The following is a 113,446-nucleotide window of genomic DNA, read 5'->3' as shown; positions in this document are numbered from 1 at the left end:
CAAGCACCGTCTCGACATGCAGGAAGCCGACATCGAGCGGCCGCACCGGCTCGCCATAGACAAAGAAATCAGGAATGGAATTGAGGCTCATGGCGCCGGAAAAAGTCCAATCGGTTTTGCCGTTACGTCCTAACCGATCCTTGCCAGGAGCGCTAGAGTTGATGCCATAAGTGGAGGAACATCATGCGATCGGAAGACTTTCGTGCCGACAATGGGCGCCCGTTCACCGGGGCCGAGTATCTGGAGAGCCTGCGCGACGGCCGCGAGGTCTACATCAACGGCGAGCGCATTGCCGATGTCACCACCCATCCGGCCATGCGCAATTCGGCGCGGTCGCTGGCGCGCCTCTATGATGCGCTGCACGATCCCAAGCGGCAGGGCACGCTGACCTCGCCTACCGATACCGGTTCGGGCGGCTACACCCACAAATATTTCCGCGTCGCCAAATCCTCCGGCGAACTCGCGGCCCAGCAGACCGCGATCGCCGAGTGGTCACGCATGTCCTATGGCTGGATGGGCCGCACGCCCGATTACAAGGCGGCACTGATGAACACGCTCGGCGCCAATGCCGACTGGTACGGCCCGTTCAAGGACAATGCGCTCGCCTGGCACAAGCGTGCGCAGGAAGCCGTGCTGTTCATGAACCACGCCATCGTCAACCCGCCGATCGACCGCCACAAGCCGGCCGAACAGGTGAAGGATGTCTTCGTCCACATCACCAAGGAGACCGACGCCGGCATCTATGTCTCCGGCGCCAAGGTGGTGGCGACGTCCTCGGCGCTGACCCACTACAATTTCCTGGCGCAGAGTTCGGCGACGGTCACCGAAGATCCGTCGCTGTCGGTCATGTTCATCGTGCCGATGAATGCGCCGGGGGTAAAGATGTTCTGCCGCGTCTCCTATGAGCAGACGGCCAACACGGCGGCGGCTCCGTTCGACTATCCGTTGTCGTCGCGCTTCGACGAGAACGATGCCATCCTGGTGCTCGACAATGTCTTCATCCCCTGGGAGGACGTACTGGTGCTGCGCGACGCGCAGAAAATCCTGTCCTTCCATCCGGCTTCGGGCTTCATGCATGGCTATTGCTTCCAGGGCTGCACACGCTTTGCCGTCAAGCTCGACTTCCTCGCCGGCCTGCTAGCCAAGGCGCTGCGCGCCACCGGCGGCGATGCCTTCCGAGGCAACCAGGCGGCGCTGGGCGAGGTGATCGCGCTCAGGCACATGTTCTGGAGCTTTTCCAACGCCATGGCCTACAATCCGATCCCGTGGGCGAATGGCGCTGTCCTGCCCAACCTGGAAGCAGCCCTTGCCTACCGGACTTTCATGTCGGAAGCCTATCCGCGCGTCATCGACACGGTGCGCCGGGTGATCGCCTCCGGCTTGATCTACCTGCCGTCATCGGTGCGCGACTTCAACAATCCCGAGATCGACAAATACCTCGCGCAATATGTGCGCGGTTCCAACGACATGGGCCATGTCGAGCGCATCAAGATCATGAAACTGTTGTGGGACGCGACCGGCACCGAGTTCGGCGGCCGCCACGCACTCTACGAACTCAACTATGCCGGTGCGCCGGAAGAGGTGCGGCTGCAGGTGCTGAAGGGCGCCGAACGCGGCGGCCGCCTGAAGGCCATGGAAGAACTGGTCGACACCTGCATGGCCGACTATGACGAGAACGGCTGGACGGGAGATACCTGGCTCAATCCGCTCGCTTCTACGGCCGGGTGATGTCAGATGGCCACGCAGATTTCGAAGGCCGATTTCCGCGACGCCATGGCAAGGGTCTGCGCGCCGGTCAACATCGTCACGACAGATGGTCCGGCCGGGCGCGGCGGCTTCACCGCCACCGCCATGTGCAGTGTGTCGGACGAACCGCCGACACTGCTGGTGTGCATGAACGGCCGCTCGACGCAGGCCGCCATGTTCCTCGCCAACCGGCGCTTCTGCGTCAACGTGCTGACGCATGACCATATGCACCTAGCCGGCAAGTTCGCCGACGCGACCAGGGACATGGAGGCACGCTATTCGGCGGCGCGCTGGCAAACGCTGGCCTCAGGCACGCCGGCGCTGTCCGATGCGATCGTCAATTTCGATTGCGAGATCGAGGATGTGCACATCGTCGGCACGCATAATGTCATGATCGGCCGCGTTATCGATGTCAGGCACGGCAGCGGCGGCTCGGCCTTGCTCTATGTCGACCGCAATTACACGCAGCCGACGCGGCTTGGCAGCTTTGGCGGCTGAGCCGCAGCAATCAGCTCTCGCCGGCGATCAGGCTCTCCAGCAGATCGAGCAATTGCTCGAGCCTCTCATGTCCGAAGCGCTGTTCGATGTCGCGGTAGATGACGAGGCGTTCCGGCGACAAGGCATCGATAAGGGCGGAGCCCGCCGGGGCGATCGTCAGAACGACACGGCGGCCATCGCCTTCCGCCTTGTTGCGGGTGATGAATTTTCGGCCCTCGAGCGTCTTGATGATGCGTGTCAGGCTGGGCGGCAGCACCGAAGCGCGATCGGCAAGTTCCGTCGCCTCGACAGGGCCGGCCTCGCTCAGAACGCGCAGCACACGCCATTGCTGTTCGGTCACGTCATGCGCCGCCAGCATAGGGCGAAACCGCGCCATCACCACTTCGCGGGCATGGAGCAGCGCCATCGGCAGAGAACGACGGGTGTTTTCAGGCAGCAAGAAGCAGCGTCCCCAATGATGCGGGCGGTCGGCGGGACCGCACGCCAAAACCTGACCTTTCCATCCCGTATCGTCGCCTCAACTTGGATGCAAGGCTTGACTTCAGTGATGCTGCATGTAATTAACGCGTTAACTACAACAGTGGAACAATCCGGGGAACGAGACGCGGTGCCTCACTTTTCCATCGAGTATTCGGCCAACCTCGATGCCAAGGTCGACATGAGCGAATTGTGCGCGCTGGTGTTGCGCACCGTGCTCGGCACCGGGCTGTTTGAAACCGGCGCGGTGCGGGTGCGGGCCTTCCGTGCGGAAGCCTATGCCATCGCCGACAGCCTGCCGGAAAACGCTTTCCTCGACATGTCGTTTCGCATTGGAACCGGGCGCAGCGCCCAGGACAAAAAACGAACCGGGGAGGCGGTCTTCGCCGCGGTGAGCGAATACCTTGGCCCCCTGTTCGAGACCCCGCATTTCGCTCTTTCCCTGGAGATCAGGGAGATCGACCCGGTACTGAGCTGGAAGAAAAACGCAATCCATCCGCGACTGCGCGGCAAGTGACGGAAGCTGATATGTCCGACCTCGAAGGCAATCTGAAAAAGGCCGAGGCCTATCTGGCCCGTTTCAAGCGCGACGGCGTGCTGAACCAGATCGGCGGCGAAGCGGTGCCGGCGGTGGATGGCTCGACCTTCGAGAGCATGTCGCCGGTCGATCTCAAGCCGCTGGCCAAGGTCGCGCGTGGCAGTGCCGCCGATATCGACCGCGCCGCCAAGGCGGCAAAGGCGGCGTTCCCGGCCTGGGCCGCCATGCCGGGCGACGGGCGCAAGAAGCTGCTGCACAAGATAGCCGATGCGATCGAAGCGCGCGCCGAGGAGATCGCCTTCGTCGAGTGCATGGACACCGGCCAGGCGCTGAAATTCATGGCCAAGGCCGCGCTGCGCGGCGCCGAGAATTTCCGCTTCTTCGCCGACCGCGCGCCGGAAGCGCGCGACGGCGAGACGCTGCGCACGACAGGCCAGGTCAACATCACCACGCGCGTGCCGATCGGCCCGGTCGGCATCATCACGCCGTGGAACACGCCGTTCATGCTGTCGACATGGAAGATCGCGCCGGCGCTGGCGGCAGGCTGCACCGTCGTCCACAAGCCGGCCGAATTTTCGCCGCTGACCGCTCGCCTGCTGGTCGAGATCGCCGAGGAGGCCGGCCTGCCGAAAGGCGTGTGGAACCTGGTCAACGGCCTCGGCGAGCACGCCGGCAAGGCGCTGACCGAGCACCCTGACATCAAGGCGATCGGTTTTGTCGGTGAGAGCCGCACCGGCTCGATGATCATGAAACAGGGCGCCGATACGCTGAAGCGCGTGCATTTCGAACTGGGCGGGAAGAACCCGGTGATCGTCTTCGCCGACGCCGATCTCGAACGTGCGGCGGATGCGGCCGTGTTCATGATCTACTCGCTCAACGGCGAACGCTGCACCTCATCGTCGCGGCTGCTGGTCGAAGCCTCGGTCTACGACACATTCACGGATCTGGTCGCGGAGAAGGCAAAGCGCATCAAGGTTGGCCATCCGCTCGATCCCAAAACGGTGGTCGGTCCGCTGATCCATCCGGTGCACGAGGAAAAGGTGCTGTCCTATATCGAGATCGGCAAATCGGAAGGTGCGGTGGTAGCCGCCGGCGGCGGCAAGTTCGCCGGTCCGGGCGGTGGCTGCTATGTCAGCCCGACGCTGTTTACCGGCGCCACCAACAGGATGCGCATTGCCCAGGAAGAGATTTTCGGGCCGGTGCTGACTGCCATTTCCTTCAAGGACGAGGCCGAAGCGCTGGCGCTGGCCAACGACACCCAATACGGCCTGACCGGCTATCTCTGGACGTCGGATGTTACCCGCGCCTTCCGCTTCACCGATGCGCTGGACGCCGGCATGATCTGGGTCAATTCGGAGAATGTGCGGCATTTGCCGACGCCGTTTGGCGGCGTCAAGAATTCCGGCATCGGCCGCGACGGCGGCGACCATTCCTTCGATTTCTACATGGAGACGAAGAACATCGCCTTCGCCACTTCAGCGCACGCGATCCAGAAACTCGGCGGCTGACCGGAGGACATCGGATGCCACTGCCCAAACCAAACCTCTATCCCGCCTTCAACATCGTGCGCCTCAGCCATGTCGAACTGGCGGTCACCGACCTTGCGAAATCCCGCGCCTTCTATGTCGACACGCTCGGCCTGCAGGTTACCGACGAGACATCGGAAGCCATCTATCTAAGGGCGTTGGAAGAGCGCGGACACCACTGCATCGTGCTGAAGAAGGCCGGCAGCGCCGAAGCCCGCGATCTCGGCTTCAAGGTTTTTTCGGATGAGGATCTCGACAAGGCCGAGCATTTCTTCAAGGCAAAAGGCCTGCCGGTCGAGTGGGTCGAGCGACCGTACCAGTCGCGCACCTTCCGCACCCGCGACCCGCACGGCATTCCGCTCGAGTTCTTTGCCCAAATGGAAAGGCTGCCGCCGATTCATCAGAAATATGCGCTCTACAAGGGCGTGAAGCCGCTGCGCATCGACCACTTCAACTGCTTCTCGCCCAATGTCGACGAGTCCGTCGCCTTCTACAACGAGCTTGGCTTCCGCGTCACCGAATACACCGAGGATGCCAGTAGCGGAAAGCTGTGGGCGGCCTGGACGCACCGCAAGGGCGGTGTCCACGACATCGCCTTCACCAACGGTGTGGGTCCGCGCCTGCATCACGTCGCCTTCTGGGTGCCGACACCGCTCAACATCATCGACCTGCTCGATCTGATGGCGACGACCGGTTACCTCGCAAACATCGAGCGCGGCCCAGGCCGGCATGGCATTTCCAACGCCTTCTTCCTTTATGTCCGCGACCCGGACAATCACCGCATCGAGATCTATTGCTCGGACTACCAGACGGTCGATCCGGATCTGGAGCCGATAAAATGGGACCTCAAGGACCCGCAGCGCCAGACGCTATGGGGCGCGCCGGCGCCGAAAAGCTGGTTCGAGGAGGGCAGCACCTTTGCCGGCGCGGCCGCACGCCAACCGGATTTGACGGCGTCGCCGATCATCGCACCGTGACCACAGACGCGAACCTGACGGAGACCGGGATGACTGCACATGGGCGGCTCGCCACCTTCACCGTCGGCGGCAAGACGCGCTATGGCGTGGTCACAGATAAGGGCGTCGTCGACCTGTCGGCGCGGCACAGCCAGTGGCCGACGCTGCGCGAAGTGATCGAGGCCGGCGTGCTACGGCGGCTGGCGGAAGAGGCCGAAGCCTACGCCGTCGATTTTCCAGTCGGCGCCATCGCTTATGAAATCCCTGTGCCGTCGCCGGAAAAGATCATCTGCGTCGGCGTCAACTACCCGGACCGCAACGAAGAGTACAAAGACGGCCAGGCCGCGCCTTCGAACCCGTCGCTGTTCATCCGCTTCCCCCGCTCCTTCGTCGGCCACAACGCGCCGCTGGTGCGGCCGCCGGAATCGCCGCAGCTGGACTATGAGGGCGAGATCGTCATCGTCATCGGCAAGGGTGGACGACGCATCGCCGAGAGGGATGCGCTTGACCATATCGCGGCACTATCCCTGTGCAACGAAGGCACCATTCGCGATTGGGTACGGCACGCCAAGTTCAACGTCACGCAGGGCAAGAATTTCGACCGCACCGGCTCGCTCGGTCCGTGGCTGGTGCCGTTCACCGACGAGGCGCAGATTGCCGACATCGCGCTGACCACCCGCGTCAATGGCGAATTGCGCCAGCAGGACCGCACCAGCCGGATGATCTTCTCGTTCCGCAAGATCATCGCCTATGTCTCCACCTTCACCACGCTGGTGCCAGGCGATATCATCGTCACCGGTACGCCGACCGGCGCCGGCGCCCGCTTCGACCCGCCGATCTGGCTGAAGCCGGGCGACGTGATCGAAGTCGAAGGCGACGGCATCGGCGTGCTCCGCAACGGCGTCGTCGACGAGGCAGCATCGTGACCCCCGAGCAAGTTGAAGATGCCGCGGCAAGGCTGTTCGAAGCCGAGCGTTCGCGCCGCCAGATCCGTCTGCTCAGCCTCGATTTTCCCGACGCGACGATGGAGGATGCCTATCGCGTCCAGGCAGCGCTGGTGAAACGCAAGACCGATGCCGGGCTGACCCCGAAGGGCTGGAAGATCGGCCTGACATCGAAGGCGATGCAATATGCGCTCGCCATCGACACGCCGGATTCGGGCGTGCTGTTCGACGACATGTTCTTCAACGACGGCGCGACGATACCCGTCGGCCGCTTCATCCAGCCGCGCGTCGAGGCCGAGATAGCCTTCGTCATGAAGGCGCCGCTGAAGGGTCCAGGCGTGACCATCTTCGACGTGCTCAACGCCACCGATTATATCACGCCGGGGCTCGAAATCCTCGACACGCGCATCGAACGCGTCAATGCCGAGACAAAGAAGGCGCGCACTTTCTTCGATACGATTTCCGACAACGCCGCCAATGCCGGCATTGTCATCGGCGGCCGGCCGCAACGACCCGATGAAGCCGATATGCGCTGGATCGGCGCCATCGTCTCGCGCAATGCGGAGGTCGAGGAGACCGGGCTTGGCGCCGGCGTGCTCAACCATCCCGCGATGGGCATTGCCTGGCTGGCGGACAGGCTCGCCCGCTACGGCATGTCCATCGCGGCCGGCGAGGTGGTGCTGTCCGGATCGTTCGTGCGCCCGGTCGAGGCGCGGCCCGGCGATACGATCGTCGCCGACTTCGGCAGCTCGGGAACGGTCAGCATCCATTTCGCCAAGAGCTGACGGCTCTCATCGGCTCGTCAGTTGGGCTGTTCGCCGCGCAAGTAGTCAATCACCACATCGGCTGCGATGGTCGACATGCGCAAGCCGACATCCCTGGTGATGTCGCCTTCGACGCGGCTTTGCACCCAGCCAAGGAACGCGAAGGCACGCAAGGCGGCGAATAGAGGCAATGCGGCGATGTCCTGCGGGGTCAGCGCACGCTCTTGCTGGTAGCCGTCAAGCAAAGCGGTTTCGATCAGCGGGTAGATCGCCTCCTCGCGGTTCTGGTAGAGGGCGACGGCAAGGTCGTACATGTGCCAGCCATGGCCGCAATCGTCGAAGTCGATGATGCGTACGGCACGGTCATGGATGAGCACGTTCTCGCGCACCAGATCGGCGTGGATGATGCCGAAATTGCGCGCGCTGCGCTCATGTTCCGACAGCGCCTTCACTGCGTTGTCGCGCGCCTGCAAGACCAGCGCGCGGCGAGGACCATCGAGAAAGGGCGAGGTCTCGAACCGGCCCCAGACCGGGTTCGCCCCGAAGAAGCCGTCGAAGTCCCAGGCATGGCGCGCGAAGCCCGCGGGCGGCGTCCAGGAGGCAGTGACATTGTGCATATGGGCAATGGTCCGCCCGATCGCCGTGAAGATCTGGACCGACTGGTCGGGCGTGTAGACCAGTGGCACGCCGCGTGCGCCCACGGCGCGGCCCTCCAGCCAGCTCAGGCAATCGGCCTGCCGGGGCTGCTCCGAGGTGGCCGTGCTGACAAGCACGAACGGATCGCCGGCCTGTGTTGCGACGCAAGACGGCGTGGCTACGCCGGCGGATTGCAGGAAGCCCATCCATTGCAGTTCCGAACGCAGCGCGGCGTCCGTGTGGTAGCCGAGCCGGTGGATGCGCATGGCTGCCGGCTGGCCATCCGGCAGCCGCACGCGGAAGACGGCGTTCTCGCGGTGCTTCAGAAGTTCCGGCTCAAAATTGCGGACGCCCCAATGTTCGAGCGCACGCCTGGCAAGCTCCGTGACATCGGCGGCCGTTTCGGGCTCGGATTGGGTGGAAACAGGATTCACGCCGGCACTCCGCCGACTTCGCCCAGCACCTCGTCCAGCAGGCCGATCAGGAACTCGGCATTGTCGCGCGAGAACGGCATGGGCGGGCGGATCTTGAGCACATTGCCGTGGATGCCGGTCTTGCCCATCAGCACGCCGCGATGGCGCATGCGATTGGCGACCTGCTCGGCAATGTCGGGCGCCGGTTCGCGCGTGTCGCGGTCGTGGACCAGCTCGGCGCCGAAGAACAGTCCGGCCCCCCTGACCTCGCCTATGCACTCATGCCGATCGGCCAGCGGGCGCAGCAGGCCAAGCGCATAGGCGCCGACGTCTTGCGCGTTGGCGACAAGGTTTTCCTGTTCGATGACGTCGAGGACGGCATTGGCGACTGCGCAGGAGACCGGGTTGCCGCCAAAGGTGTTGAAGTAGCGGAAAGCGTCGCGGAAGGTCGCCAGTATCTCCTTGGTGGTGACCACGGCCGCGATCGGATGGCCATTGCCCATCGGCTTGCCCATGGTGACGATGTCGGGGACGAAGCCGGCGCGCTGATGGCCCCAGAAATGGCTGCCGGTGCGGCCGAAGCCGGGCTGCACTTCGTCGGCGATGACCAGACCACCGGCTTCGCGCACGGCCCCCAAGGCGTCGTCGAAAAATCCGGTGGGCAGAGCCGGGAAACCTTCATTGGCGAGCAGCGGACACAAGATGATGCCAGACAGGCCAATGCCATCCTGTGCCAGCGAGGCGATCGCTTGACGCACGGCGTCGCCAAAGGCCTTGCCATTGGCCATCGCATCGGGATGGCGATAGCTGTCGGGGGCCGGCACCAGCCTGACATGGGGGGCGCGGCCGCGGATCGGAGGCATGCGCGTGCTCAGCTGCGAAACCGCCGTCGTGTTGCCATGATAGGTGGCGTCGGTGGCGATGATGCCCATATTGCCGGAGGCGGCCTGCGCCATGCGCAGCGCGATGTCGTTGGCCTCGCTGCCGGTGCAGGTCAGGATTGCGGTGGCGAGGCTTGCATTGAAGGTCGCCGTCAGCCGCTCGACATAGTCGAGAATTGCGGTGTGCAGATAGCGTGTGTGGGTGTTGAGCAGGCTTGCCTGACGGCACAAGGCCTCGACCACATGCGGGTGGCAATGGCCGACATGGGCGACGTTGTTGTAGGCATCGAGATACTTGCGGCCGTGGGCATCGTAGAGCCAGACGCCTTCGCCGCGCACCAGGTGCACGGGCTCGTCGTAGAACAATTGCGATTTGGCGCCGAGCAGGCGGGCACGCCGCTTGACGAGCGCTTCCTCGCTCGGGTTCTTCTCAGATTGGGTCATTGCGTACCAAACTCCATTGCGTCAGCGGGTCTATCAGGCCCTCGACAGACCTGCATCGATGGCCTCGCCGATCTTTGCCACGTCGGCGGCGCCGATGATCAGCGGCGGCGACAGGATGATGTTGTTGCCGGACACGCGCAGCATGACGCCGGCGTCATAAGTGGCTTCCGAAACCACGGCCATGGTCTTCTTGTCCACCGGCTTTTTCGTCGTGCGATCGGAGACCAGCTCTAGCGCAGCCATCAGGCCCTTGTACCTGATGTCGCCGACGATCGCGTGCTTGGCTTTTAGCCCCTCCAGCGTCGCCGCGAGCTCGATGCCGCGCGCGGCTGCGTTCTCGTCCAGGCGAAGCCGCTTGGTCTCGGCAAGTGCAGCCAGCCCTGCCGCGCAGCCGACAGGATGGCCGGAATAGGTATAGCCATGACCGATCGCCCCGAAGCTGGTCTTGTCGGCCTCGAAGACGTCGGCCACCTTGGCGCCGATCAAGGTGGCGCCGAGCGGGAAATAGCCCGAGGTGATCGCCTTGGCGATGGTCATAAAATCCGGCTTCACGCCGGATAGCCGCGAACCCGACCAGGCGCCGGTGCGACCGAAGCCCGTGACCACCTCGTCGGCGATCAGCAGGATTTCGTGGCGGTCGCATATCTCGCGGACCAGCGGCATGAAGCTGTCATGCGGAACGATGACGCCGCCGGCGCCGAGAACCGGCTCCATGATGAAGGCGGCAATGGTGTCGCCGCCCTGGAAGGCGATCTCGTCCTCCAGCGCTTTGGCGCACAGTTTGGCCAGCCGCGCCGGATCGGTCTCATCGAACGGATTGCGGAAGGTCCAGGGTGCGGGAATGTGGAAGACGCCGGGCATAAGCGGCTCATAGTTGCGGCGGAAATTGGCGTTGCCGTTGACTGACGCGCCACCGAAATGGGTACCGTGATAGCCCTTCTTCAGCGCGAGGAATTTTGTCCGGTCGCCCTGGCCGCGGATCTTCCAGTATTGGCGGGCGAGCCGCAGTGCGGTTTCGACCGAATCCGAGCCGCCCGAGGTGAAGAAGGTCCGCACCATGCCTTCCGGTTCGAACCATTCGCTGAGTTCGTAAGCGAGCTCGATCGACGGGCCGGTCGACGTGCCGCGAAACCCGGAATAGTAGGGCAGGGCGCTGAGCTGGTCGGCGATGGCCTTCTTGATGGGGTCGCAGGAGTAGCCGAGATTGACGTTCCACAGGCCGCCAACCGCATCGAGCACGGTGTTGCCGTCGATGTCTGTGACCATCACGCCTTCGCCTTTCATGATCACCTTTGGCGGGTTGGCCCGCATCTCGGCCGGGTGTGCCATCGGATGCCAGATCGGCTTGGCGTTTTTCTCGGTGAGGAAATTGATGTCGCGCATCGCAAGGCTCCGCAAATGTCTCAGGAGATGAGGTCGAAATGGCCGAGGGCCTCGGCATAGGAAAGTGCCGGTCGCGCGACGTCGAAATGAACCGTGCGCATGCCGGCGGCACGGCCGCCATCGACATTGCGCTGCTGGTCGTCAACGAACACACAGGCGCCGGAAGGCAGGCCAAGCGCCTCGGTCACCAAGGCATAGGCGCGCGGATCGGGCTTGAGGATGCCGGTATAAGTGGCGTCGACGATGGTGTCGAACAGCTCGAGCAGCGGCAGCCGCTGACGGAAGCCGGCGCCATAGAACAGATCTAGCTCGTTGGACACGATCGCCAGGCGAAATCCCGCCGCATGCACGGTCCGGATTGCGCGGACGGCTTCGGGCCGCACGATCTTTTCCGGCTCGGCTCCGCGTGCGCGCTGGACGAATGTCTCCATCGCCTGCCAGTCCTCGCCGACGAGCCGGCCGACTTCGCTGGTGCGGGTGCGCCAATAATCGCGCTCGCTGATCTCGTCGGCCTGCATTGAGCGCCACAGCGGATCTGAATCCGGGTCGAACGGCCCGTACCATTGCAGCGTTCCCGGCGCGAGGCCGAGCGCCTGTTCGGTCAAGGCATGGGTCTCGAAAAGGGTCCGGGTGACGACGCCGCCGAAATCGAGGACGAGCGCCTGGGCAGGAACAGCGCTCACGCAGCCACTCCCTTGGCCGGCATGCCGCGCGGGATGATGCCTTCCTCGACCCAGCGGTCGAAGATTTCGAGCGCCTTGCCGACGAACTCGTCGCTGTTAATGTGGGCGTCCATCTCGTGGAACTCGACGCCGGCGGGAATGGTCTTGCGCATCTCATCGGTGAACGCCGCGAGGGCTTCGGGTTCGTACAGCGGCTCGCCCTGCGCATCCCATTCCTGGATGCCGCCGGAGGGCAGGATGAAAGCGGAGCGCCCCTTCGACGCACCGAGCTTGGCGGCGATGGTCCTGGCGACTTCACGGCGGTCGGCGGCATCGACGGTGATCGAGCCGATCAACCTGTTATGAGCATGGAATGGCCGCTGCGCGAACTTTGTCGGCAGCGCCTGCCAGGTCGGCAAATCGACCATGTCCACGGCGCCAGGGGCTGCGATCTGCGGAATGCCGCGGGCGCCGGCATTCTCGAGCCGGTCGGCGCCGGAGCTGACGACCGAGCCGGCAAGATGATTGGTGATCTCCTGCAGGCTGAAGTCGAACACCGCGCAGAAATGGTCCTGGCTGGCGATCGATTCGAAGGCCCGGCCGCCCATCCCGGTGGTGTGAAAGACCGCGACATCATAGCCGCGCTGCTCCAACGCCGGCTTCAGCGTCTTCATATAGCGCAGGCAACTGCTGCCCAGCGAAGTCATGCCGATGGTCGGTCCGACCGCCGGGGCCGAAGCACGGGATGCAAGCACGATCCTCGCCGCACCGACGACCGCGCCGCAGGCCTGGGAAAGGACCAGCTTGCAGATGGTGTTGAGGCCGTAGAGCCCGCCTGCCCACAGGATCATCATCAGGTCGGGCGCGACACGCTCGGGTGGAATGAGATGCGAGTAGGCGATGGTCGAGACGACGAATTTCGGCACGCCGAGCGGCAGGCACAGCGCGACATCGAGCGCCAAATCGGTTCCCATCGAACCACCGATGGCGATGAAGGCGTCGATCTCGCCGCGCTGGTGAAGTTGGCGCACCAGCTGAACGGCGCCGACGGCCATCAATGTCATGGCGGTGTTTTCATCGCCGCTCGAGACGATTTCGGCCATCGTCACGCCAGCGGCCCGCGCAACGGCATGCTTGTCGTGATCGGGACTATAGGCGGGGGCGCCTAGCACGCTGACATCCATCATCACGGCGCGGCCACTGGATGCCTCGATACACGCTTTCATGAACAGCAGTTCGTCGGTCTTGGTGTCGCCCGTGCCGATGACCAGGATGCGGGGCGTCGCCATATCTGCAGACATCAGGCCTGCCTCCTCAGGGTTTGCAGGTTTTCGCCATTGAGGCGCATCGAAATCTCCCGTGCCGCGGTCACAACCGCAAGCCCTCGTTCCACGATCGCAGCCGGTGTCGTCCTGGCCTTCGGGGCTGCCACCGCAATTGTCCCCAGCGCAAGTCCGTTGGCGGCGCGGATTGCAGCCGCGACGCCGATCACGCCGTCCTCATGGCCCTGGTCGCAGATCGAATAGCCGCGGTCGCGCGCCTCGCCGATCGACTTTGAAATGGCGGCCGGCTCGACGAGGGTATGATCGGTGAAGGCCTCAAGCGAACCTGTCAGGCATGCTTTCACGGTCGCGTTGTCGGCGAAGGCGAGATAGGCGATGCCGGAGGCGGTGGAATGCAGCGGCAGAAGCTGGCCGACATCGATGTTCACCCGGTTTGCCCAACTTGAATGCTCGACATGGACGGTGATCAGCCTGTCGACGCCGAATTCCGACAGATGCACCGTCTCGGTTGTCGAACCCGCCAAATCCTGCGCCACGGGAAATTGCCGTTTGCAGGAACGGGAAGCAGGCTTCGCGGATACGCGCCAGCCGCGACAGGCCGGCGCCGAGGCGATAGTGCCGCGTGCCGGCATCCTGCTCGACGAAGCCATGGCCGCCCAGCGCCATCAGCAGCCGCCGCGTCGTCGCCTTGTCCAAGGCGCACCGCCGCGCGAGATCGGAAAGTCCGAGCTCGGGCTCGTCCGCCGTGAACAGCTCCAGAAGTGAAATCGCCTTGCCGACCGTACCCATCCAGCCTCCCGCTCGGATAGAAACTTAATGTGTGAATTAACTTGACAGGCATCGGCATTCTTTGCAAGTCTATATTCAAAATAAGGGTTCAAATAATGAACCGACGCATTCAGGGAACAGGCCGAGCGGCCGCGAACCCAGGGGTTCGTAAAACTGGAGGGACAAATGTCAGCAGTTTCGGAACAGGCGCCCGCCAACAGGCTGCGCAAGAACAGTCTTGGCGTCGGCGCTATCACCTTCATGGTGATTTCGGCGGCGGCGCCGCTCACCGCGGTCGCCGGCGGCACGCCGCTCGGCATGCTTATGGGCAATGGGGCGGGCTTTGCCGGAACCTATCTTATCGTGACCGTGTTGCTGCTGCTGTTTGCGGTCGGCTACGTCGCCATGTCGCGCCATGTCGGCAATGCCGGCGCCTTCTATGCCTATGCCGCGCGCGGGCTCGGCGGTTTTGCCGGCGGCGCAACCGCAATCATCGCGATCCTGTCCTACAACGCCATGCAGATCGGGGTCATGGGCCTGCTGGGGGCCGCGACCGCCGGCCTGTTCGCCGGCTGGGGCATCGACCTGCCCTGGTGGGTGTGGAGCTTCATCGCCGTCGCCATCGTCGCGGTGTTGGGCTACCGCCAGGTCGACCTGTCGGCCAAGATCCTGACGGTGCTGGTGCTGTGCGAATACATCGTTGTGCTGGTGCTAGACCTCGCCATCCTCAATACCGGTGGCGACAGTGGTCTCTCGGCGGCGCCGTTCAGCTGGAGCCAGATCGTCAGCGGCTCGCCCGCCATCGCCATCCTGTTCTGTTTCGCCGCCTTCATTGGTTTCGAGGCGACGACGATCTACGCCGAGGAAGCCCGCGACCCCAAGGTGACCATTCCGCGCGCCACCTATTTCTCAGTGTTGCTGATCGGCGTCTTCTACATGGTCACGGCCTGGCTGATGGCGGTCGGCGCCGGCGTCGACAAATTGTTGCCCGCACTGCAGGCGCTTCAGGATCCGACGACTTTCCTGTTCGGCCTGTCCGACCGCTACGCCGGAACCATGCTGTCGCACGCCATGGGCATCCTGTTCGTGTCGAGCCTGTTTGCCGGCGTGCTGGCGTTCCACAACGCGGTTGCCCGCTACATCTACGTCTCGGGCCGCGAGAAGCTGTTGCCTGAAGCGATCGGCGTGACGCATTCAGTGCACCAGAGCCCGCATGTCGCTTCCGTCATCCAGAGCGTGTTGGCCGCGATCGTCATCGGACTGTTCGCGGTACTCGGCCTCGATCCGGTGCTGGCGCTGTTTTCCTGGCTGACCAATGTCGCGACGCTGGGAGTCATCGTCATGATGGCGGTGGCCTCGCTCGCCGTGGTGATGTACTTCCGCGCCAACCCGTCGACGCAGGAGAATGCGCTGAAGACCACCATCCTGCCTGGGCTGGCCTTCATCGCTTTCGTCGTCATCATCTACCTGATCGTCATTAATTTCGGCAGCCTGTCCGGGGCCGGTGGCTTCCTTGGCGTGTTCCTGCCGGGGCTGGTGCTGATTGCCGCGGTGATCGGCCTGCTGCTTGCCGGTGCGTTGAAGAGCCGGGATCCGGTTGCCTTCGAAAATCTCGGCGTGCCGCTGAAGGACTAGGACAAAGGACAAGGGGTAGCGCGTTCGGCGCCGCCCCTTTCCATCGCAAGGGAGTAACGGCGTTGAGCTTTGCCGAGAGCATCACCGTTGAGGCGCTGGAAGCCGATCCGTATCCGATCTATGCGGAACTGCGGCGCAGTGCGCCTGTCGCTTTCGTGCCGGCGGTCAATCTCTGGTTCGTCACCCGCTGGAAGGACGTCGAGACCGTCGCAAAGTCACCCGACATCTTCTCCGCCGTCGTCGGTACGTCTCCGGTCGAACGCTCGTTCGGCAAGCCGACCATCCTGACCACCGACGGCGAAACGCATAGACAGCTGCGCCAAGGCGTCGATCCGAAATACCGGCCGCGCACCGTCGCCGCCTATGCCGGCGACCTCGTGCGGTCGATTGCCGAACCTTTTCTCGACCGGATCGCCGAACAAGGCTCCGCCGAGCTGATGGCGGATTATTTCGAGCCGGTGTCGACGCTCAGCCTGGCGCGCTCGCTTGGCCTTGCCGACATCGACATGCCGACGCTGCGCCGCTGGTTCTATGGCCTTGCGCAGGGCGCCATCAATTTCGAGAACGACCCAAAACGGCAAGAGATCGCCGACGCGATCAGCGCCGAGGTCGGCGCAGCCATCCGGCCGACTCTGGATAGACTGGCGCGCGCCCCCGACGGCTCGGCGCTGTCGCATATGCTGCATGACGGCATGCCGGAAGGCACGACGCGGCCGATCGATTTCTTGATGCCGAGCATCAAGGTCATTCTGCTTGGCGGCATGCAGGAGCCCGGACATGGTGCCGGTTCGATCCTCGCCGGCCTGCTTGCGCATCCCGAACAATTGCGGCAGGTGCTCGCCGATCCCGAGACCTTTGTGCCCAGGGCTGTCGATGAAGGCTTGCGCTGGGTGGCGCCGATCGGAACCCAGACGCGGCAGACGACGCGGGCGGTCGAGCTTGGCGGCGTAACCATCCCTGCCGGCGCCGCGGTCGCTGCACTTGTCTCCTCGGCAAGCCGCGACGAGAGCCGCTTTGCCGATCCAGACCGCTTCGACATCAACCGCAGGGAAGGTAATCATGCCGCCTTCGGCTTTGGTCATCATTTCTGTTCGGGCCGGTTTTTCGCGCGCGAGCAGATGTGCCTCGCGTTAAGGCTGCTGCTCCTGCGCTTCCCCGATCTCAGCCTGGTGCCGGGCAAGGTGCCGGTGTTTCGCGGCTGGGAATTCCGTGCGCCAACCACGTTGTATGTTTCCCTGGGAGTCCGCCATCAATGATCAGCCAGAATGCCATCGACGCGCTGCGCAAGACGGAGATCGGCGAGCGGGGCTTGTTTATCGATGGCGTACAGGCCGCAGCGACGAGCGGCGCGACACTGGCGGTGATTTCGCCGATCGACGGCCGCCCTTTTGCCAGCATCGCTGACGGCAATGCCGCCGACATCGATCGCGCGGTCCGATCGGCGCGAAAAGCATTCGAGAAGGGTTCATGGTCGCGCGCCGCCCCTGCCTTTCGCAAGAAGGTGCTGACGAAATTTGCCGAGCTGATCGAAAAACATGTCGATGAGCTGGCCGTGCTTGGCGTGCGCGACAACGGCACCGAGATCGGCATGGCCTACAAGGCCGAGCCGCTGTCGGCGGCCGGCACCATCCGCTACTACGCCGAGGCGATCGACAAGGTCTATGGCGAGATCGCGCCGACGGCCGACAATGTGCTCGGGCTGATCCACAGGGAGCCACTCGGTGTCGTCGGCGTCATCGTGCCGTGGAACTTCCCGCTGATGATCGGCGCCTGGAAGATTGCGCCCGCACTGGCCACCGGCAACAGCGTCGTCGTCAAGCCGCCGGAGATCGCCTCGCTGACCTTGCTGCGGCTGGCCGAACTCGCAAGCGAGGCTGGACTTCCCGAAGGCGTGTTCAACGTCGTTACCGGGCATGGTGCTGTCGCCGGCGAAGCGCTTGGCCTCCACATGGATGTCGACGCCATCGCCTTTACCGGATCGGGGCCGGTCGGCCGGCGGCTGCTCGAATACTCCGCCCGTTCCAATTTGAAGCGGGTCTTCCTCGAGCTTGGCGGCAAGTCGCCCAACATCGTCTTTGCCGACGCTCCGGACCTGAAGCAGGCGGCGGTCGTCTCGGCCAACGGCATCTTTCGCAATTCAGGCCAGGTCTGCGTGGCGGGCTCGCGTCTGCTCGTCCAGTCGTCGGTCTATGATCTTTTCATGGACGAACTTGTCTCGGCAACCACGCGGCTCAAGGTCGGCGACCCGCTCGATCTCGCCAGCGATATCGGTGCGGTATCGAGCGCCGAACAGCTGGACAAGAATCTCGGCTTCGTCGCCATGGCGCAAGCCGAAGGCGCCCGTCTCGTCGCCGGTGGCGAACGGATACTGACCGAGACTGGCGGCAGCTACATGGCGCCGACGATCTTCGAGAACGTGACGCAAGAGATGCAGTTGGCGCGCGAGGAGGTGTTCGGACCGGTGCTCGGCGTGATGCGCTTCGAGACCGAGGAGGAGGCGGTGCATCTCGCCAACTCCACTGTCTACGGACTTGCCTCGGCGGTGTGGACCGCCAATCTTTCCACGGCCCATCGCATGGTGCGCGCCATCAACGCCGGTGTCGTCCACGTCAACACCTATGGCGGAGCCGATATCACCGTGCCGCTTGGCGGCGTCAAACAGTCCGGTTTCGGCCGTGACAAGTCGCTGCATGCGCTGGAGAAATTTGTCGACCTCAAGACCGCCTGGATTGCGCTCTGAGCCTTGCGGAAAGGCCAGCGTATCTGCTCTTTTCGTCAAGCTTGGCCTCAGAAACGCCACGCTGGTGCTGGTTGGCGGCGATCGCGTCACCGCTATCGGCAGTTCCGACTAGCGTGGTGTCGTGGGTCCTGGTTTTGCGCGGAAAGCCGTGTTGCGGCCGGCCGGTATCACGGCGTCCTACTCCGTTGTGCTCGCTTTTTTTCTGCGCCGATTGGTGTGCGACTGGGCGACGGCCATTCGTAATTCGGGTGTGATCTCCAAAGGCGCATTCTCTGTCCCATGCGGGTCTTGCAGCCCCTGGACGTGAACGGTCGGGAATGGGAGCTCGATGCCCTGCTCCTTGAAGGCCTGGCGGAGGCGCAAGAAGAACCTGCCTTTCATGCTGAAGGCGCCTCCAGGTCTGGTCGTGACCTTGACCCTCAAGACGATGCCGTACTCGCCGAACTCCTGCACCCCCTGCATCTTGATCGGTTCGATCACCCAGTGTTTGAACTCCGGATCTTCCGCCAGTTCCAGGCCAATTCGCTTGATCAGTTTGCGAGCAAAGTCGATATCGGTGTCATAGCCAACGGTGATGTTGAATTTGTCGGTGACCCAGTCACGGCTCTGGTTCTGCACGGCGCCGAGTTCGCCGAAAGGTATCGTGAACAGCGGACCACGATGGTGGCGCAGCTTCACCGAGCGCAGCGAAAAGCTCTCCACCGTACCCCTGTAGCTGCCCGATGAAATGTATTCGCCGACACGGAAAGCATCGTCGAGCAGATAAAACACGCCAGAGATCACGTCCTTGACGATGGTTTGCGCGCCAAAACCCACCGCGACGCCGACGACGCCGGCGCCGGCGATCAGCGGGCCGATCTGGATGCCGATCGAAGCGAGCATCATCAGCACCGCCATCACGATGATCACTGCTAGCAGAATGTTCTGGATGATCGGCAACAGCGTGTGCAGCCGCGCCTGATGCGGATCGAGGGTGAGGATGTCTTCTTCGCTCACCACCGCTTGCGGTATCGCGACGCCCAGCTTTCGTTCGATCAAGGCTTTGATGATCGACCAGCCGAAATCGGCAGCAAGGGCAATGACCACGACGTTGATCAAGCCGCGCAATATGAGCATGGTGGTCGTATCGCTGCCGCGCATGGATTGCATGTCCAGGCCCAGTACGCGTGCGAGAAGGTAAGCCGCCGCGAGGATGAAAATCATCCGGATACCGCGATCGATGACAGCGATCGTCACCGCCGGGATCGTCGGCCGGCCCGCATCTTCCGAACCGGGCCGCAGGACGAAATTAACCCCGCGCTCTGTCAGCACAATTGCCAAAGGCAGGAAGAATGCGGTGAAGGTAAACCAGAAGAATGTGTAGAGGCCGGCAATGCGTTCGAGGAACAGAACGACGAAATAAGCCGTCAACAACCATGTCACTGCCGTGTGACCGCTGTGGCGCGCGCCGTCTCGCTGCGTTCTTGGCCGACGCCAAATGGCCAGCAGGAAGAGCAACAGCAATATGAAATCGGCGCCGACGGACAGGACCATCATTCCGTCCTGGTCTATGCCGAGACCCGGCAAGAGGACAAACGCGGCGGCGAAGAAGGCGAAAACGCCGACGATCCGGGGCAGCCAATAAGCCCAATGGTCAGCAGCTCCGTCGGTGATCGGCAGGGCACGAACCTCGATGGCGTGCTCGACCTCCATGAAAGAAGGGACGAGTGTGGCCATCACGTATAGGCGCACAGCCCACGTAAAGACCGCAGCCATCAGAAATGTCAGCACAATCTCGCGGATGAGCGCTGGCCAGTCGAACAGCATGAACGCACCGGCGCTGCCCAGCGCGAACGAGCCGATCATCATGCTGGAATAAAGCGTGCGGCCGCCGATCTTCTTGGCCCGCCCGATGGGCGTATCTCTGGGTTGCGCGATGATCCAAAGACGAAATGGACGGGTGAGCTTGTATATTGCCCAGGTGAGCGCCAGGCCGGCAGCGATAAAGATCGCAATCAGCACCAATATGCTGACGGGGCCCTTGCTGGACATATCGTCCATGGTATTGGCCCGGACGCGCGCGAACTGGTCCGGCAGCGAAGGCAAGGTTCGCACGATCTTTTCGATGTGATGCTTGATCCGATCGAGCGTCGAGGATGCCATAGTATTCATCTGGCCCGGTGCGGCCACGGCGTCGGCCGGCGGAGCGCTAGTCTCGGCAGGCGCTTCCGTTGATCCAGCGGCCGGATTTCGTTGCTCGGCCACCCAGGCCTTCACCGACGGATCGTCGAGAAGCTCGAACAGCTGTTTGACCTTGTCGGGCGCGACGGCGGCCGGTGACTGCGCCTGTGCCGGGCCAGCCAGCAGGAGGGCGATGCCAAGGATGAGCGGCCCGGCAATCAGGGCAAACATCGTCGTCAGGCCTCCGAGACGCCGTGCCGGGCGCGCCAGCTTGCTGGCTCCCAATCGTCGTTTCATGAGCAGCATCGTGCGGTAACCTTCCGGTCAGATCGGCGAGCAAGGACAGCTATGTCCGTCGTTGCCCCCACCTTTAACAAGCCGATGTTGCGGTGCAAGTCTCATCGCACCTAGACCGTTGGGTAGGGCACCAGGCGACCGGCAAGGCTGTCATCACCAGCGCCAGCGTTGCGCTGCGTTCCTTGTCCCGACCACCTAGACCGGGTCGTTGTCGGTCGTCGGTTGCTCCGCGGCGGGAGCCTGTGACCATGCCGCATTGCACAATTTTGCGACCTTGCCCACAATGCACGCATGGTCCGCAGCTCACTCGCCGTCCTGGTCATCGACGAAAACCGTATCCGCGCCGCGATCATCGAGGCAGGTTTGCGCGAGGCCGGCCATGAGCGGGTCACCGTCATCCACGACGTGACCGGCATTGCGCGGCGCATCGCCGAGATCGAGCCGGACGTCATCGTCATCGACCTGGAAACCCGAACCGCGACATGCTGGAAAACATGTTCCAGCTGTCGCGTGCGGTGAAGCGGCCGATCGCCATGTTCGTCGACCGATCGGACCAGGCATCGATCGAAGCGGCGGTCGATGCCGGCGTTTCGGCCTATGTCGTCGACGGCCTCAGGCAAGAGCGCGTCAAGCCGATCCTGGACATGGCGGTCAGCCGCTTCAACGCTTTCTCGCGCATGGCGCGCGAGCTGGAAGAGGTTCGAGGGGAGCTTGAGAGCCGCAAGGTGATCGACCGTGCCAAGGGCATCCTGATGAAGTCGCGCGGCCTGACCGAAGAGGCCGCCTACACGCTCCTGCGCAAGACGGCGATGAACCAGAACCGCAAGATCGGCGACATTGCCCAGAGCCTGGTGACTGCCGCCGGGCTGCTCGGGCCGTCGGAGGACGAATGAGCATGAGCGCCGAGCACCAGATCACCGCCGGCTTCATGCCGCTCTTCGACAGTGCCGTGCTGGTTGCGGCGGGTGAGCTTGGATTTGCCGCACGCGAGGGCATCGATCTCACACTGCACCGCGAGACCTCCTGGGCCAACATCCGCGACCGCATCGCCATCGGCCATTTCCACCTGGCGCACATGCTGGGGCCGATGCCGCTCGCCTGCAATCTCGGGCTGACGCCGCTTGCTTCCGAGACCATCGTGCCGTTTTCGCTCGGGCTTGGCGGAAATTGCGTCACCATCTCCAACGCCGTCTGGGAAGGCATGGCGGCACACGGCGCCATACCCGATCTCGAGCCCGCGCGGGCGGGCGCAGCCCTTCGTGCGTTCATTCGCGAGCGCGCCAGGGCTGGCGGCGATCCGCTGCGCTTTGCCGTGGTGCACCCGCATTCGGGGCATAATTACGAACTGCGCTACTGGCTTGCCGGGTGCGGCATCGATCCGGAGCGCGAGATCGAGATCGTCATCGTGCCACCGCCCTTCATGGCCGATGCGCTGGTCGCCGGGCGGATCGACGGCTACTGCGTGGGCGAGCCCTGGAACAGCGCCTCGGTCGCCGCCGGCACCGGCCATATCGTCACCGTCAAGGCGCTGCTGTGGCGCAACAGTCCGGAGAAGGTGATCGGCGTGCGCAAGGCCTGGTCGCAGGAGAACCCGGTCGCGCTGGCAGCATTGCTGCGCGCGCTGCATCATTCGGCGCGCTGGTGCCAGGATCCGGGCAACCACGCCGAACTGGCTGGTGTGATGGCTCAAGCTGGCTTCCTGGGCCTGCCACCAGCTGTCCAGATGCCGATCCTGACCGGCCATCTTGAACTGGGCGGCGGCGCCGAACTGGATGTCGACGACTTCTTCCTGCCCTTCGACAAGGCGGCGAACTTTCCGTGGAAGAGCCATGCGCTGTGGTTCTATACGCAGATGGTGCGCTGGGGGCATGTCGAGCACACGCCGGAAAACCTTGCTATCGCCCGTGACTGCTACCGTCCGGACCTCTACCGCTCGGCGCTAAAGCCGCTTGGCGTTGCACTTCCCGGCGCCAATGCGAAGGTCGAGGGCGCGCTTAAGGTCGCCACGGCTGTCGGTGCGACTGGGGCAGGCTTGGTGCTTGGGCCGGACGGCTTCTTCGACGGTCAGACCTTCGACCCCGACGAGATCGACGGCTATATAGCGCGCCAGAAAGTCGCTCGCGCGGAAGCCTGATCATTCTCGCGCCATTCTTGTGCATTGCACAAAAAATGTGCGTGCGATTGCTGTAATGAACAATCTTTGACCTGCTTGCGATGTCGCCTCGCGTGCCGGCGTCTGGCGCGTAATGTTGATTTCATTTAGGTTTTTCGTTTCACTCAGAACTGGCACGGTTCCTGCTTTGAATTAGCCAGACCCTTCGCGGGTCACGGAACAGGCGTCCAATGGCGGGCGCCACAGGCAAAGCTGCCGCTCAGGTCAACGACGCGATCCCGGATGTACGGACGCGCGAGGCCTGGACGGCGGCTTTTTTGTTTTGGGCCACTCGACGAAGCGTTCAACCGGAGATCACGATGAAAGAAAAAATAGGGAAATGGATCGGGACGGGAACATCGCTCAAGGATGTGACGCGCCGCGATTTTCTTGTCAGCAGCGCCATGACGGCCGGCCTGTTCGTGGCGGCCCGCAAGCTCTTCCCCTCGGGCGCCTATGCCGCCACGACCGCTCCGGAGGTCACCGGCGCCAAGCTCGGCTTCATCGCGCTGACCGACGCGGCGCCGCTGATGATTGCCAAGGAGAAGGGGCTGTTCGCCAAGTTCGGCATGCCCGACGTCGAGGTGCTCAAGCAGGCCTCCTGGGGCGCGACGCGCGACAATCTGATGCTCGGCGGCGAAGCCAACGGCATCGACGGCGCTCACATCCTGACGCCGCTGCCCTATCTCATGCACACCGGCAAGGTGACGCAGAACAACCAGCCGATGCCGATGGCTATCGTGGCGCGGCTCAACTACGACTGCCAGGGCATTTCGGTTGCGCAGGAATACGCCGGCACCGGTGTCGGCCTCGACGCCTCCAAGCTGAAGGACGCCTTCGCCGCCAAGAAGGCGGCAGGCAAGGAAATCAAGGCCGCCATGACGTTCCCGGGCGGCACCCATGATTTGTGGCTCCGTTACTGGCTGGCCGCCGGCGGCATCGATCCCGACAAGGACGTCTCGACCATTGTCGTGCCGCCGCCGCAGATGGTCGCCAACATGAAAGTCGGCAACATGGACGTGTTCTGCGTTGGCGAACCGTGGAACGAACAGCTCGTCCACCAGGGCGTTGGTTTCACCGCCGCTACCACCGGCGAACTGTGGAAGGGTCATCCCGAAAAGGCGCTCGGCCTGCGCGCCGAATTCATCGACAAATACCCGAACGCCACCAAGGCGATCGTGATGGCCGTCATGGAGGCCCAGCAATGGTGCGAGGCCACGGAGAACAAGGACGAGATGGCCGCCATCATCGGCAAGCGGCAATGGATGAACGTGCCTGTCGCCGACATTATCGGCCGCCTCAAGGGCGACATCAACTACGGCAACGGCCGCGTGGCCACCGGCACTGACCTCTATATGAAATTCTGGAAGGGTGGCGTCTCCTATCCCTACAAGAGCCACGACAGCTGGTTCCTCGCCGAAAACATCCGTTGGGGAAAATTCGCGCCGACCACCGACATCAAGACGCTGGTCGATCAGGTCAATCGCGAGGATATCTGGCGCGAGGCGGCGAAGGATCTCGGCGTTGCCGCAGCCGATATTCCGGCCTCGTCGTCGCGCGGCGTCGAGACCTTCTTCGACGGCAAGATTTTCGACCCGGCCAACCCGTCGGCCTATCTCGACAGCCTGAAGATCAAGGCATCGGCTTGACCAGCGCAAACGGCGCGTTGCGCCGTTTGTCGCCCCAGCGCAACGGCGCTTCGCCGTTGTCGCCCGCATCGACCCCGGAGTTATTGTCAGACATGTCCATCCAAGCCATTGAGGAAACCACGGTGAAGGCGTTCCCCGCGAAGCCTGCCGCGGTCATCGCTTTCACCGCCAGGGCGCGGCGCCGCTTCGACCCGATCGCGATGGCCGGCAGGCTGGCCACCGCCCTGGTGCCGCCGGTCATCGTTATCGCCTTCATGCTGGTCGTGTGGCAGATCGCCTGCTCGTCGCCGACCGCCAGCCTGCCGCCGCCCAGCCAGGTGTGGAACGAGGCCTATGACCTGATCGCGCATCCGTTCTTCAACAACGGCCCGCAGGATATCGGCCTTGCGTGGCGGGTGCTGATCTCTCTGCAGCGCGTCGCCATCGGCTTCGGCCTGGCGGCGATCGTCGGCGTCGCGCTCGGCGCCCTGGTCGGCCAGTCGATCTGGGCCATGCGTGGCCTCGATCCGGTGTTCCAGATACTGCGCACCGTGCCGCCGCTGGCCTGGTTGCCGCTGTCGCTGGCTGCTTTCCGCGATTCCAGCCCGTCGGCGCTGTTCGTTATCTTCATCACCTCGATCTGGCCGATCATCATCAACACCGCCGTCGGCGTGCGAAACATTCCGGAAGACTACCGCAACGTCTCGCGCATCCTGCGGCTCAACCAGTTCGAATTTTTCGTCAAGATCATGGTTCCGGCAGCTGCACCTTACATCTTCACCGGCCTCAGAATCGGCATCGGCCTGTCCTGGCTCGCCATCGTCGCCGCCGAAATGCTGACCGGCGGCGTCGGCATCGGCTTCTTCATCTGGGACGCCTGGAACTCGTCGCGGCTGCCCGACATCATCGTCGCGCTCGCCTATATCGGCGTCACCGGCTTCTGCCTCGACCGCCTGGTCGCTGCGGTCGGCGCTTTCGTCACCCGCGGCACAACGGCAAAGTGAGGAGAGGGCGATGACGGCCTATCTGAAGCTCGACCATATCGACAAATCCTTTGCCCGCGGCGGTCAGGTCAGCGAGGTGCTCAAGGACATCAGGCTGACCATCGACAAGGGCGAATTCGTCTCCATCATCGGCCATTCCGGCTGTGGCAAGTCGACCTTGCTCAATCTGATCGCCGGGCTGACCAAGGTTTCCGCCGGCGCCGTGCTGCTTGAAAACAAGGAGGTCGACAGCCCCGGACCCGAGCGCGCCGTGGTGTTCCAGAACCACAGCCTGCTGCCATGGCTCACCGTCTACGAAAACATCAGCCTGGCGGTGTCGAAAGTCTTTGGTCGTTCCAAGAGCAGGACCGAACGGCATGACTGGATCATGCGCAATCTTGATCTCGTGCAGATGGCCCATGCCAAGGACAAGCGGCCGGCCGAAATATCGGGCGGCATGAAGCAGCGCGTCGGCATTGCCCGGGCGCTTGCCATGGAGCCGAAGATCCTGTTGCTCGACGAGCCGTTCGGGGCACTCGACGCGCTGACGCGCGCCCATCTGCAGGATGCGGTTATGGACATCCATTCCCGGCTCGGCTCGACGACGATCATGATCACCCACGATGTCGACGAGGCGGTGCTGTTGTCCGACCGCATCGTCATGATGACCAACGGTCCGGCGGCTACCATCGGCGAGGTGCTTGCGGTGCCGCTGGCACGGCCGCGTCGCCGCGTCGAACTCTCTTCCGACCGCACCTTTTTGCGCTGCCGCGAAGCGGTGCTGAAGTTCCTCTATGAACGTCATCGCTTCGTCGAAGCCGCGGAGTAACGCCATGACCGAAAAGCTCGTCATCATCGGCAACGGCATGGCCCCTGGGCGCATGCTGGAGCATCTGCTCGAACAGGCGCCGGGCCGCTACACCGTGACCATCTTCAACGCCGAGCCGCGGGTGAACTACGACCGCATCATGCTGTCGCCGGTTCTCTCCGGCGAAAAGGCCTATGAGGAAATCATCATCCACGGCGACGGCTGGTACATCGCCAACAACATCACCCTCTACAAGGGTCACAAGATCGTCGCCATCGACCGGGCGGCCAAGACCGTCACCTCCGACCACGGCGTCACCGAGCCTTACGACAAGCTCGTCATCGCCACCGGATCAGTGCCTTTCATCATTCCGGTGCCCGGTCACGATCTGCCGGGCGTGCTGACCTATCGCGACCTCGACGATGTTCAGGCCATGATGCTTGCCGCCCAGTCGCGCGCCAAGGCCGTGGTCATCGGCGGCGGCCTGCTCGGGCTGGAGGCGGCAGCAGGTTTGAACGCCCAAGGCATGGACGTCACCGTGCTGCATGTCATGCCGACATTGATGGAGCGTCAGCTCGATCCAGCCGCCGGCTATCTCCTGCAGCGCGCGGTGGAACAGCGCGGCATCAAGGTCATCACCAAGGCCAACACCCAGGCGATCACCGGCAACGGCAAGGTCGGGCAGGTGGAGCTTGCCGACGGCACCATCATCCCGGCAACGCTGGTGGTGATGGCGGTCGGCATCCGGCCGAATGCGGCGCTGGCCAAGGAGGCCGGCATAGCCGTCAATCGTGGTATTGTCGTCGATGCCCGCATGCGCAGCAACGACCCCGACGTCTACGCGCTCGGCGAATGCGCCGAGGTCAACGGCCAGGTCTACGGGCTGGTCGCGCCGCTCTACGAGATGGCGCGCGTTGCCGCGAACCAGTTGGCCGGCAACGAGGCAGCGGCCTTCGTCCACATGGACACGCCGACCAAGCTCAAGGTCACCGGCATCGACCTGTTCTCGCTTGGCGACTTCGCCGAAGGCGAGGACCGCCAGGAGATCGTGCTGCGCGATGCCGCCGCCGGCGTCTACAAGCGCCTTGTGCTCAAGGACGACCGCATCATCGGCACCGTGCTTTATGGCGAGACGGCGGATGGGGCCTGGTTCAACGATCTCAAGAAGAAGCAGACCGACATATCGGAGATGCGCGACACGCTCATCTTTGGCCAGTCCTACCAGGGGGGTGCCCCGCTGGACCCTATGGCGGCCGTTGCAGCCTTGCCGGATGATGCGGAAATCTGCGGCTGCAACGGCGTTTGCAAGGGCAAGATCACCGGCGCGATCACGGCCAAGGGCCTGGCTTCGCTCGACGACGTGCGCGCCCACACCAAGGCATCGGCTTCCTGCGGTTCGTGCACCGGGCTGGTCGAGAAGCTGATGGTGCTGACCATCGGCGACAAATACAACCCGGCCGCCGTGCAACCGATGTGCGGCTGCACCACGCTCGGCCATGACGAGGTGCGCCGGCTGATCATCGCCAAGAGCCTGAAGACCATTCCCGCCGTCATGCAGGAGCTGGAATGGACGACCTCCTGCGGCTGCGCAAAATGTCGGCCGGCGCTCAACTACTACCTCGTCTGCGACTGGCCGAACGATTACGCCGACGACTATCAGTCGCGCTTCATCAACGAACGCGTCCACGCCAACATCCAGAAGGACGGCACCTATTCGGTGGTGCCGCGCATGTGGGGCGGCGTCACCAACGCCGCCGAACTGCGCGCCATCGCCGACGTCGTCGACAAGTTCGAGATACCGATGGTCAAGGTCACCGGCGGCCAGCGCATCGACATGCTGGGCATCCGCAAGGAGGATCTGCCGGCGGTGTGGGCCGATCTCGGCCAGGCCGGCTTCGTCTCAGGCCATGCTTACGCCAAGGGCCTGCGCACGGTGAAGACCTGTGTCGGCTCCGACTGGTGCCGCTTCGGCACGCAGGATTCGACCGGCCTCGGCATTCTCATCGAGAAATTCATGTGGGGCTCGTGGACCCCGGCCAAGGTCAAAATGGCGGTGTCGGGCTGTCCGCGCAACTGCGCCGAGGCGACCTGCAAGGATGTCGGCGTGATCTGTGTCGACAGTGGCTACGAGATCCATTTCGCCGGCGCCGCCGGCCTCGACATCAAGGGCACCGAAGTGCTTGGCCTGGTCAAGACCGAGGACGAGGCGCTGGAGCATATCGTGGCGCTGACGCAGATGTATCGCGAGCAGGGCCGCTATCTCGAGCGCATCTACAAATGGGCCAAGCGCATCGGCATCCCCGAGATCAAGCGCCAGATCATGGACGACGGTGCCAAGCGCAAGGCCTATTACGAACGCTTCGTCTTCAGCCAGAAATTCGCCCAGGTCGACCCGTGGTCGGAACGCGTCTCCGGCAAGGACAAGCACGAGTTCCGGCCAATGGCTTCTGTCGGGTTTGCGCAGGCTGCGGAGTGATCAAGATGGACTGGATATCGATCGGCTCACTCTCCGACATCCCCCGCCGCGGCGCGCGCTGCGTCGACACACCCGAGGGTAAGATCGCCGTCTTCCGCACGCAGGACGATCAGGTCTATGCCATCGACGACCATTGCCCGCACAAGGGTGGGCCGCTGAGCCAAGGCATCGTCCACGGCACCGCCGTCACCTGCCCCTTGCACAATTGGGTCATTTCGCTGGAGACGGGCAAGGCGCTCGGCGCCGACGAGGGCGCGGTGCGCACCATTCCTGTGCGCATCGAGGGCGAGCACCTGTTCATTGCGCTGAAAGCGCTGGCCAGCCGCGCGGCCTGAAGCATGGAACTGGGCGAAGCGCGCGAGGTGAGGACCACCTGCCCCTATTGCGGGGTGGGTTGCGGCGTGCTGGCGAAAGTCGCCGCGGACGGTGAAGTCAGCGTCCGCGGCGATCCCAACCATCCAGCGAACTTCGGCCGGCTCTGCTCCAAGGGCTCGGCCCTGGCCGAAACCATCGACCTCGACGGCAGGCTGCTCTACCCCGAAATCCACGGTCGCCGTGCCGGCTGGGACGAGGCGCTCGACCGCGTCGCTTCGACCTTTTCGCAAACCATCGCCGAGCACGGTCCTGACTCCGTCGCCTTCTATGTCTCCGGCCAGTTGCTGACCGAAGACTACTATGTCGCCAACAAGCTGATGAAGGGCTTCATCGGCTCGGCCAACATCGACACCAATTCGCGGCTATGCATGGCCTCCTCGGTTGCCGGCCACCGCCGCGCCTTCGGCTCCGACACCGTGCCCGGCACCTACGAGGATCTCGAGCTCGCCGACCTGATCGTGCTGGTCGGCTCCAATCTCGCCTGGTGCCATCCCGTGCTCTTCCAGCGCATCGCGGCGGCCCGGGAAAAACGACCGGAGATGAAGGTCGTGCTGGTCGACCCGCGCCGCACCATGACCGCTGATATCGCCAACATTCACCTGGCGATCGCGCCGGATGGCGACGTTGCTTTGTTCACTGGTCTGCTCGCCTGGCTCGGCCAGCACAACGCACTCGACCGTGGCTATGTGACCGCACACACGACCGGCTTCGGCCAAGCTCTCTTCGCCGCATCGGCGCTCGACCTTGCCGGCATCGCCGCCGCCACCGGCCTGAGCGAGGACGAGCTCACCCGCTTCTACAACCTGTTCGCCGCGACTGCGAAAACCGTCACGGTCTACAGCCAGGGAGTGAACCAGTCGTCTTCGGGCACCGACAAGGTCAACGCCATCATCAACTGCCATCTCGCCACCGGCCGCATCGGCAAACCTGGGGCAGGGCCGTTTTCAGTGACCGGCCAGCCCAACGCCATGGGCGGCCGCGAGGTCGGCGGCATGGCCAATATGCTGGCCGCCCATATGGAGATCGAAAACCCCGAGCACCGCGACCGCGTGCAGCGTTTCTGGAATGCGCCGGCCGTCGCCCAAAAGCCCGGTCTGAAGGCGGTCGAGATGTTTCAGGCGGTGGCCGACGGGCGCATCAAGGCGCTGTGGATCATGGCCACCAACCCGGTCGATTCGATGCCGGATGCCGATGCCGTCGAGGCGGCGATCAAGGCTTGCCCGTTCGTCGTGGTTTCGGATGTGCTGGCGAGCACGGACACCATGCGCCACGCCCATGTGCGGCTGCCCGCCGCCGCATGGGGCGAGAAGGACGGCACCGTGACCAATTCAGAGCGCCGCATCTCGCGCCAGCGCAGCTTTCTTGCTGTGCCCGGTGAGGCGCGGCCGGATTGGTTGATCGTCGCCGAGGTGGGCAAGCGGATGGGGTTTGACGAGGCGTTTTCCTATTCGTCGCCAGCGGAAATCTTCGCCGGACACGCCGCGCTGTCCGGGTTCGAGAATGACGGCGCACGGGATTTTGATGTTGGCGCTTATGCTGGTGTTGATAAGGAGGCCTATGCAGCGCTTGAGCCTTTCCAATGGCCGGCGCCGAGCACAGCCACCCCCCTCTGGCCTGCCGGCCATCTCCCCAGCAAGGGGGGAGATCAGCCGTCGCCTCGGCCTTCGCCAATTATCAACGATGCAGAAGATATGCCGGCGTCAAAGCTGCCAATCTCCCCCCTTGCGGGGGAGATGTCCGGCAGGACAGAGGGGGGTGTTCAAGCGGGACTTGACCCTTCCAGCACCCGCTTCTTCGCCAACGGCAATTTCTACAATCCCGACCGCAAGGCCCGCTTCATCGCCATTCGTCCCATCGTCGAGACACGCACCAGCCCGGACTATCCGCTGATCCTCAACACCGGCCGTGTTCGCGACCATTGGCACACGATGACCCGCACTGGGAAAAGCCCACGTCTCTCCCAGCACATGGCCGAGCCCTTCGTCGAGATCCACCCGGCGGATGCCACGCATCACGGCATTGGCGACGCCGACATTGTGCGCGTCTCCAGCCCGCGCGGCGATGTGCTGGTGCGCGCGCTGGTGACGGCACGCCAGCGCCAGGGCAGCGTGTTTGCGCCGATGCACTGGACTGACCAGTTTTCGGCAAAAGGCCGGCTCGACACGCTGACCGCGCCTCTGACCGATCCGGTTTCCGGTCAGCCTGCGCTGAAACATGTCGGCGCCCGCATCGAGAAGTTCGCCGCGAGAGCCTTCGGCTTCGCCGTGGTGCGCCGCAAGCCGGTGGCGGTCGCAGCAGACTACTGGGCCATGGCCAAATGCAAGGGCGGCTGGCGGGTGGAGCTTGCCTTTGCTGACGACGACATCGACTGGGCTGGTTTTGCTGGTTCGCTTTTCGATGTTCCCGTAGCCGATACGCTCGCTTATCACGACCGCGATACCGGCCAGCATCGTATTGCTGCCTTCGACGACCAGCACCTCGCCGGGGCTTTGTTTATCGCGTCGGGACCGGTGGCGGTTTCGCGGGGTTGGGCGGCACAGCAACTCCAGGAGGTTCACACCAGCCAGCGCGAACGCTTCAGGATCGTCGCCGGTCGCGCCGGCGCCGATCGGCCCGATGCGGGCGCGACCGTCTGCTCCTGTTTCAACGTCGGGGTCAACCAGATCGTGGCGGCAGTGGCGGCCGGGTGCACGACAATCGAAGCCATAGGCGGCGCCCTGAAGGCGGGCACAAATTGCGGCTCCTGCCGGTCCGAGATCCGGGCGGTCATCCAGGCCAATCGGGTTCAGGCTGCGGAGTAGATGCGGCTGGCTGGGGAGGGGATCTGACGATATCCTCTTGGGCCACCATGGTCATCGATTGCGGAAGGTGGTGGCGGTCCTTTTCGGGCCGCCATGAGCGCGCCGGCAGGGGGGATCACCTGGCTTGGCTGTCTAATCCAGCCGGTCGCGCAGGATGCTCCAGGGGAGCAGCATATTCGGTGCATAGCGCACGAGCTTATGCAGCGGGATCGGCGCTGGCGGCGCGAAGGGGAGCGGCAGATCGCGGGCGTCCGTTCCGCTCGCCCAGTCCGCCAGCACTTTGCCCATTGCCGTGGTCATGGCGATGCCGCGACCGTTGCAGGCGAAGCCGGCGATCAGGCCAGGGCCGAGGTCGATGAGACGCGGCAGGAAATCCGGCACCACCGCCGCCACGCCTGTCCAGCTGTAGGCAAGCGGCGGCAGGTCAGGCAAATCGAGATGCCTGGCGAGCCGTCGCCAAATCGTTTGCGGCATGCGCGTCTCAGCGCCGGCTCCGACGACATGCATGCCGCCGCTGATCAGCCGGTTCTGGCCATCGAAGCGGCACGTGAACAGGTTGCGCCTGGTGTCGCCAACGCCCTGGCCGCCGGGCAGCAGGCGCGCGCGTATGGCCCGCGACAGCGGCGCAGTGGCGATCTGGAAGACTTTCAGCGGGATATAGGTCCGCGCCAGTGTCCGGTTCAGTGCCCCGCCATAGGCGTTGGTGGCGATCACCACCTTGCCCGCACGCACGGCGCCGGATGCGGTCGTCAAGGTCCAGCCATCCGCAGCGCGGTCAATGGAAGCGACGCGCGTCTGCTCGAAGATCCGCGCGCCGGCTTTTTCGGCGGCATCGGCCAGGCTGCGCGCATACTCGACCGGATTGAGGACGCCGCCAGATCTGTCCATCCAGCCGCCGGCATAGCCGTCGATGCCGGTGAGCTCCGTGACCGCCATGGCATCGAGCGCAACGGTCGGCCTGCCCCGCGCCGCCCATTGCTCGGCGCGCGATCGCGTCTTTTCCAGCGCGGCGGACGAATGCGCCGGCTGGATCCAACCATTCTGCACAGCGTCGCATTCGATGCCGTGCCGCTTGATCAGCCCGAAGACCAGGTCGGCGCTGCCGGCGGCTAAGTCAACCAGGCGCCCGCCGCGCTCGGGTCCGAGTTCGGCGATGATGTCGTCTGGATCCCGCTTGGCGAAGTTCGGAACGACGAAGCCGGCATTCCGGCCGGTCGCACCCCAGGCAAGGAATTCGGCTTCAAGGACCGCGACCGAAAGCCCTTTCTCGGCGGCATGCAATGCCGTCGACAGGCCGGAAAAGCCGCCGCCAACGATCGCGAGATCGACGTCGAGCCCGCCTTGCAGCGTGCCCCGGTCGCGGCGGTTGCGGCTGACGGCATGCCAGAGTGAAACGCCATGCACGTCTTGCCGGATCATGGCATTCATGGTCCGGCCTCGTTCTCGCTGGCCGCCGCCTTTGTATGTTTGCCGGGCTTCGGCCGGCGCGGCCGGTCGCCGAACAATCCGTTCGGCCGGATCAGCAGGATGACGCAGAGCATGACGCCGATGGCGACGATCTGCAGCGAGGCCGCGCGTGCCTGCTGCTCGGGCGCAAACAGCACGCTGGTCAGCGTGCCCGACCCCGCCCATATCGCCCAGACCAGGATGCTGCCGGCGATGGCGCCGGCATTGCTGCCCGAGCCGCCGACGATCAGCATCACCCAAACCTGGAAGGTCAGGATCGGCAGATAGTTATCGGGCGCGATGAAGCCGGTGAAATGCGCCTGCAAAGCGCCGGCCAGCGCCATGATAGCGCCGCCGACGGCGAAGGCCTGGACGCGGTAGAAGCGCGCGCTCTTGCCCAGCGAAATCGCCGCTCGCTCGTCCTCGCGCAACGCCTTGAGCACGCGGCCCCAGGGGCTGCGCGACAGGTGCTCCAGAGCGAGATAGGCGATCAGCGTCACAGCCGAAACGACGGCGAGGTTCGACAGGTTGAACAGCAGCGGCGTTTCGGCAAGGCCGCCGAACGGGCGCGGGATGAAACCGATGCCGAACGGGCCGCCGGTGAGTTTCTGCGCGTTGAGCGCGACCAGCTGCACGACGACGGCGACGCCGAAGGTGGTGATCGCCAGGTAGTCGGATCGCAGACGCAGCGTGGCCATGCCGGTAAGTGCTGCGGCGATACCGCCGACGACCATGGCGCCCGCCCAGCCGACCAGGATCGGCAGACCGAAGCCGCCGAAGCGCGCGGCATCGTCCGGGGTCGTCAGCAGCGCCGATGTATAGGCGCCGATGGCGACGAAACCGGCAAGACCGACATTGAAAAGGCCAGTCAGCCCCCACTGCAGATTGAGCCCCAGTGTGACCAGCGAAAAGATCAGTGCGGTGGTCAGGAAGAAGGCGCCGTAGCCGAGCAGGTCCATCAGCGTTCCCTCACACCAAACAGGCCGATCGGCCGCACGAACAGCACCGCCATCAGGATGATGAAGGAGATTGCGGCGCGCCATTCGGCGCCGATCAGCTGCACCGCACCGGCTTCGGCAAGGCCAATGATCAGGCCGCCGAGCACGGCGCCCGGTATGCTGCCGATGCCGCCGAGGATGGCGGCGGCGAACATCGGTAGCAGCATGTCGAAGCCCATGAACGGGCGGATCTGCACCAGAATGCCGATCATCACGCCGGCCACACAGGCCAGCGCCCCGCCGATGATCCAGGTGACGCGCACCACGGAGGCAACATCGATGCCGACGATGCGGGCCAGGGCCGCATTTTGGCTCAGCGCCTGCATGGAGCGGCCGGTCTGCGTGCGTGTCATCAACAGATGCACGCCGAGCACCAGCACTGCGGTCAGCAGCAGCAGCGCGATCTGATCGGGCGTGATGCGGATGCCGAAGCCGACCGGCATGGCGATCTGGATCGCCCGGCTGAAATAGGTCGGGCGTGAGCTGAAGGTGAATTCGAGCAGGCTGCGCAGCGCCATCGAGGCGCCGAAGCTCGCCATCACCACGATGATGGCTTGCCCCTGCGAGCGCAGCCGCGAAAACAGCACCTTGTCGAGCAACAGCGCCAGCAGGGCGGTGAAAGTCATGCCGACAACCAGCGCAACCAGCAGCGGCCAGCCGAAAGACAGCGGTCCAATGGGGGCCACCTTGCCGAACATCGCGCCGATGGCGCTGACGACGGCGAGCGTCGCATAGGTGCCCCAGGCCATGAAGTCGCCATGGGCGAAGTTCGAGAAGCGCAGGATCGAGTAGGTCAGCGTCACGCCGATGGCGCCAAGGCCGATCATCGAGCCGGTCAGCAGCCCATCGACGACAAATTGCAGGCTCATGCCGCGCCTCCCTTGCCGACGGGGGACGGGCGTTGGCCGAGATAGAGTTCGGCGACGACAGGATCGTTCCACAGTTCGGAAGCAACGCCCTCGTGCCGGTCCTTGCCGTCGACCAGCACATAGGCGCGGTCGCCGATGGCAAGCGCTGCCTTGGCGTTCTGTTCGACCAGCAGGATGGTGACGCCGGACCTGCGGATGCCGGCCAGCATCTCGAACACCGTCGATACGAATTTCGGCGACAGGCCGGCCGACGGCTCGTCGAGCACCAGCACCTTGGGATGGACGATTAGGGCGCGTGCGACGGCAAGCATCTGCCGTTGTCCGCCCGACAGATTGCCGGCGGCGGTGCGGCGCTGGCGGACGAGGTCGGGGAAGGCCGCATACATTTCCTCGATGCGGGCAGGGATTTCGCGTCGCTCGAGGATGCCGCAGGCGACTTTCAGATTGTCCTCGACCGACATCAGCGGAAAGATGTTCTCCGTCTGCGGTACGAAGGCGAGGCCGAGCCGGACCATGGTGTGGGCCGGCGCGGCGGTTATGTCCTTGCCGTCCAGGAACACCGCGCCGCCGGTGATCGGGACAAGGCCGGCGATCGCCTTGATGAAGCTCGACTTGCCGGCGCCGTTGGGGCCGAGCACGACGACGATCTCCCCCTTGCCGACGGTGATCGAGGCGCCGCGCACAATCGGCACGCCGGGCTCATAGCCGGCCTCGAGATTGCGCACGTTGAGGACAGTTTCGCTCATGCCGCACCTCCGAGATAGGCCTCGATGACGCGCGGGTCGCGGGCGACCTCTTCCGCAGTGCCTTCGCTGAGCAACTGGCCGCTCGCCATGACCAGCACGCGGTGGCAGAGCCGCGTCACCATGTCGATATTGTGCTCGATCAGCAGAAAGGTGATGCCGCGCGCGTTGATGTCGCGGATGCGGTCGATGATGATCTCGAGCAGCGTTGCGTTGACGCCGGCCGCCGGCTCGTCGAGCAGGATGATCGCCGGATCGGCCATCATGACGCGGGCGAGTTCGAGCAGCTTGCGTTGGCCCCCGGAAAGCACGCGCGCCGGTTCGTGCGCCAGCCGAGCGAGCGAGACGAGCTCCAGCAGCTCGAGTGCCTTTGCCCTGGCTGCTCTTTCCTGTGCCGCCACTCGCCACGGCGTGACGAAGTTGGCGAGCAATTTTTCGCCGGCTTGGCCCTGCGCCGCCAGCATGATGTTTTCGATCAGCGTCAGATTGGGCAGGGGGCGCGGGATCTGGAAGGTGCGGCCAAGACCACGGCCGATACGCAGATGAGCGGCTTCGCCGGAGACGCGCGTGCCATTGAGCAGGATATCGCCGCTGGTTGGCAATATGCTGCCCGCCAACAGATCGAACATCGTCGTCTTGCCGGCGCCATTCGGCCCGATCAGGCCGAGGATTTCGCCCGCTTTGACATCAAACGAGACATCGTTGACGGCGACAAGGCCGCCAAAACGCCTGACGACGTTTCGTGCCGTCAGAACTGGCGCACGGGTCTCCTGCCGTTGGCGCTCCGCTGCATCGCTCATCAAACCCTCTGGCCGAAGACGATCGTTGTCGCCTCCTGATTTTTGATTTGTGATCACACTTGCGTTGATCACGCTATTCGGCTTTAATTTCATTCGCAAGCCGAAAACGGGGCAAATGCCGGTAATGCAGAAGGCTGCCATCGAAAAGAACAACGAGACGATCGCAGCCCAGCTTACGCCGGTCGGCCGCGAGACGGTGCAGGATCGCGTCTATTCCGAGTTGCGCCGTGCTCTGATCGGTGGCCTTTTCGAGCCAAACCAGGTGCTGACCATCCGTGGTCTTGCCGATGCGCTGGTCACCTCGACCATGCCGGTACGCGAAGCGCTCGGCCGGCTGATCACGGAAAAGGCGCTGGAGGCGCTGCCCAACCGTTCCGTGCGCGTGCCGCCGATCACGCTGGAGCGCATCGACGACCTCCTGCGTGCCCGCTCCCTCATCGAAGGCGAAGCGATAGCGCTTGCCGCCAGGCGCATGAGCCCGCGCCAGATCGCATCGATCGAAGCCATGCTGGGCGAGTGGGACGAGATGCGGGCCCTGAAGCACAAGAAGGATATCGATCGCGAAGCGACGCTCAACCAGAGCTTCCATTTTGAGATCTACCGCTGCTGCGGCTCGGCTGTGCTGATCCCGATGATCGAAAGCCTCTGGCTTCAATCGGGTCCCTGCATCCGCGTCGCCATCTATGCCTTCTCCGAGGCAGGCGAGGTTGATACCGCCCACTATCATCGTCGAATTGTCGCGGCACTTGCCAAACAGGATGCGCAAGCGGCGCGCGAGGCGCTGGTAGCCGACATCAGCCGCCCCTTCGCCTTCCTGCGCGACAAACTTCAATCGGCGAAGGACTGACATGCCCAAGCCCGCCATCGGCATCACAGAACCACGCTCGAAGCTTTCCGTGACGGCGCTGCTATTGCCCGAAAAGGCGCCGGAGAATGCCGCCTTCCTGCTGGCGTATCTGGCGCAGCCACGCATCATCCCAGGCATCCATGCGATGTGGACAGGACCGGAAATCTCGTGCCCGGTTCCGTCAGCCGATCTCCACGGCCAGGCCTATGCCCAGTCTTTGCCACCGGAGAATGCAACGCTGACGCCGCAGCCCGGCGATATCGTGCTGTCCTATGTGCCGCCACGCGTGTGGGGCGGCAATCCCAATGCCATCTTCGATATCGGCCTGTACTACGGGCAGGGGGCGCGGCTGCTGTTCCCGATCGGCTGGCTGGCCGGCAGCGTGGTCGCGCAAGTGCTTGCCGGAGAGCGCGATCAGTTTGCCGCCGCCTGCGGCTTCATCCGCCGCAACGGCGCCTGTGACATCACCTTCAGCCTGGTGGAGGCCTGAATGGCCGACGACAGTTTCGAACTCTTCGATCTGCGCGTCGAAGCGGTCATCCCCGAGGGCAAGCCGGTCTATTGCGGCGCCAGGGCCGGCGACTATTTCGAACTCAAGGGCGAAATGCTCTCGCTGCCGGCAGGGCAGGGTTTTTCGATCTATTCGATCTCGGCCGTGTTGCCGCTCCTGGCGGCAAAGCAGCGCCCGACGCATGCAAATGACTGGATGACCTCGGATGCCGAGATCGCCTGTCCCGATCCCAATTGCGCCAGCCGGCTCCGCATCGTCAGGCTTGCCAAGCGGCGGTTCAGCCATGCCGAAACCACGGCCGTGCCGCTGCCGAAGGAGACCGACAAAAGATGAGCGCCAGGACGATCGAACTCAGCCCCGGCTATACGATCTCGCGCGTCATCCGCGGCGGCTGGCAGCTCGCCGGTGGCCATGGCGCCGTCGACCGCAGCCAGGCGGTGACCGACCTGATCGCCACTTTCGATGCCGGCATCTGGACCTATGATTGCGCCGACATCTACACCGGCGTCGAGGAACTGATCGGCGCCGCGCGCCTGCGGCTGGCGCGCGATCGCGGTCTCGATGTCGCGGCCAGGATGAAGGTGCACACCAAGCTGGTGCCGGACCTCGAACGACTGGCAAGCATCAGCCGCGACTACATCAGGGGCATCGTCGATCAGTCGCTTCGCAGGCTGAAGACGGAGCGGATCGATCTCGTGCAGTTTCACTGGTGGGATTATGACCAGCCTCGTTACGTCGAGGCGATGGGTTGGCTCGACGAGCTTCGGCTGGAAGGCAAGGTGCGCAATCTCGGCACCACCAATTTCGATACGCCGAGGCTAGCCGAAATCCTCTCCGCGGGCATCCCGCTGGTCAGCCAGCAACTGCAATATTCAGTGCTCGACCAGCGGCCGGCAAACAGCCTTGCGGGTCTTGCCGCTAAGAACGGTGTCCGCTTCCTCTGCTACGGCTCGGTGGCCGGCGGCTTCCTCAGCGACAAATGGCTTGGCGTGGCCGAGCCCTCCACGCCGCTCGAAAACCGCTCGCTGGTCAAATACAAGCTGATCATCGACGACTTCGGCGGCTGGGAGCTGTTCCAGTCCCTGCTCAAGGCGCTGAAAGCGGTCGGCGATCGCCACGGCGTCGACATCGCCACCATCGCCTCGGCATGGGTGCTCGAGCAGCCGCAGGTCGCGGCCGTCATTGTCGGTGCGCGCAACCAGGCACATGCGCTGGCCAATACGAAAATCATGGACGTCGCGCTTGACGCCGACGATCGCGCGCGGATTGCTGCCGCCATCGCACAAGGCACCGGCCTCGCGGGCGATGTCTACACGCTGGAGCGCGACCGTCACGGCCGCCATGGCTCGATCATGCATTACAACCTCAATGCGGGGAAGAAATGAGCGGAGAGCCTTCCCTTTTTTCGCGTGCCAGCGCTGAAATCATCGACCTGCATCGCTTCTTCGTCGACTGGTTTGTCGCCGCGCGAGCCGACGCTGTGGAGTTCGGCCGCTTCGAGGCTGTCATGGGCGAAGGCCTCACCATGGTGGCGCCGAATGGCCAGATCCTCGATCGCGACGCGGTCGTAGATCATGTCCGGACAAGCCGCGCCACTTGCGACGACGGTTTTGCCATATCGATCGAGGACATCAGGCCGGGTTGGCAGGACGCGGACACGATCGTCATCTTCTACATCGAGGCGCAACTGCGCGCCGGCAAACACAGTCGCCGGCAGTCCAGTGCGGTCTTCACCACCAGTTCATCGGCACCAAACGGCGTCGAATGGCGGCATCTGCATGAGACCTGGCTGCAGGCGCCGGAAGGCTGAACAGGCAAAAGTTCAAACAAGAAAAGGGGAACGGCAATGAAGAAGACGATACTTCAAATCACCACAGCACTGGCTCTCGTGACGATGGCCGGCGCCGCACACGCAGCGGACTGCAAGATCACCGTCGGCCTGGTCATGGAGCTCACCGGTCCGGCCGGCGAATACGGCCAGGCCGGCGCGAAGTCCGTCGAAATGGCCTTCCGCGACATCAATGAAGCCGGTGGCGTACGCGGCTGCGATCTCGCAACCGACACGCGCGACAGCCAGAGCCAGGGCAATATCGCGGTCGATGCCGCGACCCAGCTGGTACAGGTCAAGAAGGTGCCGGTGATCATCGGCGGCATCATCTCCTCCGTGTCGATCCCGATTTTGACCTCGGTCACCGGGCCGGCCAAGATCGTGCAGGTGTCGCCGGCTTCGTCCTCGCCGACGCTGACCGCCCTTGGCCGCGACGGCAAGACCAACGGCATCTTCTTCCGCACCATCACGTCGGATGCGCTGCAAGGCGTGGCCGCCGCCAAATACGCCATCGACAAGGGCTTCAAGAAACTGTCGATCATCCATGTCAACAACGACTTCGGCGTCAACATGGTGGCCGAATTCTCGCGTGCCTACAAAGCGCTCGGCGGCACCATCGTCTCCGACACGCCCTATAATGAAAAGCAGTCGAGCTATGCTTCGGAAGTGACGGCGGCGATGGGAGGCGAGCCGGACGGGCTCTACCTCGTCAGCACGCCGGTCGACGGCGCAACGGTCGCCCGCACCTGGATATCGCAGGGCGGCGTGCAGAAATTCCTGCTCAATGACGGCATGAACAGCCCGGACTTCATCGAATCCGTCGGCGCCGATTATCTCAAGGATGCTTATGGCACCTCTTCCGGCACCAGCCCGACGGCCTCCACCGACTACTTCCTCAAAAACTACAAGGAGTTTTCGGGTATCGAGCCGTCGAACCCGGCAGCCGACCGTTCCTATGATGCCGGCGCCATTGTCGGCCTCGCCATTGCCATTGCCGGCTCCGAGGATCCAGCCAAGATCAAGGATGCCATGTACAAGGCGGTCGATCCGGCCGGCACACCGATCTTTGCAGGCAAGGACGAATTCGCCAAGGCGCTCGGCCTGATCAAGGATGGCAAGCCGATCCGCTATGAAGGCGTCATCGGTCCGGTCAGCTTCGACAAATATGGCGACATCACCGGCCCGTTCCGGTTGTGGAAGATCGTCGACGGCAAGGTGACGACCGACGGTGAAATGACAACCGACGACGTCAACGCGCTGCAGGCGAAATTGCAGTAGGCGCTGGTACATTGTCCGGCGCGATCGCCGTTCGATCTCTGGGAGATCGACGCCGGACAAGCAGTCCAACATCGGCGCTAGTTACGCGGTCAAGCGCGAAATCAGCCGGGTCAATATAACGACAGGCGGCTGGCCGGGCATGAAGACCTGCGGATTGGAGAGGGCGCCAACGATATGACCCACATAGTCTGATTTGTCGTAGCCGATTGACGATATCGGGTAGGCGTCGAAATTGGTCAGGGACACATTGTCGAAGCCATAGAGGCGGAAGCGGCTGGGCCGGTTGTCGGGGAAATCCGCCCGGCAGACATCCAGAACACCCATGGCCATCGCGTCGGACGTACAAAAGACCGCATCGGGACAGCCGCGTCCCGTCAGGCCGGCGGCTGCCGCATAGCCCGACTCGTAGGAATAGTCTCCCTGGACCGTCTGCAGCAGTTCAATTCCATGATGCCGGAACGCTTCGAGGTAGTGGCCGATGCGCAGCTGTTCGACCCGCGAGGACGAACGGCCGGTCAGCAGGCTGGCCGTGCGCGCGCGCTTGGCCGCCGCATCCGCCACGGCCTCGGCGATGCCGACGCCTTCATCGGGAATGACGGTGGGTGACAGATCGTCATGCAGTCCGTTCAGCATGATGACCAGGTTCGAGCGAAACATGCGCCGCACCGTCGCTGCATCGGCAAAGTCGGAGAACACCACGGCGGCATCGACATGATAGGCAACGCCGTTGCGCAGAAAATCCTCGACCCCTTCCGCCGAGCCGATGCGGATGAGGATGACCTGCTTGCCGATCGACTGGATTGCGTCGAGCAGCCGGTCGAACAGGTCGAGATCTGAAAGGTCGTGAATGTGGTTGACCACGACGGCAACCAGATTGACGGTCTTGGTGGTCAGGCTTTGCGCCAGGAGATTGGGTTTGTAGCCGAGCTGCGCGGCGGCCTGCACGACACGTTCGCGTTTGTCCGCCGAGACCGGTCGCGGTCCGCTCGACAGCGCACGGCTGGCCGCGGCACGCGACACGCCTGCCAGCCGCGCGACATCGGCGATCGTTGCGACGGCGCCTCGAGTGTGCGCCGATCGGTTACCGGTAGTGGGTGTCACCACAGCGGGTTGAGCGCCGGCGGGTTGGAGTCCGGCCCCCACCACTTCTTGTAGGTCGCCTCGTAGGTGCCCGACTGGATGAAGTCGGACACGAACATGTCGAGCCAGCGGACGAATTCGGGATCGCCCTTGGCGACCGCGATGCCGATCGGATCGTTGGAATAGAGGCCAGGCAGCGTCACCAGGCTCGGTGTCTTGGTTGCGAGGTAATCGAGCAGCGAGGAATCCTCGATCGCCGCATCGACGCGCTTCTGTTGCAGCTGCAGAACCCCGTCGGGCGCGAACTGGTCGACATAAACGAGCTCTGCGTCCGGCACGGCTGCCTTGAGGAAGGTTTCGCCCGTGGTGCCGCGGCCGACGACAACCTTCTTGCCGGCGAGCCCCTTGAGGTCGGTTATCCCGGCATCCTTCTGGACGATGACGCGCAGCCCGGCCCGGTTGTAGGGGATGGTGAAGTTGACGGTCTTGGCCCGCTCGAGCGTTGCCGAGGTGTTTGCGACCGCGACATCGATCTGTCCCGACACCAGCATGGAAATACGCGCATCGCCCGAGACGTCGACGAACTCGACCGGCACGCCGAGCTTTTGCGCCAGCAGCGTCGCGACATCGACATCGTAGCCGACAGGGTTGTTTTGTGCATCCCGAAAGCCGATCGGCTCGCCGCCGAGCGATACGCCGATGCGAATGGTGCCGCGTGAGCGGATGTCGTCAATCATGCCGGCAAGGGCTGGAAATGCCGAACCGGCCACGATGGCCAGCGCGGCGAAGGCACGCAGTAGGGTCTTCATGGTTCCTCTCCTTATTTTCAAGTGACACGCTTTGCTGCCCGCAATTCGGGTGCGGACATGCAATCCTTCCAGAGCCAGTAGCGGACCTCGCCCTCGCATCTGAAATTTACCACCTCATGGTTCTGCTCGGCGTCGACGGCGTGGATGACCACGCCGGCTAGGAAGCCGGTGTCGAGTTCACCGAGTTCCTCGACCGCCAGCGCGACCGCATCCGACAAGGATCGGCCAAGCTTCATGGCCAGCACGACGGTCCGCGCGGTCGTGCAGCGCATCGTCATCTCGCCGGTATGGGTGCACGCCGCCGCACCATAGCGGCTGTCGGCGTAAAAGCCTGCGCCGGGAATGGGAGAATCGCCGAGCCGGCCCGGATATTTCCAGGCCCAGCCCGAGGTCGAAGTCGCGGCATGGATGCCGCGCCGCGCATCCGCCGACAGGAAGACGGTGGTGTCGCGGACGCGCTCGGGATCGGTTATAGTACGGCTGAGCGGCGCCAGATCGATATCGGGGAATTTCGCCAGCTGTTGCGGTGTGAGTTCCTGTTGCAGCCGCTCCCACCAGACGCGCTTAGAGTCCTCGAACAAGACTTCGTCTTCGGCAAAACCGATTTCGCTGGCAAAGCGCCGCGCCCCTTCGCCGGTCAGCATCACATGCGGCAGGCGCTTCATCACCTGGTGCGCCAGGGCAGCGACCGCCAAGGTCCTTGGCACAGCGCCGACTGAACCGACCTCTCGTGTATTGCCATCCATGACGCCGGCGTCGAACTCCATCTCGCCCAGCATGTTCGGCCAGCCGCCATAGCCGACGCTTCGAACCTTGACCTCTTTCTCCACCATGCCGATGCCGGCAACCATCGCGTCCAGGCTGACGGCGCCATCGCGCAGCATTTGCACCGAGGTCTCGAATCCCGGCCATGCTTCGTTGTTGGCTAACAGCAGCATTCCTAGTCCTTGCGCATCCTGGAGAGAAACTGCGCAACCCGCGGCTGCGCCCGGCCGCCGTCCGCGGCGAAGAAACGATCCGTCGGCAGATCGACCACCAGCCTGCCCTTGTCGAGGAAGACGATGCGGTTGGAAATCTCGCGCGCGAATTCGATCTCGTGGGTGACGAACAGCATCGTCGTGCCTTGCGCGGCGAGCTTTGCCAGGATGGCCAGCACCTCGGAAGTCATTTCCGGGTCGAGCGCGCTGGTGACTTCATCGAGCAGCAGATAGCGCGGCTGCATGGCGAGCGCCCGGCAGATGCCGACACGCTGGCGCTGCCCGCCCGACAACTGCGCCGGGTAGGCGTTGGCCCGATCGGCGAGGCCGACGGACTCGAGCAGCTTGCGCGCCAGCGCCTCGGCCTCAGGGCGCGGCATCTTCAGCACCTCGATCGGGGCGAGCGTAATGTTCTGAAGCGCGCTCATATGCGGATAGAGGTTGAACAGCTGGAAGACGGTGCCTGAGCGCTTGCGCGCCTCGGCCAGCTCCTTCGGCTTGCTGACATCGAAATCGTCGACCGTGATGCGGCCCGACTTCAGCTTTTCGAGGCCGTTGATGCAACGGATCAGTGTCGACTTGCCGGACCCCGACGACCCGAGGATCGAGACCACTTCGCCGGGCGCGATCGTCAGGTCGACGCCGTCCAGCACAGTGACCTCGCCGAACGCTTTGTGCACGTTTTCGATCTTGAGCATGTTAAAGCCCCCGCCAGGCGCTGTGCGCCCGCAGGCGGTTTTCAAGACGCTCGCCAAGCAGGGCGACCAGCTTTGCCGCGCCATAGTAGAGCAGCCCGACGACGGTCCAGACCACGAACGGCTTCAAGGTGCGCATGTTGAGGATGTGGCCGATCTTGGTCAGGTCGACGACGCCGATGACAGAAATCAGCGACGTCACCTGAAGCTGGTTGACCAGCAGCGCGACGAGCGGGCCGACCGCGAAGGCGGCAGCCTGGGGCGAAACGATATGGCGCAGGACCTGCCACCGGGTCAGGCCGAAGACACGCGCGGCCTCGACCTGCTCGCGTTCGATCGACTCGATCGCCGAGACCGCGATGACATAGACGAAGGCCGCGGTGTTCGCCGACAGAGTGATGGTCGCTGCGGTGACCGGCGTCACCCTTATATGCAACAGGGCCGGCAGGCCGAAGAACACCAGGAACAGCTGCACCAACACCGGCGAGTTCTTCAACAGCTCCGACAGGAAGGTGACGACCTGGGCCAGAACCGGCACACGGTAGAACCGCACCAGTGCCCAGCTCAGGCCAATCAGCAGTCCGATCAGAGAGGTGACGAGAAACAGCGCGATGTTGGTGCCGAGACCTTGCGCCAGCAGGATCAGGTCGTAGGAGGTGAAGTCGCTGAACCGCATCAGTCGACCGCCTCCATCATGTCCCGATTGAGATGGCGGTGGAGCAGGGTGACGCCCAGCGAGACCAGATAGGTCAGGGCCGCATAGGCACAGAGCAGCACCACATAGACCTCGAAGGGCCGATAGGTCTGCGAGACGACGATCTGGGCTGAGCCGGTGAGCTCGTTGAGCGTGATGGTCGAGAGGATCGAGGACGTAAGGATCATGTTGATGAGCACGGATCCGAGCGGTCGCACGGAGGTGCGCAGCGCAATCGGCAGCACGATGCGGGTAAAGATCTTGCGCCTGGACAGGCCGCTCACTTCAGCGGCCTCGATGATGCCCTGGTCGATGGCGAGGATGCCGGCGCGAATGATGTCTGAGGCATAGGCGCCGCCGGCAATGGAAAGGGCCACGACGCCGGTGGTGAAGGCATCGATGTAAATGCCGAGCTCGGGCAGGCCGTAATAGAAGAAGAACAGCTGGACGATGAACGGCACATTGCGGAAGAGATCGACATAGACGAAGGCGATCCGTCGAAGCAGTGCCGAGGCGGAGGTGCGTGCGATCGCCACCAACGCGCCCATGACGACGCTTCCCACCAGCGACAGCGCGCAAGCCGCCGCCGTAAGTTCGGCGCCGCGCGCCAGAAAACCCAGATGCGGGAGCAGAATGGACAGATCGAAATGCACCGGCGGTCCCCAGTGAAACCGGTTTCACTCTTTTGGCTTTCGCCTCGTCTGTCAAGATGCAGGGTCTGGTTGCCGGCCTGTGGATGCATTCGTTGCGATGATTTCGCTCATGCGCGCTATGTCTCAAGCGCCGGCAATTCGCCGCCGGCTTTCAACTCGACGACGCCGCCTATGCCAGCCGCGCGTCGCTGCGATGGCGGCTGGGGCGGCGCCCTCGGTTTTTGCCGATCCCGGCGCCGGCGTCGGATTCGGCTACGTCACCAACCGCATGCTGGGTTTCGACGACGTCGATCCACGCCGCAAGGTATTGATTGATGCCGTTTACGACGCGCTCTGACGTAGGAGCGTTGAGAGCCGTTATGCGCGGATGTTCCACATGGCGTCCGGCACAACCACCAGCTTGCCGACGAAATCCTTGGCGATGAAGTCGGCCTGCGCCTTGTGGAAATCGGACAGTTTGTAGACACCGGCGACCAGCGGCCGGATTTTCTTCGCTTCGATGTATCCAACGATGCGGCGGAAGTCGGCGCGCGTCCCCTGGCTCGATCCGTGCAGTTGCAGCTGCTTCAGATACATGGTCCGGAGATCGAGCTGCACAACCGGACCGGCAATCGCGCCGGCGGTGGTGTAGCGGCCTTCGGGCCTCAGGATGCGCAAGAGGTCGTTGAAGATCGCGCCGCCGACGAGATCGGCGACCACATCGATCGGCTGGCCGCCAGTGGCTTCATTCACGGCGGCGGGAAGATCGGCAACCCCACGGGTAATAACCGCTTCGGCGCCGATGTCGCGCACCGCCTGCTCCTTGCCCTTGCCGACGACGGCGTAGGGAATGGCGCCGCGCGCCCGCGCCAGCTGCACGATGCCGGAACCGACGCCGCCCGAGGCGCCGGTGACCAGCACGCGTTCGCCGGTTTTCAGCCCGGCGCGCTCCAGCATCTGCTCGCCGGTGAGGTAGGCGCAGCAGAAGGTGGCGAGTTCGACGTCGCTCATGTCAGTATCGACGACATGCGCATTCTCGCCCGGCACCGTCTGGTACTCGGCGTACCCGCCGTCGCGACCGTGGCCCATATAGTCGATGTCGGCGAGCGAATCGTCGTCGCGGTTGTAGATCGAAAAGTCGACCATTACCCGTTCGCCGATACGGCCCGGGGAAACGCCTTCGCCGACGGCAGCGATGGTGCCGACCGTGTCGGTGCCCTGGATGCGCGGGAAGGTAAGCGTGTTGCCTTGCCGCCGCCACGTCGACACGGCGGCAGCGTCCTCCTCCGTGCCATAGGCGCCCTGGCGTACCCAGACATCGGTGTTGTTCATACCGCAAGCGCTGACCCTGACCAGCACCTCGCCGGCGGCAGGCACAGGCACTTTCACATCGGTGCGATAGACGAGCTTTTCCGGTCCGCCATGCCCGGTGAGCAGCACGGCGGCCATGGTGGCGGGGAGGGTCTTGGTCATGGCATTCATCGTCGATCTCAGAGGTTGGCAAACACGCTGTTGACGGCATCGGCGGTTTTCGAAACGACGATGTCGGCTTCCTCACGCGTCAGGCAGAGCGGCGGCGCGAAGCCAAGGATGTCGCCCTGCGGCATGGCGCGGCCGATGACACCGCTGGCGGCAAGTGCTGTCGCCACCTGCGGCCCGATCTTGAGCGAAGCATCGAAGAACACCCGGTCGTCCTTGTCGGCGACAAATTCGACTGCCGCCAGCATGCCATCGCCGCGCACGTCGCCGACATGTCTGTGACCGCCGACGGCCTTGGCCAGTTCGGCGCGGAAATAGGCGCCCGTCTCATCGGCGTTTGTCACCAGGTCCATCTCGTCGATCAGTTCGAGATTGGCGACGCCGGCGGCGACGCAGATCGGGTGCGCCGCATAGGTCCAGCCATGGCCGAGCGAGCCAAGCTTGTCGGAGCCCTGCACCAGCACCTGCCACATCTTGTCGGCAACGATGACGCCCGACAGCGGCGCATAGGCCGAGGTCAGGCCCTTGGCGATGGTGATCAGGTCCGGCTTGATGCCGTAATGGTCGGAGCCGAACATGGTGCCCAGACGGCCGAAGCCCGTCACCACCTCGTCGGCGACCAGCAGCACGTCATACTTCTTCAGCACCGCCTGGATCTTCTCCCAGTAGCTGGCCGGCGGCGGCACGATGCCGCCAGTACCGAGGATCGGCTCGCCGATGAAGGCGGCGACGGTTTCGGGACCTTCGGCCAGGATCATCTCTTCAAGCTTGTCGGCGCAATGCTGCGAGAACTGCTCCTCGCTCATCGAGCGGTCGGCGCGGCGGAAATAGTAGGGCGCTTCGGTGTGCAGGACCGGCGCGCGCGGCAGGTCGAAGGCATTGTGGAACAGGTCGAGCCCGGTCAGTGATCCCGTCATCACGCCCGAACCGTGATAGCCGCGCCAGCGCGAGATGATCTTCTTCTTCTCCGGCCGCCCAAGCACGTTGTTGTAGTACCAGATCAGCTTGATGTTGGTTTCGTTGGCGTCCGAACCGGAGAGCCCGAAATAGACCCTGCTCATGCCCTTCGGCGCGCGGTCGATGATCATCTTGGCCAGCGTGATCGAGGCCTCGGTGCCGTGGCCGACATAGGCATGATAGTAGGCGAGGTTTTTCGCCTGGGTGGCGATGGCATCCGCGATCTTTTGGCGGCCATAGCCGACATTGACGCAATAGAGACCGGCAAAGGCATCGATGCTCTTCTTGCCATTGTTGTCCCAGACGGTGACGCCTTCACCGCCGGCCATGATGCGGGTCGGGCTCTCGCCTCGCGCATGCGTGCCCATATGGGTCGAAGGATGGAAGAAATGGTCGCGATCCCAGGCGTTGAGTTCGTTGGACTGGTTGAGCATTTTTGACTCCTTGAGGGATGGCCGGACGGACTATGCGACGTCCAGGCAGAGGTACTTCAGATCGGTGAAAGCTTCGAGCCCATGGCGCGAGCCTTCGCGACCGATGCCGGATTGCTTGACGCCGCCGAATGGGATCGGCGCGCCGGTGATCTTGACGCGATTGATAGCGAGCATGCCGTAGTCGAGCGCGCGGCCCAGGCGCTGCTGGCGGGCGCCGTTCTCGGTAACGACATAGGCGACCAGGCCATATTCTGTGGCGTTGGCACGGGCGATCACTTCGTCCTCACTGTCGAACGGCGTGACGGCGGCGACCGGCCCAAAGGTCTCCTCGCGCATGATCAGCGCTTCGTCGCTGACGTCGGCCAGCAGCGTCGGCTGGTAGAACAGCGGCCCGGCCTGATGCCGCTTGCCGCCGGTGAGACAGCGCGCGCCACGAGCGATGGCATCGGCGACCTGCTCTTCGACCTTTGCGACGGCACGCTCATGCATCAGCGGCCCGATGTCGATCTTGTTGGTAAGGCCGTTGCCGGTGCGCAGCGCCTCGATACGCCTGGCGAAGGCGGCGCAGAAGCGATCGTAGATGGGGCGCTGGACGTAGATGCGGTTGGCGGCGAGGCAGTCCTGGCCGGAGGTGGCGAATTTGGCATCGATGGCGATGCACACCGCCTTGTCCAGATCGGTATCGGCAAAGACGATCAGCGGCGCGTGGCCGCCAAGCTCCATCACCAGCCGCTTCATCGTCGGCGCGCTCTGTGCCGCGATCAACCGGCCGATCTCCGTCGAGCCGGTAAAGCTCATGGCGCGGACGCGCGGGTCTTCGCACATGCGGCCGACGATGGTTGCAGCCCTTCCGGTGATGACGTTGAAGACACCGGCGGGCATGCCGGCGCGCTCGCCAAGTTCCGCCAGCGCCAGCGCCGACAGCGGCGTCTCGGATGAAGGATGCGCGACGATGGTGCAGCCGGCGGCAAGGGCGGCCGCCGCCTTGCGGGTCAGCATCGCCGCCGGAAAATTCCAAGGCGTGACGACGCCGACGACACCGAGCGGCTCGCGCCTCACCATCATCTCGGCATTCGGCAGATGGCTGGTGACGCTCTCGGCATTGAGGCGCTTTGCCTCTTCGGCATACCATTCGAGGAAAGAGGCGGCATAGTCGATTTCGCCGAGCGATTCCTGCAGCGGCTTGCCCTGTTCCAAAGTCATCAGCAGGGCAAGGTCGTCTTTCGCCGCGATGATCAGCTCGAACCATTTTCGCAGAATTCTCGACCGCTCCTGCGGCAGCAGTGACCGCCAAGCCGGGAAGGCACGCGCGGCGGCACCGATTGCCCTTGTCGTTTGCTGCGCATCGAGCGCGGCGACAAACGCGACCGTCGCGCCTGTGGCCGGATCGGTGACTTCAAAGCTTTCGGCCGCTTCGCTCGCGGTCCAATGCCCATCGACATAGGCAAGCTCGCGCAGCAGCCGGCGGTCGGAGAGGCGGTCGAGTGCCTCATGGCGATGCGAGCGGGCAAAATGCGCGGACATGGTCGAGGCCTCCCGGATCGGACGATGCGGGAAGACTATCCGTCACATGCAGACAGAGAGACTGTTTCGACGCCCTGAAGGAGAGAGAGTCTCTCTATTGTGCCGCCCCGACAGACATTCTCTCCGGGCTTATGCCGACGCCGGCAACAGGTCGGCTATCGGTAGCACGATTTCGTCCTTCACCGTCTTGGTGACGATGTAGGTGAAGTAGCGGTCGATGCCGATCTCGCGCTGCAGCAGGCCGTCGACCAGCCGCTGATAGGCGTCGATGTCGCGCGTCATCACCTTGACCACATAGTCGACGCCGCCGCCCACCGACCAGCAGGCGACGATTTCGGGGATGTCGCGGATGACGCGTTCGAAGCGGTCGAAATCGGCCTGGCGATGGCTGGCCAGCGTCACCTCCATCAACACGGTGGCGACCGGCGCCACCACGCGCATGGCGATCCTGGCGTGGTAGCCCGAGACGATGCCTGCCTTCTCCAGCTTGCGCAGCCGCATCCAGCACGGCGTCGGCGACAGCCCGACCTGTTCGGCCAGCGCCAGCTTGGTGATGCGCCCGTCGCGCTGGATGGCGTCGAGTATCCTGAGGTCGACCGCGTCGAGTTTTGATGTCATCGGCGTCCGCTTTTTGTCGGCATCACCATGACGGCGCATTATTTCGATTGTCAATTGCACTGATTTCGATCTCTATTAAGTCATGACATTATGGCAACCCGACCCTGCGCTCATCCGCCGGCCAGCCTATCAAACGCTGGCCGACCAGTTCGCCCGCGCCATTCATGACGGGCGGCTGGCCAAGGGCGCGCGGCTTCCAACGCATCGAAGGCTGGCAGACGATTTAAAACTGTCGGTGCAGACGGTCAGCCGCGCCTACGAAGAACTGATCCGGCGCGGCCTGATTTCGGGCGAGATCGGCCGTGGCAGCTTTGTCCAGACGCAGCGCCGCGACCCGGAGCCGCCCTATCTGCCGGAGCGCCTCGGCGAGGTCATCGATCTGTCAATCCTGAAGCCGGTCTGCGAGCCGATGCATTTGGAGCGGCTGAAGCAGGCGCTGGGCTGGCTGGCCGAAAACCTGCCATCCAGTTCGGCGTTGTCGTTCCGGCCCAACATGGTGTTCCCGCGTCACCGCGCGGTGGCTGTCGAATGGCTGAAACTGTGTGGGCTCGACACCTCCGCACAGAATATCAGCCTGACCAATGGCGCGACCGCCGGGATGACCGTGGCGCTGATGAGCGTTGCGCCGCCGGGATCGACTGTCGCCACCGAGGCCATCGGCCACCACACGCTGGTGCCGCTGGCGCGCTATCTCGGCTTCAACCTGGAAGGCCTGCCGATCGACGGCAATGGCCTGATCCCGGAGGCGTTGGACGAGGTCTGCCGGCTCACCGACATTCGCGCGGTATTCGTGCAACCGTCGGTGATCAACCCGACGGCGACGCTGATGGACGCTCGGCGGCGCGAAGAGATCGCCGCGGTCGCGCGCAAGCACGACATCGCCATCATCGAGAACGATGTGCTGGGTCCGCTGATCGAGGACCGGCCGCCGCCGGTCGCCGCCTTTGCGCCGGAGCGCACGCTCTACGTCACTTCCTTCACCAAGATCACCGTACCTGGCCTGCGCATCGGCTATCTCGCGGCGCCCGACCGCTATGTCGCCGCCGTTGCCAACCGGCATCTGGTGTCGAACTGGATGGCGACGCCGCTGGTGGCCGAGATCGCCACCAAATGGGTGACCGACGGCACGGCGATGGAACTCGTTCGCTGGCAGCGGGCGGCATTGCGCCGCCGCCAGGACATCGCAGCCGAGGTGCTGGGCGGGGTTGGTTATCGCGCCAGGCGCGACGGGCTGCATGTCTGGTTGCAACTGCCCGCGGACCGTGCCGAGGAAAGCTTCGTCGCCCAGGCCCGCCTGCAAGGCGTGGCGATCGCGCCCGGCACCTCCTTCCGCATCTCGGATGCGCCCTGGCATCCGGCGGTGCGCATCTCGCTCGGCTCGACCACCGAGGGGGAACTGCGCGCCGGCCTCGGCGTTGTCACCAAGTTGCTGCTTGGCGATCCGGAGCATCTGCTGCTCGCAATCTAAGCGGGAATTGCTCTGGAATCATGCAGTGCCGGAAATATTGTCATGATTTTATTTTCCCAATTGACATGATTTGGCGCGTTCCGCATCGTTAAGGGCACAGGCTTCTCCAGCAGGGGAAATTCATTTGTCCTCACCCATCATCAAGGTCGACGCCATTTCGAAGAGCTTCGGCTCGTTCAAGGTACTGGACGGCCTGTCGATGCAGGTCATGCCCGGCGAGAAGCTGGCGCTGATCGGCCCGTCCGGCTCGGGCAAGACGACGATCCTGCGAATCCTGATGACGCTGGAGAAGATCGACGGCGGCCATATCCAGATCGATGGCGAGCAGCTCTATCACATGGAGCGCAACGGCCAGCTGCTGCCCGCCGACGAGCGGCACCTGACCAAGATGCGGCAGAAGATCGGCATGGTCTTCCAGCTGTTCAATCTGTTTCCGCACAAATGCGTCATGGACAACGTCGCGCTGGCGCCGATGCTGACCAAGGGCACGCCTCGCGCCGCCGCTGAAAAGCGGGCCATGGAACTGCTCGACATGGTCGGCATGGCCGACAAGGCGAAGTCGATGCCGGCGCAGCTGTCCGGCGGCCAGAAGCAGCGCGTGGCGATTGCCCGTGCGCTGGCATTGTCGCCGAAGATCATGCTGTTCGACGAGGTGACGTCGGCCCTCGATCCGGAGCTGGTCGAGGAGGTGATGAATGTCATGCGCAAGCTCGCCGCAGAGACCGACATGACCATGCTGCTGGTCACCCACGAGATGGGCTTTGCCCACGACTTCGCCGACCGCGTGCTGTTCTTCGACCGCGGCAAGATCGTCGAAGAGGGCAAACCAGACGAGATTTTCCGCCATCCAAAGCAGGAGCGCACGCAAGGCTTCCTGAAGAAGATCATCGCAGCCGGACATCGTGTCTGACCGCTTTGCGGGGCGGAAGACCGCCCCAGACAAAACCAAGAAGACAACAAGGAGTTGGGAACAATGAAGAAACTTGGCATTCTGGCCGGCGTCGCCGGTCTCGCACTGACGGCGGTGCTCGCCGCGTCGAGCACCGGTTCGGCCGATGACAGCAAGCTCGAGCAATTGAAGGCGCAGGGCTTTGCCCGCGTCGCGATCGCCAACGAGCCGCCCTATACGGCGGTCGCCGCCGACGGCAAAGTTTCGGGTGCGGCGCCCGACGTGGCGCGCGAGGTCTTCAAGCGTCTCGGTGTTGCCGACATCGTCGCTTCGATCTCCGAATATGGCGCGATGATCCCCGGCCTGCAGGCCGGCCGCTTCGACGTCGTCACCGCCGGCCTGTTCATGAAGCCGGAGCGTTGCGCGGCGGTCGTCTATTCCGAGCCGGTGCTATGCGACGCCGAGGCGATGTTGGTGAAGAAGGGCAATCCGAAGGGCTTCAAGAGCTACGAGGACGTCGCCAAGGACACGTCAGCCACCATTGGCGCGCCCGGTGGCGGCACCGAGGAGAAGCTGGCGCTCAACGCCGGCGTGCCGCGCGAGCGCGTCATCGTCGTGCCGGACGGCCAGAGCGGCCTGAAGATGCTGCAGGACGGTCGCATCGATGCCTATTCGCTTCCCGTCCTGTCGATCAACGACCTCGTCAAGAAAGCCAACGATCCGAACCTCGAAGTCATCGCCCCGGTGGTCGGCGCGCCGGTCTATTGCGACGGCGCCGCCTTCAAGAAAGGCGATGAGGCCCTGCGCGATGCCTTCGATGTCGAGCTCGCCAAGCTGAAGAAATCCGGCGAGTTCGCCAAGATCATCGAGCCCTACGGCTTCTCGGCCGCAGCCGCGATGTCGACCACGCGGGACAAGCTCTGCGCGGCGAAATAGCGCCGTTTTTGCCTTCTCCCTGTTCACGGGGAGAAGGTGGCCCGAAGGGCCGGATGAGGGGCGGCGCCAGGTTCTGAGAATTTAGCGCTGCCCCTCATCTGCCTGCCCGTCCTCCGCAGCAGCTGCGCTGCAGCTTCGGAGGGTGGACTGGCATCTTCTCTCCGTGAACGGGGAGAAGGAAGCTAACCGCCAACGTTGGAACCCGAATGACCCAGTGGTCCGGCTACCTCGGCCTGATATTGCAGGGAGCGCTTGTCACCATCGAGGTGACGCTGATGGGGTCGGTGCTCGCCCTGATCATGGCCTTCCTCGCCGGCATGGGCCGCGTGTCGCGCTTCTTTGCGCTGCGCTGGCTGGCCACCGCCTATATAGAATTCTTCCGCGGCACCTCGATCTTCGTGCAGCTGTTCTTTGCCTATTTCGTGTTGCCGTTGATCGGCCTCGAACTGACCCCGCTGCAGGCGGGTGTGCTGGCGCTGGGCCTCAATGTCGGCGCCTATGCGGCCGAGGTGGTACGCGGCGCCATCCAGTCGGTCGGCCGCGAACAATATGAAGCCTGCATCGCGCTCAACCTCGGCCGCTGGCAAGGTATGCGCCATGTCATCCTGCCGCAGGCGCTGCTGGTCATGCTGCCGACCTTCGGCAACAACGCCATCGAGCTGCTCAAGGCGACCTCCGTGGTGTCGCTGATCTCGCTCGCCGATCTCACCTTTCAGGCGCAGGTCGTGCGCTCGCAGACTGGCAACACGCTGGCGCCGTTCACCACCATCCTGATCATCTATTTCGCCCTGGCGCTGATCATCTCCTGGGGCGTGCGTTCTCTGGAACGCCGCATGGCGCGCGGCCTCGACGGGGTGCGCGTCTGATGGCCGGAGCTTCCTGATGGATTGGGACTGGAACTTCGTCTGGGAGATCCTGCCGACGCTGATCCAGGGCGTGAAGATCACCATCCTGGCAACGCTGCTCGGCTCCGTGCTGGCCGCTGTCGTGGGTCTGGGCATCGCGCTAGCACGACGCTCGCCCAACAAGGCGCTGTCGCGCACCGTTGGTTGGGCGGCCGAATTCATCCGCGGCACGCCGCTTCTGGTGCAGCTCTATTTCATCTTCTACGTGCTGCCGGATTTCGGCATCCTGTTGCCGCCGCTGGTCGCCGGCGTCATCGGGCTCGGCTTGCACTACGGCACCTACACGGCGGAAGTCTATCGCGCCGGTATCGACAACGTGCCGCGCGGCCAGTGGGAGGCGGCCAAGGCCTGCAATCTGAGCGCCACGCAGACCTGGACCAACATCATCATTCCGCAAGCGATCCCACCGATGATCCCGGCTTTGGCCAACTATTTCATCGCCATGTTCAAGGAGACGCCGCTGCTGTCGGCGATCACCGTGCTGGAGCTGATGAACCAGGCCAAGAGCGTCGCCAACACCTATTATCGCTACATCGAGCCGATCACGCTGGTCGGCGCCTTCTTCCTCGTCATCAGCCTCTTCTCGGTCGTGCTGCTGCGCTGGCTGGAACATCGCTACGGCAAGATCGAAAGGTAATTCTCAAGATGAAACCGCTGCCCAAAATCAGGCTGACGCCGACAATGCCGGCGCTCGATGCGCGCCCGCTGGAAAAGCGCGTCGGCCTGATCATCCTTGCCACCGACCACACCAGCGAACCGGATTTCCGCCGCATGGTGGCGAGCGAGCGGGTCGGCGTCTATGTCGCGCGCATTCCCTACAAGAATCCGACCACACCCGAGAATCTCCGCAAGATGCAGCCGGAGCTTGCGGCGGGCGCGGCGCTGATCCTGCCCGACGAAAACCTCGACGCGATCTGCTACTCCTGCACCTCGGCCTCGGTGGTGATTGGCGACGCTGAAATCGAGGCCGCAATCCAGTCTGCCAAGCCGGGTGTTCCTGTGGTCACGCCGCCGATGGCCGGCCTGCGCGGGCTGCAGGTGCTGGGCGCGAAAAAGATCAGCATCCTCACCCCCTACACCGTCCAAACCTCCAGGCCGATGGCGGCTTACTTCGCCGCACGTGGCTTCGATATCCTCAGCTTCACCTGTCTCGGTTTCGAGGACGATCGCGAGATGGCGCGCATTGCGCCGGCAGCGATCGTCGACCTGGCTCGTGAGGCGACGCATGCGCAGGCCGATGCACTGTTCGTGTCCTGCACCGCATTGCGCGGAGCGCTCGCGGTTCCCGGCATGGAACAGGCGATCGACCGCCCGGTCGTCACCAGCAATCAGGCCAGCGCCTGGAATTGTTTGCGGTTGTGTGGCGACGGGACGTCGCATCCCGAATTTGGCCGTCTGATGACGCTGCCTTTGCCGCGCGATTGACGATCATGACGACAGTCACCCTTAACGATATTCGTGCCGCCCGGGAGCGAGTTGCCGGCAAAATCGAACGCACGCCGACAGGGTTATCTCACAGCCTTTCCGAACGACTGGGCATCCCCGTCCACCTCAAGCTTGAACACCGCCAGACCACCGGCAGCTTCAAGCTGCGCGGCGCCTCGAATGCCGTTGCTTCGCTGAGCGCCGAGGAGAAGGCGCGCGGCGTGGTCGCGGCGTCGACCGGCAATCATGGCCGTGCGCTGGCCCATGCCGCGAAGCTCGAAGGCATGCGTGCGGTGATCTGCATGTCGCGACTGGTGCCGGGCAACAAGCTCGACGAAATCCGTCGGCTTGGCGCGGATGTCCGCATCATCGGCAACAGTCAGGACGAGGCGCAGCAGGAGGTCGAACGGCTGGTGGCGCAGGAGGGACTGGTGATGCTGCCGCCCTTCGACCATCCCGCCATCGTCGCCGGGCAAGGCACGCTTGGACTGGAGATGATCGAGCAGGTCCCGGATGCCGCTCTCGTCCTGGTGCAGCTCTCCGGTGGTGGACTCGCCTCGGGCATCGCCGCCGCCGTCAAGGGCGTCAGCCCCGGGACAAAAATCATCGGCGTTTCGATGGCGCGCGGCGCGGCGATGAAGGCCAGCCTCGATGCCGGCCGTCCGGTCGAGGTCGAGGAGTTGCCGACGCTGGCGGATTCGCTCGGCGGCGGCATCGGTCTCGACAACCGGCTGACCTTCGCCATGTGCCGCGATCTGCTCGACGACGTCATCCTGCTCACCGAGGACGAGATCGCCGCCGGCATCCGGCATGCCTATGAACAGGAGCGCGAGATCGTCGAAGGCGCCGGCGCGGTCGGCATCGCTGCGCTACTCGCCGGCAAGGTCAGGGCGACCGGGCCGGTGGTGGTTCTCCTCTCGGGCCGCAATATCGACATGAACACGCATCGCAAGATCGTCTGCGGTGACGCAATCGCGGAGCGCGCGGCATGAAAACTCTCCCACGCCGAATTCCCGCCCACCCCCCTCTGTCCTGCCGGACATCTCCCCCGCAAGGGGGGAGATCGGCAGCTTCGATGCGGTCGCTATTCTTGCTGCGCTGGAGATTGGCGAAGGCAGGAGTGCAGTCCAATCTCCCCCCTTGCGGGGGAGATGGCCGGCAGGCCAGAGGGGGGTGTGACGGAACACTATCCTTCGTGGTGCGCGCTAGTACGGAGCGCGACACATGAGTCCGATGACCATCCTCACCGAGAAGGAACTGCGCACAATCGTGCCGCTCGATCTCGACGCGGTCGCCTGCGTCGAAAACGCTTTCCGCGCGCTCGCCACATTGCCGGTGGCGATGCCGCCGATCCTGCGGTTGGACATTCACGAGCAGCGCGGCGAGGTCGATGTGAAGTCGGCCTATGTGCCTGGAATAGACGGTTTCGCCGTTAAGATAAGCTCCGGCTTCTTCGACAATCCGAAGCTCGGTCTGCCCAGCGGGGGCGGCATGATGGTGTTGCTCTCGGCAAGAACCGGTGTGGTCGAGGCGCTGCTGCTGGACAATGGCTATCTCACAGATGTCCGCACCGCTGCTGCCGGCGCCGTCGCGGCGAAGCATCTGTCGCGGCCGGATTCGTCCGTCGCCGCAATCTTCGGCGCCGGCGTGCAAGCCGGGCTGCAACTCGAAGCGCTCATGTTGGTGCGGCCGATCGCCGAGGCACGTATCTGGGCGCGCGATGCGGTCAAGGCGGAGACGGCCGCAGGCGCGCTGCGCGAAAAGCTCGGCATTCTCGTGCGCGCCGAGCCGGATGCAGCCAAAGCAACCATCGGCGCCGACATCATCGTCACCACCACGCCGTCGACCGAGCCGCTGATCAAGGCCGGCTTTGTCGTTGCCGGGCAGCACATCACCGCCATGGGCTCGGATGCCGAACACAAGAACGAGATCGCGCCGGCGATCCTGCGCATGGCGGATCTCTATGTCGCCGACAGCGCCAAGCAGACACGGCGTCTGGGAGAACTGCATCACGCCATCGCATCGGGCGTGATGGGAGCCGATGCCGCGGTCACCGAACTCGGCCAGATCATCGCCGGCGAACGGCACGGAAGGCGCTCACCCAGCGACATCACCATCGCCGACCTCACCGGCACCGGCGTGCAGGATACGGCGATCGCCACGCTCGCTCGCAACCGGGCGCGGGCGGCCAATGCCGGAACCATTTTTGAAAGCTGATGCTGGCCAAAGCGTGATCCGGAAGTGGAACCCGGTTTTTCCCAGAGATCACGTTCAAACAAGAACGACGAGCCTGTTTCCAACAAAGTTGAAACAGGCTCCAGGCCCAACAAACGAGGACCAAGAACAATGCAGCCGAACCTAAAATTCTCGCGTGGCGAATTTGCGGATCGCCTCGCCAAGACGCGAAAAGCCATGGAGGGGAAAGGCGTCGATCTGCTTGTTATCAGCGACCCATCCAACATGGCCTGGCTGACCGGCTATGATGGCTGGTCGTTCTATGTGCATCAGGCGGTGATCGTGCCACCATCGGGCGAGCCGGTCTGGTACGGTCGCGGCCAGGATGCCAATGGCGCCAAGCGCACCGCCTATCTCGCGCATGACAACATCGTCGGCTATGCCGACCACTACGTGCAGTCGACCGAGCGCCACCCGATGGATTTTTTGGCCAGAGTGCTCAGTGATCGCGGCTGGGGCAAGCTGACCATCGGCGTCGAGATGGACAATTACTGGTTCTCGGCTGCCGCCTTCGCCGCGTTGCAGAAGCACCTGCCCAACGCCCGCTTCGTCGACGCGACAGCGCTGGTCAATTGGCAGCGCGCGGTGAAGAGCCCGACTGAAATCGACTATATGCGCAAGGCGGCCCGCATCGTCGAAGCCATGCACCAGCGCATCGTCGACAAGATCCAGGTCGGCATGCGCAAATGCGATCTGGTCGCCGAGATCTACGATGCCGGCACGCGCGGTGTCGATGGCGTCGGCGGCGACTATCCGGCGATCGTGCCGCTGCTGCCGTCGGGCGCCGACGCCTCGGCGCCGCATCTCACCTGGGACGACCAGCCGATGAAGTCGGGCGAGGGCACCTTCTTCGAGATCGCCGGCTGCTACAACCGCTACCATTGCCCGCTGTCGCGCACCGTCTTTCTCGGCAAGCCGACACAGGAATTCCTCGATGCCGAGAAGGCGACACTGGAAGGCATGGAGGCGGGGCTGGCGGCGGCAAAGCCCGGCAATGCCTGTGAGGACATCGCCAACGCCTTTTTCGCCGTGTTGAAGAAATATGGCATCGTCAAGGACAACCGCACCGGCTATTCCATCGGCCTATCCTATCCGCCGGATTGGGGCGAACGCACCATGAGCCTGCGCCCCGGCGACCGCACCGAACTCAAGCCCGGCATGACCTTCCATTTCATGACCGGCCTGTGGCTGGAGACGATGGGACTGGAAATCACCGAATCCATCCTGATCACCGAAACCGGTGTAGAGTGCCTCGCCAATGTACCGCGCAAACTGGTGGTGAAGAATTGAGCCCGATGCCTAGCCTCCGCCCATCTCCGATCGCGCCGACCGTCGATTTCGACAAGGACGGCGTGCAACATGGTTTCCTGCGCCTGCCCTACAGCCGCGACGACTCGGCCTGGGGCTCGGTGATGATCCCGATCTGCGTCATCCGCAACGGCAAGGGGCCGGCCGCGCTGCTCACCGGCGGCAACCATGGCGACGAGTATGAGGGGCCGCTGGCGCTCTACGATCTTGCCCGCACGCTCGATCCCAAACAGGTCAGCGGCACGGTGATCATTGTGCCGGCGATGAACTATCCGGCCTTCCGCGCCGGCACGCGGACGTCGCCGATCGACAAGGGCAATATGAACCGCAGCTTTCCCGGCCGCCCCGACGGCACGGTGACCGAGAAGATCGCCGACTACTTTCAACGCGAACTGCTGCCGCGCGCCGACCTCGTCTTCGATTTCCACTCCGGCGGCAGGACGCTGGATTTCGTGCCCTTCTGTGCCGCGCACACGGTGCCCGACAAGGCACTGGAGCAGAAAGCCTTCGACGCGGTCGCCGCATTCGCGGCTCCGTTCTCCATGCGCATGATCGAGATCGACTCCGTCGGCATGTACGACACGGCGGCGGAGGAAATGGGCAAGGTCTTCGTCAGCACCGAGCTTGGCGGCGGCGGCACCTCGCGCGCACAGACGGTGCGGATTGCGCGGCGCGGCATCAGCAATGTGCTGCGTCATGCCGGCATTGTCGCCGGTGCAGTAGAGAAGAGCCCGACGCAGTGGCTCGACATGCCGTCGGGCGATTGCTTCTCCTTCGCCGAGGACGACGGCATGATCGAAACCATGGTCGATCTCGGCGAGCCTGTGAAAGAAGGCTCGGTGCTGGGGCGCATCCATTCCACCGGCCGCACCGGCATCGCTCCGCAGGAAATCCGGGCAAAAATGTCCGGCATTCTGGCCGCGCGGCATTTCCCCGGCCTGGTCAAAGCCGGTGACTGCGCCGCCGTCCTGGCCGTTGTGGTTTCATCGTGATTTCGCAGAGTACGCCGCGCGAATATCAGTCGGTCTGGATCCAGACCGACTTGGTCTCCAGATACTCGTGCAGATGTTCGATGCCGCCCTCGCGGCCATAACCCGACATCTTCATGCCGCCGAACGGCACCGCCGGGTCGATGGCATGGTACATGTTGACCCAGACCGAGCCGGCCTTGACCCGGCGCGCAAGCTTGTGCGCGGTGCCCAGATGCGTGGTGAAGATGCCGGCGGCCAGGCCATAGGGCGTCGCATTGGCACGCGCCACCGCTTCGTCGAGCGTGTCGAAGGGCATCGCCGAAATGACCGGGCCGAAAATCTCCTCGCGCGCGATGGTCATCTGGTCCGACACGGCGCCGAAGACCGTCGGCGCAATGAAGTTGCCGCCATCGTAGAGCTCGCCGGTCAGCCGCGAGCCACCGGCGACCAGTTCGGCGCCTTCGTCGCTGCCGGCCCTGATATAGCCCTCCACCTTGCCTGCCTGCCTGGCATTGATGAGCGGTCCGATTTCCGTCTCTGCCTCGATGCCATGGCCGATCCGCAGTCTGCCCGCGAAATCGGCGAGCCGGCGGACGAACTCGTCATGGATTTCGCGCGCCACGAACAGCCGCGAGCCGGCAATGCAGATCTGGCCCGAATGCACGAACACCGCCATCGCCGCGATCGGAACAGCCTTGTCGATGTCGGCGTCGCGGCAGACGATGATCGGCGACTTGCCGCCGAGCTCCAGTGAAACGCGTTTGAGGTTGGCCACGGCTGCCCGCGCGATGGCCTGGCCGGTCAGCGTCGATCCGGTGAAAACGATCTTGTTGACGTCTGGATGTTCGGCGAGCCGCGCACCGGCTTCGGCCCCGGTGCCGGTGACGACGTTGACGACGCCGTCGGGCACGCCGGATTCCTGCATCAGTTGCGCGATCAGCAGCGGCGTCAGCGACGCATCCTCGGACGGTTTCAGCACGATGGTGCAGCCTGTCGCCAGCGCCGGCGCGATCTTCCAGATCGAGGCGGCGGTCGGCGCGTTCCAGGGAATGATCGCACCAACGACGCCCACCGGCTCGCGCCGGGTGAAGGTGACGATCTCGCCGGGAATCGAATTGTCGATCGTCTCGCCATGCAGCGCCGTCGCCATGCCGGCATAGAAGCGCAGCATGCCGATGACGCGGCGCCGGTTGGCGAGCGTGCGCGTGATCGGCAGTCCCATATCGAGCGTGTCGGAAACGCTGAGCTCTTCCCAATGCGTCTCGAACAGATCGGCGATCCTGAGCAGCACGCACTGCCGCTCGTAGGGCGAGAATTTGGACCATGGGCCTTCGAAGGCCGCGCGCGCGGCGGCCACCGCCGAGTCGATATCGGCAGCCCCGCCGCGCGGCACTGTCGCCAGCACCTCGCCTGTTGCCGGATTGAGTGCCTGCATGCCCTGGCCGGACTGCGCCGCGACCCACTTGCCGCCAATGAACATCGGTCGGAATTCGCCATGGTACAACGCCGTGGCCTTCGCCTTCGGGTCGAAGTTCAGCGTCATCTTTTCCTCCTCGCAATTCCGTGGCGACTATTACTCCCGCCGCCGGCCTCAAACAAGGAAAGCTAAAGGGCGCTCAGATAATCAGGTTGTGCGGACTGCCCGATCACGCCAGCCGCTAGAGCGTGATCCAGAAAAGTGGGAAACGGTTTTCGGAAAAGATCATGCTTCGACAAACGGCATCTAGAAAATCATCCGGCATCTAGAAAAATCATCGCGAGTTGTCGGAGCGCGTCGAAAGCTCAACGAGGCAAGCCGATCATTGCCCACGGCGACCGCGATGCCGGCATTGCAGACGAGAGCGCAACAGGTAGTCGCCCGCCGCCACCCAGCGCTCACCCGCGGCCGGATCGATCGTTGGCCGTTCCAGCCGGCTTCACCGTGACAGAGGTTTCGCGCGCCGCTTCGCTGCAATCGCTGTTGGATGACTGCTCGCGGAAGCAAGATCGGTCAGTGGCCTCGCGACTTGCAAACACTGGCAGATTGAGCCGCAACCGACGGTGCCTGCATCGATCGAGCACGCCGGTCCGTCACTCCGGAAGTCCGGCCTTTCGGAAGCCATCGACGAAATGGTCGAGCGTGGCAGTGTCGCGGAACGGCTCCGTCTCGACCCAGTGGCGGGTGGTGAAATGTGGGTTCGCGACAAGGAACAGGTCGACCTCGGCGCGCGCCTCATCGATCCGGCCAAGTTGCGCAAGGCTTGCCGCAAGGAAACGGCGCGAGCTTGTCCGATACGTCTCGTCCCGGCGCGTCGTCTCGACCGCGGCTTCATAGTCGCGCGCCGCATATTGCGCCTGGCCGAGCGTCAGGTAGTACCAGCTTGCCGGAAACGGGTTCAGCCGGAACGCCTTGCTGATATAGTCGAGGCCGTCCTCGACGCGCCCGGCCAGGACCGCGATGTCGGACAATGTCGCCCAGGCATCGGCCTCGTTCGGGTCGAGTTCGAACGCCTTGGCAAATCCCACATCCGCTTCGTCGAATCTGCGCTCATAGGCAAGCAGGTTAGCAAGCACCCAGTGGCAGCCGGCATCGTTGGGATCGATCGCCACAGCCTTGCGCGCCAGTTCCAGGGCAAGGCCGCGGGCAGGCTCAATGGGCTCTCCCCAATGCACCCATCCCATCCAGTGGTTCATGGCAAGCCAGCGATAGGCTTCGGCATAGTCCGGATCGAGCGCAAGCGCGCGCGTCAGCAACAGATGCGCTTCGCGCGCCGTCTCCGGCGAGACGTCGATCAGGTTGCGGGCTCGCACGCACAGATCGTAGGCCTCGAGATTTCGGGGCCGGTTGCGCGGCAGCGGCGCGCGCAGCCGGCCAAGCAGCGCCTCGACGATCTTAGCCGTCACCTCGTCCTGAACGGCAAAAATATCTTCCAGGCCGCGATCGAAGCGGTCTGCCCACAAATGCTCGCCGCTCAGCGCGTCGACCAGCTGGGCGTTGATGCGCACGCGCCCGGCGGCGCGTCTGGCGCTGCCCTCCAAGAGATAGCGCACGCCAAGTTCCCTGGCGACCTCGCGCACATCCACCGCCTTGCCCTTGTAGGCAAAGGTCGAGTTGCGCGCGATGACGAACAGGCCGCCAATCCTCGACAGGTCGGTGATCAGGTCTTCGGTCAACCCGTCGGCGAAGGCTTCCTGCTCGGGGTCGTTGCTGAAATTGGCAAAGGGCAGCACGGCTATCGACGGTTTGGCGGGCAGCGGCAAAGCCTGTCGCTTCTCGTCGCCGAGCTGTTCGATGGCGCCGGCGAAGCGATAGCCGACGCGCGGAACGGTCGATATCCATTCTCCGCCGTTCGTGGCCGGACCCAGCAGCTTGCGCAATTGTGCAATCTGGACGGTGAGGTTGCCTTCCTCAACGGCGGTGCCTGGCCATGCCGCATCCATCAACTCGGCCTTGGCCACGATCTCGCCGGGCCGGGCGACGAGCGCCGCCAGCAGCTGCAGTCCGCGGTGGCCGGCGGCTACGGGAACTTGGTCCCGAAGGAGCGTTCCCGCACCCGGATCAAGCACGAACGGACCAAAGGCAAAGCGCGATCCCTGCATAACGCGCATCTATAGAGCAATTCCAGGAAAGGTGTGAAGGCGGTTTTCCCACGGGAAAGCGCGGAGCGCTTCACGGACGTATGGCGTCAAAACAAAGAGTTGAGCGCCTCGTCGTTTCCATGAAACGGCGAGGTGCTCTAGCCAGTTTGGAACTTTTGAGAACTATTTGGCTGCGCTTAATTACGGCGCCGTCCGCATGCGGCAGAATTCAACCTCTTTCAAGCCGAGGGCTGTCGCCCCTCAAACCGAATGGAGGTTGCCATGAACGATACCCTTGCTTCTGCTCGTGCAGCCTTGCCGGAAAAGGCGGTGTCATCGGGCCGGCGTCCGACGGGCCCGCGGGGCATGATCGCGGCCTGGCGCGAGCGGATACGCTTTCGCTGGGACCTCAAGCAGATGGCGGAGACCAATCCGCACCTGATCGACGATATCGGTCTGACCAGACGCCAGGTCGAGGCCGAAATCGTCAAACGCTTCTGGCAAGTGTGAGCTGATGTCGCGGATAAGACCCGCCCGCCTGTTTGGGCGTACCGCGGCGTTTTGCCGGCATTTGCACTTGCCGGAACGTGCCGATCCTGCTTCGAAGTCGGCATGAGCGCCGAAGACGCGACGTCACCGCCGGAGAACCACATCGCATGGGCCGCGATGGCCGGCATCATCGCGACAGTTACGGTGTTCGCCATAGCACAGGGGCTGACGTATCCGCTGCTCAGCTTCATCCTGGAACGGCAAGGGACGACACCGGGCCTTATCGGCCTCTCGGCCGCGATGACGCCTCTGGGTTTCATTATATCGTCGCTCTTCACGCCGGCGCTGGTCCGGCGGGTGGGCGCGGCGCGCTTTGCGGTTGTGTGTTCGATCCTGGCAGCAACCGTCCTGATCGCGATTGCCTGGACGCAGGATGTATGGGCCTGGATGCCGTTGCGCTTCCTGCTCGGCTTCTTTGCCAATCCGCTTTACGTGATCAGTGAAACCTGGCTGGTCTCGATCACACCCGCCGCACGCCGAGGCCGCATCATGGGCCTATACTCCTCCATCGTTTCCGCCGGCTTTGGCCTCGGCCCGCTGTCGCTAGGCTTGGTCGGCACGCAAGGATGGCCACCCTTCATCATCGGCAGCGCGGCCTTCCTTGTCTGCGGCCTGATCGTGCTTGCCGTCGCGCCACGCCTGCCCGACATGCCGCGTGAGGGCGAAGCGGTGTCGGTCGGCGGCTTCTTCGCGCTGGCGCCGCTGCTCTTGTTCGCAGTCTTCACGGCTGCCGCCTTCGAGCAAGTCCTGCTTTCGCTGTTCGCGGTCTATGGTGCCGCGCTCGGCAGCACTGAGCAGCGCATCGCTTCGCTCATCACCTGTTTCATCGCCGGCAATGCCGTGCTGCAGGTCGTGCTTGGGCGCGCCGCCGAACGGTTTGGCTCGAAGCCGATGATGCTGTTCTGTGTCCTGGCTTGCCTGGCCGGTTGTTTTCTGTTGCCGTTGCTCTTCGCTACATGGCTTGTCTGGCCGCTCTTCTTCGTCTGGGGCGGGGTCTCGTTCGGGATCTACACGCTGTCGCTGATCCAGCTCGGCGAGCGTTTCACCGGTCAAGCCTTGATCGCCGGCAATGCCGCCTTCGCGTTCGTATGGGGGGTAGGCGGCATCGTCGGCTCACCCGTGGCCGGGCTGGCGATGCAACTGACCGGACATCAGGGACTGCCATTGTCGCTTGGCCTGCTGTGCTGCGTGCTGGTGGTGTTTCTGCTGGCGGAGTTACGGCGGGTTGACCGCGTTCAGGCGTAAGGCGTGCCTGCCATTGCGGCCTTCAGGCCGATGCTGCCCTTGACCCGCCTCGTCGCCGTCCTGGGTTTCTCGAAGCGTCCGATCCGCCTCGATGAACGCCACGGCCGCCAGGCGGGTGTCGGGGTCTGCAGCTTACGCCCGCCGCCTTCGGATAGTGCCACCATTAGGATATCCCAGCTCGTCGCGTTCGCTCTCGCTCGCGCCGACGCCGGCCCAGTCCGGACCAGCAATGTCTTCAGCTGCCATGTCTTCAAACCTCGATGTCAGGCGAAAACGCGGCCGCCGTAGAAACTCGGCGGCCGCCAATGGCGACGCTATATTCGCCCGAGAACAACCAGAATGATCACGATGATCAGCACCAGCCCGAGGCCACCGCCGCCATAGTAACCAGTGCCGTAGAACGGGCCGCCGCCGAGGCCGCTGAAGCCGCCGAGCAACGCGATGATCAGGATGATAATAAGAATGGTACCCAGGCCCATATGCCGTCTCCTTCGCTGCCGCGCCGTTCACGGCGCGGCTCGAAGAACTAAACTCCCAGCAAGCCTTCCTGTTCCCCGGCGATTTTCATCCGACGGCTAAGGAACGAAAGCCATCATGACGGCGTTTGCTGAGGTTCAGGCGCAAGCTGCGCGTGCATCGCGCGCCAGGCGGCGCGTAGAATTCAGAATTTGCGCGGGATTGCCCTTTAGGCGGCCGGCCGCTCCTCCACCTGAACGCGCGGCAGGCGTGACGCCGGGCTTACGCTGGAAGGCGAGCTGAAACGTGTCGTCATCTGAAGCCGAATTGGTCGACGACGAGTTTTGGCCCCGCACCATTCCCAGTCGAGCTGAACCGGCAGCAGCTCACGTCGCCTTGCCGGCCGGCGCGCCTATGTCTTCCTCGGCAATATCGTCGAACGATGCGTAGTTCATGTTGTAGAGCCTGGCATAGAGGCCCTTGGCCGCCATCAGCTGCTCGTGATTTCCGCTCTCGACGATCTCGCCGTTCTGTAAGACGATGATGCGGTCGGCGCCGCGTATGGTCGCCAGCCGGTGCGCGATGACCAGCCCGGTGCGGCCTTCCAGCAGCGTGACCAGTGCCTTCTGGATCAGCATCTCGGTGTAGGAATCGATGCTCGCCGTCGCCTCGTCCAGCACCAGGATTTTCGCATCCGCCACCAGTGCGCGTGCAAAGCTGATCAGCTGGCGCTGGCCGAGGGACAGATTGCCGCCGCGCTGTTCGAGCTCGGTGTCGTAGCCGTCAGGCAAATGCTCGATAAAGTCGTGCGCGCCAACGGCTTGCGCGGCGCGCACAACCTCTTCGCTGGTAGCCGATGTCTTGTGGTAGCGGATGTTCTCCAGCACCGTGCCGGAAAACAGGAACGGCTCCTGCAGCACCATCGCCACCTGATCGCCGAGCGAATCCTGCGTCACGTCGCGCACATCGTGGCCGCCGACCCGCACCTCGCCCGACCAGACATCATAGAAGCGGTGCACCAGCGCCATGCAGCTCGACTTGCCCGAACCGGTGGGGCCGACAAGCGCAACCGTCTCGCCCGGATTGACGCGGAAGGAGATGTTTTTCAGCACCGGCTGGTTCTGCCGGTAGCCGAAGGTGACGTTCCTGAACTCGACCGAACCGTCCATGTCGCGCGTCAGCGTCACCGCGCCCTGTCTGTCGCTGACGTCGACCGGTACGTCGAGCACTTCGGAGATGCGTTGGCCCGACGCCATGGCGCGCTGCATGACCGAGTACTGCATGGTGAGCGAGCGGATCGGGTCGAAGAAGCGCTGGATATAGAACAGGAACGCCACCATGACGCCGATGTCGAGGCTGTGCGACAGCACCATCGAGCCGCCGACGACGATCACGGTTGCCATCGCAATGCCGGTCAGCGTGTCGACGATCGGCACCATCACCTGCGCATATTTGGCCGAGGTCAGGTGAGCCCTGAGATTGGCCAGCACCTTCTCGTCATAAAGGTCGAAATTGACGTGCTGGCGCTCCAGGCTCTGCACCGTGCGAACGCCATGGATGCCTTCGGCCAGCGCGCCATTGGCGATCGAGTTGGTCTCATGCGCGGCCATGAAGGCGATCTTGGCGCGCGGCAGCCAGAACAGGCGCACGATGAACAACGCCGGCATGGTCGACAGCGTCAGCAGACCGAGCCGGAAATCGAGCCACAACAGAACGCTGACGATGCCGAACAGCAGCACGATGTCGCCCACCGACATCACCGAGGTCTCGAGGAATTCCTGCATGGAATTGACGTCGCCCTGCAGGCGCGACATCAGCCGGCCCACCTCGGTCTTGTCCATGAAGCTCAGCGAGACGCGCTGCAGATGGCTGAACATGGCGCGGCGCAAATCCGACAGCACATTCTCGGCCACCTTGCCGACGACGCTTTCCTGGACATAGCTGGCGGCATAGTTGATCAGGATGATCAGGGCGAAGGCACCGATCGCCCAGTTCATGACGGAGCTGTCGGCCTTGCCCGCCGCCATGCCGTGGTCGATGGCGTAACGGATGACCAGCGGGATCGCCAATTGCGTCAGAGTGAACACCAAAACGGCGGCCACCGAGATGAAGATCCGGCCCTGGTACGGTCTCACGAAGCTCCAGATGCGGCGCACGATGCGCGGATCGTAGACCTTGCCGAAGACCTCTTCCTCGTCGCGGTGCGAACCGACGACGGCCCTGGTGGGCCGCCGGCTGGTGTCTTCCTTCTGGTCGTCGTTCTGTGTCGACATCATGCGGCTCCCACCGCCACCGGCAAATCGTCGTCCGGCCGCAGCTGCAGGTCGTAAAGCGCGCGGTAGCGTCCACCCAGCGCCAACAATTCCTGGTGCGTGCCGCGCTCGGAGATGCGGCCATTCTCGACGAACAGGATCTGGTCGGCATGCATCAGCGAGCTCAGCCGGTGCGAGATGATCAGCGTCACGCGGTCCTTGGCGAAGCGCTTCATCCCGGTGCGGATTCGCTGCTCGGTGCCGGCGTCGACAGCCGCGGTGGAATCGTCGAAGACCAGCACCGAAGGCCGCAGCATCAGGGTGCGGGCGATGGTCAGGCGCTGCCGCTGGCCGCCGGAAAGCGATGACCCGCGCTCGCCCACGACCGTGGTGTAGCCGGCCGGAAGCCCGATGATGTAATTGTGCAGCTGGGCGTATTCAGCCGCCTGCCCGATGCGGGTCTCGCGCGCCCAGGGATTTCCATAGGCGATGTTGTTTTCGATCGAGGTGGTGAACAGGAAAGCGTCCTGCTGCACGACGCCGACCGCCTTGCGCAGCGATTGCAGCGTGACCTCGCGTATATCCTGCCCGTCGATGGTGATCGCGCCTGACCTCACATCGTAGAAGCGCGGGATCAGATGCGCCATGGTCGACTTGCCGCTGCCCGGCGGGCCGACAATGCCGACGGTCTCGCCGGACCTGGCCTCGAAGGAAATGCCCGACAGCGCCGGCCGGCCGCCGGCGCCCGCGTAGCGGAAGCCGACATTGTCGAAGCGCAGCAAGCCTTCGGTGACCACGAGATCCTTGGCATCAGGCGCATCCTCGATGTCAAGTTCGGCGTCAAGCAGTTCGAACAGCCTTGTGCCGCAGGTCGAGGCGCGGGCGAACGAGTTGACCATCAGCCCGAGCTGGCGCACCGGCATCTGCAGGATGGTCATGAAGGTGAGGAACTGCGCCAGCGTGCCGACGCTGATCTGGCCCGCGATCACCTTCTGGCCACCGAACCACAGCACCAGGCCCATGGCCGCCAGGAAGGAAAAATTCATGGCGCTGGTGTTGGAGACGCGGATGTCGACGCGCTGGTCGGCAAGCTCCAGCGCCGACTTCTTGGCGCGGTCGAATTTTTCCAGCTCATGCCGCTGCGCCGCAAAGGCGCGCACGACGCGGATTCCGCCGAGGTTCTCGTCCATCACCCGGCTCAGCACTGACAGCCGCTCCTGCAGCGTCAGCCAGGTGCTGCGCAGCCTGAGCTGTGTGACCGAGGAGCGCCAGGCGACGAACGGCACGAAACTCAGACTGAGCAGCCCGAGCTCGAGATCGGTGCTGATCAGGAGATAGGAGCCGACGCCGATCAGCACGCCGAGCAGCACCACGCGCAATATGCCGGTGGAAAAGAACATGCGCACGCCGTCGAGGTCGAGCAGGCCAAGCGTAATCAGGTCGCCGGTATGCACCCGGTCATGGAAGGAGAAGCTCAGCCGCTGGATCTTCTCGTAGAAGGCCAGGCGCAGCTCATAGCCGGTGCGGTGGCCAACGGCCTCGCCATAATAATTCTGCGCCATGGTGAAGAGGCCGCGCAGAATGCTGACGACGAGCAAGGTGATCGCCGTGGTCCACAGCGCCTGCTCAGCCGCCGCGCCGCCGCCTCCAGCCATCACGCCTTGCGCCTGGTCGATGGCGTGGCCCAGCAGGCGCGGGATGAACAGCTGCAGCGTCGCGGCGATGAAGGTCGAGGCGATGGTGATCGCAACCTGCCAGGGATGGCGCAACGTCATGCGCAGGATGCGCAGCAGCGTGCTGAGGCCCTTGCCCCAGGACGCCTCCGCCACATGGGCAAACGATTTGCCGCGCATCGCTGCGCCGCGGGTTGCATCCATTGCCAAGGAAAATACCCAATCCGATCCGGACATTAGCCCAGACGAATGAAAACAGACTCAGTTTCAGATACCGCGATGGTACGCCTCGATTTTGACCGTTCAAGGGCCAATGGCGGTATTGCACTGTGCCTGAAAGGGGCTGATCGTCCGCGACCGCTTAAGCCCGTGTCGGCGTTAGAGGCGGCAGGCTCGTCACTTTAGGCCGATTGAAAAGATGCGAGCATGTGGGTTGCGCCAACCGCCATCATGCGTGACCTCGGCCAATGTGATCGGCTGCGGGACCGAGCGCAGTGAGCAGCGCCTTGCCGCTTTCCAGCGTCGCATTCTCATGCGGCGCGCGCAGGTTGAGCCAGCGTTTGTCGCCGGAGCGCACCGCCAGCACGGCCTTCATCGCCGGGATCAGGCCTGCATCCTGGATCACCTTGCGGAACGCCCTGATCGCGGCGTCCGCTTCCGTGACGTCTTGGCCAGCGATCGTCGCGTCGTAGAGCGCGCGGATGGCCGCAGCGTTGAGATTGACGGTCCCGGAGATACAGCCCGCAGCACCACTGGCGAGCCCCTTGGTCAGTTGCGCCTCCGAGCTGGGGAACACCGCGACGTCGGGTGCGGCGGCAATCACCGCCGCCGTGTTGTTCCAGTCGCCGGCGCTATCCTTGTAGGCGACGACCGTCTCTGGAAACACCGCGCTCAACCGGGCGGTCAGGGCAGGGCTTACCGGCACGCCGGAGTTCTGCGGGATGTGGTAGAGAATCATCTTCAGCGCCGGGTTGGCCACCCGTTCGATCAGCTCGCTGTAGTAGCGCGCCTGGCCTTCATCCCCGGCGGCCGTGTAGAAGAATGATGGCAGCACCATCACGCCGGCGCAGCCGAGGCCGACCGCGTGCTTCGAAAGTTCGACGGTTTCGGGGAGTGCGGTGACGCCGGTGCCGGGCATCATGCGCGCCGGCGAAATGCCGGCCTCGATCAGCCATTCCAGCGCCTGCATGCGCTCATTGAGCGAGAGCGACAGTGCCTCGCCCGTGGTGCCGAACGGCGACAGGAAATGCGCGCCCTGGCCCAGCACCCATTTGGCGTGTGAGATCCACAAGTCACGAGCAATCCGGCCGTCATTTTCGAACGGTGTCAGGATCGGGGCGATGGTTCCTTGCGGGCGGGTCATGTCGGTCCTTCCATCGGTGCTGGAAATCAGCTTGGCATAGAGCATACGTACGATGCGATCTGCCAGAGGCGATCTCTTGGGCCACCGCGCCGGCCGTGGGAAAACTTGCGGGTCATTGCCGCGAAATTCTGGCCCTTCGGTCTGCCGCAACCTGATGACGCCGGCGTCAATGGGTTGCAAATGGACCGGGGTTGCAAATGGACCAGGGTTGCAAATGGACCAGCCAAGCCCGAAATGTCGAACAGAGACAGATCCGGAAACGGCATGCACCCACGATTGCTCAAGACCTTCCTCGCCGTGGCGCGGCACCGTAATATCACCCGCGCAGCGCGGGAGGTTCATCTGGCGCAGTCGAGCGTCAGCGACCAGATCCAGTCGCTGGAAAGCGAACTTGGCGTCGTCCTCTTCATCCGCTCGCGCCACGGCCTCGACCTGACGACGGCCGGCGACGCGCTGAAACCCTATGCGGAAGAGATTCTGCAGCTGGCGGAGGAGGCGCGTATTGCCGTCGAGGCAACGACGGGAATGACCGCCGGAACGGTTACGGTCGGCGCGCTGGAGACGATTGCCACTGTCAAACTTCCGCAATGGCTGGCGGCCTTTCGAGGCGACCACCCGGAGATCGGTCTGCGGCTCAAAATCGCCGGCAGCGATGCCCTGCTGCGGCAGCTCGAAGAAGGCGAGATCGACGTCGCCTTCTGTTTCGACAAGGGCGGTCTGGACGAACGTCTGGCCCGGCGCACGATATCGGCCGAGCCGCTGGTCCTTGTCGCCTCACCCGAACATGCGCCCGCATCGGGGCAGAGCGACCTGGCCGCGCTCGCCGCGATGCGTTTCGTGGTGACGGAAACCGGATGCGTCTACCGGCATCTGTTCGACACTGCCTTTGCCGAGATGGCAGCGCCAGAACTTGCCGCCGAAGTCGGCAGCATCGGCGCCATTGCGGGCCTGGTGGCGACTGGTGTCGGCATGGGCCTGGTGCCGCGGCTGGCCGTTGCCGACGCGCTCGATCGCGGCGAGATCGTCGAATTGCCGTGGCCGGGGTCGGCTCGCACGGCGTCGCTGGTCCTGATCTGGCGCCGCCGGCGGGTTCAGCCGCCGGCGCTGAAACTGCTGCTGGCGGCCGCGGCCAGGAATTTCGCTGCGCTCAGATCAGCCGGTGACCGCCCTCGACATGCAGAACCGTCCCTGTCGTAAAACCATTGCCCATCAGAAAGGCGATGGCATCGGCGATGTCGTCCGGTTGCCCGACGCGGCCGACCGGCAGGCGCCTGGCCATTGCATCGAGCGTCTCGTCCTTCTTGTCGCCGGCCACAAAACTCCAGATCGGCGTGTCGACCCAGCCCGGCGAGACGGCGTTGACACGGACCGGCGCCAGCTCGACTGCCAGCGCCCGCACCAACCCTTCCAGCGCAGCGTTGACAGCGGCAACGACCGAGCCGCGCGCCGCCGGCCGGTAGGCGGCAATGCCTGAGGTGAAGGTGATGGAGCCGTTGGCCGAAAGCTGCGGCGCGCCATGCTTGGCGAGCAGCAGCGGCCCGTAGAATTTGCTTTCGACGACTCTCTGCGCCGCCTGCAGGTCGATCGCAGGCAATAACTCATAGGCGCCTTCGATATCGGCGGCGGTGCTGACGATATGGTCGAGCCGGCCAATCCGCCTGAACAGGTCAGCGACCTGATCCTCCCTTGCAATATCGGCCGCGATGGCGCTCAGACCGGCATGGTTCCGCAGCGCCTCGCCGGCACGCTTGAGCCTGGCTTCACTGCGGCCGACGATGATGACTTCGGCGCCTGAGTCCAGGCACCGCCTTGCCAACGCGAGCCCCATTCCGGAGCTGCCGCCAATGATAGCGATTTTCGATTTTGCGATGTCTGCCATGTTTCCGTTCCTGTCCTGAACCGCTCCGGCGAGAGTCGCAGACCGGCGGCAGGAGTGGAAACGGAAGAAAGCGATAGTGCCATCGGAGGCTCCGATGGCACTATCGTCGATAGCAACGGACGCGGGCCGCTCCGTCGAGTGCCCGCCTGTCAATGAAGTGCGCTCAGTAGCCGACCGTGAAGCGCTGCTTGATATGCGCCGGCTTTTCGATCTCGTCGGCCATGACGATGGCGTAGTCCTCGAAGGAAATGCTGCTGCCCTTGTCGGACGTCAGCAGCGTGTCCTTGCCGATGCGGTATTTGCCGGTCCGCTCGCCGGCGACGAACAGCGCCGAAGGCGACAGCAAGGTCCAGTCGAGATCGTCGACCGTCCGCAGCGTGTCGAGGAAGTCGGCGCCCTTCTGCGCCTCGGCCTTGTAGATATCAGGGAAGGTCGGCGTGTCGACCAGGCGCTTGCCGGGCGCAACCTCAAGGCTGCCGGCGCCGCCGACGACGAGGTAGCGTTTGACGCCGGAAGCACGCACGGCTGCGATGAGCGTATCGGGATCGCTGTCGAGGAAATGAACCGAGGAGATCACCGCGTCATGACCCTTGATCAGGGCGGCAAGTCCATCCTTGTCGAAGACGTCGCCCTTCTTGGCAGTCACGCCCGGAAGTGCCGCGATCTTGTCTGGATGCCGGGCAATGGCGGTGACGCTGTGACCGCGATCGGAGAGTTCCTTAAGCAGGCGCGAGCCGACCTGGCCGGACGCGCCGATAAGTGCGATTTTCATGGGGATTTTCCTTTCGTCTGGGGAGAATTTCGTCTGGGGAGAATTTCTGGGACTACGCCGCCTCGATGTGAGCGACGAGATTGTCGTAGCTGCCGAACAGCGCGTTGGCGCCGATCAGGCGCGGCGCCGTTTGGCCGATCACCGCGAGCGCGGGAACGCCATTGACATGCAGCCGCTGGAACAATGTCCGCCCGCGGCTGACCAGGTCGTCATGCTTCGCCAGAAACGCCTGCGTCGGCGCTTTCAAAAGCTTTGCCGCGTCGCTCATGCCGGCGTCGGCCAGTACCGCGGCGACGCCGTCAACCGTCACAATATCGCGGCCGTCGACATAGCGGGCATGCTGGATCGCCTTCAGTGCCGCAAGTCGCTGGCGCCAGTCGTCCAGTCCGGCGGCGTTGATGCCCATGGTGGCAGCGGAAGAATCGAGCAAGGTGCCGCTGACATTGAGCACATTGTCGAGATAGGCCTGGCTGAAGCGCTGTCCGCTCAGCCGCGCGATGCGCTGGTCATTGTCCCAGGCATGGGCGGCGAAGCCTGCATCCAACGGCCGCGCGCCGGCACCGGAGAAAAGCCCCACCGGCAGCAGTTCGAGCGCGGTCCCGGCGGCCAGTCGATCCAGCATCGGCGTGGCGCCATAGCACCAACCGCAGAGCGGGTCGAAAAGATAGGTTAGGGTTGCATTGGTCATGGCGGCCTCATTCTGTTGCCCGATACATGACAGCTGGACCGCTTGCGAAAAATAGCGATCAATCATACAAACTGTCTGATAAAATCAGACAATGGGCGGCCTATGACCGAACTCCTCAATCTCAATCGGCTCGTCTACTTCGCCACCGTGGTGGAGACCGGCTCGTTCACGGCCGCTGCCGACCGTCTCGGTGTTGCCAAGGCTGTGGTCAGCCATCAGGTCGGCAAGCTCGAAGAAGAGCTTGGCGCTACGCTGTTGCGGCGCACGACCCGGCGCGTGACGGCGACCGAAGAGGGTCGTCTGTTCTATGACCGGACCGCGATCATCCTGCGCGAGGCGGAGGCAGCCTATGGCGACATTTCGCAGCGAGCGGCGCAGCCGACGGGGACGCTGCGGCTGACGGCGCCGCTCGATTATGGCGAGAAGGTCGTGGCGCCGACCATCGCCGCCTACATCAGAAAATACCCGAAAATGCGGGTCGAGACGATCTTCGACGATGCGGTCAGCAACCTGGTCGACGAGCAGATCGATCTTGGCATCCGCGTCGGCTGGCTTGCCGGTTCCAGCAATCTGGCGCGGCGGCTGGGCAGCCTGCAGCAATTCGTCGTCGCCAGCCCGGAACTGGCCGCCAGGCTGCCTGGGGAAGCCAGCCCCAGGCAGGCGAAGTCGCTGCCCTGGGTCGGCAACGCCCAGTTGCGCGGGGTCGGCCAATGGCTGTTCTCGAGGGGCACGGAAACGGTGCTGGCCGAACTCAACCCCGTCGTCAGCTGCGACAAGACACCAGGCGTGCTGTCCTGCGTGCTGGCCGGCATCGGCCTCGGCATATTTCCGGATTACAGTGTCGCCGACGACATTGCGCGCGGCCGGCTGGTGCGGGTGTTCGCGGATTGGACCTTGCCGTCCGGGGGCATCCACGCCGTCTTCCCGCCGGCGCGCTTCAGGCCGGCCAAGGTGCGCGCCTTCGTCGACTTGCTGGTTGCGGAGGAAAGGCGGCGGGCGCGCAGTGCCGTTACAGGCTGATTTCGGCGCTGGCTATGGTAATCAGGGAACCTTTGTTCAGCCCACGCTTTTGGATATGCTGCGATTCCGAACCGTCAGAAGGGTATTGCCGATGACCATCAAGATCCTCGCGACCTCCGCCCTTGTTCTCGCGCTTGGCTGCAGCCTGTCTACCGCAGCGCTCGCCAAGGAGAAGAAGCACCGCCATCGCCAGCCGGAACCGGAGCAACGCTACGTTCCCGCCCATCGCGACCTCTTCTATGCCCTGTTCGGCGGCCCGCGCTACTATGATAAGAGGCTGGTCACCACGGCTGCCGGCCCCTGCTCCTACGACAGGGTCGGGCCGGACGCGAATGCGCTGAACAAGGTCAACGATCACCATTGCGGGAAGTAGAACGGCCCCAAAGGCGGGGCTGTCCTGCGCCTGTCGCGGGTTCTACCGGATGCCGGCCACCGCGAACTCGATAGAGATAGCCGATGACCGTCGAAAAATGGTCTCCGTCCGAAAAGAAAGTCGCCCGCACTGCCTATGACGCAGCGCTGAAGGTGGCGCTCGACAAGACGTTGGCTGAACTCAAGAGCAGGGCCCACGTTGCGGCAACGCCTTCCGAAATATGGGATGTCGAAGACTTTCTGCGGCAGCAGCGACGGAAGATCGACCAGATGTTCGACTATCGCTATTCACAGCTAATACAGGTCTTCGCCAATCTCATCCGGCAAGGCTATCTCGAGGAGAATCTCCTTGTTGGCTTGTCGGAAGACAAGCGGCAAACGATCCGAAAATACGCCAGCTGGAATCGCGAAGGGTAGGGGTCCTCTTCGGGGACCTTGGCGCTGCATTCAAACTGGACCATTCACCATCTTCGCGCGCGCCGCGCAGCTCGAGTTCAGCCATGGCGTGCCTCCGTGGCATCGGCTGTCGCGCCTCTGTCCTTGTCGTCCTGCGCCATCGCCAGCGGCGCACCCGGTTCGCCTTCCCACAGGATCAGGCTGGCGGCGCCGATCAGCCCGGCCCGGTCGCCGAGTTCAGCCTGCACGATCGGCACGTCGCGATAGGCCGGCATCGCCCGCTGCTGGATGACCGCTCTGATTGACGGTGCCAGAAGGTCGAACCCGTTGGAAAGGCCGCCTCCCATGACAATCAGATCGGGCGAATAGAGATGAAGCAGGTTGGTGAAGCCGATGCCCAGCCATTGTGCTTCCGCCTCGATCAGGTCGAGAGCGTTGGCGTCGCCGGCCTTGGCAGCCTCTACGACATGCCTGGCCGAGACGTCGCCGTCATTTGACAGCCGTCGTAAGAGCGAGCCGTCGCCCGGCGCGGTCAGTCGCGTGGCGCGGCGGCCGAGCGCGGTTCCGGAGGCAACGGCCTCGAAGCAGCCGATGGCGCCGCAAAAGCAGCGGTCGCCTTCACCGGTGATGGTCATGTGGCCGATCTCGGCCGCCAGTCCGCGCCTGCCGTGATAGATGTGGCCATCGGCGACGACGCCGCCGCCAATGCCGGTGGACACAGTCACGAACACCAGCGATCCGCTGCCACGTCCGGCGCCAAAACGCCATTCGCCGAGCGCCGCCGCATTGGCGTCGTTTTCCAGCCGCACCGGCAGCCCGAAATGCCGCCCCAGAATGTCGATCAGCGGCACGTCGTGCCAGCCGGCCAGCGTTGGCGGCGCAATGACGATCCCCGCCTTGGGGTCGAGTGGCCCCGGCGCACCGACGCCGATGCCGGCGACGTTTGCCTGCGGGTGTTCCCTAAGCAGCGTGCCTGCCAGAGCGACGATCTGGCCGATCACCGCCTCCGATCCCGCACCGGCAAGCGTCGGCGCCGAAGCATGAGCGACGATACGGCCATCGCTCTCGACCAGCGCACCGCGCAGCGCCGTGCCACCGAGATCGAAGGCGAGCGCAAGCTTGGTCATCAGGCGGCGACCTCCAGCCCGTGCAGCCAGGCCATGCGCCGGGCAAGGTCGGGATCGCCGAAGGCCAGCGAGCCCAGCACCACGGTCTCCGCACCTGCGGCGCGCAGCAGCGGCACGGTCTCGTGGCGGATGCCGCCATCGGCGGCAAGCACGATGTCGGCCTCGCGGCCGGCTTTGCGCATCAGCGCGCGCGCCTCGATCAGGCGCGGACACGCCTGCTCCGACAGGCTCTGGCCCTTGACGCCGATGGAGGTGCCGAGCAGCGTCACGAACGCCACTTCCGCCAGGAAGGGCGTGACGGCCGCGACCGGTGTTTCCAGCCGCAGTACCACGCCGGCCTCGGCCCCGAGTTCATGCGCCAGTTTCACGGCGCGCAGGCCGGTCTCGCCGTTTTCGGCGTGCACGCTGATCAGGTCGGCGCCGGCCTCGATGAACTGGCGCGTCTGTTCTTCGACGATCTCGGCTTCGACCATCAAATGGACATGGATCGGCTTCGCGGTGAGCTTGGCGATGCGCGCCACCAGGTCCGGGAAGAACAGGAAGCCAGGGGTGAAGCGGGCGTCGGCGACGTCGATATGATGGACATCGGCATGGGTCTCGATGCGCTTCAAATCGTGCTCCATATTGGCGAGGTCGGCCGACCACAGCGAGAACTCGCCGATCAGCCGGTTGCGCGGCAGGGCAGCGATCGCGGCGGGGCCGGACAGGGGCTTGTTCGTCGTCATCGTCTTAGGCTCCGTAGCCGCGCATTGTCTGGCGGTTGGTTTTGACGGCGCCGGCAGGGTCGGCGGCGGCCGTTTCGGACTCTTCCTCCAGCACCAGCCAGCCGTTGAAATTGGGTGCAGCACCAGCGATCTCGATCACCTTCGCCGTGTCACAGACGCCCTTGCCGAGCATCGCCCAGGTTCCATTCGCGTCGACATCCTTCAGATGCACATAGCGGATGCGGTCGCGATAAGTGGTGAGCGTATCCGCCATGTCCTGGCCACCGCGCAAGATGTGGCCGGTGTCGGGCACCCAGCCCACCAGCGAGGCGTCGAGCAGCCCGAAGATGCGGTCGTAGTTGGCGCGGTCGAACAGCAGTGTGTTGTGATGCGAGCTTGGATGCACCGCGACCTGGACGCCGGCCTCGCGCCCGAGCTCGCCGGCTTTGTTGTAGACCTCGGCGGCGATGGCAAACTTGTCGTCGCGCGGCCCGTCGGAAACGATCGTGGCCGAGCCCATCGACACCAGCGCGCCGGGAAAGGCGGCGGCGAAGTCGATCCAGCGTTTGGCGGTCTCCAGGTCGGCGCCGATCTCATCCCTGAGCGTGAAACCGCTCTTGGAGCCGAAGGCGAAGGAGACGAGCGTCAGCCCGGATGACTTCAGCGCGGCGGCGAACTCCGCTGGCTTGGCGGCATAGCGGCCGATCATCGTGTCGGTGATCTCGATGCCGGCATAGCCGCCATCGGCGATCGCCTTGAGCAGATCGTCCGGGCCGCCGGCAAAACGGTCGCCGAGCATTTCCCAGGTAAAGGTCTGGCAGCCGACTTTCAGGTCTTTCACGGTCATCCTTTCATTCCTTGATCCACCTCCGTTGGAGGGACATCCTACTTGACCGACCCTGCGGTCATGCCGGCGAGGAAGAACCTCTGGGCAACCAGGTAGATGACCAGGAGCGGCAGCGAGCCGAGCACGCTCATCGCCATCATCTGGTTCCATTCGAAGGCGTGTTGCCCCATCAACAACTGGATGCCGATCGGGACGGTGCGCATGGACGTCGACTTCGTCAGTGTCAGCGCAAAGAGAAATTCGTTCCAGCACAACAGGAAGGTGTAGACCGACGTCGCCACGATACCAGGCAGTGAAATCGGGACGATCACCCGCCACAGTGCGGTCCAACTGGTGCCGCCGTCGACAGCCACCGCTTCATCGAGGTCGCGGGGCAAGGTGTTCAGATATCCCGTCATCAGCAGGATCGCATAGGGCAGCGTAAACACCAGATAGGTCAGGATCAGCGCGACATAGGTGTCGAAGATGCCATACGAGACGACAAGCCCGAAGAAGGGGATCAAAAGCGTGATCGGCGGGATCGTCTGCGTGCTGATGATGAGAGTGTTGAGGCTGCCCTTGCCGCGGAAATTGAAACGGCTGAACCCATAGGCCGCCAGCAAGGCGGTCAGCACCGTCAGCACGGTCACTGCTCCGGCGACGAAGTAGCTGTTGAAGAAGAAGCGCAGCTTTACCGGGTCGCCCAGGATGGCCGCATACGCTTCCAGAGTGAAGGCCTTCGGCAGAACGGTTGGCGGCAGGGCAAAGATTTCGGTGTTCGACTTGAACGAGCTGCTCAGCATCCAGTAGATCGGGAAGGCCGCGAAAAAGAGCCCTGCGGCAAGCGCGACATGGAGCGCTGCGGTGATCAGCCTGTCTTTCGGCGTGTGCATTTTCCTCATGTGACTACCGAGCCTTCTGATAGCGGATGTAGAACAGCGTCAGGCCGAGAGAGATCAGCAGGATGACCACGGCGCTCGCCGAGGCCTGCGACAGGTTGTAGCTCGAAAACGCCAGCTTGTATGTGTAGGTGCTGAGGACCTCGGTCGAGTAGATCGGACCGCCACCCGTCGTTATCCAGATCAATGGAAAGACTTGCATGGTCCAGATGAAGTCGAGCAGCGAGATGCTGATGATGATCGGCATCAGCTGCGGAATGGTGATGAAGATCAACTTCTGGTAGGCCTTCGCGCCGTCGATATCGGCGGCCTCGTAGAAATCCTCGGGAATGCCCTGCAAGCCTGCGAGCAGGCTGACCATGAAAAGCGGGTAGCCCGCCCAGATATTGGCGAAGGTGACGGCGTGCAGCGCGGTCGCGGGCGAGGAAAACCACTCGACCTTGGAACCGATGATGCCCATCTGCATGAGAACACTGTTCACGACACCATTCGGCTCAAGCAGAAGGCGCCAGATCACCGCGATAATTACCGCGGTGAACAGCCAGGGCAGTATGTACAGCACGCGCAGAATGTTGCGCAGCGTCGGATTGATGCGGTCGCTGTTCAGCATGAGTGCGAAGAGCATGCCGATGGTCATATGGAAGACGACACTCATGCAGGTGAAGTAGAGCGTGTGCCACAGCGAGGCCCAGAACACCGGATCGGCAAAGATCGCCTGGTAGTGTTTCAGTCCGGCAAAGGACGGGTCGCGACGCAGCACCGCGCTGTTCTGGAACGAATAGCCAATCACCGTCACCATCGGCAGCAGCATCAGAAGGCCGATTATGAGGAGCGATGGTGACAGATAGAGATAGGGTGCGACCGCTCGTTTCAGTCGATGGTGGGAGCGCTTCTGCCCGGTCATGTGCGACCCCTGGGATGTGCCTTCAGGAGGAAGGTGCGCTTCAAAAACAGGTCCATCTCAAATTGCGATCCGTTGTTGACGGGTGGCCTGGCCGAGGCCGGGCCACCCGGTGGAAGATAGCAAACGGGCAATGGGCCGCTCAGAATTTCGCCATCCAGCCCTTTTGAGCGTTGGTTGCGGCTTGTTCCGGAGACTGCTCGCCGGCAAGCATCTTCTGAGCCTCCACGTCGAACTGGGTCATCAGGTCTTCAGCCACCGGCAGGCCCGTGAACTCGTTGGCGAGATAGCCGGTCTTGAAGATTTCGAAAGCCTTGGCGAAAGCCTTGTCCGAGGTCACGAAATCGGGCTTGGCGTTGACGTTGCCCGGGAAGGCATTTGCAAGCGACACGAGCTTGGCATTCACCTTCTCGCTCATCAGATATTGGACGAGCTTCCAGGCTTCATCCTGATGTTTCGAGGCGGCGGAGATGCCGATGCCCCAGGAGGCGTAGGGAAGGCCGCGCTTGCCGCTGTAGTCCGCCACGACCGGGACCGGGATCAGGTCGAAGTTCAGCTTGGGATTGCGTTTGCGGATGAGGTTCACATGCGCAAGCGAGTCGATCATCATTCCGACCCGATCGTTGACGAATTCCTCGACCTTCTCCTGCTCGGTCTTGGTGGCAATGCCGGGCGAGATGACGCCGGCGTCGTTCAGTGATTTGACGAAGGTGAGCATATCGACGACCGGCTTGCCCTCGAGAGCCGGCTTGCCTTCAACCATCATCGATTGGCCCGAGGCCCAGACCCACGACATCAGGTCGTTCTGGACACCGGACGGCGTTTGCAGCGACAAGGGCAGCACCCAGCCATACTGGTTCTTGTCGGCGTGGGTCATCTTCTTGGCGGCTTCGAGAAACTCCCCGCGGGTCGACGGCAGCTTGGTCACGCCTGCCTGGGCGGCGAGGTCCAGATTGACGAAGACCGGATAGACGAACGAAGCCACGGGAAACATCACCGCCTTGCCGTCCACCTTGATGATATCCGCGACCTGGGTCTTGTCGAACCCGCTCGCATCCATCATCGGGTTCATGTCGGCCAGCGCACCCTGCGCGTTCAGATTGTTCACCCAGGCGCCGTCGAGACCGACGACGTCGCTAAGCGTTCCGGTTGCGGCGCCGACCGAGATCTGGTCTCGCGTGGTCGCATAGGGACCGCTGACCAGCGTCACCTTGATGCCGGGGTTTGCAGCCTCGAAGTCGTTCATGATTGCCCTGAGCGATCCGGCCGGCAATTCGGGCTCCCACCATTGGGTGAATTCCAGCGTCGTGTCCGCCATGGCGCCGGTTGCACCAAGCAACCATGCGGCCGCGGCTATTTTCAGCATCGCGGGTCGTATCCGAAACATCATTTTCTCCTCCTTCTTCAAGATCGGCCGCACAATGCGGACGATCGTCTGTTCATTCAGAAGCCTTCTTGTATCTTCCGCAGGCACCTCGCTCCCGCCCGCGGTCTTCCGCAGATCTTCAGATCGCCAGATGCGTTTCGGGATCGAAGAAATGGAACTTGGCATCATCCACGGCCAACCGGATTTCCGAGCCGGAGCGGACGGCGCTGATCGGCTCGAACCTCGCAACCGCGTTCGACGCCAGGCCGAAATCGTCCACCGCATCCGGATCGCCGGAGTCCACCCGGACCGCGTCGATGTTCATGTGGACGATCTGTTCGGAGCCGAGTTCCTCGATCGAGGTCACCCTGGCCGGTATCGTCTGATACTTGCGACCGGATTCAAGGCTGCTGTCATAAAGATCCTCCGGTCTGATCCCGAACACGACCTTGCGCCCCGCATACGACCTCAAGGCCGGCCTGCGCACGAAGGCTGCATCCTGCAGCCGGACGGCGAAGTCGCGAAAAGCGAGCTCGCCGCCCTTCAGGGTCGCCTCGAAAAGGTTCATCGAAGGAGAGCCGATGAAGCCGGCAACGAAGGCGTTAACCGGCGATTCATAGAGCCTCTTGGGTGTGTCGACCTGCTGCAGCACACCGCCTTTCAACACCGCGACTCTGTCGCCCATCGTCATCGCTTCGATCTGATCGTGGGTCACGTAAATGGTCGTGACGCCGAGCTGCTTTTGCAGGCTGGTGATTTCGGCGCGCATTTGCACACGCAGTTTCGCATCCAGATTGGAAAGCGGCTCGTCCATGAGAAAGGCGGCCGGCTCGCGCACCATGGCGCGGCCCATGGCAACCCGTTGACGCTGCCCGCCTGACAGGTTCGCGGGTTTGCTGTCCAGCAAAGACGTCAGCTGAAGAGTTTTGGCGATCTCGTCCACGCGCTTCTTGCGCTCGGCCTTCGGCTTGCCTGCCAGCCGCATCGAAAAGGCGATGTTTTCGGATACCGTCATATGCGGGTAGAGCGCGTAGCTCTGGAACACCATCGCGATGTCGCGGTCCTTGGGCGGCATGTCGGCGACGTCGATCCCGCCGATCCGAAGGCTGCCGCTGGTGATGTCTTCCAACCCCGCGATCATTCGCAACGCCGTGGATTTGCCGCAGCCGGAAGGCCCGACGAGGATCAAGAACTCGCCGTCCTTGACCGACAGGTTCAACTGGTCGATTGCGCGAAAACTGTTCCCGTAGGTCTTGCAGATCTTCTCAAGAATGACTTCTGCCATATTCCTCCCTCCACAAGTATAAGCCCTGATTTTTTATGATTCTCCTGGGCTTGTGTTCGCCTGCGAAATGTTTCGTCGGATCGTTTCAGGTCATGCTCCAGCATCCACATGCGCATTTTTCAGGTCGACTGCTGACGGCGCGTTCGCCGATGCCAGGAGTTGCGTGACCTGGTCCTCGGTCGGAAGCGCCTCGCGCCCGCCACGCCCCGTTATCGAAACGGCCGCCGCCGCGGCCGCGAATGCCACCCGGCCCGCGGTGTCGGCTCCGCGCGTCAACGCATAGGCATAGGCGCCATGAAAGCAGTCACCCGCGCCTGTGGAGTCGACGACCGCAACCCGGTGCGGGGGCAGGTGCCAGAGACCTGTCTCTTCACGGCCGCGATAGTACACACCCCTGCCTCCATCGGTCAGAACCACGGCGGATCGCGATGGCAACCACAAGGCATCGAGCATCTCGGCAGGTGATCGGCGCCCCGTGGCAGTCCGTGCAAAGCTAAGTGGAACAATGAGATGGTCGCAGAGCGCGATCAGCCGCTCCGTGGCGGGGCCGCTGCTCCATTCGATATCGCCGAGGATCGCAAGGCCGAGATCGCGAGCCCGAGCCACGACATCCAGCGACCCGGTCGCATAGCTATCTACGATCAGGACGGTTGCGCGGCTGAGGATATCGTCCGGAAAGTCCGGAGCGGTGCCCAGCATCGCATCGTCGTCATACGCGATGAACCTTTCCCCGTCCGAGCCGACGGTGATCCGCGAGTGCACCGGGCGCGCGTCGGGATGGCGCGGCGCGAATGCGGTTTCAATACCGCTCGCCACGAGATCGAGCTGCACCGCGTCGTCCGCGGCACTGGCCAGCCATCCGACGAACCCGGCGGTTCCGCCGAGCCGCGCGACGGCGGCCAGCGCCGTCGCGACATTTCCCCCGAAGGCGCGGGTACTTTGCAGAACCTTACCCTTGCCCGCCGACAATGGCTGATCGACGTAGACTATGTCGTCGATCGCAATAGCGCCGAAGCCGAGGATCGAGGGGATGGTGGGCATCGTTCAGGCACCCGCCTTCGCCAGGGCGTCTTGCGCCGAAAGGCCGTCATGGATGACGCCGCGAAAGGCAAGCGCTGCCTTCTCCGGATCGCCGTGCCCCCAGAGATTGCGGCCGACCACGGCGCCGTGCGCGCCGGCACGGATGGCGTCCGCCGTCTGCTGAAGCGCGCCGAGCAGCGTATCGGTCTTTGGACCGCCCGCGATGACAACCGGCACCGGGCAGGTCCGGACGGTCTCCCGGAACGACTCGAAATCGCCGGTGTAGCCGATTTTGATCACGTCGACGCCGGACTCGTAACCGATGCGCGCCGCATAGGCGATCTCGTCGGGGGTGAAGACGATCTTTGCCCCGTCGGTGAAATCGCGAGGGTAGATATGCGCCACCACAGGCATGCCGTAGCGTGCTGCTGCATTCACCGAATCGGTCAGCCAGCGTATGTATTTGCCCTCCGTCGCGCCGCGCACCGGAATGGCCACGGCCAACGCATCGGCCCCCGCGCGCACCGCGTCCTCGGGCGTTGCGATCAACTCGCTGATACGATCGTCCGCAGTGAAGCAGCCCGCCTGAATCACCAGGGAAGCTTTGCCCGCATATTGCGGCCACAGATGGCGCGCGGTGCCAGGCTGGATGCTGACGTAGTCGGGTTTGCCCGCCATGACGCGTGCGAGCGCACCCGGCAGGTCGGCAAGGCCGCCTTTGCGCACGTCGCCATAGCCGACGAAGTGGTCGACCGCGCCGCCAAAAAGGTTCCCCGATGGATGCGAGAAGAGGCGCGCGAGGCGCACCTTGGTTCCTAGGCTCATGAGTCCAAAATTCCCTGATCGGTTGATTTAAAAATGCTCGATCCAGTGTTTCCGAAAGAAAAAGGAAAAACAATCTTTCGAAAGCTTTCGAATCTGCATATTTCCGGTAAGGTGAGCCGAGGCCGGCGCGATTGCTCGGCGCAGGCAGGCAAGGGCCGGGCAATGTTGTCGGAGCAGAGACGCCAATCGATCCTGGGCGAGGTGCAACGCAGCGGACAGGTTCGCATCAAGGACCTGTCGGACGGGTTTGGCGTGTCGGAGGTCACGGTGCGCTCCGACCTCGAAATACTGGACCGCAAGGGACTGCTGACCAAGACCCGTGGAGGAGCGGTGACCCGGACTACCGATTCGACGACGGCCGCGTTCGCCCGCCGGATGCAAACGAACCTCGACGCAAAGAAGCGCATCGCCCGGGCGGCGCTGGACCTGTTCGAGGACAACCAATCGGTCATCTTCGACGGTGGCTCGACCTTGATGCAGCTTGCCATGCAGTTACCGCCGCTCAGCAATGTCGTGGTCGCGGCCACGGCCATGAATATCGTGCAGCATCTTATGCATCGTCCCGGGCTCGACGTTCATATGATCGGCGGCCGGGTCTATCCCGACACGGTGAGCACGCTGATCACCGATGCCGATACGGCTCTCGGCGGCCTGGTAGCGCATCAGGTCTTTGTTGGAGCGCATGCGATAGACTCGTCACTGGATGTGGTCGACGTGAACGAAGACATGGCGCGAACGAAGCGAAACCTCGTTCGCATGGCCCGGCGCGTTGTCCTGCTCGCCGATTCGAGCAAATGGGGCGTCAGCGGGACGTCCAAGGCATTTTCGCTGTCGGCCGTCGATGTGGTGATCACCGACGATGGCCTGCCCGGTCCAATACGCAGCGAGCTTGATAGGGTCGGGGCCAAGGTGATCTATGCCTGAAGCCGTCCCGGTCTCTGATGCGCGACGGAAGACGCGCATGACCCACGGGCTTCGCAGCGGCCGTCGGCCGTTTTTCATGCCGGTCATGTTCTCCTCCTCACGCTGGCCGCCTCCCAATGCGCGCCAGAATTCTCACAAGCTCTATAAAAATTTTACGCGCGTCAACATTTAAAATCCTGTATAGCGGATTGCGGGGGGATCGTGGGAACTGCAACGGTTCGCGCAGCATGCCCTTGGCTTCGGAGGAAAGCTGGAAATGCACGGAAAATCAGAGACAAAGCTCGTCATCGGCGTCATCGGCTGCGGCAACATCTCGATGACCTATCTGCGCAATGCAGCTTTGTTCGGCGGCGTCGAGTTGCGTGCCTGCGCCGACATTTCCGCTGACATGGCTGAGCTGCGCGCCAGGGAATACGGCATCCGCGCCCTCGGCGTTGACGCGCTGCTGGCCGACCCCAATATCGACCTCGTGCTGAACCTGACAATCCCCGCGGCGCATTTCGACATTTCGTTATCGGCGCTTTCGGCGGGCAAGCACGTCTTCACCGAAAAGCCGCTGGCAACGTCGGCCGCGGACGGCCACCGCCTTGTCGCCGAGGCCGCGAAGCGCGGCCTGCTGATCGGCTCGGCGCCGGACACATTCCTGGGTGCAGCCGGCCGCCGCGCGCGCCGGCTGATGGATGACGGCGCCATCGGCAAGCCGGTGACCGGCACCGCTTTCATGATGGGGCGCGGCATGGAGCATTGGCATCCCAATCCGCAATTCTATTATCAGCCCGGCGGCGGTCCGGTCTTCGATATGGGGCCCTATTACCTGACCGTGCTGGTCAATCTGCTCGGGCCGGTCGAGCGCGTCATGGCGATGGCGACGCGCGGCCAGGAGGAGAGGCTGATCACGGCCGACGGGCCGTTCAAGAACACGACATTCAAGGTCGGCACGCCGACCAGCATAATGTCGCTGCTCGAATTCCGTTCCGGCGCCACCGTCACCTTCGGCGCCTCCTGGGACGTGTTCAAACACACCAACCATCCGATCGAACTGCACGGCACCGAAGGCTCGCTCAGGCTACCCGATCCCGACACGTTCGGCGGCACGGTCTCGCTGTCGGAACGTGGCGCCGACTGGGCCGATTTCGCCAGCGAGAGCGAATTGTATGGCGCCCGCAACTGGCCCTATGTGGCGCCCGACCGCGCCAATTACCGCATGCTCGGCGTCGCCGATCTGGCGCGCGCGCTGGCCACGGGCAGAAAGCCGCGCGCCTCCGGTGAGCTGGCGCTGCATGTGCTTGAGATCATGGAGGCGATCCTGGCTTCGGGCGAAAGCCGTGGCTCGGTTGCCGTCAACGGCACGGTCGACCAGCCGCCGCTGCTTGGCGAAGAGGAAGCGGCAACCCTGCTTGCCTGACGGGAGGTTCGTCCGTGACATCGCCGCCATCCCTGCCGACACTCGATCCGGAGGCCCGGCATGTGCTCGAGCTCGGCAGCCAGGCCGGCGCGCCGCCGTTCGAAACGGGAACGCCCGAACAGGCGCGCCGTGCCTACAATGAGGGCTTCCCAAACCTGCAAGGCGAGCGTGAGCCGGTAGCGGCACTCAATGAGCGCATCATCTCCGGACCCGGCGATCCGCTGAGGCTCAGGATCTATCGCGGGCAGGGCGCGCCTTCGGCAGGCGCTCCGGCGCTGCTCTATCTCCATGGCGGCGGCTGGGTGATCGGCAATCTCGACTCGCATGACGAGATCTGCCGCTGGTTCGCCAACGAGGCAGGCGCTGTCGTCGTTTCCGTCGACTACCGGCTGGCGCCGGAACACAAATTCCCGGCGGCAATAGAGGATTGCCGAGCGGCACTTGCCTTCATGCAAAGCGCCGCGGACGAACTCGGCATCGACGCTGCCCGCATCGCGGTTGCCGGCGACAGCGCGGGCGGCAATCTCGCCACGGTGCTCGGCCTGCTCACGCGGGGGGACAAAAATCCGCCGGCAGCGCAGCTGCTGTTTTATCCCAACACCGATGCCGGGCAGACGACGGACAGCTATCGCCGCTTCGCCATAGGCGTTGGCCTGACCGCCTCGACCATGGCCTGGTTCCGCGACCATTATGTCCGCAATGCCGCCGACATCGGCGACTGGCGTACCTCACCGCTGAAGGCGGAAAGCCTCGCCGGTGCGCCGCCCACCTTCATCGCCATCGCCGGTCACGACATCCTCGCCGACGAAGGCGAGGCCTATGCCAGGCGTCTGCAGGAGGCCGGCGTGCCGGTCGTGCTGGAACACTGGCCCGGTCAGATCCACGGCTTCGTCTCGATGGGCCGTCACGGCCCGGCAGCGAGACAGGCGGTTGCCGCCGCCATTGCCGCGTGGCGAAGCTTCGATCCTGCCTTTGGAAAGGTTCAAGCGGACTGACGCATGACCAGGGCGGCGTCAAGACTGACCTTCGGCGCGACCTTCGCCCTATCCTCGTTGAGCAAAGCGAGCAATGTCTCGACGCTGCGCCCCGCCATGGCGGCAAAATCCTGCGCGATGGTGGTCAGTGCGGGGCAGGTGTAGCGGCTCAGCGGATGGTCGTCATGGGCGGCGATACGCAGGTCGCAATCGGCCTTGCGGCCGATCTTCAGCCCTTTCGCGAAAGCTGCCGCCATCACGCCGAAGGCGAGGCGGTCATTCGCACACAGTATGGTCTTGCCGGGCAGACCCCCGGTCTTGCCGGGCAGACCTCTGGTCTTGCCCGGCAGGCCGCTGGCCCCGAGCATCTGTTCCATCTGCTCGTAGCCGATGCGCTCGAAATCCCATGTGTAGTCTCGGGTGTTGCCGATAACCACCGGCTCCTGGCCAAGCTGACGCATCGCGGCGACGTAACTGTTCAGGCGCTCCGGCGAATTGTGATTGACATGCGGGATGTCGAAATAGATCGGGGCGTCGCCGGAGCGGCAGAGATAGTCGACGATGGTCGAGACGCTCTGGGCATTGTTGTTGCCGACAAAGGGCGTGCCGCCTTCAAGATAGGTGTCGAAATAGACGACCGGCATTGTCTGGGTCAGCTTCTCCAGCGTGCGCCGGTCCGAACGCAAGCCGAGCGGCGCGATCAGCGCGCCCGAAACTTTCAGCGACAGGATGGTACGTGTCGCCTCCATTTCGAGCTCGGTTGAGCCATGCGAGGAGATGACGATCGGCCAGTAGCCCTCGTCGCGCAGCCTGAGCTCGATGCGGCTGACCATTTCGGAATAGAAGGGATCGGTGACCGTCGGTACGACAATGCCGATGGCGCGGGTGCGCTTGCGGTTGAGGTTGCGGGCAAACAGATTGGGCTGGTAGTCGGACGACCGCAACGCCTCTTCGATGCGCTTGCGCGTTGCCGGCTTGACGCTGGTCGGATCGTCGAAATATTTCGACAGCGTCGGCCTGGAGACGCCGCAGGAGCGGGCGAAATCCTCCATCGTCTTGTGCGTCATTGGCATTCAATCCTCGTCTGGCACGCGCCAGAACCTCAGTCATCCCTTGACGCTGCCCACGGTCCTGCAGCCGGCGCGTCCGCCACGCAACGGCAGACGAAATTTACAGGAAACGTCAGTGGGTTCAACGCGCAATGACAGATTATACCGTGCGTAAATTTGTTCAATTGACGCGAAAATTGTCGCGCATCAAAGTCTCGGTCACAAAGAGCGCTGAAAAGTCCAGGCACCATGACACAACAGATCGATCGGCTTCTTTCCCAGCTATATCGTCGGCTCGATGCCGCCGCGATTGTGATCGGCGATGCTATCGATCCGCGCTATGGCGACGACCTCTCCGGCAAGGGCGGCGGCCAGCCCGAACTGGTCTTGCGTCCGCGCAACGCCGCCGACGTCGCCGAAATCCTGCGCCTATGCAGTGGTATCGGCCAGAAGCTGGTCGTCCATGGCGGCCGCACCGGGCTGGCCGGCGGCGCGCGCGTGCAGCCGGGCGAAGCGGTGCTGTCGCTGGAGCGCATGACCGCGGTCGAAGCGCCCGACCGCGCCGCGGCAACCATCATCGCGGAAGCCGGCGCGCCGCTGCAAACGGTGCAGGAAGCGGCCGATGCGTCCGGCCTGATGTTCGGCGTCGATATCGGCGCGCGCGGCACGGCGACGGTCGGCGGCAACATCGCCACCAATGCTGGCGGCATTCGCGTGCTGCGCTACGGCATGTACCGCGCCCAGGTGCTGGGGCTGGAGGCCGTGCTTGCCGACGGCTCGATCCTGACTTCGTTGCGTGGCCTGGCCAAGGACAATTCGGGATACGATCTCAACCAGCTTTTCATTGGCAGCGAAGGCACGCTGGGCGTGGTTACTCGCGCCTGCCTGCGGCTGCATCCCAAGCCCGCCACCGAGGTTGCCGCATTCTGCGCGCTTGGCTCGCTGGGGGCGGCCATTGCGCTGCTCGACCTGCTCAAGCAGCGGCTCGGTCCCTTGCTGTCAGCCTATGAGGTGAATTTCTCGCCGCTCTACGGCTCCATGATTGCCGGCATGGCCGCGCCGGCGCCGCTGCCTGTCGGCGCGCCCGTCTATGTGCTGGCCGAGATCCAGGGCAGCCAGGCCGAGCTGGACGGCGAGCGTTTCGCTTCGGTGCTGATGCAGGCGGTCGAGGACGGCATCGTCGACGACGTGGTCGTCTCGCAGTCGCCACGCGAATTCCGTGCGCTATGGGATGTGCGCGAAGAGGCTAACCGATTCCTGTTTGCGATCGAGGGAATGCTCGGCGTCGACATCAGCATCCCGTTGGCGGCCATGGCGGATTTCCTGCGCAACGCCGAAGCCGCGATCCACGCCGTCGACAGCAGCGCCGAGATCTACGTCTTCGGCCATCTCGGCGACGGCAATCTGCACTATCAGGTCGACACCACGGAACCGGCGGCCGCCTATGAGATCATCTATCGCGGCGTGGCGGCATGCGGTGGCGCCGTCTCGGCCGAGCACGGCATCGGCCTCGACAAGAAGAAATGGCTGAACCTCGTGCGCAGCGACGCCGAAATATCAGCCATGCGCCGGCTGAAGGTGGCGTTCGATCCGCACAACATTCTCAACCCAGGGCGGATTTTCGATATCATTTGATCGCCAGGAGAATCTAGCTTGCAACTGGCGAGAGCAGCGCGTGTAAGTCGACCGTTCTCATCTGCTCGACGCCGTCCAGAGTCATATTTCCCGCGACATAGACGATGATTGCCAGACCGAGCCAGCCGATCCAGCGATACCTGGCAAGCAGCGCCGCCACCAGCGTCGAGGCGACCGCCATCAGAACCACCGACAGGATGAGACCGAACACCAGCGCATTCATGTCGTGGGCGGCGGCGCCCGCCACGGCCAGCACATTGTCCAGCGACATCGAGACATCGGCGACGACGATCTGCAGGATCGCGGTGCGCAGCGCCTTGGCCGGCCGCGCCGTCGCAAGTGCTACGGCTTCAGTGTCGACGTCCTCGCCGTCGCCGGCCGAGCGCAACTCCTGGAACATGTTCCAGCACACCCAGAACAAAAGCATGCCGCCGACCAGCATGATCCCCGGAATTTCCAGCAGTTGCACCGCGATCACCGCAAAGACGACGCGGATCACCGCCGCCGCGGCAATGCCGGCGATGATCGCCTTCTGCCGCAACGCCTTGGCGAGGCCTGCGGCCGCCATGCCGATCACCACGACATTGTCGCCAGACAGCACAAGGTTGATGGTGATGACTTCCAGATAAGCGGCGACAGTCGTCTGGTCGAAACTCATAGAGCGGTCTCCCCGGAAGGCTCCGGCTGGTTGCGGCGGATCGGACCGATGTCTGCGCAAACGCGAAGACAGCTGATTTGAGTGCAGCCCGGCATTGAAACAAGACGCCAGCGCGGCCAATCGGTCCTCATCCACGGAATTCATCGCCGGGTCGTGATTTCCGACCAGAAATGCCCGTCCCAGAATGCCCATCATGGAAGGGAAGACAAAAGCGTTCCGCTTGCCTATCAATATTGCCGACCAAAGGAGAGACGAGCATGAGCAAGACGGCACTGATTTTCTGGGGCGGATGGGAAGGCCACACGCCGGCTCGCAGCGCCGCTGTCGTCAGCGAGATATTGACGGGGCATGGCTTCGAAGTGCGGATAGAAGAGGGCACATCGGCGCTCGCCGATCCGCAGCTCCCGGCCATCGATCTGATCGTGCCGGTGATCACCATGTCGACGATCGATAAACCGGAGCTGCAAAACCTCACCGCCGCCGTCAGCGGCGGGACCGGCCTTGCCGGCTTCCATGGCACCATGGGCGACAGTTTTCGCAACGAACCGGCCTATCAGTTCATGACCGGCGGCCAATGGGTCGCGCACCCCGGCGACATCATCGACTACCGTGTCGACATCATCAGCGACGATCCGATCGTCAGGGGTATCGAGGGTTTCGCCTACCATTCCGAGCAGTATTACATGCATGTCGACCCGAGCAACGAGGTGCTGGCGACGACGACGTTCAGCGGTGAGCATCTCGACTTCATCGACGGCGTCGTCATGCCCGTGGTCTGGAAGCGCCGCTATGGCAAGGGCCGCGTCTTCTTCAGCGCGCTCGGCCACACCGCGGATGAGTTTTCCGTGCCGCAAATGCGCACCATCTTCGAGCGTGGGGTGCTGTGGGCCAGCCGGTAACCGGGGCCTGTCCAAGCAAGCAACGGCGATATGACGCCTCCGCTACTCGCTAAGCCGCGGCTAACGCACTATGGTGGCTGAGGTGACGACGTTCGACCGCCGTCATCGCAACTGAAATGTGTTGTCACGGGGGGCATGCATGTTCGGGGTCGTCGGATTAGTAAGGCATGGAAAGCCGTCGCAGCGCTGGCGTCCGCCGGCTCTGGTGGTCGTGGTGTTCGGCCTGTTGCTGCTTGCGCCGGAAGTTGCGAATGCGCAGCCGAACTGGACGCTCGATCCGGCGAATTCGACACTCACCTATCAATCGGTGAAGAAGAACACCATTGTCGAAACCAACAAGATCAGGAACCTCTCGGGCACGCTGACATCGGATGGCGCCGCCAAGGTCACGTTCGACCTGAACTCGGTCGACACCGGTATCGACCTTCGCAATGTCCGCATGCGCTTCCTGTTCTTCGAAACCTTCAAATTCCCGACGGCGGAAGTGACGGCGAAAGTCGATCCCGCCGCTTTTGCCGATCTCGCCACCAAACGGCGCATAAGCGCGCATATCCCGTTTCGCCTGAGCCTGCACGGCGTCGACAAGGACCTTGAGGCCAATGTCGTGGTCACCATGATCACCGACAGCATGGTGTCGATCGCCTCGGCGGCGCCGGTCGCCGTGCATGTCGAGGATTTCGGCCTGTTGCCCAACATCGAAAAACTCCAGCAGGCGGCCAATGTCAGCAGCATCGTCCCGACGGCTTCGGTGTCGTTCGACTTCGTCTTCACCGCTGATGGCGCCAAGCCTGCGGCCACGCCTGCCGTCGCGGCCGCAGCCCCAGCCGATGCCGGGCCGGTCGCCACAGATGCAGGCAAGACGTCCTTCAGCGACGATGAATGCCTGAACAGGTTCGAGGTGCTGTCGCGCACCGGCGCCGTCTATTTTCGCCCAGCCAGCGCTCGGCTCGATGAAAAGAGCCGCCCACTGCTGGCCGAGGTGGTCGGCGTCGTCGGCAAATGTCCGAAACTGAAGGTCGAGGTTTCGGGCCATACCGATTCCGACGGCTCGCCGACGGCCAACAAGAACCTGTCGGAACGGCGCGCCAAGGCGGTCGCCGACGCGATCATCGCTGCGGGCATTCCATCGGCGCAGATCACGGCTTCCGGCTATGGCGAGGAAAAGCCGGTGGCGCCGAACGATACGCCGAAGAACAAGGCGCTGAACCGGCGGATCGAGTTCTCCGCCACGCCGCTCTCCAACTGAGCCGGTCCTTAACTGAGAAGGCCCGTCAACCGAAAAGGAATCCGGTGCGTTTGGACATGATTGCAAGTTGCGGCAACTTCATGCGCGGCATCGGCCTCGCCGTGCTGGCGCTTGCGTTGACCATGACCATTACCATGACCGCGGCCAGTGCCGAACGCCGCATCGCCCTGGTGCTCGGCAATTCCCATTACCGGAACGCGCCGGTGCTGCCCAATCCGGTGAACGATGCGCAGGCAATGTCCGATCGCCTGAAGGGGCTGGGCTTCGAAATCGTCTCCGGCCTCGATCTCACCAAGGCGCAGACGCAGGAAAAGATCGCGCAATTCGCGCGGCAGGTGCGTGGCGCCGATATCGCGCTGTTCTTCTATGCCGGTCATGGCCTGCAGGTCTCGGGCAGGAATTACCTGCTGCCTGTCGATGCGGCGCTGGAGGACGAGACCTCGCTCGACTTCGAAGCCGTGCAGGTGGACTTCATCCTGCGGCAGATGTCGCGCGAGACCAGCATCAGGCTGGTGTTCCTCGACGCCTGCCGCGACAACCCGCTCGCCGATGTGCTTGCCAAGGAGACTGGCGACGACAGCACGGCAAGCAGCGGCCTTGCCGAAATACCGATCGAGAATGGCGGCGCCGGCACGCTGGTCGCCTTCGCTGCCAGTCCCAACCAGCTCGCCTATGACGGACCGGGCGAGCACTCGCCATTTTCGGCGGCGCTGCTTGCCCATATCGGCGAGGTCAACGTCTCGATCACCGAAGCGATGAACCGGGTTACGTCGGATGTGTTCAAGGCCACAGCCGGACGCCAGCGGCCCTGGATCAACGTTTCGCTGACCACCGATGTCGTGCTTCACAAGGTCGATCTCAAGGCGCCGCTGATCGTCGGCGATTCCGGCCCGGCTGCGCCCGAAGGCGATACGCAGGCGCGCACCGGCGCGGCCGCCAATCCGCCGGGTACGGACGCCGGCGAGCAGGCGCTGGAACAGCTGCGTGAGGAAATTCCGAAGCTGGGCTCGGACGCGCCAATCCTTTTCGATGTTCCGGTCAATTTCGGCGACCCGGCGATCGACGGCAAGAGCATCGCCCAACTCATCCAGGGCAAGCCGCACTTCAGTCCGGTCGAGGGCCTGGAAAAGTCCGTCTGGGACAACCAGTGCAGCAACTGTCATCAATGGACCGAGGAGCGGCTGTGCGACCAGGCCAAGACCTACGTCACCAATGATGCCTCGGTGTTGCGCCTGCAACACCCGCTGGGCACGCGCTTCAAGGTGGCACTCGGCAAATGGGCGCAAAACGGCTGCAAATGAGACCGCCAACAATGGGTTGGATCAGATTTCAATGAAATCTCATCACGATCCAGAGCAATCAGGCTCGGCGCAGCGCCTCGGTTTCGGCCAGATGGATGCCCATCTCGACAAAGGCGGTGAGCACGGAGAAACGGTCCGCCACCGCAACCCGCGCCAGTCCGGCCAGTATGCCGGCATTGACGGCATGCGCAGCCGGCAGCGGCCGCAGCCTCGACCCGTTGGTCTGCGGCGTCAGGCCATTGATGTGCCGTTGCGCCGCTAGCGCGATCCAGCCGGCAGGCGTGTGCTGCTGCGTCATCGCCGCCCCGGCGACAGCCTCCCGGCGGGTTGCATTGTTGGGGTCGCCGACCCACTCCTGGATCAGTGTCAGCGTTGCGAGGTCCTGCTCTTCGAGCAGCTCGGTCAGATGCCCCAGGCACTCATGGCCCCACCAGATTGCGGCCCGGTCAGGCAGGAGATAGGCGCAAAAGGTAATCGCTTCCTCGGGGATGCGCCCGGCCATCAGCCGGCGGCAGAACTCGAGCGAGGGTTGGTCGGTCGGAACGGCCGTCATGTCCCGAGCGACAGCCGTGTTCGCGGCGAAGAGATCGCGTGCGGTCTGGAATCGAAGCCCGTTGACCATCGCTGCTGTTATCCTCCCCCAGCCCTCACTCAACCCGCCTGCGAGGCGCGGGTCAAGTCTGTCGACCACCACATGTCCATGACGTTGTTCACAGACAAACGCCTCACGGTTTGGTATATTCCACAGCCGACCGTGATCTCGACAGATCATTGTCGAACAGGAAGAGTTGGCCCGGATCCATGGATCGGGCCTGAGTGAAAATCGGATGCTCGAAACGGGAGTAACCGTTATGCAGCGGCACATTTCAGTCTTGGCATTGGCGACCGTGCTTTTCTCGACTCACGTCTATGCCGACCCACTTCAGAAATCGGAAGACATTGTGAAGTTCTTTGCCGGCACGATCGATCACGGCGCGGCACGCGGGATTTGTGTCGGCACCGAGGACGAGTGCAAGAGCAAGACCGGCCAGAAAGAAAAGCCTCCGGAGAAGACCGGCCTCGATATGCTGATCAATTTCAGCCTGGATTCGTCCGAGCTCGACGCCAAGGCGCGCAGCGAACTCGACGAATTCGCCAAGGCGCTGAAGGACGATCGGCTGAGCAAGCTGTCCTTCGTCGTCGAAGGCTATACCGACGCATCCGGCTCGGCGACCTACAATGAGGGGCTGTCGCAGCGCAGGGCGCAGTCGGTGACGGCCTTCCTCGAATCCAACGGCATCGAAGCCACCCGCATCAAGGCGGTCGGTCTCGGCGAGGCCAATCCACGCAACCCCGACCCCTACGATCCCGTCAATCGCCGGGTCGAGATGCGGATCAAGGCGCAGTAGCGTCGCCGGCTGCGTTTTCCGGCCATCAACGCCGCGCGTCCAACGGACACGCGGCGTTTTTGTCGTTCGATGTGATCGATCAGTTCTTGAGCACGCCGCCGACCGCTACGCCGGTGCCGAAGATCAGCGCCTTGGTCAGGAAATCATTGTTGTCCCGCGGCGGCGGCTCATCCTCGCGCACGACCTCCCGGTTGCGCCTTTTCTGCACGAACTGCTGTTGTCGGCGCGGCTTCTGGGCGTACTGCTTCTTGCGTGGCTTTTCCGCCACCGGCTTCAGCGTGCGGGCCTTCTGCACCACCTGTTTTTTCGGCTTGTCCACGCCGGCCTGGTCGGCCTCATGCTTGGCACGCACGGCCTCCATCATCGGATCCGTCTGGATAACCAGGAACGCCAGTTGCTCGCGCGTCAGGAAAGTGGTCGGAGGCAGCCCGTTCCCCTCTTGCCAGTCGCCGATCGCTTGCCGGGTCTTGGCGCCGATATTTCCGTCGACGCGGCCAAGCTCGTTGCCCAGCGCCTCGACGCGCAATTGCAGGTCGATGCGGCCCTGGCGATCGAGACCGATCGCGTTCTCCGTCGCCTCGGTGCCCAGCACCTTCTTCATGTCGTCCGAAATGCCTACCGAGGTGCGCACGGCAGAACCCGAGTTCGCTTCTTCGGCAGCAAGCGCGGCGACTTCCCGTTCCTGGGCTTTCGGATCGTTCAGCGCATCGATGTTGAGCCGCGCCACCGTGGCGAAGCGGCCATTCGGGAACTGTTCGAGATAGGCTTCGTAGAATGGCGCGGTGTTGCGCTTCGAGGCCTCGTCCCAAAGCCGCTGCTCGACTTCCCACGAAGGCGGTTCGCTGGTGACGGGGGCAGGGACGGGCGCTGTCGCGGCGTTCGCGTCATCGGCGGCCGGTTTTACCATCGGCGCGGCTTGGGCGGCCGGTTTGCCAAGGAAGACCTCGCGGCCCAGCGATGCGTTGTGCCATGGCCGCTGGCGGCCTTGCGTGGTCTCGGCCACTTCGCCGCGCACCCGCGTCAGCGCACTCTGGATCTCGACGCCGGGTTCGGTCAGGTGCCTGGCGAGCGCGGTCGAGTAGGGGCTGTCGACGCCGTTGCCGTCAAAGGCGATGGCGCCCGGGTCGGTGGCATAGGCAATCAGGATGCCGCCGGTGCCGACGCCCTCTGATTTAGGGTCGATCGGCGCCAGGCCGGTGCCCAGCGCGGTGGAGCGGGTCTTCGGCATCGCGGCCGCCAGTGTGCGTGCCAGCGGATTGTCGCGGCAGGCATCGAGGATGATGACGCCGACCGCCGGGTCGGGTGGCAATGCGGCCATGAAGTCGTCGATCTGGACGGTGCGGGTCTTGAGATAGGCAGGTGACGTCAGTTCGGCGTCGACCGGGATCAAAAAGTTCTTGCCGTCGACCTGCATGCCGTGGCCGGCATAGAAAATGACGGCGAGGTCGGCATCGTAGGACTGCTCGGTGAATTTGCTGATCAGGCTGTGCATGCCGGCATTGTCCTGGTCGACGCCCTCGATCACCTCGAAGCCGGCATTGCGCAGCGTCGATGCGATGAGATGCGCGTCATTGGCCGGATTGGGCAATTCGACGGCATGGACGTATTTGCTGTTGCCGATGACCAGCGCGACGCGTTTGACGCCACCGGCATCCGGCGCCGCCGCCTGGACGGTGCCAAGCGCGGTCAGCATTAACAGAAAAAATCCGCTCAAAAGGACGGCAAACGCTTTCATGGGATCGGCCCTCCGCCCCAATGGGGCGCGTTATTGATGGCTGCGCATGCTAAATTTCACCAGCGACTGTATCGCTTCTGCCAAAATGGCTGTTGGGCGTATGTGATCCCAGCCACAGTTTTGGTTCACAAGGACGCAAAAACCTTCCCAAATATCCGCAAACATACCATTCGCCGGCCTCAGAACCAATCGGCTTGGCGAAAGCCGGGGCGAACTGCCAGCTCTAGCCCGGCTCAAGAGTATTTTGGATCGAGCCGACCAGTGCCGTTATCGCCTGCTTGTATTTTTCGAACTCCGGCGATGTCTGGCGGACTTCCGTCGTCGTCTGCTGGCCCGCATCGGTGGTGGCGGGCGTCGGCAATTTGCGGCCCATCTTCCGTTCCGCCCAGTCGACGACGTAGCTGGCGGTCTTGCCGGCAAGAAACGGGTTGGCCTGGATAACGGACGAGCCGAGCACGGCGCTCAACTGCGCCGATCCCGGCGACGCCAGCACCTGATGTGCGCCTTCCATGCCGAGGAAATGGCAGAGATAGAGCCGGCCGGCGGTAATCTGATGGCCGCGCGCCTTGAGATAGGCTTCGCCCTCGCGCGCCAGATTGCGCACCATCTCACGCGAGATGGTGGCGTCGTAGCGCAAAGCGAGCAGGTCTGCGGTCGACAGCGATCGCGCGAGTTCGGGACGATAGGTGTTCATCATCCGGATCCAGGTCTTGGATATGAACTGGCCGGCGCCTGTCGCCGAAGACAGCGGGTTCTTGGCCCGCGCGCTACCGCCCGATTCGACGTGGACGATACGGTCGGTCAGCGTTTCGACGGCGGGATCGCTGGAAGTGACGGCGATTGCAGCGGTCACTGTTCCGAGCGGATCGATCGCCTGACCGCTCTGGTAGAGTTCGAAATGCAAATGTGGCCCGGTCGACAGGCCGGTGGTGCCGATATAGCCGATGATGTCGCCGGCCTTCACCTTGGTGCCGACACCGCTGGCAATGGCGAATTTCGACATATGCGCGTAGCGCGTCTCGCGGCCGCCGCCATGGGCGATCTTGACCACATTGCCGTAGCCGCCGCCGTCGCCCTGGAAGATGATCTCGCCGTCGAAGGCTGCGGCGATCGGCGTCCCCACGGGTGCTGCCCAGTCGACGCCCTTGTGGATGCGAACAACGCCCAGGATCGGATGCTTGCGCGGCCCGAAGGTCGACGTCATGACACCGTTGACCGGCGTCACCATGCCGTTGGCCACCGTCAGCGAGCGCACCTGGTCATCGCCCGAGACGCAGGAAAACTGGCCGTCGCTCTGCTGGAAAACGAAACAATCCAAGCTCTTTTGCGTGCCTTGGATACCGACATAGAGCACCCGTCCGTCGGTCTCGTTCTTGCCGCGCGGCGTCTGCGAATAGATCAGCACAAGACGCTGGTCCTCGCTGGCGAAAGCATCCAGATCCTGTCCCCGCGACAGATACATGATGGCTTCGCCAATGATGCCGCTCGGCACATTGTTGCGGGCCGCCGTCGAATAGATCGCGTCGAGCAGGCGGTATTGCCGTTTCTGCGTGCCTTCGGTCTCGGCGCCCGAATAATTGAACAGGTCCTCGCGCACCCACGGGTCGACGCCCGACACGAAGGCACCGGCCGCGTTGCGTGTCAGCGTGCCGACAAAGACGTTCCTGGCGTAGATCGAGACCTGCATCAGCGACATCGTCGTGGTCTCGCGCGTCGGCCTAAAGCCGCGCATCGCCACGACATAACCAGGCTGCAGGCCGTCCTTGTCGAACAGCGCCTTCAGCGCCTCGCCGGCAAGCTTTGCGTCGTCGGCGGAAAAATGCGCATCGAGCGCCACGCTGTCCAGGCTGCGGTCGTTGAGGATTTTCACGAAAATGTCCTCGGTCGCCTCGAAGCGCTGATATTCCGAGCTGACGTTGGCAACGCTGGTGTTGTTTTCGACCGCTGTCTTCTGAAAGGCGGGGAGTGCTGCTTCGCCCTCATCGATGGTCTCGCCCCAGCCGGCCTCGGGGTCATCGGCCGCCGCCGATGCACCCGGAGCAGCCTGCGGGTCAGGAGCTGGGCCGGAGGCCGCCGGAGCCCCGTCCGCGCCGGGCGATGGTTGAAGATCGTTCTGCAGGTCATTCTGCGGATCGTTGGGTTCGGCGGGTGGCGCGACCGCGGTCTTCCGCTGCGCCTGGAAGAAGGCGAAATCCTCCTGCGTCGAGGGGATCGTCGTCATGAATTTTTCGCTGGCGCTCAGCATCACGTCGGAGAGAACCATGATCTGAGGGGAGATGCCGGCCTGGTCGAGCTCCGTCGGGCGCGGCATCCCGCGGCTCTTGGCGGCGCCCGCCTCCGGCGCCAGTGTGATCCACATCGGGTCGCCGGCAAGGTCGATGATGGCCGGCACGTAGACCGATGCGTCGGCCGGCACGTCGTCCGAGTCTTCGACGGCATGCAGTTCCTCGTCCTCGTCGCGGAACGACCAGTAGTCGGCGGTAAGATAGAAGCCGGTGGCAATCGCGGCGAGGACGATTGTCGCCAGGCCAGCCGCCAGCCCGAGCCAGATCCTGCGCCTGCGTAGCGCGGCGCGCGCCTGCTTCTTTGCCTTGAAGCTGGTGTCGATGCTGTGCGTCACGGTGCGCTTCCGGTCAGGAAGAAGGTCCAGCGCACCTGTTCCTGCGTGTCGACTTCGAGAAACTTCGCCGCGATATGGCCGCGCTGCCAGCATTCATCGATGCCGCGGATCGAGAACCGCCGCCGCTCGATGCACATGTCGGTGGAGCCTGCCAGAATGGCGTGGCCGAAGACATCCGTCGCGTAGATGTAGATGTAGCGGTTGGTCAGCTCCTCGCGAATGACGTTGACGCATTGATTGGCGCCGATGGTCCACCAGCCATCGGTCTGGTCGGCATCGTCGACCTTCTGACCGACGGCAAGATTGACGACGTCGAGCGTCTGGTTGCAGACGGTGAATTCGGCGCGCGCATGCCCGGTGGAAAGAAGCGCCAGCAACAGCGTCGCGACCGCGCTCGCGGCGAGCTTCACGCGCACGTTCCGGGCAAGCAGGACGGGATCTCGGCGACGGCGTTGCATCGGCGTCGGTGCTAGCCGCCGAGGCGGAAGTATTTGGCGGTCGCCGAAAATGCCGAACTCCTGGCGCCGATCTCGTCGAGGATCCTGGGCAACAGCACCGAGGCCGGCGTCGGCGTTGTGAAGTCCGCCGCCTTTATGTCCTGCGGCCCGGTGATCACCATGATGATCTGCGGCAACGCCTTGCCTGCCGCCTTGTCGGCGGCGCCGAGCCCGATCGGGATCGAGAAGGTCGCCTTGTCGGCTTGTACGACAACATGATCGTCGAGGTTGAACGCGATGCCCCTGTGGTCGATCAGGAACACGCTCGACACCAGCCCGCCATGCGTCATCAGCGTGCCGTCGATCGGCGAGCCGTCCGGCACCGATGTCTGGTCGAGGACAAGCTGCGGCCTGTCGGCCGTGCTCGCGCCCATGAAACGCAGGAAGCCGGTGATCCCGCATTGCGGGGGCTGGATAAGGCGGACGCTGATATCCGGCTCGACATGGAACTTCGCCTGGAATTCCCCAAGCAACTGTTCGAAGGGTGGCACCGACGTGCCGAAGCCCTCGATCGCGACACCCTTGTCGGCGACCGACGTCACCGTCGCAAAAAAACAATCACCACCATTGAAGGCGCGTACCCAGGTGACCCGCTCCGCGGCCGCATCGGCCGGTGGCGGCACCTCCGGCTTGGGCACGTTCATGGCAATGTCGGGCTCTGCCGGCTTGTCGGCCTGCTCACCGCTGGCGATATCGGGCTGGCTCGGCTTAGGCTCCGCGGTCGGTTCAGGCGCCTGCGTGTCCGGCTTGGGCGCCTGCGCGGTCGGTTCAGGCGCCTGCGCCTTGGGCTCGGGCGCTTGAGCGGTGGGTTCCGGCGTCGGTGCTGTGGGTTTGGGGGCCTCGGCCGTCGGTTCAGGTGTTTGCGTGGCTGGCGCTGTCGCCTTGGGCTCTACCGGCGGACTGACAGGCTCGGGGTTCTTCGCGGCATCGGACTGTGACGGGCCGGATGGCGGTTGCAGCGCGACGGTCTTGTCGGTTGGTGCGGCCGGCAGCGGGGCCGTGGCGCTCGACGCGACTGGCGGCGTCGGCTGCGGCTCGACCGGCGCTTTGGCCTGATCTTCAGCCGGAGTCTCCGCTGGTTGCGGCTTTGGCACCGTCTTCTCGACCGGCGCAGTGTCCGAAACGGGCTTGTCAGCGACGATCGGCTTTGTCAGTTCGGGTTGGAGCGGCTTGCCGGTGTCGGTGACGCGAGGCCGGTCTCCGAATCCCACGATACCCGATGCATAGAGCCCTCCAAGCGATACCACGGCCACCGCCGACAGCACCGCGATCGTCAGATTTCTGCCTGTAGTAGCACGCTTCGGTGGTGTGCTTGCTCGCTTGGGAGTTTCAGCAGCCGGTTTCGGGTGCGACAGGTGCGCCGGGCGCACGTGCGGCACGAAAGACGGCTCCGCCGTGCCGCTTGGCGGGGCCGAACCGAAGCCTTGGGCCGGCGAGTCCCCGACCTTCGAGACAGGCCCTGCGGTCTGCCCGGTTCGCGGCAGACCGGGCCGGGGCGCGAGCGATGCCGGCGGCAAGGTCGCGTCGCTGTCGTCGCGCGTCAACCGGGCGATTTCGGCCATGCTGGCCGGTCGATCATCCGGGTCAGGCTGCAGCATCGCTTCGACAATGTCCCTGAAATCGGCATCGATGCCGGAGAGATCAGGGACGGTCCGCCGTTTTTCGACGATCTCGTATTGCGAGCCGCCCATATCGATCGGCTTGCCGCGCAGCGCCGCCGCCAGCACCAGCCCCAGGCTGTAGATGTCGGACTGTTCGCTGACCTCGCCGCCATAGAGCCCGAGTTGCTCGGGGGAGACGTAATTGTATTTTCCGGCAAACTTGCCGCCGATCAGCGTCTCGCCACCGACCGCGGCCGATCGCGCAATGCCGAAATCGATGATCTTTGCCCGCTCGACCCGGCCGCCCGGCAGGATGATGTTGTCGGGCGACAGATCGCGGTGGATGGCGCCGGCCTGGTGCACGGCGCTCAGGCCCGAGGCTAGCCGGTGGCACAGTTTGCGCACATCCGGAGTCGCCATCGCCCCGCCGCGCATGACGTCGTACAGCGACTGGCCGTCGACGAATTCCATCGCCAGATAGGGCCGCCCGATGCCGGGATCTATGGTGAAGACGTGGTAGCGCACGACCGCGTCATGCGACAGATGGTTGAGGATCGAGGCTTCCTTGCGAAACAGCGACAGGATCGTCTGATCGCGGGCGAATTCCGGCAGCACGATCTTGATCGCGACATGATCGCCGGTCTGGATGTTGTGGCCGCGATAGACTTCGCCCATGCCGCCCGACGCGATGCGTTCGTCGAGCTCGTAGATGCCGCTGAGCTGCGTGCCGACGCTGGTATCCGCCATGTTGGGCAATAGCCGGGTCTTGTCGTCGGAGCTCATCGGTCGCGGCCTTCTGCTCGGGACAGGCCATTGCCTTTGTCTCTGATCTTGACCAGAACGATGGTGACGTTGTCCGTGCCGCCGCGCTCAAGCACCATGGAAAGCAGCTTTTCGCAGGCAGCCTGCGGCGCTGCCGAGAGCACTGCAGCCGCAATCTCCGCGTCACTGACATGCGCCGTCAGGCCGTCCGTGCTGAGGATGAAAATGTCGCCGGCAAGGGTCTCTCCCTGCTGGAAGTCGATGGCGATTTCGTCGTTGACGCCGATGGCGCGGGTGATGACGTTGCGGCGCGGCCAGTTCTCCGCTTCGGCCGCGCTGATCGCGCCGCTGTCGAGCAGTTCCTGGACCTCGGTGTGGTCGCGCGAAATCTGCGAGATCGCGGCGTTGCGCACGAGATAGACGCGGCTGTCGCCCGACCACAGGCAGGCGAACCTGCCGTCCATGGCCAGCAGTGCGGCAACGGTGGAGCCGATGGTCACGCCGCGTGAGCGCGAAATCCGGCGGATCTCGGCATGCGCCCGGTTCAGCCGATCCTCAAAGCGGGCGCGCAGATCCGGCGCCGAACTGGCGATGCCGATCGTCGCCAGATGCTCGACAATGCTTGCCGAAGCGACTTCTCCGGCCTCGTGCCCGCCCATGCCGTCGGCCACCACCCAGAGGCCGATCCGCGGCTCGACCAGAAAGCTGTCCTCATTGTGGTCGCGCACGCAGCCCTTGTGGCTCACGCCGTAGCTCTCAAAGGCGGCATCGTTCACTTGCCTACGCTCCGCAACGCCTTGGCTGACGTGCCTGGCCAGTCTGCCACAGCCCCATTCATTAGAGTATCGAAATCTAAGCCGCTGATGACGGACCGTGTGGTGCCGCCGCTGTCTCTGCGTCCTGCAATCGCTGGTCCTGCCATGCAATTCCCCATCAGAAAGCCTTCGGACAGCTGAACGCGGAGAGCGCCGGCAGCGTGAACGGATTACCGTCCTCCCCGGTCTTGATCGTGTAGGCGACATCGCGCCCGCCGATGAGGAAATGCGCTTCGAGACTGTCGCCATTGGCGGTGACCTGCCCCTTGTCCAGCAATCGTTTCAACGCCCAGGGACCGTCGAACTTGATTGCGGACTCGCGGCCGGGCAGCTCCGGCGTCAGGCTGAGACTGGCCGAACCGGTCTTGCCCGGCCACGGAATCAGGCCCGGCGTGTTGCCGGCTTGGGTGGCCTGCAGCACCTGGCCGTCGATATTGAGCAGCGCCATGTCGGCATCGCCATGCAGCGACAGCGGCGTGAAGGTGATGTTGATCGACGGCACCGGCCCGCCGAGCGGAAAGAAAGCCGCGCGGATTTGTGCCGCGAGCTGAAAGTTCTTCAGCGTCGATTTCGCCAGATTGCGGCCGAACCTGGTGTCCTGTTTCCAGTCCCAGTCCTGGCCGCTCATGTCGACCAGCGACGCCAGGTTCTGCGCGAAAAACCGGTCGAGAACCCCGCCCGGAGAAAACAATCTGGCAAAATCCGCCATGGCGACATCGTCGGTGCCGGCGGGGGCGAATGGAAAGCGCCCGGCAATCACCTCTTCGCACGGACGGCCGACGGTCTCCTCCAGCATCTCGTTGAGACGTGTGGTCGATGTTTCGGCGACGGTGCCCTCGAAATCGTCCGCCGCCGCGCTCACCATCCTGGCCAGCGCCTTCGGCAGCCGCGAAGCATTGGCGCGCAACGTCGAGATCTGCAGCTGCAGATTGGCGTTGGCCTGGTCCGTCTGGGCGGGGACATCGGCGGCCAGCCGCACGCTCTGATAGATTTCGCGGAAATTCTGGGTGAGGGCGTCGAGCGGCCGCTGCCCCGGCGCCCCGGCCACCAAAGCCTGGAAAGACCGGAACTGGGCTTCGATGTTGGCGCCGGGATCCTGGTTCTGGGTGTTGACAAAGGCGGCCCCGGCCCGGCTCTGCGATTTGCGCGCCGCAAGCTCGATGCCGATGCGGGCGAGGCCCTTGGCGCGCGCGGCGATTTCCTGGTCGCTGTCTTGAGACGGCGCAGCCGGATTGCGCTCTTGCGTCAAAGCTGTTTCGCGCGCGATGGCCTCGAACAGCTGCATCAGCGGTGAGGTCGGTGATCCCGCTGCGGACAGCGCCAGATATTGCGGTTTGTCGGCGGCCATTGGCTTGAACTTCAACCTGTCGAGCACCTCGTTCCACGCCGCCGCAAAACTCTTGCCGTAGCGGTCGAGAAGTTCCGGGCCGAGCTTGAGCAATTCCTGGTCGAAGCCGCCTTGCTCGCCGCTCGAACCGATCACCCATTGATCGTCGACCAGCGCCTGCGCGCTCTTGGCAAGTTGCGCCAGATAGAAGTCGAAGCCGGCATGGGTGTAGAGACCGGGGACGCGAAGGCCGGCGAGATCGTTTCCGTCATTGCGCTCGAACAGCATCGGCGCTTCCGGGCCGGCTTGCGAGGCCACCGAAAAATCGTCCAGCGCCGCCGCATAGGTGGCCGACTGGATGAGAGCGGTGGCGCGATCGGCAAGGCTCATGCGGCCGAGCGAGCGCTGGGCGGATTCGACCAGCGTGCGGTTGAGTTCGAACGAGGGATCCTGGTCGTTGTCGAGCGCCAGCATGGCGCGCAAATGCTTCTCCAATTGCGCCCGGCCGTCGCGATTGTGGGCGCCGGGATAGCGGTTCTGTTCCCAGTCCAGTTTCAGCCAGGTGACGACCAGTTCGTCATCCACTTTCGGCGCCTTGCCGCCTAGCATCAGGTAAATCTTCAGCGGCTCGTACAGCGCCATCGGATCGGCCATCCTGGCCTCGATCGTGCGTTCGAGCTGGAACAGCAGGCGCGAGCGGAACATGCGCTCCAGCCCTTGCCGGTAGGCAGTCTCGGAAGCCGAAAGGATACGCTCACGCTGGCTGAGGCCGAACGTCGCCGTGGCCGGGGTGGGCTGGTCTCTCGTATCGTAGCCGGCCGGCAGGCCGCGCAGCGCATCGAGCGCGCCGATGACGGTTTCGAGGTCGGCATCCAACACCGTCGTGCTGGCCAGCAGCGGCGCGGCTGTCGCGCGGTATTGGCCTGCCGCCTGGCCGGTCGCGGCGACCAGCGATTTGTTGGTCGTAAAGCTCAGGCCGAGAACGCCAAGCGCGGCGATCGCTATGGCCGTGATCGCTGTCAGGCCGGCGTAGCGGGCGATCGCAACGCGCCTGTCGGCCGCCCTGTCATAGGACACCCAGCCGGACTCGGCGAAAATGACGCGGCTCAACAGATCGTGCAGGAAGAAGCTTTTGCCGGTGCCGGAAAGATGCGCCTGGGCATTCCTGCCGAAACTGCGGCCTATGCTGCCCAGCAACTGGTCGATCGGCGTGCCTTCCTGCGTGCCGGAAGAAAAATACAGGCCGCGCAGGGGGGCGTTCAGCTGCTTGCGCGTCGGCTCGAAAACGCCCTCGAGGAAATTCACGATCCGGCCTTTCAGCGCACCGAGCTGCGCGGCGAAGCCGAAAATGGCGATGCGCGCGACCGGATCGGTCTCCGCCTGCAGCCGCTCGCTCATCTCTTCGGTCAGGCGCTTCACCAGCGCGTCGAATTCGGCTGGCGCTTCTGCGACCATGTTCAGGCCGCGCTCGGCGGTCTGGAAGGTCGCGCCCCACACCTTGCGCCGGCGTGCTTCGTCGAAACCGCCGAAATATTCCATGAATCCGGAGACCAGGTCGGCCTTGGTGAACAGCACGTAGACGGGAAAGCGGACCTTCAGGACCTCGTGGATTTCCTGCAGGCGGCTGCGGATCTCGGCGACACGGGCCGCCTGCTCTCCGTCCGCCATCAGATCGGCAAGGCTGATCGCCAGGATGACGCCATTGATCGGCTGACGCCTCCGGTGCCGCTTGAGCAGCGACAGGAACGCCAGCCAGCTTTTGCTGTCGGTCCGTGCATGGGAATCCTGCGTCGTGTAGCGCCCGGCCGTGTCGATCAGCACCGCCTCGTCGGTGAACCACCAGTCGCAATTGCGCGTACCGCCGACACCCGCCACCGGCTGCGCCTGGCCCGACCCGGCAAGCGGAAAGTTCAGGCCGGAATTGACCAGCGCGGTGGTCTTGCCGGCGCCCGGCGGGCCGATGACGATGTACCAGGGCACGTCGTAGAGGAAGTTGCGCTTGCCGCTCGATTGCCTGAGCGTCGCGACCGCTTCGTTCATGCGAGCTTCCAGCACCTTTGCATCGCTGCCGTCATCCTCGGCGCTGGCCATGGCGGCCTCCAGCGCCTTCTGCGCCTTGCGCCTGCGCCAGAACCGGATTGCATAGATGATCGCCACCGTTCCGACGACGATGCCGATGATCGCTGCCCGCAGCCAGATGGGATCCAACGGCCGGGCGCCGGCAAAGCGGATTAACGGGCCGGCGTACCAGACCGCGGCTGCAAAGCCGGCGAGCGCGAGCGCGCTGAAGATGCGCAGCAGCCAGCCGGTCACAGCATCTCCTCCCGCGGGATCATTACATCGACACGGCGGTTTTTGGCGCGGCCCTCCGGCGTTGCATTGTCGGCGATGGGCTCGTCCTCGCCCTTGCCCTCGACCTTTGTCCGCGACGGATCGCTGAAATGCGCTGCGATCATCTTTTCCACCGACTGGGCACGTGCGACGGAGAGGTCGAAATTCGATTTGAAGGCGCTGGTCTTCTTCGGTTTGACGTTGTCGGTGTGGCCGACGATCCGGATCGGCCCGCGCTCCGCGTCGAGAGCCGCCGCGATGCTGGCGGCCACCGGCTCGAACTCCGGCTTGACCTCGGCTCGTCCCGACTGGAACAGCAGGGCGTTGCTGATTTCCACGATGATGAAATCACCCTTGGTGCCGACGCTGACGCCGCCGCCTTCGATCTCCTTGGCCAAGGCAGTGCGGATGCGATCGACCTGCGCAATCGTCGTTGGCGCTGCGACGACTTTCACCTCCTCGGTCAGCGGCACGAAACCGGTGCGCTCGATGGTGACCGGCGTCGCCGGATTGAGCGCCAGCAACTCGCCGGCAACAGCCTCGCCATCATTGGTGATGAGCACGCGCAGCGTGAAAAAGGCTGCGGTCAAAACTGCCGCGGTTGCAGCGGCTATGGCCCAGAGCGGAACCCGCCTGGAGCCTTGCGCCGATGTGACCGACAAGCCTTGCCAGCGCGGCGAGATGTCGTCGTCACCGAGGACGCGGAAATAGGCTGATGTCTCGTAGACGTCGCGGCGGACCCGTTCGAGGCTCTCGCGCGGCTGGCCGCGATACTGGCCTTCGAAGCCAAGCGACAGGCAGACATGCATCAGCTCGATGAGATTGCGATGAGGTTCCGGCGTCGCCAGCACCGTGTTCAGCGCCTGGAAAAAACCGGCGCCGGTGGGTTTGACCTGGAAGAAGCGCTGCAGCATGGCGTCCTGCGCCCACGCATCCCGGCTGGAACCGGGCAGATTGGCGACGATATCGTCGGCGGTTTCGCAAAGCACATAGCTGGCGATGCGCGCATCCTCTTCCGAGGTATCGGTCCTGGCGATCTTGCGGTCGAAATCCTCGATCAGGCCGGCGACATGCTGCGCCAGCGGCTCGGCCGGTCTTTCGACAGCCATCAGCCGCAGATGCCCAAGCAGTATCAGCAAGGGCGCCGCGGCAGCGACGATCGGGTTGGCCGCGCCATAATCGACGGCATCGCTGGCGCCGAGCAGCGCATCCCATGGCGGTTTCCCCGCCGTCCCGGCTGAGCCGTGAACGGGCGGATCGGCCGGCGCGTTGGCGAAGGGCGTTCCCTGATAGATCACCGTCCCCGTGACGTCGGACGGCGGCTGGCGGCCGGCGTTGGGATCGAAAACCGTGGGTTCCGGGACGCTGGCAGGGGCGATCACCGTACTGCCGGGGGCCGGCGCATCGCGGGCGAGAACCGTCTTTTGCTTGCGGCCGGGATTGGGGCGGCTGGGGCGGATGACGGTTTTGCCGGTCGGATCGAAAGGATCATCCTTCGAGCTCATCGCCGATCCCTGCCTCTACGCCCGCGCGCCGCGACGCACAGCGCCATGTCCGCGCAAACGCGGACCGCAGGACGCTATCTCGCCGTGACATGACATGTGCCGCAGACCCCCGAGGTCGACCAACCGTACCCGCGTGCTCAATCGTCGTATGTGATCGTAGTCTCAGAAGGTTGCGATGGAAACCCGGCGCAATTTTGGTGGCCGGCCCGTGCTCGGGTCGCCTTCACGGTGTCTTCAGCGGTGCGCGGGCTTAGCCCTTGCCGGTCTTCGGTTTGGCGGCCTTGGCATAGGCTTCACTGAAATAGGTGAGGAATATGTCCAGCATGCCATTCTCGTGCGCTTCCTCCTTGGCCCGCCAGGTCGCGACCAGCGCGTCCCAGGCGCGCGTTTTCTTCGAGGCAAAGGAGGATGGCGGCAGTTTTTTCGCAATCGCCTCGGGCGACAGATCGTCAAGCAACCGCGACAGCGCTGCCTGCATGGCGGCGAAGGTGGCGAATTCATGTGTTTTGAGGTCGTGGAAAGCGTCTTCGATGCTGTGCCTGGCATCGAGATAGCCGGCCCTGCGCCGCGCGAACATGATGTCGAGGATTTCGTCTGTCCCGGGCACGAACTTCAGCGGATTGTTGTCGGCGGAATTGATCATGGTCCGGTCGCTGGTCTTGGCCAGGACTTTTGCAGCGGCGCGCGCCTTCAACAGCAACACCAGCTCGTCGACGACGATGCGCAGCACCGCGCCGATCTCGCCGGCTACCTCCTGCGGTTGGCGCAGCAAAAGCACCTCTGGCGGAATGCCGGCGCCGGCGGCAATCGCGCGCAGGATCTCGTCGGCTTGCTGCGGCCGGCTGGAGACCGAAGCGGGTGGCGCGGTCGGTGACCGTGGCGATGCGACATGGTCTGGAAAGGATCCGGCAACGGGCATCTGCCGTTGCGTCGAACCATGGCCACCGAAGGCTGGGTTCCCGTCATCGATCGACACCGAGACGATATAGCGGCCGATCCGGAGCCGGTCACCTTGCGCCAACCGATGCGGGCCGGTCAGGCGCTGGCTCGACCCGTTGACGAATGTGCCGTTGCGCGAGACGTCGTGGAGAAAAAAGGCGCCGCCTTCGTAGCGGATTTCGCAATGTCGGCCGGAGATGAACTTGTCCGGATCGGGCAAGGTCCAGGCGCAGTTCTCCCGCCCGATCTCGAAGCCGCGGTCGCGCGATGCGTAGCCGGGCGGCAGCCCGGCAGGCAGGACATCGACATTGCTGATCTGCAGACTGATGAACATGCGCTATGGACCGTCGACCGCTGCCGTTTCCATTGATCCGATGTGCCACAGTCTAGCAGCTTGCGGGCACAGCGGGAGAGCGGCGTTTCACACTGGCGAAAGCGGCGCAAACAGCAACGGCCTGCCGCTTGTCCTCTTTGGTCTGCCATAGAACATGTGGTAGGCTCAACATGGCTTGGGTGGCAAGTTGCGAAATATCCCTGAACGTGAGGTCGTTAACACAAGAAGGGCTTCGAACCTGCCACACTAGCGCTCAGGAGGGGCACGACCCATGCCGAGTGAACAACGCGCCGCGCTTGTGCAGACGCCGGTCGGCGCCGAGCTGTTGACCTTTACGCATCTCGTCGGCCGCGACGAGATCAGCCGCTGCCTTGCCTACACCGTTGGATTTGTCTCGACCAATGCCGATGTCGACCCGCTGAAGATGCTGGGCGGCGCCGTTTCGATCGAAGGCGAGGCCGACCCCAAGCGCTGGTTCAGCGGCCTCATCGCCGAGTTTCGCCTTACCCGCATCGAAGATCGGCTGGCTCACTATGAGGCGGTCGTCAGGCCGTGGCTGTGGTTCCTCGGCAATACCACCGACTGCCGCATTTTCCAGGACAAGACCGCCGTCGAGATCGTGGAGGAGATTTTCTCCAAATATGGCGGCATCGCCAAGTTCGAAAAGCGCTTGCAAGGCTCTTATCCGCCGCGCGAATATTGCGTGCAATATGACGAGAGCGACCTCGATTTCGTGCAGCGGCTGCTCGAGCACGAAGGCATAATGTACTTCTTCGAGCATGCCGAGGGCGAGCACACGCTGATCCTGGCCGACGCCATGAGCAAGCTGAAGCCAGCGCCGGGCTATGAGACGGTGCTCTATCAGTTCGAAGGGCAGGGCTCGCGCCGCGACGTCGAGTACATCACCGACTGGATTCCAGGCAGCGCGGTGCGCCCCGGCGCCTATGCCCACACCGACTATGACTTCGAAAAACCCGCCGCCGATTTGATGGCGA

103 protein-coding genes and 2 pseudogenes (2 of these 105 running past the window's edge) are annotated in these 113,446 nt (G+C 63.9%); 50 read left to right on the top strand and 55 right to left on the bottom strand.

What is annotated here, in order from left to right; translation table 11 throughout:
• A protein-coding gene (locus NKJ64_RS05575) for a helix-turn-helix domain-containing protein (protein WP_352462121.1) crosses the window boundary here: on the bottom strand, positions 1 to 91 show its start. The gene continues 779 nt to the left of window position 1, outside the view; 91 of the gene's 870 nt are visible here — the first part of the coding sequence; the start codon lies at positions 89 to 91; its stop codon lies off the left edge, out of view.
• A 92-nt stretch (positions 92 to 183) separates the two neighbouring features.
• Between NKJ64_RS05575 and NKJ64_RS05570 the strand changes: the two genes are divergently transcribed.
• Positions 184 to 1,728 carry a 4-hydroxyphenylacetate 3-hydroxylase N-terminal domain-containing protein gene (locus NKJ64_RS05570; RefSeq protein ID WP_023710044.1) on the top strand — a complete coding sequence of 515 codons (1,545 nt, stop codon included), beginning with the start codon at positions 184 to 186 and terminating at the stop codon, positions 1,726 to 1,728.
• Between the two features lie 6 nt (positions 1,729 to 1,734).
• Positions 1,735 to 2,244, top strand: coding sequence for a flavin reductase (locus NKJ64_RS05565; protein ID WP_023753967.1), 510 nt, complete (start codon positions 1,735 to 1,737; stop codon positions 2,242 to 2,244).
• 10 nt (positions 2,245 to 2,254) lie between these two features.
• Here the strand turns inward: NKJ64_RS05565 and hpaR are convergent, their stop codons facing one another.
• Entirely contained in the window at positions 2,255 to 2,650 is a 396-nt protein-coding gene (gene hpaR, locus NKJ64_RS05560) for a homoprotocatechuate degradation operon regulator HpaR (RefSeq protein WP_023704722.1), read from the bottom strand.
• 201 nt (positions 2,651 to 2,851) lie between these two features.
• Here hpaR and NKJ64_RS05555 point away from each other — a divergent pair, with 201 nt between their 5' ends.
• Genes NKJ64_RS05555 through hpaH form a run of 5 tightly spaced genes read left to right on the top strand, consistent with a single transcriptional unit; the run spans position 2,852 to position 7,470 of the window.
• On the top strand, positions 2,852 to 3,238 hold the full coding sequence (locus tag NKJ64_RS05555; RefSeq protein WP_023686935.1) for a 5-carboxymethyl-2-hydroxymuconate Delta-isomerase: 387 nt from the start codon (positions 2,852 to 2,854) through the stop codon (positions 3,236 to 3,238).
• A gap of 11 nt (positions 3,239 to 3,249) precedes the next feature.
• On the top strand, positions 3,250 to 4,767 hold the full coding sequence (gene hpaE, locus NKJ64_RS05550) for a 5-carboxymethyl-2-hydroxymuconate semialdehyde dehydrogenase (protein WP_023667828.1): 1,518 nt from the start codon (positions 3,250 to 3,252) through the stop codon (positions 4,765 to 4,767).
• Positions 4,768 to 4,781: 14 nt separating this feature from the next.
• A complete protein-coding gene (gene hpaD / locus NKJ64_RS05545) occupies positions 4,782 to 5,762 on the top strand; it encodes a 3,4-dihydroxyphenylacetate 2,3-dioxygenase (protein WP_023667829.1) in 981 nt (326 codons plus the stop codon).
• 29 nt (positions 5,763 to 5,791) lie between these two features.
• The gene (locus NKJ64_RS05540; protein ID WP_352462119.1) at positions 5,792 to 6,667 is read left to right on the top strand and encodes a fumarylacetoacetate hydrolase family protein; all 876 of its coding nucleotides are present in this window, start codon (positions 5,792 to 5,794) and stop codon (positions 6,665 to 6,667) included.
• A complete protein-coding gene (hpaH, locus tag NKJ64_RS05535; RefSeq protein ID WP_023756339.1) occupies positions 6,661 to 7,470 on the top strand; it encodes a 2-oxo-hept-4-ene-1,7-dioate hydratase in 810 nt (269 codons plus the stop codon). Before NKJ64_RS05540 ends, hpaH begins: the two co-directional genes overlap by 7 nt.
• 17 nt (positions 7,471 to 7,487) lie before the next feature.
• Here the strand turns inward: hpaH and NKJ64_RS05530 are convergent, their stop codons facing one another.
• The 7 genes and pseudogenes from NKJ64_RS05530 to NKJ64_RS05500 form a co-directional block, all read right to left on the bottom strand.
• Entirely contained in the window at positions 7,488 to 8,519 is a 1,032-nt protein-coding gene (locus NKJ64_RS05530; protein ID WP_352462118.1) for a phosphotransferase enzyme family protein, read from the bottom strand.
• A complete protein-coding gene (locus tag NKJ64_RS05525) occupies positions 8,516 to 9,823 on the bottom strand; it encodes an aminotransferase class III-fold pyridoxal phosphate-dependent enzyme (RefSeq protein ID WP_352462117.1) in 1,308 nt (435 codons plus the stop codon). The genes NKJ64_RS05530 and NKJ64_RS05525 overlap by 4 nt, the downstream gene beginning before the upstream one ends.
• Before the next feature lie 33 nt (positions 9,824 to 9,856).
• Positions 9,857 to 11,206, bottom strand: a complete 1,350-nt coding sequence (locus NKJ64_RS05520; protein ID WP_023708115.1) for an aminotransferase class III-fold pyridoxal phosphate-dependent enzyme — start codon at positions 11,204 to 11,206, stop codon at positions 9,857 to 9,859.
• A gap of 20 nt (positions 11,207 to 11,226) precedes the next feature.
• The gene (locus NKJ64_RS05515) at positions 11,227 to 11,889 is read right to left on the bottom strand and encodes an HAD family hydrolase (RefSeq protein ID WP_023726267.1); all 663 of its coding nucleotides are present in this window, start codon (positions 11,887 to 11,889) and stop codon (positions 11,227 to 11,229) included.
• A complete protein-coding gene (locus NKJ64_RS05510) occupies positions 11,886 to 13,169 on the bottom strand; it encodes a Tm-1-like ATP-binding domain-containing protein (protein WP_352462116.1) in 1,284 nt (427 codons plus the stop codon). The genes NKJ64_RS05515 and NKJ64_RS05510 overlap by 4 nt, the downstream gene beginning before the upstream one ends.
• On the bottom strand, positions 13,169 to 13,675 hold the full coding sequence (locus NKJ64_RS05505; RefSeq protein ID WP_352462114.1) for an IclR family transcriptional regulator: 507 nt from the start codon (positions 13,673 to 13,675) through the stop codon (positions 13,169 to 13,171). Before NKJ64_RS05505 ends, NKJ64_RS05510 begins: the two co-directional genes overlap by 1 nt.
• A 166-nt stretch (positions 13,676 to 13,841) precedes the next feature.
• A pseudogene (locus tag NKJ64_RS05500) lies at positions 13,842 to 13,940 on the bottom strand (helix-turn-helix domain-containing protein); the annotation flags it as partial.
• A gap of 165 nt (positions 13,941 to 14,105) precedes the next feature.
• On the opposite strand from NKJ64_RS05500, the gene NKJ64_RS05495 reads away from it, so the two are divergent.
• From NKJ64_RS05495 to NKJ64_RS05485, 3 genes are all read left to right on the top strand, one after another.
• Positions 14,106 to 15,554, top strand: coding sequence for an APC family permease (locus NKJ64_RS05495; RefSeq protein ID WP_023738355.1), 1,449 nt, complete (start codon positions 14,106 to 14,108; stop codon positions 15,552 to 15,554).
• 62 nt (positions 15,555 to 15,616) lie between these two features.
• Positions 15,617 to 16,810 (top strand): cytochrome P450, encoded by a 1,194-nt coding sequence (locus tag NKJ64_RS05490; RefSeq protein ID WP_023738356.1) that lies wholly within the window; start codon positions 15,617 to 15,619, stop codon positions 16,808 to 16,810.
• Positions 16,807 to 18,294, top strand: a complete 1,488-nt coding sequence (locus NKJ64_RS05485) for an aldehyde dehydrogenase (RefSeq protein WP_023692260.1) — start codon at positions 16,807 to 16,809, stop codon at positions 18,292 to 18,294. The genes NKJ64_RS05490 and NKJ64_RS05485 overlap by 4 nt, the downstream gene beginning before the upstream one ends.
• Positions 18,295 to 18,471: 177 nt before the next feature.
• Here the strand turns inward: NKJ64_RS05485 and NKJ64_RS05480 are convergent, their stop codons facing one another.
• Positions 18,472 to 20,760 (bottom strand): mechanosensitive ion channel family protein, encoded by a 2,289-nt coding sequence (locus NKJ64_RS05480; protein WP_245270155.1) that lies wholly within the window; start codon positions 20,758 to 20,760, stop codon positions 18,472 to 18,474.
• A 282-nt stretch (positions 20,761 to 21,042) separates the two neighbouring features.
• On the opposite strand from NKJ64_RS05480, the pseudogene NKJ64_RS05475 reads away from it, so the two are divergent.
• From NKJ64_RS05475 to NKJ64_RS05440, 8 genes and pseudogenes are all read left to right on the top strand, one after another.
• A pseudogene (locus tag NKJ64_RS05475) lies at positions 21,043 to 21,644 on the top strand (ANTAR domain-containing response regulator).
• Positions 21,645 to 21,646: 2 nt separating this feature from the next.
• Complete coding sequence (locus tag NKJ64_RS05470; protein ID WP_031202552.1) at positions 21,647 to 22,885, top strand: CmpA/NrtA family ABC transporter substrate-binding protein; 1,239 nt, start codon at positions 21,647 to 21,649, stop codon at positions 22,883 to 22,885.
• 338 nt (positions 22,886 to 23,223) lie between these two features.
• Positions 23,224 to 24,552 (top strand): CmpA/NrtA family ABC transporter substrate-binding protein, encoded by a 1,329-nt coding sequence (locus tag NKJ64_RS05465; protein WP_023704740.1) that lies wholly within the window; start codon positions 23,224 to 23,226, stop codon positions 24,550 to 24,552.
• Between the two features lie 92 nt (positions 24,553 to 24,644).
• Positions 24,645 to 25,535, top strand: a complete 891-nt coding sequence (gene ntrB, locus NKJ64_RS05460) for a nitrate ABC transporter permease (RefSeq protein ID WP_352462112.1) — start codon at positions 24,645 to 24,647, stop codon at positions 25,533 to 25,535.
• A 10-nt stretch (positions 25,536 to 25,545) separates the two neighbouring features.
• The gene (locus NKJ64_RS05455) at positions 25,546 to 26,343 is read left to right on the top strand and encodes an ABC transporter ATP-binding protein (protein WP_023682696.1); all 798 of its coding nucleotides are present in this window, start codon (positions 25,546 to 25,548) and stop codon (positions 26,341 to 26,343) included.
• Positions 26,344 to 26,347: 4 nt separating this feature from the next.
• Positions 26,348 to 28,798 (top strand): nitrite reductase large subunit NirB, encoded by a 2,451-nt coding sequence (gene nirB, locus NKJ64_RS05450; protein WP_352462110.1) that lies wholly within the window; start codon positions 26,348 to 26,350, stop codon positions 28,796 to 28,798.
• 5 nt (positions 28,799 to 28,803) lie between these two features.
• Entirely contained in the window at positions 28,804 to 29,133 is a 330-nt protein-coding gene (gene nirD, locus NKJ64_RS05445; protein ID WP_023825946.1) for a nitrite reductase small subunit NirD, read from the top strand.
• 3 nt (positions 29,134 to 29,136) lie between these two features.
• Positions 29,137 to 31,974, top strand: coding sequence for a nitrate reductase (locus NKJ64_RS05440; protein WP_352462109.1), 2,838 nt, complete (start codon positions 29,137 to 29,139; stop codon positions 31,972 to 31,974).
• A gap of 132 nt (positions 31,975 to 32,106) precedes the next feature.
• Here NKJ64_RS05440 and NKJ64_RS05435 read toward each other — a convergent pair whose 3' ends face one another.
• Genes NKJ64_RS05435 through NKJ64_RS05415 form a run of 5 tightly spaced genes read right to left on the bottom strand, consistent with a single transcriptional unit; the run spans position 32,107 to position 36,830 of the window.
• Positions 32,107 to 33,402, bottom strand: coding sequence for an NAD(P)/FAD-dependent oxidoreductase (locus NKJ64_RS05435; protein WP_352462108.1), 1,296 nt, complete (start codon positions 33,400 to 33,402; stop codon positions 32,107 to 32,109).
• Complete coding sequence (locus NKJ64_RS05430) at positions 33,399 to 34,382, bottom strand: branched-chain amino acid ABC transporter permease (RefSeq protein ID WP_352462155.1); 984 nt, start codon at positions 34,380 to 34,382, stop codon at positions 33,399 to 33,401. The genes NKJ64_RS05435 and NKJ64_RS05430 overlap by 4 nt, the downstream gene beginning before the upstream one ends.
• Positions 34,379 to 35,287 carry a branched-chain amino acid ABC transporter permease gene (locus tag NKJ64_RS05425; RefSeq protein ID WP_023745643.1) on the bottom strand — a complete coding sequence of 303 codons (909 nt, stop codon included), beginning with the start codon at positions 35,285 to 35,287 and terminating at the stop codon, positions 34,379 to 34,381. Before NKJ64_RS05425 ends, NKJ64_RS05430 begins: the two co-directional genes overlap by 4 nt.
• Positions 35,284 to 36,033 carry a branched-chain amino acid ABC transporter ATP-binding protein gene (locus NKJ64_RS05420; RefSeq protein WP_352462106.1) on the bottom strand — a complete coding sequence of 250 codons (750 nt, stop codon included), beginning with the start codon at positions 36,031 to 36,033 and terminating at the stop codon, positions 35,284 to 35,286. The genes NKJ64_RS05425 and NKJ64_RS05420 overlap by 4 nt, the downstream gene beginning before the upstream one ends.
• Entirely contained in the window at positions 36,030 to 36,830 is an 801-nt protein-coding gene (locus tag NKJ64_RS05415; RefSeq protein WP_023682688.1) for an ABC transporter ATP-binding protein, read from the bottom strand. Before NKJ64_RS05415 ends, NKJ64_RS05420 begins: the two co-directional genes overlap by 4 nt.
• 124 nt (positions 36,831 to 36,954) lie before the next feature.
• Here NKJ64_RS05415 and NKJ64_RS05410 point away from each other — a divergent pair, with 124 nt between their 5' ends.
• Genes NKJ64_RS05410 through NKJ64_RS05385 form a run of 6 tightly spaced genes read left to right on the top strand, consistent with a single transcriptional unit; the run spans position 36,955 to position 41,294 of the window.
• On the top strand, positions 36,955 to 37,677 hold the full coding sequence (locus tag NKJ64_RS05410; RefSeq protein WP_023686960.1) for a GntR family transcriptional regulator: 723 nt from the start codon (positions 36,955 to 36,957) through the stop codon (positions 37,675 to 37,677).
• Position 37,678: 1 nt separating this feature from the next.
• Entirely contained in the window at positions 37,679 to 38,167 is a 489-nt protein-coding gene (locus NKJ64_RS05405) for a DUF3830 family protein (protein ID WP_023827975.1), read from the top strand.
• Positions 38,168 to 38,521: a TIGR04076 family protein gene (locus tag NKJ64_RS05400; RefSeq protein WP_023732249.1), complete on the top strand. Its 354-nt coding sequence runs from the start codon at positions 38,168 to 38,170 to the stop codon at positions 38,519 to 38,521. It abuts the gene before it with no gap.
• On the top strand, positions 38,518 to 39,573 hold the full coding sequence (locus NKJ64_RS05395; protein WP_023738367.1) for an aldo/keto reductase: 1,056 nt from the start codon (positions 38,518 to 38,520) through the stop codon (positions 39,571 to 39,573). The genes NKJ64_RS05400 and NKJ64_RS05395 overlap by 4 nt, the downstream gene beginning before the upstream one ends.
• Positions 39,570 to 39,998 carry a hypothetical protein gene (locus NKJ64_RS05390; RefSeq protein WP_023667860.1) on the top strand — a complete coding sequence of 143 codons (429 nt, stop codon included), beginning with the start codon at positions 39,570 to 39,572 and terminating at the stop codon, positions 39,996 to 39,998. The genes NKJ64_RS05395 and NKJ64_RS05390 overlap by 4 nt, the downstream gene beginning before the upstream one ends.
• A gap of 36 nt (positions 39,999 to 40,034) precedes the next feature.
• Positions 40,035 to 41,294 (top strand): ABC transporter substrate-binding protein, encoded by a 1,260-nt coding sequence (locus NKJ64_RS05385; protein WP_023704754.1) that lies wholly within the window; start codon positions 40,035 to 40,037, stop codon positions 41,292 to 41,294.
• 81 nt (positions 41,295 to 41,375) lie between these two features.
• Here the strand turns inward: NKJ64_RS05385 and NKJ64_RS05380 are convergent, their stop codons facing one another.
• From NKJ64_RS05380 to NKJ64_RS05355, 6 genes are read right to left on the bottom strand one after another with little or no spacing between them, the layout of a single operon-like run.
• Positions 41,376 to 42,398, bottom strand: a complete 1,023-nt coding sequence (locus tag NKJ64_RS05380; RefSeq protein WP_352462105.1) for a LacI family DNA-binding transcriptional regulator — start codon at positions 42,396 to 42,398, stop codon at positions 41,376 to 41,378.
• Positions 42,392 to 43,183 (bottom strand): transporter substrate-binding domain-containing protein, encoded by a 792-nt coding sequence (locus tag NKJ64_RS05375; protein ID WP_352462103.1) that lies wholly within the window; start codon positions 43,181 to 43,183, stop codon positions 42,392 to 42,394. The genes NKJ64_RS05380 and NKJ64_RS05375 overlap by 7 nt, the downstream gene beginning before the upstream one ends.
• Positions 43,184 to 43,200: 17 nt before the next feature.
• Entirely contained in the window at positions 43,201 to 44,121 is a 921-nt protein-coding gene (locus NKJ64_RS05370) for an isoaspartyl peptidase/L-asparaginase (RefSeq protein WP_023723327.1), read from the bottom strand.
• 2 nt (positions 44,122 to 44,123) lie between these two features.
• The gene (locus NKJ64_RS05365) at positions 44,124 to 44,858 is read right to left on the bottom strand and encodes an amino acid ABC transporter ATP-binding protein (RefSeq protein WP_023710015.1); all 735 of its coding nucleotides are present in this window, start codon (positions 44,856 to 44,858) and stop codon (positions 44,124 to 44,126) included.
• Position 44,859: 1 nt separating this feature from the next.
• Positions 44,860 to 45,531, bottom strand: coding sequence for an amino acid ABC transporter permease (locus NKJ64_RS05360; RefSeq protein ID WP_023667866.1), 672 nt, complete (start codon positions 45,529 to 45,531; stop codon positions 44,860 to 44,862).
• Positions 45,531 to 46,202, bottom strand: coding sequence for an amino acid ABC transporter permease (locus tag NKJ64_RS05355; protein ID WP_023823556.1), 672 nt, complete (start codon positions 46,200 to 46,202; stop codon positions 45,531 to 45,533). The genes NKJ64_RS05360 and NKJ64_RS05355 overlap by 1 nt, the downstream gene beginning before the upstream one ends.
• A 193-nt stretch (positions 46,203 to 46,395) precedes the next feature.
• Here NKJ64_RS05355 and NKJ64_RS05350 point away from each other — a divergent pair, with 193 nt between their 5' ends.
• A complete protein-coding gene (locus tag NKJ64_RS05350; protein ID WP_352462101.1) occupies positions 46,396 to 46,539 on the top strand; it encodes a hypothetical protein in 144 nt (47 codons plus the stop codon).
• Between the two features lie 20 nt (positions 46,540 to 46,559).
• Here NKJ64_RS05350 and NKJ64_RS05345 read toward each other — a convergent pair whose 3' ends face one another.
• From NKJ64_RS05345 to NKJ64_RS05330, 4 genes are all read right to left on the bottom strand, one after another.
• Positions 46,560 to 47,663 (bottom strand): alcohol dehydrogenase family protein, encoded by a 1,104-nt coding sequence (locus NKJ64_RS05345; RefSeq protein ID WP_023823554.1) that lies wholly within the window; start codon positions 47,661 to 47,663, stop codon positions 46,560 to 46,562.
• 8 nt (positions 47,664 to 47,671) lie between these two features.
• Positions 47,672 to 49,051 carry an aspartate aminotransferase family protein gene (locus tag NKJ64_RS05340; protein ID WP_352446749.1) on the bottom strand — a complete coding sequence of 460 codons (1,380 nt, stop codon included), beginning with the start codon at positions 49,049 to 49,051 and terminating at the stop codon, positions 47,672 to 47,674.
• A 30-nt stretch (positions 49,052 to 49,081) separates the two neighbouring features.
• Complete coding sequence (locus tag NKJ64_RS05335; RefSeq protein WP_352446748.1) at positions 49,082 to 50,575, bottom strand: NAD-dependent succinate-semialdehyde dehydrogenase; 1,494 nt, start codon at positions 50,573 to 50,575, stop codon at positions 49,082 to 49,084.
• Positions 50,576 to 50,704: 129 nt separating this feature from the next.
• Positions 50,705 to 51,193 carry an Lrp/AsnC family transcriptional regulator gene (locus NKJ64_RS05330; RefSeq protein WP_352446747.1) on the bottom strand — a complete coding sequence of 163 codons (489 nt, stop codon included), beginning with the start codon at positions 51,191 to 51,193 and terminating at the stop codon, positions 50,705 to 50,707.
• Positions 51,194 to 51,275: 82 nt separating this feature from the next.
• Between NKJ64_RS05330 and ehuR the strand changes: the two genes are divergently transcribed.
• The 10 genes from ehuR (at position 51,276) to doeB (ending at position 61,351) form a co-directional block, all read left to right on the top strand.
• Positions 51,276 to 52,661 (top strand): MocR-like ectoine utilization transcription factor EhuR, encoded by a 1,386-nt coding sequence (gene ehuR / locus NKJ64_RS05325; RefSeq protein WP_023823550.1) that lies wholly within the window; start codon positions 51,276 to 51,278, stop codon positions 52,659 to 52,661.
• Positions 52,662 to 52,785: 124 nt separating this feature from the next.
• Entirely contained in the window at positions 52,786 to 53,571 is a 786-nt protein-coding gene (ehuA, locus tag NKJ64_RS05320) for an ectoine/hydroxyectoine ABC transporter ATP-binding protein EhuA (RefSeq protein ID WP_352462100.1), read from the top strand.
• A gap of 63 nt (positions 53,572 to 53,634) precedes the next feature.
• Positions 53,635 to 54,486: an ectoine/hydroxyectoine ABC transporter substrate-binding protein EhuB gene (gene ehuB / locus NKJ64_RS05315; protein WP_023682674.1), complete on the top strand. Its 852-nt coding sequence runs from the start codon at positions 53,635 to 53,637 to the stop codon at positions 54,484 to 54,486.
• Positions 54,487 to 54,692: 206 nt separating this feature from the next.
• Positions 54,693 to 55,352 carry an ectoine/hydroxyectoine ABC transporter permease subunit EhuC gene (ehuC, locus tag NKJ64_RS05310; protein ID WP_352462099.1) on the top strand — a complete coding sequence of 220 codons (660 nt, stop codon included), beginning with the start codon at positions 54,693 to 54,695 and terminating at the stop codon, positions 55,350 to 55,352.
• A gap of 16 nt (positions 55,353 to 55,368) precedes the next feature.
• The gene (ehuD, locus tag NKJ64_RS05305; RefSeq protein WP_023709687.1) at positions 55,369 to 56,028 is read left to right on the top strand and encodes an ectoine/hydroxyectoine ABC transporter permease subunit EhuD; all 660 of its coding nucleotides are present in this window, start codon (positions 55,369 to 55,371) and stop codon (positions 56,026 to 56,028) included.
• An 8-nt stretch (positions 56,029 to 56,036) separates the two neighbouring features.
• Complete coding sequence (eutA, locus tag NKJ64_RS05300) at positions 56,037 to 56,816, top strand: ectoine utilization protein EutA (protein ID WP_023747990.1); 780 nt, start codon at positions 56,037 to 56,039, stop codon at positions 56,814 to 56,816.
• A 5-nt stretch (positions 56,817 to 56,821) separates the two neighbouring features.
• Positions 56,822 to 57,808 carry a hydroxyectoine utilization dehydratase EutB gene (eutB, locus tag NKJ64_RS05295; protein ID WP_023735670.1) on the top strand — a complete coding sequence of 329 codons (987 nt, stop codon included), beginning with the start codon at positions 56,822 to 56,824 and terminating at the stop codon, positions 57,806 to 57,808.
• A 232-nt stretch (positions 57,809 to 58,040) separates the two neighbouring features.
• Positions 58,041 to 59,033 carry a cyclodeaminase gene (locus NKJ64_RS05290; RefSeq protein ID WP_023749144.1) on the top strand — a complete coding sequence of 331 codons (993 nt, stop codon included), beginning with the start codon at positions 58,041 to 58,043 and terminating at the stop codon, positions 59,031 to 59,033.
• A gap of 129 nt (positions 59,034 to 59,162) precedes the next feature.
• Positions 59,163 to 60,341 carry an ectoine hydrolase DoeA gene (doeA, locus tag NKJ64_RS05285; RefSeq protein WP_023667880.1) on the top strand — a complete coding sequence of 393 codons (1,179 nt, stop codon included), beginning with the start codon at positions 59,163 to 59,165 and terminating at the stop codon, positions 60,339 to 60,341.
• Positions 60,342 to 60,346: 5 nt separating this feature from the next.
• Positions 60,347 to 61,351, top strand: coding sequence for a N(2)-acetyl-L-2,4-diaminobutanoate deacetylase DoeB (doeB, locus tag NKJ64_RS05280; RefSeq protein WP_023667881.1), 1,005 nt, complete (start codon positions 60,347 to 60,349; stop codon positions 61,349 to 61,351).
• Between the two features lie 25 nt (positions 61,352 to 61,376).
• Here the strand turns inward: doeB and NKJ64_RS05275 are convergent, their stop codons facing one another.
• Positions 61,377 to 62,873 carry an aldehyde dehydrogenase family protein gene (locus NKJ64_RS05275; protein ID WP_023753990.1) on the bottom strand — a complete coding sequence of 499 codons (1,497 nt, stop codon included), beginning with the start codon at positions 62,871 to 62,873 and terminating at the stop codon, positions 61,377 to 61,379.
• A gap of 527 nt (positions 62,874 to 63,400) precedes the next feature.
• The gene (locus tag NKJ64_RS05270) at positions 63,401 to 64,918 is read right to left on the bottom strand and encodes a winged helix-turn-helix domain-containing tetratricopeptide repeat protein (protein ID WP_031194617.1); all 1,518 of its coding nucleotides are present in this window, start codon (positions 64,916 to 64,918) and stop codon (positions 63,401 to 63,403) included.
• A 252-nt stretch (positions 64,919 to 65,170) separates the two neighbouring features.
• On the opposite strand from NKJ64_RS05270, the gene NKJ64_RS05265 reads away from it, so the two are divergent.
• Positions 65,171 to 65,398, top strand: coding sequence for a DUF1127 domain-containing protein (locus NKJ64_RS05265; protein WP_023729208.1), 228 nt, complete (start codon positions 65,171 to 65,173; stop codon positions 65,396 to 65,398).
• 102 nt (positions 65,399 to 65,500) lie between these two features.
• Entirely contained in the window at positions 65,501 to 66,682 is a 1,182-nt protein-coding gene (locus NKJ64_RS05260; RefSeq protein ID WP_023753992.1) for an MFS transporter, read from the top strand.
• Here the strand turns inward: NKJ64_RS05260 and NKJ64_RS05255 are convergent.
• The 5 genes from NKJ64_RS05255 to NKJ64_RS05235 all read right to left on the bottom strand — a co-directional run bounded on the left by NKJ64_RS05255 (position 66,673) and on the right by NKJ64_RS05235 (position 72,426).
• Positions 66,673 to 66,846 carry a hypothetical protein gene (locus NKJ64_RS05255; protein ID WP_156933728.1) on the bottom strand — a complete coding sequence of 58 codons (174 nt, stop codon included), beginning with the start codon at positions 66,844 to 66,846 and terminating at the stop codon, positions 66,673 to 66,675. The genes NKJ64_RS05260 and NKJ64_RS05255 overlap by 10 nt on opposite strands.
• A gap of 150 nt (positions 66,847 to 66,996) precedes the next feature.
• Entirely contained in the window at positions 66,997 to 67,161 is a 165-nt protein-coding gene (locus NKJ64_RS05250) for a DUF3309 family protein (RefSeq protein ID WP_023667887.1), read from the bottom strand.
• A gap of 363 nt (positions 67,162 to 67,524) precedes the next feature.
• A complete protein-coding gene (locus NKJ64_RS05245; protein ID WP_352462096.1) occupies positions 67,525 to 69,411 on the bottom strand; it encodes an ABC transporter ATP-binding protein in 1,887 nt (628 codons plus the stop codon).
• Positions 69,411 to 71,243, bottom strand: coding sequence for an ABC transporter ATP-binding protein (locus NKJ64_RS05240; RefSeq protein WP_352462095.1), 1,833 nt, complete (start codon positions 71,241 to 71,243; stop codon positions 69,411 to 69,413). Before NKJ64_RS05240 ends, NKJ64_RS05245 begins: the two co-directional genes overlap by 1 nt.
• Before the next feature lie 268 nt (positions 71,244 to 71,511).
• Positions 71,512 to 72,426 (bottom strand): dihydrodipicolinate synthase family protein, encoded by a 915-nt coding sequence (locus NKJ64_RS05235; RefSeq protein ID WP_023735665.1) that lies wholly within the window; start codon positions 72,424 to 72,426, stop codon positions 71,512 to 71,514.
• Positions 72,427 to 72,690: 264 nt separating this feature from the next.
• On the opposite strand from NKJ64_RS05235, the gene NKJ64_RS05230 reads away from it, so the two are divergent.
• The gene (locus tag NKJ64_RS05230; RefSeq protein WP_023749749.1) at positions 72,691 to 73,623 is read left to right on the top strand and encodes a LysR family transcriptional regulator; all 933 of its coding nucleotides are present in this window, start codon (positions 72,691 to 72,693) and stop codon (positions 73,621 to 73,623) included.
• Here NKJ64_RS05230 and NKJ64_RS05225 read toward each other — a convergent pair.
• The 3 genes from NKJ64_RS05225 to NKJ64_RS05215 form a co-directional block, all read right to left on the bottom strand.
• A complete protein-coding gene (locus NKJ64_RS05225; protein WP_023735663.1) occupies positions 73,574 to 74,305 on the bottom strand; it encodes an SDR family oxidoreductase in 732 nt (243 codons plus the stop codon). The two genes, NKJ64_RS05230 and NKJ64_RS05225, sit on opposite strands and share 50 nt — an antisense overlap.
• Positions 74,306 to 74,468: 163 nt before the next feature.
• Complete coding sequence (locus NKJ64_RS05220; RefSeq protein ID WP_023692222.1) at positions 74,469 to 75,077, bottom strand: NAD(P)-dependent oxidoreductase; 609 nt, start codon at positions 75,075 to 75,077, stop codon at positions 74,469 to 74,471.
• A gap of 52 nt (positions 75,078 to 75,129) precedes the next feature.
• Positions 75,130 to 75,765, bottom strand: coding sequence for a DsbA family protein (locus tag NKJ64_RS05215; protein ID WP_023729213.1), 636 nt, complete (start codon positions 75,763 to 75,765; stop codon positions 75,130 to 75,132).
• 102 nt (positions 75,766 to 75,867) lie between these two features.
• On the opposite strand from NKJ64_RS05215, the gene NKJ64_RS05210 reads away from it, so the two are divergent.
• From NKJ64_RS05210 to frp, 3 genes are all read left to right on the top strand, one after another.
• Positions 75,868 to 76,785 (top strand): LysR substrate-binding domain-containing protein, encoded by a 918-nt coding sequence (locus NKJ64_RS05210; protein ID WP_023827986.1) that lies wholly within the window; start codon positions 75,868 to 75,870, stop codon positions 76,783 to 76,785.
• Between the two features lie 91 nt (positions 76,786 to 76,876).
• The gene (locus NKJ64_RS05205; protein ID WP_023827987.1) at positions 76,877 to 77,158 is read left to right on the top strand and encodes a hypothetical protein; all 282 of its coding nucleotides are present in this window, start codon (positions 76,877 to 76,879) and stop codon (positions 77,156 to 77,158) included.
• An 83-nt stretch (positions 77,159 to 77,241) separates the two neighbouring features.
• Positions 77,242 to 77,574, top strand: a complete 333-nt coding sequence (frp, locus tag NKJ64_RS05200) for a fluorescence recovery protein (RefSeq protein ID WP_023699790.1) — start codon at positions 77,242 to 77,244, stop codon at positions 77,572 to 77,574.
• Between the two features lie 77 nt (positions 77,575 to 77,651).
• Here the strand turns inward: frp and NKJ64_RS05195 are convergent, their stop codons facing one another.
• The 9 genes from NKJ64_RS05195 to NKJ64_RS05155 form a co-directional block, all read right to left on the bottom strand.
• Complete coding sequence (locus tag NKJ64_RS05195; RefSeq protein ID WP_023735659.1) at positions 77,652 to 78,680, bottom strand: ROK family protein; 1,029 nt, start codon at positions 78,678 to 78,680, stop codon at positions 77,652 to 77,654.
• A complete protein-coding gene (locus NKJ64_RS05190) occupies positions 78,680 to 79,405 on the bottom strand; it encodes a ribulose-phosphate 3-epimerase (protein WP_031202456.1) in 726 nt (241 codons plus the stop codon). The genes NKJ64_RS05195 and NKJ64_RS05190 overlap by 1 nt, the downstream gene beginning before the upstream one ends.
• Before the next feature lie 4 nt (positions 79,406 to 79,409).
• On the bottom strand, positions 79,410 to 80,231 hold the full coding sequence (locus NKJ64_RS05185) for a sugar phosphate isomerase/epimerase family protein (protein WP_352462094.1): 822 nt from the start codon (positions 80,229 to 80,231) through the stop codon (positions 79,410 to 79,412).
• A 38-nt stretch (positions 80,232 to 80,269) separates the two neighbouring features.
• A complete protein-coding gene (locus NKJ64_RS05180; protein ID WP_352462093.1) occupies positions 80,270 to 81,112 on the bottom strand; it encodes a carbohydrate ABC transporter permease in 843 nt (280 codons plus the stop codon).
• A gap of 4 nt (positions 81,113 to 81,116) precedes the next feature.
• Positions 81,117 to 82,013 (bottom strand): carbohydrate ABC transporter permease, encoded by an 897-nt coding sequence (locus tag NKJ64_RS05175; RefSeq protein WP_023726309.1) that lies wholly within the window; start codon positions 82,011 to 82,013, stop codon positions 81,117 to 81,119.
• Between the two features lie 139 nt (positions 82,014 to 82,152).
• Positions 82,153 to 83,400 carry an ABC transporter substrate-binding protein gene (locus tag NKJ64_RS05170; RefSeq protein ID WP_352462091.1) on the bottom strand — a complete coding sequence of 416 codons (1,248 nt, stop codon included), beginning with the start codon at positions 83,398 to 83,400 and terminating at the stop codon, positions 82,153 to 82,155.
• Positions 83,401 to 83,515: 115 nt separating this feature from the next.
• Positions 83,516 to 84,661, bottom strand: a complete 1,146-nt coding sequence (locus NKJ64_RS05165) for an ABC transporter ATP-binding protein (protein ID WP_352462089.1) — start codon at positions 84,659 to 84,661, stop codon at positions 83,516 to 83,518.
• Positions 84,662 to 84,751: 90 nt separating this feature from the next.
• Positions 84,752 to 85,702, bottom strand: coding sequence for a PfkB family carbohydrate kinase (locus tag NKJ64_RS05160; protein WP_352462088.1), 951 nt, complete (start codon positions 85,700 to 85,702; stop codon positions 84,752 to 84,754).
• Positions 85,703 to 85,705: 3 nt separating this feature from the next.
• Positions 85,706 to 86,506: a beta/alpha barrel domain-containing protein gene (locus tag NKJ64_RS05155; protein ID WP_023682642.1), complete on the bottom strand. Its 801-nt coding sequence runs from the start codon at positions 86,504 to 86,506 to the stop codon at positions 85,706 to 85,708.
• Positions 86,507 to 86,668: 162 nt separating this feature from the next.
• Between NKJ64_RS05155 and NKJ64_RS05150 the strand changes: the two genes are divergently transcribed.
• The 3 genes from NKJ64_RS05150 (at position 86,669) to NKJ64_RS05140 (ending at position 89,830) form a co-directional block, all read left to right on the top strand.
• Complete coding sequence (locus NKJ64_RS05150; RefSeq protein WP_023704789.1) at positions 86,669 to 87,430, top strand: DeoR/GlpR family DNA-binding transcription regulator; 762 nt, start codon at positions 86,669 to 86,671, stop codon at positions 87,428 to 87,430.
• A gap of 256 nt (positions 87,431 to 87,686) precedes the next feature.
• Positions 87,687 to 88,835 carry a Gfo/Idh/MocA family protein gene (locus NKJ64_RS05145; protein ID WP_352462087.1) on the top strand — a complete coding sequence of 383 codons (1,149 nt, stop codon included), beginning with the start codon at positions 87,687 to 87,689 and terminating at the stop codon, positions 88,833 to 88,835.
• A 14-nt stretch (positions 88,836 to 88,849) separates the two neighbouring features.
• Positions 88,850 to 89,830, top strand: a complete 981-nt coding sequence (locus NKJ64_RS05140; protein WP_352462085.1) for an alpha/beta hydrolase — start codon at positions 88,850 to 88,852, stop codon at positions 89,828 to 89,830.
• Here the strand turns inward: NKJ64_RS05140 and NKJ64_RS05135 are convergent.
• A complete protein-coding gene (locus NKJ64_RS05135) occupies positions 89,818 to 90,882 on the bottom strand; it encodes a LacI family DNA-binding transcriptional regulator (protein ID WP_352462084.1) in 1,065 nt (354 codons plus the stop codon). The two genes, NKJ64_RS05140 and NKJ64_RS05135, sit on opposite strands and share 13 nt — an antisense overlap.
• Before the next feature lie 225 nt (positions 90,883 to 91,107).
• On the opposite strand from NKJ64_RS05135, the gene NKJ64_RS05130 reads away from it, so the two are divergent.
• Positions 91,108 to 92,493: an FAD-binding oxidoreductase gene (locus NKJ64_RS05130; RefSeq protein ID WP_352462082.1), complete on the top strand. Its 1,386-nt coding sequence runs from the start codon at positions 91,108 to 91,110 to the stop codon at positions 92,491 to 92,493.
• A 13-nt stretch (positions 92,494 to 92,506) separates the two neighbouring features.
• On the opposite strand, the gene NKJ64_RS05125 is transcribed toward NKJ64_RS05130, so the two are convergent.
• On the bottom strand, positions 92,507 to 93,151 hold the full coding sequence (locus NKJ64_RS05125; RefSeq protein WP_023667912.1) for a YjbE family putative metal transport protein: 645 nt from the start codon (positions 93,149 to 93,151) through the stop codon (positions 92,507 to 92,509).
• A gap of 257 nt (positions 93,152 to 93,408) precedes the next feature.
• Between NKJ64_RS05125 and NKJ64_RS05120 the strand changes: the two genes are divergently transcribed.
• From NKJ64_RS05120 to NKJ64_RS05110, 3 genes are all read left to right on the top strand, one after another.
• Positions 93,409 to 94,050, top strand: coding sequence for a ThuA domain-containing protein (locus NKJ64_RS05120; protein WP_352462081.1), 642 nt, complete (start codon positions 93,409 to 93,411; stop codon positions 94,048 to 94,050).
• A 139-nt stretch (positions 94,051 to 94,189) separates the two neighbouring features.
• Positions 94,190 to 95,296, top strand: coding sequence for an OmpA family protein (locus tag NKJ64_RS05115; protein WP_352462080.1), 1,107 nt, complete (start codon positions 94,190 to 94,192; stop codon positions 95,294 to 95,296).
• A gap of 56 nt (positions 95,297 to 95,352) precedes the next feature.
• Positions 95,353 to 96,597, top strand: a complete 1,245-nt coding sequence (locus NKJ64_RS05110) for a caspase family protein (protein ID WP_352462153.1) — start codon at positions 95,353 to 95,355, stop codon at positions 96,595 to 96,597.
• A gap of 58 nt (positions 96,598 to 96,655) precedes the next feature.
• Here the strand turns inward: NKJ64_RS05110 and NKJ64_RS05105 are convergent, their stop codons facing one another.
• Positions 96,656 to 97,219: a DUF6931 family protein gene (locus tag NKJ64_RS05105; RefSeq protein WP_023687008.1), complete on the bottom strand. Its 564-nt coding sequence runs from the start codon at positions 97,217 to 97,219 to the stop codon at positions 96,656 to 96,658.
• Positions 97,220 to 97,448: 229 nt separating this feature from the next.
• Between NKJ64_RS05105 and NKJ64_RS05100 the strand changes: the two genes are divergently transcribed.
• The gene (locus NKJ64_RS05100) at positions 97,449 to 97,985 is read left to right on the top strand and encodes an OmpA family protein (protein ID WP_023682635.1); all 537 of its coding nucleotides are present in this window, start codon (positions 97,449 to 97,451) and stop codon (positions 97,983 to 97,985) included.
• Between the two features lie 79 nt (positions 97,986 to 98,064).
• On the opposite strand, the gene NKJ64_RS05095 is transcribed toward NKJ64_RS05100, so the two are convergent.
• From NKJ64_RS05095 to tagH, 8 genes are all read right to left on the bottom strand, one after another.
• Positions 98,065 to 99,678, bottom strand: coding sequence for a caspase family protein (locus NKJ64_RS05095; protein ID WP_352462078.1), 1,614 nt, complete (start codon positions 99,676 to 99,678; stop codon positions 98,065 to 98,067).
• 265 nt (positions 99,679 to 99,943) lie between these two features.
• Positions 99,944 to 102,340 carry a M23 family metallopeptidase gene (locus NKJ64_RS05090; protein WP_023818541.1) on the bottom strand — a complete coding sequence of 799 codons (2,397 nt, stop codon included), beginning with the start codon at positions 102,338 to 102,340 and terminating at the stop codon, positions 99,944 to 99,946.
• Positions 102,337 to 102,798, bottom strand: a complete 462-nt coding sequence (locus NKJ64_RS05085) for a DUF1036 domain-containing protein (RefSeq protein WP_050485828.1) — start codon at positions 102,796 to 102,798, stop codon at positions 102,337 to 102,339. The genes NKJ64_RS05090 and NKJ64_RS05085 overlap by 4 nt, the downstream gene beginning before the upstream one ends.
• A gap of 11 nt (positions 102,799 to 102,809) precedes the next feature.
• A complete protein-coding gene (locus NKJ64_RS05080; protein ID WP_023714862.1) occupies positions 102,810 to 105,221 on the bottom strand; it encodes a serine/threonine-protein kinase in 2,412 nt (803 codons plus the stop codon).
• Positions 105,218 to 105,976, bottom strand: a complete 759-nt coding sequence (locus tag NKJ64_RS05075; RefSeq protein WP_023692196.1) for a PP2C family protein-serine/threonine phosphatase — start codon at positions 105,974 to 105,976, stop codon at positions 105,218 to 105,220. The genes NKJ64_RS05080 and NKJ64_RS05075 overlap by 4 nt, the downstream gene beginning before the upstream one ends.
• 157 nt (positions 105,977 to 106,133) lie before the next feature.
• A complete protein-coding gene (tssM, locus tag NKJ64_RS05070; protein WP_352462076.1) occupies positions 106,134 to 109,655 on the bottom strand; it encodes a type VI secretion system membrane subunit TssM in 3,522 nt (1,173 codons plus the stop codon).
• On the bottom strand, positions 109,652 to 111,178 hold the full coding sequence (gene tssL / locus NKJ64_RS05065) for a type VI secretion system protein TssL, long form (RefSeq protein ID WP_352462074.1): 1,527 nt from the start codon (positions 111,176 to 111,178) through the stop codon (positions 109,652 to 109,654). Before tssL ends, tssM begins: the two co-directional genes overlap by 4 nt.
• 250 nt (positions 111,179 to 111,428) lie before the next feature.
• Entirely contained in the window at positions 111,429 to 112,451 is a 1,023-nt protein-coding gene (gene tagH / locus NKJ64_RS05060) for a type VI secretion system-associated FHA domain protein TagH (protein ID WP_023738407.1), read from the bottom strand.
• A 271-nt stretch (positions 112,452 to 112,722) separates the two neighbouring features.
• On the opposite strand from tagH, the gene NKJ64_RS05055 reads away from it, so the two are divergent.
• Positions 112,723 to 113,446 carry the 5' portion of a type VI secretion system Vgr family protein gene (locus NKJ64_RS05055; protein WP_023704806.1) on the top strand. The gene runs 1,610 nt beyond the window's last position, so 724 of the gene's 2,334 nt are visible here — the first part of the coding sequence; its start codon is at positions 112,723 to 112,725; its stop codon lies beyond the right edge, outside the window.

The organism is Mesorhizobium sp. M0062 (assembly GCF_040323125.1).
Taxonomy (GTDB): Bacteria; Pseudomonadota; Alphaproteobacteria; order Rhizobiales; family Rhizobiaceae; genus Mesorhizobium.
This window is presented reverse-complemented; position numbering and strand designations above follow the sequence as displayed.

Excerpts from the sequence above, each read along its gene's own strand:
- NKJ64_RS05570 (WP_023710044.1), top strand. The coding sequence starts at position 184 with ATGCGATCGGAAGACTTTCGTGCCGACAATGGGCGCCCGTTCACCGGG.
- NKJ64_RS05565 (WP_023753967.1), top strand. The coding sequence starts at position 1,735 with ATGGCCACGCAGATTTCGAAGGCCGATTTCCGCGACGCCATGGCAAGG.
- hpaR (WP_023704722.1), bottom strand. The coding sequence starts at position 2,650 with ATGGCGCTGCTCCATGCCCGCGAAGTGGTGATGGCGCGGTTTCGCCCT.
- hpaE (WP_023667828.1), top strand. The coding sequence starts at position 3,250 with ATGTCCGACCTCGAAGGCAATCTGAAAAAGGCCGAGGCCTATCTGGCC.
- hpaD (WP_023667829.1), top strand. The coding sequence starts at position 4,782 with ATGCCACTGCCCAAACCAAACCTCTATCCCGCCTTCAACATCGTGCGC.
- NKJ64_RS05540 (WP_352462119.1), top strand. The coding sequence starts at position 5,792 with ATGACTGCACATGGGCGGCTCGCCACCTTCACCGTCGGCGGCAAGACG.
- NKJ64_RS05525 (WP_352462117.1), bottom strand. The coding sequence starts at position 9,823 with ATGACCCAATCTGAGAAGAACCCGAGCGAGGAAGCGCTCGTCAAGCGG.
- NKJ64_RS05520 (WP_023708115.1), bottom strand. The coding sequence starts at position 11,206 with ATGCGCGACATCAATTTCCTCACCGAGAAAAACGCCAAGCCGATCTGG.
- NKJ64_RS05510 (WP_352462116.1), bottom strand. The coding sequence starts at position 13,169 with ATGTCTGCAGATATGGCGACGCCCCGCATCCTGGTCATCGGCACGGGC.
- NKJ64_RS05495 (WP_023738355.1), top strand. The coding sequence starts at position 14,106 with ATGTCAGCAGTTTCGGAACAGGCGCCCGCCAACAGGCTGCGCAAGAAC.
- NKJ64_RS05485 (WP_023692260.1), top strand. The coding sequence starts at position 16,807 with ATGATCAGCCAGAATGCCATCGACGCGCTGCGCAAGACGGAGATCGGC.
- NKJ64_RS05480 (WP_245270155.1), bottom strand. The coding sequence starts at position 20,760 with ATGCTGCTCATGAAACGACGATTGGGAGCCAGCAAGCTGGCGCGCCCG.
- NKJ64_RS05470 (WP_031202552.1), top strand. The coding sequence starts at position 21,647 with ATGAGCGCCGAGCACCAGATCACCGCCGGCTTCATGCCGCTCTTCGAC.
- NKJ64_RS05465 (WP_023704740.1), top strand. The coding sequence starts at position 23,224 with ATGAAAGAAAAAATAGGGAAATGGATCGGGACGGGAACATCGCTCAAG.
- ntrB (WP_352462112.1), top strand. The coding sequence starts at position 24,645 with ATGTCCATCCAAGCCATTGAGGAAACCACGGTGAAGGCGTTCCCCGCG.
- NKJ64_RS05455 (WP_023682696.1), top strand. The coding sequence starts at position 25,546 with ATGACGGCCTATCTGAAGCTCGACCATATCGACAAATCCTTTGCCCGC.
- nirB (WP_352462110.1), top strand. The coding sequence starts at position 26,348 with ATGACCGAAAAGCTCGTCATCATCGGCAACGGCATGGCCCCTGGGCGC.
- nirD (WP_023825946.1), top strand. The coding sequence starts at position 28,804 with ATGGACTGGATATCGATCGGCTCACTCTCCGACATCCCCCGCCGCGGC.
- NKJ64_RS05440 (WP_352462109.1), top strand. The coding sequence starts at position 29,137 with ATGGAACTGGGCGAAGCGCGCGAGGTGAGGACCACCTGCCCCTATTGC.
- NKJ64_RS05435 (WP_352462108.1), bottom strand. The coding sequence starts at position 33,402 with ATGAATGCCATGATCCGGCAAGACGTGCATGGCGTTTCACTCTGGCAT.
- NKJ64_RS05425 (WP_023745643.1), bottom strand. The coding sequence starts at position 35,287 with ATGAGCCTGCAATTTGTCGTCGATGGGCTGCTGACCGGCTCGATGATC.
- NKJ64_RS05420 (WP_352462106.1), bottom strand. The coding sequence starts at position 36,033 with ATGAGCGAAACTGTCCTCAACGTGCGCAATCTCGAGGCCGGCTATGAG.
- NKJ64_RS05415 (WP_023682688.1), bottom strand. The coding sequence starts at position 36,830 with ATGAGCGATGCAGCGGAGCGCCAACGGCAGGAGACCCGTGCGCCAGTT.
- NKJ64_RS05410 (WP_023686960.1), top strand. The coding sequence starts at position 36,955 with ATGCAGAAGGCTGCCATCGAAAAGAACAACGAGACGATCGCAGCCCAG.
- NKJ64_RS05405 (WP_023827975.1), top strand. The coding sequence starts at position 37,679 with ATGCCCAAGCCCGCCATCGGCATCACAGAACCACGCTCGAAGCTTTCC.
- NKJ64_RS05400 (WP_023732249.1), top strand. The coding sequence starts at position 38,168 with ATGGCCGACGACAGTTTCGAACTCTTCGATCTGCGCGTCGAAGCGGTC.
- NKJ64_RS05395 (WP_023738367.1), top strand. The coding sequence starts at position 38,518 with ATGAGCGCCAGGACGATCGAACTCAGCCCCGGCTATACGATCTCGCGC.
- NKJ64_RS05390 (WP_023667860.1), top strand. The coding sequence starts at position 39,570 with ATGAGCGGAGAGCCTTCCCTTTTTTCGCGTGCCAGCGCTGAAATCATC.
- NKJ64_RS05385 (WP_023704754.1), top strand. The coding sequence starts at position 40,035 with ATGAAGAAGACGATACTTCAAATCACCACAGCACTGGCTCTCGTGACG.
- NKJ64_RS05375 (WP_352462103.1), bottom strand. The coding sequence starts at position 43,183 with ATGAAGACCCTACTGCGTGCCTTCGCCGCGCTGGCCATCGTGGCCGGT.
- NKJ64_RS05370 (WP_023723327.1), bottom strand. The coding sequence starts at position 44,121 with ATGCTGCTGTTAGCCAACAACGAAGCATGGCCGGGATTCGAGACCTCG.
- NKJ64_RS05365 (WP_023710015.1), bottom strand. The coding sequence starts at position 44,858 with ATGCTCAAGATCGAAAACGTGCACAAAGCGTTCGGCGAGGTCACTGTG.
- NKJ64_RS05360 (WP_023667866.1), bottom strand. The coding sequence starts at position 45,531 with ATGCGGTTCAGCGACTTCACCTCCTACGACCTGATCCTGCTGGCGCAA.
- NKJ64_RS05350 (WP_352462101.1), top strand. The coding sequence starts at position 46,396 with ATGGCGGCTGGGGCGGCGCCCTCGGTTTTTGCCGATCCCGGCGCCGGC.
- NKJ64_RS05345 (WP_023823554.1), bottom strand. The coding sequence starts at position 47,663 with ATGAATGCCATGACCAAGACCCTCCCCGCCACCATGGCCGCCGTGCTG.
- NKJ64_RS05340 (WP_352446749.1), bottom strand. The coding sequence starts at position 49,051 with ATGCTCAACCAGTCCAACGAACTCAACGCCTGGGATCGCGACCATTTC.
- NKJ64_RS05335 (WP_352446748.1), bottom strand. The coding sequence starts at position 50,575 with ATGTCCGCGCATTTTGCCCGCTCGCATCGCCATGAGGCACTCGACCGC.
- NKJ64_RS05330 (WP_352446747.1), bottom strand. The coding sequence starts at position 51,193 with ATGACATCAAAACTCGACGCGGTCGACCTCAGGATACTCGACGCCATC.
- ehuR (WP_023823550.1), top strand. The coding sequence starts at position 51,276 with ATGACATTATGGCAACCCGACCCTGCGCTCATCCGCCGGCCAGCCTAT.
- ehuB (WP_023682674.1), top strand. The coding sequence starts at position 53,635 with ATGAAGAAACTTGGCATTCTGGCCGGCGTCGCCGGTCTCGCACTGACG.
- ehuC (WP_352462099.1), top strand. The coding sequence starts at position 54,693 with ATGACCCAGTGGTCCGGCTACCTCGGCCTGATATTGCAGGGAGCGCTT.
- ehuD (WP_023709687.1), top strand. The coding sequence starts at position 55,369 with ATGGATTGGGACTGGAACTTCGTCTGGGAGATCCTGCCGACGCTGATC.
- eutA (WP_023747990.1), top strand. The coding sequence starts at position 56,037 with ATGAAACCGCTGCCCAAAATCAGGCTGACGCCGACAATGCCGGCGCTC.
- eutB (WP_023735670.1), top strand. The coding sequence starts at position 56,822 with ATGACGACAGTCACCCTTAACGATATTCGTGCCGCCCGGGAGCGAGTT.
- NKJ64_RS05290 (WP_023749144.1), top strand. The coding sequence starts at position 58,041 with ATGAGTCCGATGACCATCCTCACCGAGAAGGAACTGCGCACAATCGTG.
- doeA (WP_023667880.1), top strand. The coding sequence starts at position 59,163 with ATGCAGCCGAACCTAAAATTCTCGCGTGGCGAATTTGCGGATCGCCTC.
- doeB (WP_023667881.1), top strand. The coding sequence starts at position 60,347 with ATGCCTAGCCTCCGCCCATCTCCGATCGCGCCGACCGTCGATTTCGAC.
- NKJ64_RS05275 (WP_023753990.1), bottom strand. The coding sequence starts at position 62,873 with ATGACGCTGAACTTCGACCCGAAGGCGAAGGCCACGGCGTTGTACCAT.
- NKJ64_RS05270 (WP_031194617.1), bottom strand. The coding sequence starts at position 64,918 with ATGCGCGTTATGCAGGGATCGCGCTTTGCCTTTGGTCCGTTCGTGCTT.
- NKJ64_RS05265 (WP_023729208.1), top strand. The coding sequence starts at position 65,171 with ATGAACGATACCCTTGCTTCTGCTCGTGCAGCCTTGCCGGAAAAGGCG.
- NKJ64_RS05260 (WP_023753992.1), top strand. The coding sequence starts at position 65,501 with ATGAGCGCCGAAGACGCGACGTCACCGCCGGAGAACCACATCGCATGG.
- NKJ64_RS05255 (WP_156933728.1), bottom strand. The coding sequence starts at position 66,846 with ATGGTGGCACTATCCGAAGGCGGCGGGCGTAAGCTGCAGACCCCGACA.
- NKJ64_RS05250 (WP_023667887.1), bottom strand. The coding sequence starts at position 67,161 with ATGGGCCTGGGTACCATTCTTATTATCATCCTGATCATCGCGTTGCTC.
- NKJ64_RS05245 (WP_352462096.1), bottom strand. The coding sequence starts at position 69,411 with ATGTCGACACAGAACGACGACCAGAAGGAAGACACCAGCCGGCGGCCC.
- NKJ64_RS05240 (WP_352462095.1), bottom strand. The coding sequence starts at position 71,243 with ATGCGCGGCAAATCGTTTGCCCATGTGGCGGAGGCGTCCTGGGGCAAG.
- NKJ64_RS05235 (WP_023735665.1), bottom strand. The coding sequence starts at position 72,426 with ATGACCCGCCCGCAAGGAACCATCGCCCCGATCCTGACACCGTTCGAA.
- NKJ64_RS05230 (WP_023749749.1), top strand. The coding sequence starts at position 72,691 with ATGCACCCACGATTGCTCAAGACCTTCCTCGCCGTGGCGCGGCACCGT.
- NKJ64_RS05225 (WP_023735663.1), bottom strand. The coding sequence starts at position 74,305 with ATGGCAGACATCGCAAAATCGAAAATCGCTATCATTGGCGGCAGCTCC.
- NKJ64_RS05220 (WP_023692222.1), bottom strand. The coding sequence starts at position 75,077 with ATGAAAATCGCACTTATCGGCGCGTCCGGCCAGGTCGGCTCGCGCCTG.
- NKJ64_RS05215 (WP_023729213.1), bottom strand. The coding sequence starts at position 75,765 with ATGACCAATGCAACCCTAACCTATCTTTTCGACCCGCTCTGCGGTTGG.
- NKJ64_RS05210 (WP_023827986.1), top strand. The coding sequence starts at position 75,868 with ATGACCGAACTCCTCAATCTCAATCGGCTCGTCTACTTCGCCACCGTG.
- NKJ64_RS05205 (WP_023827987.1), top strand. The coding sequence starts at position 76,877 with ATGACCATCAAGATCCTCGCGACCTCCGCCCTTGTTCTCGCGCTTGGC.
- frp (WP_023699790.1), top strand. The coding sequence starts at position 77,242 with ATGACCGTCGAAAAATGGTCTCCGTCCGAAAAGAAAGTCGCCCGCACT.
- NKJ64_RS05195 (WP_023735659.1), bottom strand. The coding sequence starts at position 78,680 with ATGACCAAGCTTGCGCTCGCCTTCGATCTCGGTGGCACGGCGCTGCGC.
- NKJ64_RS05190 (WP_031202456.1), bottom strand. The coding sequence starts at position 79,405 with ATGACGACGAACAAGCCCCTGTCCGGCCCCGCCGCGATCGCTGCCCTG.
- NKJ64_RS05185 (WP_352462094.1), bottom strand. The coding sequence starts at position 80,231 with ATGACCGTGAAAGACCTGAAAGTCGGCTGCCAGACCTTTACCTGGGAA.
- NKJ64_RS05180 (WP_352462093.1), bottom strand. The coding sequence starts at position 81,112 with ATGAGGAAAATGCACACGCCGAAAGACAGGCTGATCACCGCAGCGCTC.
- NKJ64_RS05175 (WP_023726309.1), bottom strand. The coding sequence starts at position 82,013 with ATGACCGGGCAGAAGCGCTCCCACCATCGACTGAAACGAGCGGTCGCA.
- NKJ64_RS05170 (WP_352462091.1), bottom strand. The coding sequence starts at position 83,400 with ATGATGTTTCGGATACGACCCGCGATGCTGAAAATAGCCGCGGCCGCA.
- NKJ64_RS05165 (WP_352462089.1), bottom strand. The coding sequence starts at position 84,661 with ATGGCAGAAGTCATTCTTGAGAAGATCTGCAAGACCTACGGGAACAGT.
- NKJ64_RS05160 (WP_352462088.1), bottom strand. The coding sequence starts at position 85,702 with ATGCCCACCATCCCCTCGATCCTCGGCTTCGGCGCTATTGCGATCGAC.
- NKJ64_RS05155 (WP_023682642.1), bottom strand. The coding sequence starts at position 86,506 with ATGAGCCTAGGAACCAAGGTGCGCCTCGCGCGCCTCTTCTCGCATCCA.
- NKJ64_RS05150 (WP_023704789.1), top strand. The coding sequence starts at position 86,669 with ATGTTGTCGGAGCAGAGACGCCAATCGATCCTGGGCGAGGTGCAACGC.
- NKJ64_RS05145 (WP_352462087.1), top strand. The coding sequence starts at position 87,687 with ATGCACGGAAAATCAGAGACAAAGCTCGTCATCGGCGTCATCGGCTGC.
- NKJ64_RS05135 (WP_352462084.1), bottom strand. The coding sequence starts at position 90,882 with ATGCCAATGACGCACAAGACGATGGAGGATTTCGCCCGCTCCTGCGGC.
- NKJ64_RS05130 (WP_352462082.1), top strand. The coding sequence starts at position 91,108 with ATGACACAACAGATCGATCGGCTTCTTTCCCAGCTATATCGTCGGCTC.
- NKJ64_RS05125 (WP_023667912.1), bottom strand. The coding sequence starts at position 93,151 with ATGAGTTTCGACCAGACGACTGTCGCCGCTTATCTGGAAGTCATCACC.
- NKJ64_RS05120 (WP_352462081.1), top strand. The coding sequence starts at position 93,409 with ATGAGCAAGACGGCACTGATTTTCTGGGGCGGATGGGAAGGCCACACG.
- NKJ64_RS05115 (WP_352462080.1), top strand. The coding sequence starts at position 94,190 with ATGTTCGGGGTCGTCGGATTAGTAAGGCATGGAAAGCCGTCGCAGCGC.
- NKJ64_RS05110 (WP_352462153.1), top strand. The coding sequence starts at position 95,353 with ATGATTGCAAGTTGCGGCAACTTCATGCGCGGCATCGGCCTCGCCGTG.
- NKJ64_RS05105 (WP_023687008.1), bottom strand. The coding sequence starts at position 97,219 with ATGGTCAACGGGCTTCGATTCCAGACCGCACGCGATCTCTTCGCCGCG.
- NKJ64_RS05100 (WP_023682635.1), top strand. The coding sequence starts at position 97,449 with ATGCAGCGGCACATTTCAGTCTTGGCATTGGCGACCGTGCTTTTCTCG.
- NKJ64_RS05095 (WP_352462078.1), bottom strand. The coding sequence starts at position 99,678 with ATGCTGACCGCGCTTGGCACCGTCCAGGCGGCGGCGCCGGATGCCGGT.
- NKJ64_RS05085 (WP_050485828.1), bottom strand. The coding sequence starts at position 102,798 with ATGCAACGCCGTCGCCGAGATCCCGTCCTGCTTGCCCGGAACGTGCGC.
- NKJ64_RS05080 (WP_023714862.1), bottom strand. The coding sequence starts at position 105,221 with ATGAGCTCCGACGACAAGACCCGGCTATTGCCCAACATGGCGGATACC.
- tssL (WP_352462074.1), bottom strand. The coding sequence starts at position 111,178 with ATGAGCTCGAAGGATGATCCTTTCGATCCGACCGGCAAAACCGTCATC.
- tagH (WP_023738407.1), bottom strand. The coding sequence starts at position 112,451 with ATGTTCATCAGTCTGCAGATCAGCAATGTCGATGTCCTGCCTGCCGGG.